The organism is Orenia marismortui DSM 5156 (genome assembly GCF_000379025.1).
Taxonomy (GTDB): Bacteria; Bacillota; Halanaerobiia; order Halobacteroidales; family Halobacteroidaceae; genus Orenia; species Orenia marismortui.
The window spans coordinates 112,473-227,815 of the sequence record NZ_KB900620.1 but is presented as its reverse complement, the minus strand read 5'-3'; the positions used below and the strand labels follow the sequence as shown (position 1 = coordinate 227,815).

Here is a 115,343-nt window from a genome sequence, read left to right as displayed (position 1 = left end):
TTTCTATCTAGAAACTAGAATGAGAGCTAATATCTTAGTGAATGATATTAATATGCACTGATAAAATGATTTTAATACCATATATTTACATAGAAATGGATTTAGTTTATAAGGGGAGAGATAAATGTCTAAGAAACCAGTAAGTGTTGGAGATATAGTAGAGATAGAGCTAGAGAGTTTAGCCCATGGGGGGGATGTAGTAGGTAGAATTGATGGATATGCTATCTTTATACCGCAAGGTGTTCCTGGGGAAATAGCTAAAGTTAAGATAACTCAAGTAAAAAAGAATTATGGACGTGGAGAAATTATTGAAGTTATTGAGGAGTCTGAAGATCGAATTACTCCATCATGTCCCTTTAGCGATAGGTGTGGTGGTTGTCAGGTACAACATATAAATTATCAAGCCCAACTAGATCATAAACAGAAAATCGTTAGGGATAATATTGAAAGAATAGCAAAGTTGACAGATATAAAGATTAATCCTGTCAAAGGAATGGATAATCCTTTCTTTTATCGTAATAAGGCTCAATTTCCATTAGCTAAGAATGAGGAGGGTAAAGTAATAACAGGTTTTTATGCACCAGGTAGTCATAAGTTAATTGCTATTGATAAATGTGGAATTCAACATCCATTGATAAATAGAATTTCTGAAAGAACAGTTGAGTTAATTGAAGAATATGAACTCAGTATTTATAATGAAAAGAAGCATCAGGGTTTACTTCGACATTTAGTTGTAAGGGTTGGAGTTTGTACTAATCAAGCAATGTTGATCTTTGTTACCAAGGATAATAAATTTCCCGAAGCTAGAAAGATTGCTAAGAGATTAATGGCTGATATTCCTGAATTGCTTAGTGTACAGCACAATATAAATCCTAAGAAAACCAATGTAGTATTAGGGAAATTGACTAAGACTTTAGCAGGAGATGATCATATCTTTGACTATATAGGAAGAATTAAATATAAGATATCACCACTATCTTTCTTTCAGGTTAATACTTTACAAGCTAAAGTATTATATGATCAAGCAGTTGAGTATGCAGGGTTAACTGGTCAAGAAAAAGTGATTGATGCTTATTGTGGATTGGGTTCAATTACCCTTTATGTATCTGATCAATCTCAAGAGGTTTATGGAATTGAAGTAGTAGAAGAAGCCATTGAAGCTGCTAAAGAGAATGCTGAATTCAATGGAATAGAAAATTGTCACTTCCAAGCAGGGAAGGTGAGAGAGGTCTTACCAGAACTAAAAAAAGAGTTCATTCCTGAGATGATTATAGTTGATCCACCACGAAAAGGATGCCATGAAGAAGTATTAAAGACCTTTGTAGAGATGGAACCTGAGAGAATAGTTTATGTGTCTTGTAATCCAAGTAGCTTAGCTAGAGATTTAAAATATCTAGATGCTCATGGTTATGAAACGGTAGAGATTCAACCAGTAGATATGTTCCCACAGACTTATCATATTGAGAATGTAGCGCTGATAAAGAGAATTGACAATTAAATTTAAGATTAAAGGCAAAGTAAAATATAGCAAGTATTTATAACTAATGTAGGGGCGAGTTGTGACTCGCACTAACTGGCCTTTAGTTACATGAAAAATAAATTTATAAATACAGAAAGGAGAAATAACTATGGCTAAAGTGAAAAAAAAAGCTGTATTAGAAGTTAAAATAGAAGAAACTGCATTTCCAAATATGGGTGTTGCTTATATAGATGGTCATGAGATTAGAGTAAAGAATGCTTTGCCAGGTCAGAAAGTCAAAACCTATTTGTCTCGGAAAAGAAAGAATTATTACAAAGGTAAATTATTAGAAGTATTAGAAAGATCACCTTTAGAAAAAGAGGTACAATGTCCTCATTATGAAAAGTGTGGTGGATGTAGCCAACAGAGTATTGAATATCAATTACAAATAGATAATAAGGCTAAACAAGTTCAGAAGTTATTGGATAATTTCGGTATAGAGGATTATCAATTTCTGGGAATTGAACCTAGTCCTGATATCTTTGAATATCGTAATAAGATGGAATTTAGTTTTGGAGATCTAGAAAAAGGTGGAGAATTGCAACTAGGTATGCATCCGCGAGGTCGCCGTTTTGATATCATTAGTGTTGATTCATGTTGTTTAGTAGATAATGACTTTAGATTAATCTTAACTACTGTTTTGAATTATTTTAGAGAACAAGGATTTAAAAAATATCATGTTCAGAGTAGGGAAGGGTATTTACGTAATTTAGTGGTTAGAAAGGGGTTAAATACTGGTGAAATCTTAGTTAATCTTGTAACAACTTCTCAAATAGATCATGATCCAGTTGAATTGAGTAAGAGGTTAGAGAAATTAGATTATAAGGGAGAACTAGTTGGCTTTATACAAACTATTAATGATGATTTTTCTGATGCTGTAAAATGTGATGAGTTGATAGTTCACTATGGAAGAGAATATTATTATGAAGAATTATTAGGACTAAAATTCAAGGTAAAACCCTTTTCTTTCTTTCAACCTAATACTTCGGGAGCAGAGAAATTATATTCAATAGTTAAAGAATTCTTAGGGGATGCAGATGATAAATTAGTCTATGATTTATATTGTGGGACGGGAAGTATCGGCCAGATTGTTGCCTCAAATGCTAAAGAAGTAGTAGGGATTGAGATAGTAGAAGAAGCTGTAGAAATGGCAAAAGAGAATGCTGAATTAAACGGTCTAGATAACTGTCGTTTTATTGCCGGTGATGTATTAGAAAAGATTGATAAGTTAGCCAAGAAACCAGATTTAATAATTACTGATCCTCCAAGGGCTGGAATTCATCCAAAAGCATTACCAAAGATTATAGATTTTGCTTGCGATGAGATGGTTTATGTATCTTGTAACCCGAGAACATTAGCACCAAATTTAAAGGAATTTCAAGATGCAGGATATTTGGTGGAAAAGGTTAAGTGTGTAGATATGTTTCCTCATACAGCTCATGTAGAGACTGTAGTAAGGTTATTTAAAATAAAATAATCATTTTTTAAATTTATTTTCAACTTTTCTTTGACACTAAGAATATACTATGCTATAATTTAATTATTAAGGCCTAGAAGGGCAAGAAAATAGGAGGAATTAATTTTTATGAACAAAGGTACAGTAAAATGGTTTAATGCAGAAAAAGGTTATGGATTTATTGAAAGAGAAGCTGGAGACGACGTATTCGTACATTTCTCAGCTATCCAAGGTGACGGATTCAAAACTCTAGAAGAAGGTCAAGCTGTAGAGTTTGATATTACTGAAGGAGATAGAGGACCTCAAGCTGCAAACGTAACTAAGTTATAATTGGATATTATGCGTAAGCACTAATATATAGATTATTGCTTAAGTAAAAAACACCACTCTGTTAACAGAGTGGTGTTTTTTTATTTATGGTGGGTTTTTGGTTATCGAACTCTCCTCTTAATCCCCTTCCTTTATCCTAAGTGAGTGAAGAAAAGTCAAAATCTAAAATAGGTTCCCCTTCTTGAGATGAAGAGGGGGAGTAAGGGGGCGTTGTGATGTTTTAAGATATCGAACTCTCCCCCGCCCCCTCGCTTTGTCTAAAGCGAGGGGGAAATACTTATTTTGTTTTGTTTTTGTTCCCTCTCCTAAGAGTAGGAGAGGGGTTAGGGGTGAGTTCTTGATTTTACAGAAGTTATCCTTAACTTGATACGTATAGGGAGTGTTGTGATCTCTTTGTTATATATTTAATTATATTTGCAGGAATAAAAGAAACAATATAGAAGAATAATTGATTATAACAGTATAAGGAGCGATAAATATGAAAAAAGATAAAGTCTATGAAAATATACTATTACAAGTTAAAGGTCTAATCTCTGCTGAAAATAATTTAATAGCTAATTTAGCTAATGTTTCAGCGGTACTCTACAATAATTTAGATCAGGTCAATTGGGCAGGATTTTATTTGTGGCAAGAGGAACAATTGATTTTAGGGCCTTTTCAAGGAAAGTCAGCTTGTGTAAGAATAGAAAAGGGAAAAGGTGTTTGTGGAACTTCTATCGAAAAGAAAGAGACCTTAGTAGTAGAAGATGTTCATCAATTTTCAGGTCATATAGCCTGTGATTCAGCATCAAATTCTGAGATTGTAGTACCTATTATTATTAATGACAAGGTAAAAGGTGTGTTAGATATAGATAGTCCCATAAAAAATAGATTTGATCGATTAGATCAAAAATATCTAGAAGAGATAGTTGAGATATTGATTAAAGGAAGTAATTGGAGTTATTCTCTTTAACAAATAAATTTAAAATTTTTAATAAAATCTTTACTTTGTGATATAATATTTTTATAACTATTATTAGAAACAGGAGGAATTAAGTTTTATGGAAAAAGGAACAGTCAAGTGGTTTGATGGTGCAAAAGGTTATGGATTTATTGAGGCAGAGAGTGGAGAAGATGTATTTGTACATTTCTCTGCTATACAAGATGAAGGATTTAAGACCTTAGAAGAAGGTCAAGAAGTAGAATTTGAAATTATCGAGGGAGATAGGGGACCTCAAGCTGAGAATGTAGTTAAGTCATAACTAAATTCTATTGTATTTGTTTGTTGATAGAGAGTATCCTTTTGGGGAACTCTCTATTTTATATTTATATCAAGTATTTACTCCTCTCAAAAGAAATTTGTAACATATATGGTAATATTGAATATAATAAACCAGGATTATATTGATATAAGTTTATAAGGTTAGGAGGGGGCTATACTTGAAGTTAAGATGTAAAGATTGTGGAGAACTTAATTGGTCTTGTAGTGAATACTGTCAGAATTGTAGCGGACAATTGCTCCAAGATAAGAAGTCAAAACCTTTAGAAAATTTATTTTATATTTACTTTATATAAGAGAGGATTAATCCTCTCTTATTTTTTGCTAATATTTAATAATATAAATTAAAGAATAAGTATAGTAAATTTATAAGAAATCTAAAATTAGAATTTATAAAGCTAAGTAAGGTTTTATGATTATAATATCTTTTGAGAGTAGTGGAATTGATCCATTAGAATGATAAAGCGACACTTTCGGAGTTAGGCGTTAGGAAATGGGAGGTAGGAAGACCTTACTAACTCCTATAACCTATGACCTATCACCTAAAAGTGTCCCATTATATCCATTAACAGTTATTATATATTAAAGATCTATTAACATAACTAGCGATTATACTAAGTTGTTTAAATTTTAGATATAATATTATTATATTAATTGAAAAGGATTTTTAGTCTTTAATATAGAAATAGTAAAAAATAAAATCTATAGACATGGGGTGATTAGATGTTAAGTAAGAAGGTTATTATTAGTAATAAGTCAGGTTTACATGCAAGACCTGCTTCATTGTTAATAGATGCAGCTAATAAATTTGAGGCAAAAATTGAGATTATTCATGGAAATAGAGAAGCTAATTTAAAAAGTATTATTAGTGTTATGTCTTTAGCTATAGGTTGTGGAGAAGAAGTTACTTTAAGAGTTGAAGGTACAGATGCCAAAGAGGCTTTAAATAAGATTGTAGAAATTATTGAAAATAAATTTGGAGAAGAATAATAAACTTTATTGATTTTAAGTTCAAAAATGATTTCTTTGGATTGATATGTTATAATAAAGAAAAATTAACTGAAGAAATTAATGAATTAATTTAAATTTGTCTATTAACACAGCAATTAATATTCTAAATAAATCAAAATAATCTAAGGAATGGTGGTATAAGATGAGGCCGATTCCAGTCGAAGAGCTGAAAGCGGGAATGAAAATAGCAAAGACCATTTATAATAATTCAGGACAAATACTACTTGGAGCAGGGATGGCTCTTAAAGATAGTTATATTGAAAAGTTAAATAATTTAAATATACCTGAAATTTATATTGTAGATGAAGAATTACCAGAAGTTAAAGTACCTGAGCCTATTTCAGATAAAACAAGGCTAGAAGCTATTAAAGTTGTAAAAGACACTATGCAAGATATTGAGTCACAAAGTCAGATTAATTTTGATAAGATCAATGATGTGATTGATAGCATTTTAGATGAGATTTTACTACAAAATCATGTTGTTATACATTTAAATGATATTAGAGCTTATGACAGTTACACATTCCAACATTCAGTAGGGGTAACTATACTGTCTATTTTAATGTCATTAAACTTCAGTTATACAAAAGAAGAAATAAAGAAGATAGCCATAGGGGCTTTTTTACATGATATTGGTAAGACTAAGGTGGATAAGGATATAATTATGAAACCAGGTAAGTTGACTGATGAAGAATATGAAGAGGTCAAAAAGCACTCTTTATATGGCTATAATATAATTAAAGATGTTCATGGGATCAGTATTCTTTCTGCTCATATTGCTTATCAGCATCATGAATATATTGATGGGACAGGCTATCCTAGAGGTTTAAAGGGCGATGAAATTAGTGAGTGGGCTCAAATAGTGACAGTAGCTGATATTTATGATGCTTTAACCAGTGATAGAGTTTATAAACGTAAATTAATGCCCCATGAGGCATTGAAAATAGTGGAAGAATTAAAAGGAACTAAATTAAGTCCTAAATGTGTAGATGCTTTATCTAAGCATGTTGCTGTTTATCCAGTAGGTACAATGGTACAGTTAAGTGATGATCAGTTAGGAATAGTAATAGATGTAAATAAAGAAGATTTGAGTTCTCCAATTGTTAGAATAGTAGAAGATAAAGAAGGAAATAAGATAACAGAGATAAAAGAAGTAGATTTAATACATAATGATAACTTAAAAATAAATAGGGTAATATACAATTAAGGAGGAGGAATATGAAGAACTTAAAAGTAATAATGAGCACATTATTATTTTTGGTTATTCTTACTAATGGATCTGTATTTGCAATGTATCAAGCAGAAGTTAATCCAGGGGAAAAGTCATTATGCTATAGTGTACAGAGTTTAAAGGGAAGTATCAAATCGTTGACTTTAGAAAGTGATTTTTCTTTGACAGATAATTTAGGATTAATTGGAGTTTATAGTTTTTCAGATAATTATGATTTTATAAATTTAGATTTAAAGCTTAATATGGTGGATGAAAGTGATTATAATATTTCCTTTTTAGGAGGTTATTATTTTCCATTAGAGGATGATCAAGATTCTAATGCTAAGTTAGGTATTTTAGCCTCTACTGCTGTTTTTAAACGTTTGGATTTGAATGGAGGTCTGAATGTTTTATTGGGTAAGGAAGAAGATTATTTAGGCTTTGAATTTGGATTTGATTATAGAGTTACTAGGCATTGGTACTTAGAAGGTGGCTTTAGACGTTTTGCAGGAGATAAAGATAATGAAGGGTTAAGTATTGGTATCAGAAATTATTTCTAAGGAAGAGGGATTATAATGGGATTAAAGGATATAGCAGTTTTTATGGATAGAGATGGAACAGTAAGCAAGGAGATTGGTTATGTAAATGACCCTACTAGATATGAGCTGCTTCCGAGGACTGGTTTAGCTATTAAAAAACTAAATCAAAATGGTATTAAAGCAATATTAGCAACGAATCAAGCGGGTGTTGCTAGAGGTTATTTTAAAGAAGAGATGATTACTAAAGTTCATAATAAATTGGAAAGATTATTAGAAAAAGAAGATGCTTATTTAGATGCTATTTATTATTGCCACCATCATCCAGATGTTGGAGAAGGAAAATTTAGAAAGAAATGTGATTGTCGTAAGCCAGAGCCGGGGATGTTAATAAAAGGAGAAGAAGAGTTTGGTGTAGATTTGAATAAATCATATATGATTGGTGACAAAATTAGTGATGTTGAAGTAGCCCATAAGGTAGGTTCTAAAGGTATTTTAGTTCTAACTGGATATGGTATGGGAGCTTATAAACATGAGCGTGAAGATTGGCCAGTAGAACCTGAATATATAGCAGAGGATTTATTTGATGCAGTAGAATGGATACTAATGGATATCAAAGCGAGGGAGAGTTAATGACTAGATTAGTTGATTATTTACCTTTGTTTTCTCAACAGAAAATTCTTGTAATAGGAGATATGATTGCTGATGAGTTTATTATTGGTCAGCCTGAACGTTTATCTCGTGAAGCACCAGTTTTGATATTACAGCATACAGGTCACAAAATTCTACCTGGTGGTGGAACTAATGCGGCTAATAATGTTGCGGCATTAGGTGGACAAGTCTATCTTGCTGGAGTAATCGGTGATGATCGAGTAGGTGAAGAGTTAGTTGATTATTTAGATAAAGCTGGGATGAAGACGGAAGGATTAATTATTGATTCTTCACGTCCTACTTCAGTTAAAACTAGAATTTTAGCTGGTGGTGGACAAACTGTCAAACAGCAAATGGTTAGAGTAGATAAATTAAAAACCGATAATATCTCTAAAGAAATTGAGGAAAAATTACTAACTTATATTGAAGAGATTATCTCTGAGATAGATGCTATAATCTTATCTGATTATGGTAATGGGGTATTTACAGATAGAGTCAAAGAAAGAGTAATTAATTTGGCTAATCAAAATAATAAAATTACTGCTGTTGATTCAAGATATGATCTAAATACTTTTAAGAATATTACTATTGCTACACCAAATAAGGAAGAGACAGAGAAAGCTGTTGGTTTTCCTTTGGATTCACCTGAGAATATTAGAAAAGCAGGGTTAAAGCTAAAAGAAGAATTAAACTCTGATGCAATGCTAGTTACTTTAGGTGGCCAAGGTATGCAGATCTTTAGTGAAGAAGGAATTAGTCATGTTCCAGCTTCTAACTATACAGAGGTCTTTGATGTTACTGGAGCTGGAGATACAGTTATTGCTGCTTTAACCCTATCTTTAGCTAGCAAAGCTAAGATGGTAGAAGCGATGAAATTATCAAATTATGCTGCAGGAATTGTAGTTAAAAAGTCAGGAGTAGCGACTGTAAATAGAGAAGAGTTAACAGAGGTTATTGGTGATACAGTATGATTATTAAAGAGAAGATATATACAAGAGAAGAGTTGAACAAAATTTTGAAACAGAATAGGAAGCAGGATGAAACTATTGTTTTCACCAACGGCTGTTTTGATATCTTACATGTTGGCCATACTCGTTATTTGACTGAAGCTAGGTCAAAAGGTGATGTCTTAATAGTAGGCTTAAATAATGATTCTTCAGTTAAAGCTCTAAAAGGGGAAAAAAGACCAATAGTCCCTGAGAAAGAAAGAGCTGAAATGCTTGCTAATTTAGAGGTTGTAGATTATGTAACTATTTTTTCTGAGACAACGGCTAAGAGTACAATAAATATTCTTCAGCCTGATATTTATGTTAAAGGTGGAGATTATAAGATAGAAGATTTACCTGAAGCTGAAGTAGTAGCTAAATATGGGGGAAAAATTGAACTAGTATCTGAAGTTAAAGGAGCTTCAACAACTAATATTGTAAAACAAATATTAAATAGATATTAAATAGATATTAAATAAAAAGGGGATGGATTTCATCCTCTTTTTATTATAAGGAATAAAAAGATCAGACAGGAATAAATATACATATAGACCATTAATGAACTATTAAATCTTCTTTAATTTCTTTGAATTGTTAAAAAAATATCATTTTTGACACGAGATAATTTTAGACTGTATAATAAGGTCATGAGTTGAATGTGAAATAAATCACATAAACAATCTTGATTATCATTATCAATTAATTTTGTTAAAAATATTATAACTTATATAAGTTGTAATATCAATAGCAAATATCCTAATATGTAAAATTTATTAAAGGAGGTAATATAATAAAATGGGTCAATGCCAATGTGGAAATTCTGCAGAAAGTAAAGAGAAGTATTTAGCTCCATTAAAAAAGATTTTAGAAGGATATAAAAAAGAACAAAAAGATTTAATTCCTGTTTTACAAAAGGCTCAAGAGGAATATGGATATTTACCAGAAGAAGTTATAAAAGAGATTGCAAATCAATTAGAGCTTTCTCTTAGTCAAGTTTATGGTGTTGTGACTTTCTATTCTCAATTCCATTTAGAACCACGTGGTGAAAATATTATTCGCGTTTGTATGGGAACTGCTTGTCATGTTCGAGGTGGAGGAAAAGTATTAGAAAAAATTAAAGATGAGTTAGGAATTGATGATGGAGAAACAAGTAAAGATCTTAAATTTACTCTAGAATCAGTTGCTTGTATAGGAGCTTGTGGTCTTGCTCCAGTAATTATGATCAATGATGATACTCATGGTCGTTTAACACCTGATAGCATTCCAGAAATTTTAGAAAAATATAAGAATTAAACTCATGAGAGAACTATCACTTCATATTTTAGATATAATTCAAAACTCTATTAGTGCTAAGGCTAATTTAATAAATTTAGAGATAGATGAAGATTTATTAAATGATCGATTAGTAATTAAGATTAAGGATAATGGGTCAGGAATGAGTAAGAGTTTAGAGCAAAGTGTTTTAGACCCTTTCGTAACTTCTCGTAAGACAAGAAAGGTTGGATTAGGATTACCTCTATTCCAAGCTGCAGCACAAAGGTGTGAAGGAGATTTAAAGTTAGATTCTACTTTAGGAGAAGGTACAGAGATCACTGTGAGCTTTAAGCATAGCCATATTGATAGAGCTCCATTAGGTGATATAACTGGAACTTTAATTGCTATCTTATCAGTTAATCCTGAAGTTGATCTTGTCTATAAACACTATATAGGCTCTAAAGAATTTATCTTTGATACTAGATTAATAAAAGAAGAGATTGATGGTATAAATATTAATCATCCAGAAGTATTATTATGGATTGAAAGCTATTTGGCTGAAGGTTTAGAAGAATTGCGGAGGTGAATAATAGTGAAATCATTAGCAGAGTTAAAAAAATTAAGAGATAAGGCTCAAAAGGATTTACAAGCTAGAAAGACTAGCAATAAGCCGAAAGTAATTGTAGGAATGGGTACATGTGGAATTGCTGCTGGTGCAAGAGAGATATTAAAGGCTATTATGGAAGAAGTAAATAAGCGTGAGTTAGATGTGATTATTACTCAAACTGGTTGTATTGGAATGTGTGAAAAGGAACCATTAGTTGATGTACAATTACCAGGTAAAGAAAGAATCACTTATGGTAATTTAACTAAAGATGATGTAAGTAAGATTGTTGTTGAGCATATAGTTAACGGTAACATTGTAGAAGATTTAGCTGTTGCTAAATTAGAAGACTAATCAATGCCAAGCTATTAAGGAGGTAAAAAGATAATGGAACAATCAATTTATAGATCACATATTCTGGTCTGTGGAGGAACAGGTTGTGTTTCTTCTGGTTGTAAAGAGGCTCAGGATGCTTTAAAAGAAGAATTAGCAAAACATGATTTGGCTAGTGAAATAAAAATAGTAGAGACTGGATGTCATGGTTTCTGTGAAAAGGGACCAATTATGATCTTTTATCCAGAAGGTGTATTTTATTGTGAGATTAAACCTGAAGATATGCCTGAATTGGTAGAAGAGCATATTTTAAAAGGAAGAATAGTAGAAAGATTATTATATACTGAACCAACTACTGATAAGAATATTCCAGCTTATCAAGATATTGACTTTTATAAAAAGCAAGAGAGATTGGTATTAACAAATTGTGGTCATATGGATCCAGAAAGTATTGAAGAGTATATTGCTACTGGGGGATATGAAGCAGTAGGTAAAGCTTTAACTGAAATGACATCTCAAGAGGTAATTGATGAAGTAAAAGAAGCAGGTCTTAGAGGTCGTGGTGGCGGAGGTTTTCCTACAGGCTTAAAGTGGCAATTTGCTAAAGATACTGAAAGTGATAAAAAATATATCATCTGTAATGCCGATGAAGGTGATCCAGGTGCATTTATGGACCGAAGTTTATTAGAGGGTGATCCACACAGAATTATTGAAGGTATGATTATTGGTGGATATGCAATTGGTGCTGATGAAGGATATGTATATGTACGTGCTGAATATCCATTAGCAATTGAGCGTTTACAAAAGGCGATTGATCAAGCAGAGGAGTATGGATTATTAGGTGAAGATCTATTTGGTAGTGGCTTTAATTTTGATCTTCATATTAAAGCAGGAGCAGGAGCTTTTGTTTGTGGTGAAGAGACTGCTTTGATGAATTCTATTGAAGGTAAGCGTGGAATGCCTCGCCCAAGACCACCTTTCCCAGCTCAAAAAGGTCTATGGGGTAAACCATCTAATATTAATAATGTAGAAAGTTATGCTAATGTAGCAAATATCATTAGAGATGGAGCACAGGCTTATAAAGAAATTGGTACTGAAGGCAGTAAAGGTACTAAGGTATTTGCTTTGACTGGTAAGATTAATAATACTGGTCTTGCTGAGGTGCCAATGGGAATTACTATGAGAGAAATCATCTACGATATTGGTGGTGGAATCTCTGATGGTAAGGAATTTAAGGCTGTTCAAATTGGTGGACCATCGGGAGGTTGTTTACCAGAAAATCTATTAGACTTACCAGTTGATTATGACTCTTTAATTGAAGTGGGAGCTATGATGGGATCTGGTGGATTAGTAGTAATGGATGAAGATACTTGTATGGTGGGTGTAGCAAGATTCTTCTTAGACTTTACTCAAAGTGAGTCTTGTGGTAAATGTACTCCATGTCGTGAAGGTACAAAGAGAATGCTAGAAATCCTTAACAGAATTACTTCTGGTGAAGGTAGAGATGGAGATATTGAAATGCTAGAAAGATTGGCAGAGAATATCAAGGCTACTTCTTTATGTGGTTTAGGTCAAACTGCTCCTAATCCGGTATTGAGTACATTAAAATACTTCCGTGATGAGTATGAAGCTCATATTTATGATGGAAAGTGTCCTGCTGGAGAATGTGAAGACTTAGCTGGCGCCTATGTGATTGATGAAGATGCTTGTATAGGATGTACAAAATGTGCTAGAGTTTGTCCAGTTGAGGCGATCTCAGGTGAGGTTAAAGAAGCTCATGTAATTGATGAAGATACTTGTATTGCTTGTGGAGCATGTGAACCTGAATGTCCAGTTAATGCAATTTCTCAAGGTTAGATATAAAAATAGCGGTGATAGGAATTAGGTAATAGGAGTTAGGAAACCTAGAACCTAAATCTAAAACCAAAAATTAATGCAAGGAGTGAATAAAGAATGGATACCATTACTTTGACAATAGATGGTCAGCAAGTCGAAGTTAACCAAGAAGCTACTGTATTAGAAGCAGCTCGTAAGTTAGGAATTGAAATTCCAACTCTTTGTTATCATCCTGATCTATCTCTACATGGTTCTTGTCGTGTATGTGTTGTAGAAGATGAAAAGAGTGGGAGATTATTAGCATCTTGTGTAGCTCCAGTTAATGACGGAATGGAGATTAGTACTAATAGTTCTAAGGCAAGACGTGCTAGAAAGACGAATGTTGAATTATTATTAGCTAACCACCCTAATGATTGTTTAGGTTGTGATAGAAACGGTAGTTGTGAATTACAAGATATTACTCATGATTTAGGAATTACTAAGGTTAGCTTTGAAGGAGAAAAAAGAGATTTACCAGTAGATGCAAGTGGTCCTTCGCTTAAGAGGGAACCAAATAAATGTATTCTTTGTGGACGCTGTGTAAGGGTTTGTGAAGAGGTACAAGGTGTATCTGCTCTAGAATTTACTGAACGTGGATTTAATTCTATAGTAAGCACAGGCTTTGATTTACCACAAAGTGAAGTTAACTGTGCTAACTGTGGTCAATGTGCTACTGTTTGTCCTACTGCAGCAATTACTGAAATTAGTGAAATTGATAAGGTTTGGGCTGCTTTAGAAGATGATAGTAAGCATGTTGTAGTACAAACTGCTCCATCTATCCAATCTACTATGGGTGAGGAGTTTGGCATAAAAGCTGGTACAATAGTTACTGGTAAACTAGCTGCTTCCTTAAGAAGGCTAGGTTTTGATAGAGTATTTTCTACAGATTTTGCTGCTGACTTAACAATTATGGAAGAAGGAAATGAGTTTATTCAAAGGTTTAAAGGAAATAAACAATTACCTCATATTACTTCTTGTTGTCCAGGTTGGGTTAAGTTCTGTGAGCATAACTACCATGACCTAATGGATAATTTATCAAGCGCAAAATCTCCAATGTCTATGTTCTCTGCTATCTCTAAGAGTTATTATGCAGAACAAACAGATATTGATCCAGAAAGTATTTATACAGTAGCGATTATGCCTTGTACAGCTAAAAAGTTTGAAAAAGATCGTGAAGAGTTAGTAGGAGATACAGATGCTGTATTAACTACTCGTGAATTAGCTCGTATGATTAAAGAGATGGGTATTCAATTTGCTACTTTAGAAAATGAAGAGTATGATGAAATGTTAGGTGCTCATACTGGTGCTGCTACTATCTTTGGTACTACTGGTGGAGTAACCGAGGCTGCATTAAGAACTGTTAAAGAAGAGTTAGATGGAGAAGCATTAGGAAGACTTGGCTTAGGATTTGAAGGAATTCAAGAGGCTACAGTTGAAATTGATGGTCAAGAAGTAAATGTAGCCATTGCTAATGGATTGGCTAATGCTGCTAAAATCTTAGATGAAGTTCGGGCAGGAAATAGTAAATATCACTTTATTGAAGTTATGGCTTGTCCAAATGGGTGTGTTGGAGGTGGAGGTCAACCTCTTCCAACTAGTAAAGAGATTAAGCAAAAACGTGCTCAAGGTTTAAGAAATATTGATGAATCTGGAATTATTAGAAAATCCCATAAAAACCCAATGATTATAAAATTATATGAAGATTATTTACATGAACCATTAAGTGGACATTCTCACCATTTACTTCATACAAAGTATCAAAAAAGAGATCAGAATTAATATTTAGGGCAGATAGTTCTTCTATCTGCCTATTTTTTATAATTTTGATATATATTAAGGAGGTAAAATGAATAATAATTTTAATTTAGTTGAGTATGGGATGTTGGTAGTTTTGGTTCTCATGTTAGTTTTCTTTATCTACATAGCTATAGGAGGAGATTTAGAAAGTCTATTATCTAGTTTGCTATAAAAAGAATTTTGTTTATTAAGGGTTAATAGTGTCATAGTTCTACTATTAAAATTATTCCTTGCTGGAAATGTTAACTATTGATAACTATCAGTTCAATTTTTAGTTCATCTTTGACTAGTCCATTATAATATGGTATAATTATTTGTGTTTATTATGATAAAACTAAAAACATCCAAACAAGGTGGGGATAGGATGAGTAAAGCCCATAATAAATATGCTAACATGTCTGAACATGATCTAATACATTTAGCACAAAATGGGGACAAGCTAGCTGAGAAGTATTTGATTAATAATAACATTGATATTGTTTATGCCAAATCTAAACTATTTTATATTAAAGGCTTGGACAATGATGATGTTATTCAAGAAGGATTAGTAGGATTATACAAAGCAATCAGAGATTATAAAGTAAAAAGGGAAGCATCTTTTCGTGGTTTTGCTCACTTATGTGTTAATCGTCAACTTATATCAGCGATTAAAACGGCTAATCGACAAAAACATATGCCACTTAACAATTCCACCTCTATTGATAAGAAAATAAGTTATTCTAAGGATGATGGGGGAAGAGGTAGAACTTTATTAGATATTTTACCTGACTATCATAACGATCCAGAGAAAAATTATGTGAATCGAGAATTAGTAAAAGAGGTAAGTTACCAACTAAAGAAGATGCTAACCAGATTAGAGTGGGATGTATTTAATAAGTACATAGAAGGAAAATCCTATAAAGAAATTTCTGATGAGATTGAAGGTAGTGTTAAAACCGTTGATAATGCACTACAGCGTGCTAGACGAAAAATTGATGAGTTGAAGGAAAGGCTAAAAAGTGAATTAGAAAGTCATTATCTTTAAAGGTATAACTAACATGAGTTGCCAAAAAGGCAGCTCTTTTTTTTTATTTTAAGTGTATTATTTTATTACTTATGTAGACAATATTTTAGAGAAGTTTAAACTGAATTAAATTCCAATATTTGACAATATAAAAAAGTGAAAGTATAATTTACTTAATACAACTTAATATAAAGAAGGTGAAGTTATGTCTGATAATAACCCTATTATTTATTTGTTAGCTGACCAAGAGAGGTATATTTTGGGCTTATCATCTTATCCAGAGTTAGAGATTAAATTTCATCTAGAAAAAAATAAATTTTCTATTGAAAATAGTAGGCTGTTTTTTTTAACTAAGCAGTTATCTTGGGGAATAGCTCATTATATCTTTGATCAAATTACAGATTTAGCAGAAAGAGAAGGGAAGGAGATAAGAGAGAACTCTTTTAGTACTAAGGTATTATCTATATTTTGGGATGTAGATCCGATAGGAGAGATAGTTGATAAAAAAATAATGATGATTAATAAAATATTAGGAAAACTTAAATTTAAATCTAAAGTATCTGAGCTAAAGGTTAATATAAAAGAAATTTTAGATATAAAATTTCCTGAAGTTGTAGAATTTGAGCAAGTATATAAATTTATAAAAGGTAGAAAGATTTATTATAATGAAATTCGTCAAGTATTGCGAGAAAATCGTGTGAATGTAAATGATCTCAATAAAGTATTAGTTTATCTAAAATTGTTAGGTAAATTGAGAGTATTTCCCTCTGTAACTTATAATAATGGTGATCTGACTTGTCAACGTTGTGGTAATACTGATAATTTGGTAAAAATAGAGTGTAATTATTGTAATTGTGAGGACTATTATTGCCAAGAGTGTATCTTAATGGGAGAAGCAAGGCTATGTAGACCATTATATTTGATTCCAGCAGATAATTCATTAATGGAATTAAATATAATAGAACCTAAATATCGCTTTAATTTAACTGAATTACAACAAGAAGTTTCAGATAAATTAATTGACTTTCTTTATGAGGATTATCAACAGGCTTTAGTTTGGGCAGTTTGTGGAGCTGGTAAGACTGAAGTTAGTTTTGAGATAATAGCTGATGTATTAAGTCAAGGAGGGAAGGTTCTTTTTGCTATTCCAAGAAAAGATGTGGTAATTGAATTATCCGAGAGACTAAAAGAAGCTTTTCCAGGAGTTGATATTAAGGCATTATATGGAGGAAGCTTAGATAAGTATCAATGGGCAGATTTAATAGTAGCTACTACTCACCAGGTCTTAAGATATTATCAAGCTTTTGATCTGATAGTTTTAGATGAAGTAGATGCTTTTCCCTATCGGGGAAGCAAAATACTTAAGAGAGCAATTAGATATGCTAAGAAGCAAAAAGGAAAAATTGTTTATATGACTGCTACTCCTAGTGAAGAAGATTTTAGAAATTTAGAAGAGAAAGAGACTAAGTTAATTAAACTATCAGCTCGTTATCATGGTTATCCTCTTCCTGAACCAGAATTGATTGAGGCTAAGATTGAGTATGATAAGGAATTAAAGGAATTGCAATTACCTCAGATGGCAATTGATAAAATAAAATTATCAATTGAGCATGATTTGTCCCAAGTCTTTGTATTTGTTCCTAGTAGAGAGTTGGTAGATATAGTTACAGGCAAATTAATTGAATATTTTCCAGAGATTGATGGTCAAAATTGGATACAAGGAAGCCACTCCCAAGACTTGAGAAGAGAAGAAAAACGAGAATCCTTTTTAGCTGGGGATTATCCAGTCTTAGTGTCTACTACAATTATGGAAAGAGGGGTAACTGTTGAGAAAGCAAATGTGATCGTCTTATTTGCTGATTTAGATTATATCTTTAGTGAAGAAACCTTAATTCAAATGGCTGGACGGTCTGGTCGTTCATTAAAATATCCAACAGGTAAGGTATGGTTTATAGGAGATAGAATTACAGAAGAGATGAAAAAGGCAAGAGATAAGATTAGAGAATTAAATCAGGAATCAGCAGAGAAAGGATACCTGAAATATAGTTGACACATAAGAGCGATGTATAATGTAAAATGGATAATTAAGATTTGAAATATGTTTTTATAGGATGATAATGCGACAGTTTTCTCCCTCTATATTTCATGATATTTTTAATATATCTATTTCTATCTACTTTTAACTAAGTATTTGTTTTATATGTTCATTTTTTCAATAATGAAAAAACGAACCAAAAAAATCACTTTGAAAAACGCTTTCTTTATATTGTTAATTTTGCAAACTATTTAGATAAATTATATTTAATTGTTAGTAATTCGCTCTAAAGAAAGTCCGCTTACTTTTCAAGATTTATAAAAACAAATTATCAAATAATTGCGTTATTATTGTATCTTTTAGTTCTTTTAGGAAAGAAAGCGTATAGTTAATAAAACTAAATTTTAATAACTACTCTATAATGGTTAATTAATCTGATATTACTAATTAAGCACAAGCGTTTTCCACATTATTTTAAATGATTTTTTGGTTACCTTTTTTATCTATGGAAAAAAGGTAACCCGCCCTTAGGCGGAACCTAAAAGTTTTGTTTGTTTTTAAAAAGTAAAATTGTCGCATTACATCCATTAAATTTAACTTTAGAGTTGGATATCTATGTTTAAACAGGTTTGGAAAATTAGTATTTAAATTCTAGATTATAGATTGTCAATTATAAATTATAAATTATAAATTATAATTTAGATATTAAGGAGGTTAGTGAAATCTTAGATAAACTATTAATGGGGTTTATTGAATTATTTTATCCTGATTTTCCAAAATGTCCTGTCTGTCAAAGGGAGTTTGATCATGGTAAGATTAATCTATGTGATAAATGTTTAGCTCAAATAGAATTTATCAAGGAAAATTATTGTGTTAAATGTGGAAAACTAATATTTTCTAATCAAAAACTATGTTTTGATTGTAAACAGAACAATCATTTTTTTGCTAAGGCTAGAACGGTAAGTGTATATGAAGATGGAATGAAGGAATATATAAAATTATTTAAATATAGTAAGTATAGGAATTTAAAAGAACCCTTAGGAGATCTATTAACAACTTATATTAAAAGATTTTATAACTATAAAGATTTTGATTATATCACTTATATACCAGTACATAAAACTAGGCTAAATGAGCGAGGGTTTAATCAAGCTTATTTATTGGCCAAACGAGTTAGTGCTAATCTTAGTATTCCACTGATTTCTACTTTGATGAGAAAAGAAGATACAGAAAAACAAAGTAAACTATCTCGTAGAGAACGTCTGGTTAATTTACAAAATAAATTTGAGATTAAGTTAAAGAGAGATCTTAAGAACAAGAAACTTTTATTGATAGATGATATATATACCACAGGAAGTACAGTAGATGAGGCAAGTAAGATACTATTAACTGAAGGAGTAGAAGATATTAAAATTATTACTTTAGCTGCAGGAAGGGATTTTGAGCTTAATCAAGAATTTAATAAAGTATAATGCTGTTTTGCTAATTGTTTTGAGTAACGGTTCTTGAAGGAGGAAAAGCAGTGAGTTTAAAAAAATGTGAGAACTGTGGTAAAGTATTTGTAAGCAAATCACAAAATTTATGTAATGACTGCTATCAAGAAGAATTAGAAAAATATAGAATGCTAAGAGATTATTTATGGGAGAATTCACAAGCCAGTATAGAGGAGCTAGCTAATGCTACTGGGATATCTCCTAAATTAATTCGTAAGTTTATTAGAGAAGATAGATTTAACTTAAAATAATTATAATTAGAGCTAGAAATTTTTCTATTATACTTATATTTCATCATCTGATATTAATATTTTTCAAGGGGGTCTTTTTATCATGGGAATACAAAAATGTAAAAGGTGTAAAAAAGTATTTGCTGCTGCACAAGGAGCTAAGATTTGTCCAAATTGTCTAAGAGAAGAAGAAGATCAATTTGTCTTAGTGAAGGATTATCTTTGGGATCACCCAGGGGCTACGATAAAAGAACTACATGAAGCAACTGAAGTAGAAGAAAGAATTATTAAAAAGTTTGTTAAAGAAGGGCGTTTTCTACAGATAAATGGAGTAGATATTACTGTTGAGTGTGAACGATGTGGAACTGCTATTAGGAGTGGACGTTTCTGTGAAGATTGCAGTCAAAAATTACAAAATGGAATATCAAAAGTGAAAAAAGTTAGTGACTCTAAACAGGAAGTAAAAGATGATAAGGATCGGATGTTCTTAGGAGATAGAATTAAAAGAAGATAATTTTAATTTAGGGGATTAAGGTAGAATAGTTAACTTTAAGAGAGTTATTCTGCTTTAATCTTTTTTTATTATCTAATATAAGAATTAATATTTATACTAAAAGTAACGATAAAAAGTATAAGAGTGGGAATTTTAGCTAGTTTAGGTTTTAGATTTAGTATAAGATTAGAATCTAGTGCTTAGTCTTAAACTTAAACTGGGAATTAATTAAAGCAGAAAGCAGGTGAGAGAATGAGAATTGATCAAACAAGTATTTCAAAAATGATAAATAGTTATAAGAAGTCAGATTTATCTAAGACAAATAAATCTAAAAAAAATCGAAAGAAAGATCAACTGTTTTTATCTGAAGAGGCATTACAATTACAGAAATCTAAAGTGAATTTAAATAAGTCCTTTACTGTAGACAAGGAAAAAGTTTCTAGGATAAAAGAGCAGCTCAAACAAGGGAATTATAATGTTTCTGGAGAAGATATAGCTAAGAAAATGTTAAATCAAGTTATTAATAAATCAATTTAAGGGAGTGTATTAAATGCTTGATATAGATTTGGATAAGTTAATATTTATTCTAGATGCAGAGTATGAACTATACCAGAACATTTATAACTTAGCTAAAGTCAAAAAGGAAGTAATAATAAATCGTGAGATTGATCAATTAAAAGAAATAGTAAAACAGGAAGAAGCTTATTTAGCTAAAACAACTACACTTGAAGAAAAGAGAAGAAAACTTTGTAATGAAAAGCCTCTTTCTGAAATGTTAGATATAGTTGACTCTCACTATAAAGAAAAATTAACTTCAATTCAAGATAAATTACTTACGGTGTTTGAAGATTTAAAGGGTATTAATTCTTTGAATAAAGATTTACTCAATATTTCTTTGAATTTAAATAATATGACTATGAATTTTTTAACTGCTGACAATAAAAGATCGACATATAGTAAGCAAGGTATGGTAAATTCAAATCAAGGGAAACACACAATTCTTAATCATAAAGCCTAAGAAAAATAAGTGCTATTAACCAGTTTGATGATAAATTAATTATTTGGGGTGATAAAATGAGTTCAACCTTTAGTGGGATAGAATTATCCAAAAGGGCATTAGCTGCTCAACAAAAGTCTTTAGAAGTAGTAGGGCATAATATTGCTAATGCTAATAATGAAAATTACTCAAGGCAAGTTGCTATACAATCAGCTACAGATCCATATACTGTTGCTTCAACAAACGGAAGTCCAAATGCAGGTCAGATAGGTACAGGAGTTGAGGTCTCAAGTATTGAAAGGATAGTAGATCAATATATAAATCAAAACTTAAGAAATAATCAACAGTCTTTAAGTAAATGGTCTACCATAAATGATGGACTAGGGTATGTGGAAAGCATTTTTAATGAATTAAGCTCTGGAGGATTAACTACTAATCTAAATAACTTTTTTGATAGCTTTCAAGAATTAAATAATAATCCAACAGATGCTTCAGTTAGAGAAACAGTGGTACAAAATTCAATTACTTTAACTACTCAAATTAATCAGATTAGTGATAGTCTTGAAACCTATAGAGATCAATTAGGCAGTGAAGTTGAGACAAGTGTTGATAAGTTTAATTCTATTACTTCTGAAATCGCTAGTCTTAATGCTCAGATTGCGGCTGTTGAAGATGATAGTACAAATGCTAATGATTTGATGGACAAGCGTGATGCTAAACTTGATGAATTATCAAAGTTGGCAGATATTGACTATAGTTTTAATAACAATCAAGTAAATGTTCGATTAAATGGAGCTACTGTGGTACAAGATATCAGCCAATTTGAGTTAATACCATCTGATCCATTACCAAAAACCCCTGATACTGCTAAGGTTGTATCAACTGATAGTGATGGCAATCCTATAGATAGCACTAATTATAAACTTAAGTATTATACTTTTGAGGTTAGTGGCAATGAAGTAGATATTAACAGTGGAAAGATTGGTGGTTTATTGCAACTTAGAGGTGACGATAAACTAAAAGAAGGCAAATTCAATGGCGGTATTGTCGATTATATGGTCAATAATTTAGATAAATTGACTGGGGAGTTGGCCCAAGAGGTTAATGCTCTCCATCAAACAGGTGTTGATTTAAATGGAAATTCAGGTATTGATTTTTTTCAATTTGATGGTGATATTAAGGCTGGAAATATACAAGTTAATAGTGATTTAATTGATGACCCTAATCTAATTGCAGCTTCTAAAAGTGGTGAAGAAGGTGATGGTGTTATTGCCTTACAGATTGCTCAGTTAAAGGATGAAAAAGATGTTGTTAATGGATCAAATGGTTTTAGTGATTTTTGGCAGACTCAAGCTAGCCAATTGGGAGTTGATATTAATAGAGCGGCACAAATGGAATCTAACCAACAGGTCTTGGTAAATGATTTACAGACAAGAAAAGAAGAAGAATCTGGAGTATCCTTAGATGAAGAGATGACAAAAATGATTCAATATCAGCAAGGTTATAATGCTGCGGCGAAGGTGGTCTCTACTATAGATGAAATGTTGGATACTTTAGTTAATGGACTAGTAAGATAGGAGGGGAATTTATGACTAGAATTACTAACAATATGATAATTAATAACTTTCGAAATAATTATCAAAAGAATGCAGGACAGATAGATGAATATATGGATCAAATTTCTACTGGGAATAAGTTTAATCAAATTTCTGAAGATCCAATTGCAGGAAGCAAAGTGTTAGACTTGCAATCAACTATTAAATTTAGCGAAAGATATATTGAAAATATTGATGATGGAACTTCTTGGTTGTCCACTACCGATCAAGCTCTATCTGATACAGTTACTACTTTACGTTCGCTAAGGGATTTGGCTGTTCAAGGGTCTAATGATACGATGAATGATGAAGATCGTGAAAAGTTGAAAAATGAGGTAGATCAGTTAAAAGAACATATCTTAGAAATTGCTAATTCTTCTTATAATGGTCTATATATCTTTAATGGTACTAAAACTCAAACTGAACCTTATCAATCTGCTACTACAGATAATTCCACAGATTATTTGGCTAATGGGGCAGGATCTATATCTACCAATAAGATTGAGAGAGAAATAGCTCCTAAAACTGTTGTTCCTATTAGTATTTCTGGTGATGAAGTTGGTTTTTCAAATATGTTAGCGGATTTAAATAAACTAAGTACTGCTTTAGAAAGCCCAAGTGATAGTGGAGAGATTCAAAGTTCTATTAGTCGTGTTGATCAGCATATTAATAGTGTTTTATCTGCTAGAGGAAAGGTTGGGGCTATTCAAAACCGTTTAGACTTAACTAAGGATCGATTAGAGAGTGAGCAGATTAATAATACTCAAATTTTATCTGATACTCAAGATGTGGATATAGCTGAATCTATTACAAATCTAAAAAATGCTGAAAATGTTTATCGGGCTTCATTATCTGTGGGTGCTCGTATAATTCAACCTACTTTAATGGAGTTTTTAAGGTAATTAAGATTTAAGAAGGCAGGTGATTCAAATGAAAATTCCTCAACTTCAAATTAATCAAACCATGGGAAAAATAGGTATGGAATGGCAAAGAGGTAATTTTGAGATGAATCTATCTCCTATCGAAGTGGAGATAGATTATGGTAACTCTAAACCTTTTCAGGTGGTATCCCAACCCCAAATTGATAATCCATCTGCTGAACTAAAAATAGATAATACAAAATTTCTAGAAGATATTGAGTTTAGAAAATTTAATTCCTTAGTTAAGCATTTAAGAGGTTTAGCTAAAAATAAGATTACCCAAGGGATAGTGGAAATAGCTCAAGAGGGAGATGAATTATCTAAAATTGAGGATAAGGGGGATAAAATAGCTCAATTGGCTAAAGGAGAGTTGACTGATCCTAAAAAAGAGATTAGTCTTAAAGTTGCTTCTTCACCCAGTATTAAAGTAGAAACAAATTCTACTAATATAAAAGTTAATCCTGCCAAGATAAAAGTTGATAGCAATTCTGCTTTTCCTGAGGTTAGAGCTAGTGGTGATAAAGTTGAGATCTATGTGGAACAGAAAGGAAGATTAGAAATAGAAGTAGTTAGTAATGTTGACTATCAAGTATAATCTTGATCTACACTCTTTAAATTGTTAACAACTTACAAGGAGGTTTTAGAAGTGGAAATAGAAACTAGAAATTTCGGTATAATAGATGTTGAAAAAGATAAAATTATTGAACTGAAAAAACCTATTTTGGGTTTTGATGAATATACCAAATTTACAGTTATAGATAGTTTGGATGATGATGTCTTTTATTATTTGCAATCTATTGAAGAACCTGATTTATTCTTTATTATGATTGATCCAACTAAAATTATTGAAGATTACAAGATTAAAGTAACAGAAAAGTTTCAAGAAGATCTTAAAATTGATAAATTAGACGATATTATTGTTTATACCTTAGTAGTGGTGAGTCAAAGAGGAGAATATATAACAACTAATCTTAAGGCACCAATAATTATTAATCATAATAAAAGACTAGCAGGACAGTTAGTGATAGAAGAAGATTACCCAACTAGATATTATTTAGTTCAAGAAGCTAATAATAGAGGAGAAGCAATAGGCTAGGAGGTAGTATATGTTAATCTTAACCCGTAAGCAAGATGAGAGTATTATTATTAATGATGAAATAGAGATCAAAATATTGGAAATAGACGGTAATAGGGTGCAATTAGGAATTGAAGCACCTAAATCTGTTCCTATTCATCGCCAAGAAGTATATGAAGATATCCAAAAGGAGAATAAAATGGCTGCAAGTAGTAATAATAATTTTCCAGCTGATTTGTTAGATTTATTAAAAAAAGGAGTAAAAAAGGGTGAAGATAAAGAAAAATAGCTTTAGATGGATTTAATAGTTCACAATTGACTTTAATCATCTTTTTTGGCTTTTAATTTATTTGGGAATATAGCGATAATAGTAATAGTAGAAGAGAAAATTCAAATTTATTGAGTAATTAGCATAGTTGGATTCAAATTGGATCTAACTATGGTAGTTATTAAACTATTTTTTTATATTTCCGGCCGGATATAAGAAGATAGATTCATATAACACCTTATTAAAATAAAAAGAAAGCAAGGATGCTTTCTAAACTAAAAAAATCAAGGAGGATGATATTTTATGAGAATTAATCATAATATCAGTTCAATGAATGCTTTAAGACAACTACACATTAGTAGTAATGGAATGGACAAATCTATGGAAAAATTATCTTCAGGTTATAGAATTAATCGTGCTGCTGATGATGCTGCAGGGTTAGCTATTTCTGAGAAAATGAGAGGTCAAATCGGTGGTTTAGAGCAAGCTAGCCGAAATGCTCAAGATGGTATTTCTTTAATTCAAACTGCTGAGGGTGCTTTACAGGAAACTCATAATATCTTAGGTCGTATGAGAGATTTAGCTGTTCAGGCTAAAAATGGAACTAATACTAGTGCTGATGTTGGTCAATTAGATAAGGAATTCCAACAATTAAAAAGTGAAATCAATAGAATTGCTAGCCAAACAGAATTTAACACTAAGACATTAATTGGTTCAACTAATACATTTACTTTCCAAATTGGTGCGAATAGTGGTCAGACAATGACTGCTAAGATGTCTAAGATGACAACTGGTTCTTTAAGTGTTGCTACAGCAACATTAAAATCTTCTGTTGCTTCAACTGCTATTGCTAATATTGATAAAGCAATTGAATCTGTTTCTGGACTTCGAGCTAATCTTGGTGCTGTACAGAATAGATTAGAGCATACGATTGCTAACTTAGATACTACTAGAGAGAACTTACAAGCTTCTGAATCTAGAATTCGTGACGTTGATATGGCAAAAGAGATGTCTAAGCTGACTAAGAATCAAATTCTTCAACAAGCTGGTACTGCTATGTTAGCGCAAGCTAACCAGAAATCTCAAGGAGTATTACAACTTCTAGGATAATTCTTTAGCTAGTGGCTGATATCTGCTAGCTGTTGGTAATTAACAATAAATAGCTAAGGGCTAGTAGTAAATAGTCAATAACCAGTAAAGCCGATCGGCACTTTTGTCGGTTGGCTTTTTATATTATGAAGTTATATCCTTAGCTTTAAAAAAGGAGGTCTTAATAATGGGGATTAGTCTTGGGGGATTTAGTGGGATAGATACTAGTAGTATGATACAACAGATGATGTATATTGAAGAAGCTCCAGTTAGAAGAATGGAAGAGAAGCAAGATGAGATGAATAGTGAGATAAAAGCTTGGCAAGAGATTAATACTCAGTTAGATACATTAAAGACTAAAGCAACTGATTTAGAAGATATTTTTGGAGAGATGTCTGTAAGTTTTGGTGATGAAGATCAAAGTTCCATCACTGCTACTGCTACTGATGGTGCCAATTCGGGTAGTTATAATATTCAGGTTAATAAATTAGCTAAAGCTCATCGTGTTGCTTCTACTCAGCAGACTGATTCAAGCAGTGATTTGAATTTGAATAGTGGTGCTGGAGGAAGTTTTGATGTTATTGTTAATGGTACTACTATGAATATAAGTGTAACAGGTGATAATTCATTAAATGGTGTAATGGATGCTATTAATAATGATGACCAAAATGATGATGGTGATGGTAATAAATTAGTAGAAGCATCAATTGTTGATAATACTTTAGTAATTGAAAGTGTAGATACTGGGACAGATAATACACTTACCTTTGCTGATGGTGCTGAAGGTGTATTACAAGAATTGGGAGTAGTTAATGGTACTGATGCAATCCAAAATGAGTTGCAAACTGCTCAGAATGCTGAGTTTACAGTAGATAGTTTGTTGATCACTAGACAAAGTAATGAGGTAGATGATGTGCTTAATGGTGTAACTTTAAATTTGGAGAATACAACTAGTTCTGAACTTACAATGACAGTAGGTGCTGATACTGGAGCTATGAAAGAAAAGATTCAATCTTTTGTAAACCAATATAATAAAGTCATAAATAAATTAGACAAATATGGTGATAAGGAAGCTCTATTACAGGGAGATGCAACTTTAAGTAGTATTCAATCTACTTTATATAACTCTACTGTGGTATCTTCTGATACAGTTAGTTCTACTGAGTGGTTGAGTAATACTCCTTTATCAGGAGGAGGAGATTTAGTTGTTAATGGTACTACTGTTAACTTAGCCACTGGAGATGACTTAGCTACTATTGCTTCTGCAATTAATGCTGTTGGTGGTGTTACTGCTTCTGTGAATGATGATAATAAGATAGTGATTGAAAGTGATACTAGTACTCCAGTTGATTTATCAGGTAGTAGTAGTCAAGCTTTAAGTGATTTAAAGATGCCTCAGACATTTGAAAAGAATGCTATATCTTTGTTAGGGGTTGAAGTGGATAAAAAAGGGGAATTATCTATTGATGATGATAAACTAGAGGATGCTTTAACTGGTGATCTATCAGATGTTGAACAGATGTTTACTGGAGTCAATGGTGTAATGGATCGGATAGAAAAGAATGTAGAATTAGCCACTGATACTTTTGAAGGGTATGTTAGCGGTAGAATAGATACTTTAGAGAGGCAAGTTGATTATTTAGATGATGATATAGCTGATATGGAGAGAAGATTAGAAATTAGAGAAGAGAACCTTCGGCAGCAATTTACTGCTATGGAACAAGCAATGTCACAAATGCAAAATCAAGGCAGTTGGTTATCTTCTATGACTGGTTCTATGCAGTAGATATTATGTTATAATTTGCATAAAGGAAGTTCTGTTGTTAGATTGAATTAATTATATATCAATAAAAAGCTCAGGATTTTTCCTGAGTTCTTTTCTCCCGTTTAGTTTGATCTATTTAATAAATAATATTAATACTTTATGATTCTAAGGACTTATAGATAAAATTATTAATTTATTCGATACCTAAGCGACTCTAACACTGGTTCTTTTAAAATGTTGAACCAGTATGAAGACCCGTTCTTTGGGTCATACTTTAGTAAGGCCAAGGCCATCAAGGTCTCCTAACTCCCAGAGCTCTTTTTTAGTTTATACTTTAGAAGAGCTTTTGGGTTATGCCTTGGTACTAAGTTTCAAGGGGAGATAACTACTATCTCCTATTTTATACGCAATGTTGATCCTGGTACTACTGAATCGACTTGGCATAACCACGATCTTCTATATTAATACGCAATGTTGATCCTGGTACTACTGAATCGACTTGGCATAACCACGATCTTCTATATTAATACGCAATGTTGATCCTGGTACTACCGAATCGACTTGGCATAAGCTCCCTTTGAAATTAAGAAGTCACTTTATTATATTTAATCAATAGTAAAAGGTAAATGTATTTTAGAATAATTGAGGAGGATTAGTATATGAAGACAACTATTCATGGAATAGATATTAATTTGGATGATAGAGAATATAAGACTCTTGGTGATATTATAGATGAAATTGAAGCTAATGATGGAGTGGTATTGAGAGTGATAGCAGATGGAGAAGATTTATCTGCCTTATCAGAATTAGAGTTAGGAGAGATTAATCCTATTGAGAAATTAGACATTGAAGCTATCAAAATTGAAAAGTTAATTGTAGATAGCCTTAGTGAAGCTGAAGAATATATTCCTAAACTTATGTTAGGTATTGATGATATTGTTAATGAATTTAATAGAGGGAATGAAAATCAAGCCTTTGAATTATTAGAGCAAGCTTTAGAAGGTTTCAATTGGCTTAATAATGCAATTAATGCGTTTGTTAGCAATTTCAGCAAGTATGAAATTCCTAATTTTGACATGAAGAAATTGAATAATATTATTGACGCTTGGCAGGAAAATTTAAAAGAATTGCTAACTGCTATAGAGAATCAAGATATTGTTTTGATAGCAGATATATTAGAATATGAATTAAGGCCTATTCTTAATAGTTATTTAAGTGTTATTAAAGAGGTAAATGAAGAATTATAAATTTGTTTTTATAATAAAGTAAAAAAGCTTTAAGGAGGTTATGTTATGAACAACTTTAATAAGCTTGATGAAATGATAATAAACTTTAAAAAGAATGTTCAATTATCAGTTCATCAAGGAATATTAGAACATTTGATGGAGATAACTGAAGAAAATAAGAGGGTTAAAATAAAAAAAATCAAAGAAGAGATGAAAAATAAGAAATCTAAAGAAAAAATAATTAATTTTGTTAATGAATCGATTGAGGTGTTTCGAAAATTAACTATAAATACTCATGGTAATACAGACAATCCAGAAGATGAAAAGAAAAAGGATGAAGTAAGAAAAGAGTATCTTGCTGATAAAGAAATTTATCTTATAGTGGATTTTCCTGAAAGCGGTGGAAATTATCTAGAAGAAGAACTTAGTAGAGCATTTGGACAAAAGTTAGAAAAAAGTATTTCTTGGGATAATCTTCCGGATGAAAATTTTATTATTAATGAATCTGATGATTTTTTGGGTTGGAGAGAACCTGCTAATTATTGGGGGTTGGTATTCCAACTGTGCCAATTTATAGTATATATTAATTGGACTAATCAAGAAAAAGTTGTTATAAAAAATAATCTTTTTGTTAACTGTTTGATTTTATTAGATGAGATATTTGGAAATAGTGTGAATTATTTAGTTCCAGTTAGACATCCAGCTGCTATAGCTTTATCTAAATATGATAATTTAAATAAAAATAGAACAAATCCTTCTAATGATAGTAATATTGAGAGTTATATAGACAAAATTACTACTGAATGGGAGAAATATTACTTGGATATAGCTCGGATTGTACTTGCTAATAAAAAAATTGTTCCTATTTTATTTTCTGAAATAGATGAATTCTTAATAAAGTTGTTTGAAGAAATTAATTTTTCTGGTTCTCCTACTGGTTTAAAACTACTATCTAAAGAAGATCATAATATCTATCAACAAGAAGAAATAACTAAAAAGATTCAAAAGGTAGAGCTTTTATGGGATCTTAATGGAATAGATTTTCCTATACCGAAAGAATTATTATAGATTAATGGAGGAATAATTATGAGAGATAATAAGTTGAAGAATTTAATTTCGTTTAATAATGAGTTTAATATACAATTGCTTATTCATAGTGGAGTCATAGAATATATTGGAGGATTTGATCCTGATGAAATGTGGGAAGCAAGGGGTTTAGCTGGACACAAAGGTGAGGAGTTTCAAGCTACTATGGAAAGATGGTCTCAACTTGGTAAAGAAAAGTTAAAAAATGATTCAAAGTTCCAAAGAGAATTGGCGATTTTTATCAATGAAGTGTTAGAATTATTTAATGCTATTATTAATAAGCAAGATGATATCGTTAATAAATATATAGGAAGAAAAGAATTTCATTTTATAATTGGGATGAATAGAACGGGAGGAACTTACTTACAGAGTGAAGTTAGTAGAGCTTTTGATTGGCCAATGCAAAAGATGATAAAGAGTTTGGTTCATGATGGGATTCCATATCCAATGTTTATTAAAGGTGATAAACATAATAGGGTTTACGTAGAGTCTAATTTAGCCTGGAGAAGACCAGAAAATTATTACAATTTTATTTTCCAATTATCCCAGTTCTTAGTATATATTAATCAAGTTGCTAAAGATAAAAAGAAGGTTGTTCTAAAGAATGTTAGATTTAGTCATTCTATTAGTTTGTTAGATCGCATTTTTGGAGATAGTGCTAACTATTTAATTACAGTTAGACATCCAGCTGCTATAGGTTTTTCCTTATTTGAGAATACCCTAAAGAGTAGTTATAATGATGTTACAATTGATGATGCTCCAATGGCTTTAGTTAATTATCTAATAAAATGGAAGAACACTTATACAGAGATATTGAGAGATGGTTTGCCTAAAGGAGAGATAACTCCTATTCTATTTTCTGAAATGGATATGTTTTTAGTAGATTTCTTCAAAAAACATGGTTTTGATAGTGAACCTTCTGGATTAAGAATTACTCCTAGAAACTATGATTATGATTGTTGGGATGGTAAAGAAGTTAATGATATCATGAATCAGATAGAAAAGTTATGGTCATTTTATGGACTTGATTTCCCGGTACCAAAGCAAATTTTATAATTTTATTGGTTTTAATTTTTTAGAGTTGGCAAAGGGAATACCAAAAATAAAAATTAAAGAATATCAATGGGAAACCTTTGCTTTAGATCCTTTGGTGAAATCTATGGGATTAATTTATAAATTAACTAGGGCTTAGGTGAATAATAATGAATATCGTATATAAGGAAAATTTAAAATGTTTGGGACTAGAGATTAGAAATATTATATCAAAAATAGAGAGTGATAGACACTTGAAAATTTTGAAAAGTAGAACCGGTAATTTTACTTTGGAAGCAGAGACGATTTTTAACAATAAGATATTATTGCATAGCAAATATAATCCTATCAAAGAAGCAGAAAGATTCGTAAAAACTAATTCATTAAAAGGTTTTAAAGAAATAATATTAGTTGGTTTTGGATTTGGTTATCATGTAGAAAAAATATTAAGTAGATTAAATAATAATCAGCACCTTAATATCATTATTCCTAATTTAGATGTTTTTAAATTAGCTTTAGAAAAGCGAAATTTAGTTAATGTATTGGGAAATAAACAGGTTAATATTATTTTGGAAAAAGAAAAAAAACTTTTGCTAAGAAAGATACAATCATTATTAGAAAAATTTTCTAGTGAAGATAGTAAAGTAATTTCACATCAGCAGTCTATTAAAATCATTCCTAAATCTTTTCTATTTCTAAAAGATATAATGGAAGAGATTAAAATTAATCAGAAAAGTCAAAAGAGATTTTCTGAAGTAATTAGTAATAATATCATAAATAACATTGAGGAACTTAATCGAAGTATAGGTGTAAAAGAATTTAAATCTACTTTTGAAGAAGTTCCTATTTTTATAGTGTCAGCTGGACCCTCATTAAATAATAATATCAAAGATTTAAAGTTGGTTAAAGATAAAGGTATTATTATTTCTGTAGATACTTCTGTTCCACTTTTATTAGATAATCACATTTATCCTGATTTTATTGTAACAATAGACCCTGTGCAGACAAGTTATAGTAGATTTTATAAAGAGATTAAAGGTATTGGAATTCCATTGGTATATTCTATGGGTGCTAATCACGAATTAGTAAAAGGTTATAGTGGGCCTAAAATAGTTGGATTATCTAAACAAGATATAAGTATGAATAAAATAAATTCAGAGGTAGATAAAGGAAGGATTGAAACTAATAATACAGTAGCTATTACAGCATTAGATTTTGCTAGAATTTTAGGAGGTAATCCCATTATATTTGTTGGTCAAGATTTTGCTTTTAGTCAAGAGGGGGTAACTCATGCTTCTAGTGTATTTTCTGAAGAAAGAAAGGTAGATACTTCTTTATTGAGAGAAGTCGAAGGGATTAATGGTGAAAAGGTATATACTTCTCTTACTTATTATTTACCATTGAAGAGATTTGAAAGGTATATAGAGAAGTATTCAACCATTAACTATATTGATGCTACCGAGGGTGGAGCTAAGATAAAAGGGACGGAAATAATGAAGTTAAAAGATGTTATTAATAAATACTGCGATATAGGTATTAATAAAAGTGAGATTATAGCAAAAGTTATTAATAGCTTTAAGACTAATAAAAGCAAATTATCAACGGATAGAATAAAAAGGTTACTTGAAGAGGGGTTATAAGAATACATCTGGTTTTTTAAACTAAAATGAGAGGGTTAATTATGTCGAAAAAAATATTAGTAAGTCTATCTTATAAATTGGATAAGCAAATTAGATATAATAAAATAATAACTCAATTTAAAAAAAAGGGATATGAGATCAAAAGATTTAATTATAGAGATGAGTTTTTTAAACCTGATATGCTGGTTTCTTTTATTGAAGATATTAAAGGGAAGAATAAAAACATTGAGAGAATAAGTTTGATTTCAAATATAAAAGATATTATATTTTCATCTTACCGTTGTTATAATTCCTTAATTGATGATTTTGTTTATTTTATTAGTAATAGAAATGGAAATAAGCTTTTGTTATTCGATAGTAATGATGTTAAAAGGGATTTTTATAGAGAACTATCTAATTTTACAGGGACTGAAAACGAGACTCTTCAAGGGAAAATTTATTTGAATTTAGACTTTGATAAATATCAACCTCTGTTCATTTTTATGAAAAGCAATTATAATTCAAGTTATTTTGATAGTTTATCTAATTTTAATTTTAAGCAGAAGGTTAATAAGAAAAAAGTAAATAAAGTTTATTATTATAAAGGTTCTTCTTTTAAATTTCAATCAGATGGACAAGCAGTAACTGAAAAAGTTGTTCTTAAAAAAGAATTGAATAATAAAATCAATTTAGATTTAACAAAAATACAAGAGATAAGTAGATATAATTATATTTATAATATAATTTTAGAAATATATAAGATGCAAGATAAGAAAATAGCAGATGAATTTTTATTATCATATTTTGATTCTTTAAAAAAAATAAATTTAAGAAAGCAAGAAGAGATATGTAATAGTATTATCGAATCTATAAAAGATAAAAAAAAGAGTTTTTCTCATATAGCTGATTTATTGAGTTTGCTTTTAAGATTAAAAGTAGATCGATTTAAAATATTTAAAAAGTTTATATCTGAAAAAGGGTTTAGTTGTGAACTTGTACCTAATAAAGCTAACTATATGGAACTTAATATTTTTTATCAAATAGTCTGCACATATCTTAAAATGAAAGATTTTGAAAAGTGCAGAAAACTATGTGAAGGACATTTAAAGAATTATGAATTTGATTTTAAAATTTTAGAGATATATGCTAAATGTCTTAATAAATTAAATCTTAAGGATAAGCTTAGAAATGTTTGTCACAAACTATTGTCTTTAGATAGTAATAATAATATAGCTTTAAGATTTATTGATAAATACTCTTTAGAAATAAAGAATCAGAGTAAATTAGATAAAGAAGTTATAGTTCTATTAAAAGGAAAAAGTCGATATAATGTGGCAAGATATTTTATAGATAATCTATCACAAATATATAATAAATTGGGATATAAGACTAAAATTATAGACTCATCTTCTGATGATACTGATGATCTCTTTAATATATTGCTAACTAATAAAGTTAAATTTGTACTAGCTGTAAATGGTAAAGTGATAAAATACTTCACAGAAGAGTTAGCATATTTTCCAAATATTAATTTTGTAAGTAAATATGCTGATCATCCTGTCTACCACTATAATCGTTTATTATCTCCTTTAGAAAATGAGACTATATTATGTGTAGATAAGACTCATAAAAAATTCATAAAGGAAGTTTTAAATTTGGATTCTATTTTTGTACCTGCTGGGGCACATATTAACTTTGATAACAATATTGTTGAAAAAGATAATGATATACTCTTTGCTGGTACTATAAAAGATCCAGAGTTTTTTAGAACTGAATGGTTGAAATTTGGCGGGTTAATTTCTGAAATTTTTGATGAACTTGCAGAATATGCATTGAGTAAGGAGTTTTTAGATATTCAAAATGATGTGGATTATATTTTAAAATGTAAAGGAATTGACCTCAAAAGAAATCATAAAAAAGATATTTATAAGTGTGCTAGATTGGTCGATAAGTATGCTAGAAACTATCGTAGAATTAAGGTGCTAAATGCATTAAAAGGTTTTAACGTAAAGGTTTTTGGTAGTGGATGGCATAAATTTATTGAGAATAAGAAAGGGTATTCTATTAACAATTCTATTGATTTTGAAAAATTAATAGAAGAAATAAAAAAATCAAAGATATTAATAAATGTGATTCCAGAATTTTCATACAATGGGCATGAAAGAATATTTAATGGTATGTATTATGGTACGGCTGTAGTGACTAATACTAATGAATACTTAAGAAATAATTTTAAAGATAATGAAGATATTATATATTATAAATGGAAAGAAATTGACCAATTACCCAATATATTAAATAAATTATTGGATAATGAAGATAAATTAAAAAAGATAACAAGAAATGGACAAAAAAAAGTGGCTAAGTCACATACTTTTCTACACAGAGCTAAAGAGATACTGTCATATATAGAATGATTTAAAAGGTAGAAAGGATATGATCTATGATTTGAGAGGAGTATATAAAATGAAAGTAGCAATTATGCAACCTTATTTTTTACCGTATATAGGTTATTTTCAGTTGATAAATCAAGTTGATAAATTCATTTTATATGATGATGTTAATTACATAAATAGAGGATGGATAAATAGAAATCGTATACTTTTAAATGGTGAGGCACATATGATAACCTTAGCTTTGAGTGGAGCTAGCCAAAGTAAGCTTATAAATCAAATCGTTATACATGATGGTGAAAGGCAGAAAAAGAAGTTATTAAAGACAATTAGACATGCATATGTTAAAGCACCATATTATGATCAAGTTTTTCCTTTAATAGAGGAAATAATGCTAAATGATGAAAGTAATTTAGTTAAATTTATAGAATTCAGTTTGAAAGGTATAGCAAATTATTTAGATTTTAATACAGAATTTATTATTTCTTCTAAAATAAAAAAGGATAATGAACTAATAGGACAAAATAAGATTTTGGAAATATGCAAAGAATTAGAAGCGGGTATATATATAAATCCAATTGGAGGGTATGAATTATACTCTAAAGAGGAATTTATAAGAGAAGGAATAGAATTATATTTTATTAAGGCTGAAGATATAAAATATAAACAATACAAGAATGAATTCATTCCAAATTTATCAATCATTGATATACTAATGTTTAATTCTAAGGATAAAATAAAACTCTTATTAGAAAAATATAAATTGGTTTAAATATTTTTATAAAAATAATCTTATAAGGAGGCAAGTCATAATGGCAAAAGTAATAATATTTGGTATAGGACAGATAGCTGAGTTAGCTCATTTTTATTTAAAAAATGATAGTGAACATGAGGTTGTTGCTTTTACCGTTGATAAAGAATATATGAAAGAAGACAAATTTCATCAATTGCCAGTTATAGAATATGAAAAAGTTGTAGATCAATATCCTCCAGATGAATATAAAATGTTTATACCAATAAGTTATAAAAAAGTAAATATGATTAGAACTGAAAAATATAAAGATGCTAAGAAAAAAGGATATGGTTTTATAAGTTATATAAGTTCAAAGGCTACTTGTTATGCTAGTTCAATTGGTGAAAATTGCTTTGTTCTTGAAGATAACGTTATTCAGCCCTTCACTAAAATAGGTGATAATTGTATTTTATGGAGTGGTAATCATATAGGTCATCATACAACCATTGAAGATAATTGTTTTTTGGCTTCACATGTTGTAGTATCAGGAAGTGTAACAGTAGGGGAATATACCTTTATAGGAGTTAATGTGACAATTAGAGATAATGTTACAATTGGAAAAGAAAATGTAATTGGAGCTTCAGCAATTATTTTAAAAAATACAGATGATATGGCTGTTTTTTCTCCCAAAGGGACAGAAAAATCAAAAGTACCAAGTAATAGATTAAGGAGGATATAATTGTGAAATGGCAGAAGAAAGGTCTGATTTACAAGCCGAGTGGAGATTATTTTTGGAATAAAACTCATGCCTCACTTCCAACTGTATATAAATTAACTGAAAATAAATTAAGAATATATTTTGCTACAAGAGATGTAAAAAATAGATCACATATTTCCTTTATAGAGGTTGAGGCAAATGATCCCCAAAACATAACATATATTCATGATAAACCAGTTATTTCACATGGGAAAGATGGTATGTTTGATGATTGTGGTGTAATGCCCTCACATGTTATTGATGTAAATGGAGAGGTTTGGATGTATTATCTTGGCTGGAATGTTAGGAATACAATAGCTTATCACAATTCTATTGGACTAGCAATAAGTAATGATGGTGGAGTAACGTTTGAAAAGTTTTCAGAAGGACCTTTATTTGATAGAAATTATAAAGAGCCATATTATAGTGCTGTTCCCTATATTTTAAGAGAGAATGGTATATGGAAGATGTGGTATCTATCAAACACAAAGTGGGTTAAATATAATGGTAAAAGTGAGCCTTTTTATCATATTAAATATGCAGAATCAAATAATGGTATTGACTGGAAAAGGGAAGGGCAAATTGCAATAGATTATAAGGATGAGAATGAGTGTGGAATAGTCAGAGCTTGTGTATTAAAAGATGATGATATATATAAAATGTGGTATGCCCATAGAAATCTTCAAAATTATAGAGAAAATACATCTAATAGTTATAGAATAGGCTATGCAGAATCTCACAATGGAATCGATTGGGATAGAATGGATGAGAAAGTTGGTATCGATGTAAGTGAAGATGGTTGGGATAGTAAGATGATAGAATATCCATTTGTTTATGACCATAATGGGAAAAGATATATAATTTATAATGGAAATACTTTTGGTAAAAGTGGGTTTGGGTATGCTGTATTGGAGGAGTATTAATGAATAATAATTTTATTATAGCAAGTCATGGCTGGAGTGCTAGCAATTGGCTAGCTTATGTATTGAATCAACATGAAGATATAATAGCTTCTCATAGTGCAGCTAATCTGATAAATGAAAAGTTGTCTAATGATATTAAAGAAAAGTTAAAAGAATTTCATGATGGATATAAAAATAGACATAATATTCCAATCGATAAGAGTTATGATTATATTGAAAATTATGGTAATGCAATTTCTTATGGTTCTGTACACTTATATAGATTAAGAGATTTACCAGTGCAATATAATAGGTTTAAGGTATCAAAACGGATGTATAATGTTGTTAATCTTATAAGAAATCCAATTTCTTTGGTTTGGTCTGGGTTTGGTCAATTTAAAGATTTATTCAAAACTGATATAAATGAATTATATTGGACTTTGGGTAAGGTTTTAGAAGATAAGGATTTTATTTATTATATATGTGAAAAATACAAGTTAGCACCTGGAAAATATGAAAACCTTGCTTTTTTTGGTGCAGCAAGAGTACTTGGAAGTTTAAAGCTAGATATAGATGCCTGTAAAAATATTTATAAAATTCCATTTATAAATTATATGGGAGAAGTTAAGATGGAAGAGATTACACAAAATCCAAAAGTACTAACCCAATTAATAGAAAGAGTAACTGATAATAAAGTGAAAGTAACACAGGAATACTTGGATAATGTTTATAGGGTAGGTAAAATTAACAAACATAAAATGGATAATAAGGAATTTGATCCAAGGGAAAGATTTGAAAGTTTAGAAAGATGGAAAAAAGAAACATTAATATATTATTTGAAAAAATTTAATATTATTCAATCTTATGAAAAATTAGGTTATAATTTATCATTTGTTAAACCACATCTATATTAATAAATTTAGTAATATTTTAAACTCTATAAAATTATATTTTTTAGTTATAAAAATTTATTAAATTTAAATTGATAGTATATAATAGTTAGACTTGTGATTATTTATAGTGAAAATATAATATATTTAATAATAAATTTTGTTAAACTGGAGGAATATTATGAGTAGAATTAAAGAATCAATTTTGGTTACTAAACCATTTTTACCTCCTATAGAAGAATATTATGAAGCAATGAAAGATATCTGGAGTAGTAAATGGCTAACTAATAATGGCCCTAAACATAAAAAATTTGAAAGATGTTTAGAAGATCACTTAGAAGTGGATAATTTATCTTTATTTGTAAATGGGACTCTTGCTTTAGATTTAGCTATTAAAGCTCTAGATTTAGACGGAGAAGTAATAACAACTCCCTTTACCTTTGCAGCTACCTCTCATGTAATTGTTTCTAATGGACTTATACCAGTTTTTTGTGATATAGAATTGAATACATTTAATATAGATCCTGAAAAAATAGAGAGTTTAATTACTGAAAAAACTTCTGCTATATTAGCAGTACATATCTTTGGTAATCCTGCTAATGTACAAAAAATCGAAGAAATAGCTAATAAGTATAATTTAAAAGTCATATATGATGCTGCTCAAGCCTTTGGAGTTGAAATAAATGGAGAATCAATAGCCAATTTTGGATATATATCAATGTTTAGTTTACATGCTACTAAAGTATTTAATTCAATTGAAGGAGGAGTATTAACTTATAAAGATGTTTCTTTAAAAGAGAAGTTAGAATTGCTAAGAAACTTTGGATATTGTAAGGGGAAAGGTCCGCAATTAGTAGGGACAAATGCTAAAATGAATGAATTCCAAGCAATAATGGGGTTATTAAATCTAAATTATTATCAGCAAGAAATAGAAAAAAGAAAAGATATAGCTAAACAATATAGAGAAAAATTAAAAGATATAAGTGGGATTAGTTATTTAAAAGAACAAGATAACATAAAGTACAATTATGCTTATTTTCCTATTATAGTTACAGATGAGTTCCATTTTAGTAGGGATGAATTATTTGAGAAACTAATTAAAAATAATATTTATACAAAGAAATACTATACTCCATTATGTAGTAATTATGATAGTTATCGTGATAAAGATATTTTAAAAGGACACTTAACTAATGCGAATTTTTTAGCAGATAGAGTTTTATCACTTCCTATTTATGGAGATTTAACTAATCAAGAAGTTGATTATATTTGTAATTGTATTTTTGATCTTAGTTCCTAACAAGTTAAAAAATATATTCAGATAAAATAATAAATTCATGTATTCAGAAAAGAGGTGAGGAAGATAAAGACATATTTAGTTACTGGTGGGGCTGGTTTTATAGGTTCTAATTTTGTAAAGTATCTGCTTGAAAAATATAATAATATAAATGTGATAGTTTTAGATAAGCTAACTTATGCAGGTAATTTAATAACATTAAAAGATGTAATTGATAAAATAGATTTTATTAAAGGTGATATAGCAAATAAAGAGTTAGTAGAGTATATTTTTAATAATTATGTGATAGATTATGTTATCAATTTTGCAGCTGAATCACATGTTGATAGATCTATAAATAATTCTCAAATATTTTTAGAGACGAATGTATTGGGAACTCAAAATTTATTAGAAATAGCTAAAAATAGATGGCAAGTTAAAGAGCAGGTATATATAGATAAGGTCAAATTTGTACAAGTATCTACTGATGAAGTTTATGGTTCTTTAGAAAATGAAGGCTATTTTACTGAAGAAACTTCTTTATCTCCTAGATCTCCTTATGCAGCTTCTAAAGCAAGTGCCGACTTAATAGTGAAGTCATATGTAGATACATATAAATTTCCAGCGATAATAAGTAGATGTTCTAATAATTATGGTCCAAAGCAATATCCTGAAAAATTAATACCTGTAATAATTCAAAATATAGTAGAAGGTAAAAAAATACCTGTTTATGGTGATGGTAAAAATATAAGAGATTGGATTTATGTTGAAGACCATGTTAAAGCTATCGATAGAATTATAAAAAAGGGGAGAAATGGCGAAGTATATAATATAGGGTCTAACAATGAACGGGAAAATATAGAGTTGGTAAAATTCATAATAGATAGTCTAAAAAAAATTATTAATGAAAACCAAGATTATAAAGATGTTTTAAAGGTTGACATATCAAATATAAATTATAATTTAATAAAATTTGTCAAAGATAGACTTGGCCATGATAAAAGATATGCTATTAATTCAACTAAAATTCAACAAGAGGTTAATTGGAAGCCTAATATTGATTATGAAGTTGGCATTGAGAAAACTATAAGATGGTACTTAGAAAACCAAGACTGGATTAAACAAGTTAGAAGTAATAGTTAAATTTGATTATTTATTAATTCAAAAATTTAAGCTTTTAATTAAAAAGGATGATAAAGATGAAAGGAATAATTTTGGCAGGTGGTTCTGGAACTAGGCTATATCCAATAACTAAAAGTATATCCAAGCATTTATTGCCCATATATGATAAACCTATGATATATTATCCTTTATCTGTTTTAATGTTAGCTGGAATTAGAGAAATACTCATTATCTCTACTCCTAGAGACTTAAATTTATACAAAAGTTTATTAGGAGATGGTAGCCAGTTAGGACTCTCCTTTCGTTATTCTATACAAGAGGAAGCAAGAGGAATTGCAGAAGCCTTTATACTTGCTAGAAATTTTATTGCTAATGATAATGTAGCATTAATTTTAGGAGATAATATTTTCTATGGTCAGGGATTGAGTAGAATATTAAATAGAGCTACTAATTTAGATGAGGGAGGTCTTATTTTTGGCTATTATTTAAAAGATCCTACATCATTTGGTGTAGTTGAATTTGATAATAACAAGAGAGTGTTATCATTAGAAGAAAAACCTGATACCCCTAAGTCTAATTATGTAGTACCTGGATTATACTTTTATGATAACCAAGTAGTAGAGATAGCTCAAAGCCTTTCTCCTTCATCTAGGGGAGAATTAGAGATAACAGATGTAAATAAAGAATACTTAAAGCAAGATCAGCTTAAAGTAGAACTATTGGGAAGAGGAATGGCATGGCTTGATACAGGAACACATGATGGATTACTGAATGCTGCTAATTTTGTTGAAGCTATACAGAAAAGACAGGGTTTGTATATAGCTTGTATAGAAGAAATAGCCTATAGACTAGGGTATATAGATGAAGATCAGGTATTAAAATTAGCAACACCTTTAAAGAAGACAAGTTATGGAGAATATTTGTTTAGTCTAATAGACTAAAAATTATATTTAAAGTTTATAAACATATTACCGATAATAATATTACAGCAAATTTATTATTAATCATAGCAAGGTCTTTTTGGTTTTAAATTCAACTGCATTATATTTGTTTTTTATAGGAAGATTCTATTAATATAGAAGAATATTTATATATATTTTTTAAACTTGCTTAATAAAATATATTGATTTGATGGAGCTATAATAGAGTAAATCTATTAAATATTATATATTTGCTGAGGAGATATAAATTATGTTAGGAAATAACTTACAAGCATTAAAGCTAAAATTTCCAAATTTAGCAGAGAAAATCAATGATAAAAGTGAAAAAACTATTAAATACCAGTTAGAAGAGACTAAAAATAATTCTAAAACAATTAAAATTGCTAATGAAGAAACTAATAAAGAATATGTTTATTTACACAGCAAATATGATCCAGAAAGAGAAGCGGAGAGGATCATTAGCAAAAGTGAATTAAATAATGCTACTATAATAGTTGTTATGGGATTTGGTTTGGGATATCATATTTTAGAATTATTTGAAAAGGTAAAATCTACAAATAAAAAACTATTTGTAATAGAAAAGAATCCATTAATTATTAAAGAAGCATTAAAATATCACGATTTTACTTCCCTTCTATCTTCTGAAAACTTCTATTTATTACAAAAAGAAGAAATAGAGGATAGTGAAATATTTGACTTTATTAGCTTAAATATTGGCTCAGTATTTGAGAAAATAGAGATTATTAAATTACCTGCAGTATTTAAGTGTTTTTCTAAGTATTATCATTTGGCATTAGAACAAGTTGTTAAGTGTCGTAATAAATTAATGAGAAATCAAATTACTACTAGGGAGGATGGTGTAATCTGGAATCAAAATATATTAAATAATTTAGATATTATTATTAATAGTATTGGAGTAGAAGATATAAAAACTCTAGGAAAAGGTCAACCAGCAATAATAGTCTCAGCTGGGCCATCTTTAAATAAAAATATCAATGATCTAAAAAAAGCGAAGGGAAAAGCTTTAATAATTGCTGTAAATACTTCCCTGAAACCTTTATTAAATGCAGGAATAATCCCAGATGTTGTTTGTGTTATTGATGGTAACAAAGAAATACTTAAACATTTTGAGGGGATTGATTATAGTCGATTAGAAAATGTTATTTTAGCAGCCTCTCCTCGGGTTAAACCCCAAGTATTTAGAGATTGGTCAGGTCCAATCATATTAACTTGTATCCCAGGTGAAGATTATATAATGAGATGGATAGAGAGGTATATTGGGTATAAGGGCAGAATATTATCTGGTGGTTCAGTTTCTCATTCAGCTTTTGGTTTAGCTGTTTACTTAGAAGCAGACCCGATTGTGTTTGTAGGTCAAGATTTGTCTTTTAAGTCTAATAATAATAGTGTGAACAATACTCATGTTAAAGGAGCAATACAACCAAATAGAGATGATGAAGATTATGAGTGTTTTCAAATTGAAGATATAAAAGGTGAATTGGTTTGGACTAGGAGGGATTATTATAATTTTCTATTATGGTTTAATGAAAATATAAAAATAGTAAGAGAACATAGAAATGAAAAAAAAGAATTTATTGATGCAACTGAAGGTGGAGCCAAGATAGCAGGAACTAAAGTAATGAGATTACAGGAAGCGATAAAAATTTATTGCCAACAAGAAATAAGCCTTAAGGATAATTTGTTAGATAAGGTTAATGCTTTTAAGCCCTATGGTATTGATAGATTTGTTAAAGAGTTAGAAAGTACATTGACAAGTTTAATTGAAATAAAAAAAATAGCTAATAAAGGGCTGTACTTAATAGATAATATGATTGAATCTTCAAGTATTCAAGAAGGTAATATAATACAATTAAAATTAGAAAGAGTTAATCAAAAAATTAATAAACTAAAAGATAATATTATATTATTTGAATCAGAGTTGTATGAATTTTATTTAAAAGATACTAATAATGACTATAAATCAGCTAATAACTTGACCCTTTTCAATGATTTTGTAGATTTTTATAATAAATTAATTATTGGGTCAGATAAGGTATTAAAAATATTAAAGAAGAAATATAAAAAAATTATCTGATATGAAAATATTAATGATATTTTAACTCTTTATGCTGATTAATACAGTAGTTCCTAATTTTTATTAGTAAAATCTTGATTGTAGGAAAGGATTTTATTTTCTAAAAAAGAATTTGTATATAATAAGAAGATGAATTTGAATGAGGAGGTAATAATTATGTCTAATAAACAATATCAAAAATATAAAAAATCTCAATATGAAACTGCTAGTCAAGAACAGTTGTTAATTATGTTATATAATGGAGCTATTAAATTTGGAAACCAAGCTAAAAAGGCTATGGAAGAGGGGAAAATTGATTTAGCTAATAATAAATTAAAAAGGACACAAGCAATTATAAATGAATTAATAGTTACACTAGATATGGATAAAGGTGGAGAAATAGCTCAAAATTTGTATAGCTTATATGAGTATATGAATAGAAGACTAGTTCAATCTAATATTAGAAAAGAGCCAAAGATAGTAGATGAGGTAATTTCTTTACTAGAAGATTTAAAGGAAAGTTGGATGGAAGTAATAAAAAAACTAAAGCAAAAGAAAAATAATCAAAATCTGAGTATTCAAAAATAGTTTAGATGATATCTATTAATTTTAATTTTATTATGTAAGTTCGAGAGGTGGAAATTTAATGAGCATTAATTTAAATGAACAAAACCTGTCTCAAGAAGAAATGCTATTAATGTTATATGAAGGTGGAATTAATTTTTGTAATCAGGCTAAAGAAAAGTTTATAAGTGGTGAATTTCAGTCGGCAAATGAGAAGATAAAGAAAGTACAAGCAATTGTAAATGAATTGACAGTAACTTTAGATATCAAAAAGGGAGGAGAAATAGCAAATAACCTATATAATTTATATGAATATATAAATCATAGGTTAATCCAAGCAAATATTCGAAAAGATCCTGAAATACTTAAAGAAGTATTGAGTTTATTAGAAGAATTGAAAGCAGGGTGGGAAGATGCCTTTAAAAAAACAAAGGAGAATAATAACACTTCTGATTAAGGAGTAAATAATATGGCTCAAATAATCTATTCTAAAAAAATAAAAAAAATAGTTGATTTATATGATGGCTTAATTGTATCGTGTTTAGAGATTAAAGAAGGATTAGAAGAAAATCAGTTAGATTTAATTGAAAATAAGATAAAAGAGATTAAAATTAAATTAATGAATAGTCTAGATGTAGATGAATTAGGTGAATTAGTAGAAACTTTATATAATATCCATCAAGATATAAACAGACTATTAATTGAATTTACTTATAATAGAGATTTAGAATTACTGAATAAGGTAATTAATATTTTGCAAGATTTAAAGGACAATTTGGAAGTGGAATTTAGATATAAAGCATTACTTCCCACTTATATGAAAAAATTCAAGTGTATTGCTTCAAACTGTGAGGAAAGTTGCTGTAAGGGTTGGAGAGTATTAGTAGATCAAGATAGTTATCAACTTTATCAGCAGATAGAAGATGAAGGTTTAAAAAAAACTATAAATAATAATATAAAAATTAATAAATCTGATGAGAATAATTCTAGCTATGCATATATAAAATTAAAAGAAGATAATTCTTGCCCTTTTTTAACTAAAGATGAGTTATGTAATATACATTTAAAGAAGGGTGAAAATTATTTGTGTGATACTTGTGCTATATATCCCAGAACTACTATTAACTTAGTTGATAATATTTTAGAAGTTTCTGCAACTATGTCCTGTCCTGAAATAAGGAGATTAGCACTTTTGAATAAGAGTGGAATCAAATTTGAATATGTAAATGATTATCTGTTTGATAGAAATGTTAATATAAATTTCAATACAGAAAAAATTAAAGATAACAATCCTAAAAAATATTTCAAAGAAATAAGAAGTTTGTCTATAGGACTATTACAAAATAGAGAATATAGTTTAAAGGAAAGATTAATTTTCTTGGGGATTATATGCAATAGTTTAGAAAAGAATATTCAAAATGATAAGGTAGAAGATATATCAGAGGTTATAGACTATTATAAGATGTTAAATAAAAATAAGTTTAATTTTGATATATCAAAAATTTCTAGCAAAGAAGATATACAAATTCAAATCTTAAATAAAATTATTAATATGAAAATCAATAATAATATTAATAACAATTATTTCAGTAAATTAAAAGAAGCTATAAAAGGTATTACAATAGCTGGAGAAAGTTTAGAAGAATCAGTTAATAGATATAGAGAGTCTTATAGAGTTTATTATAAACTATTTATGCAGCAACATGAATATCTTTTAGAAAATTACCTTGTTAATTATATTTTTAAAAATTTATTTCCTTTAGGAAGTGATAAATCATTATTTGATGAGTATGTATTATTTATTATTCATTACTCTATAATAAAGATGTTACTAATTGGCTTATCTGCTTTTCATAAGGGTTTAAGTGTTGAAGTAGTGATAGATTTAATAGGAACGTTTTCCCGTGTTCTTGAACATGATTCTAGTTATTTTAAGAGTGTATATGAATTTATTAAAGAAAATGAGTTTGATACTCTTGCTTATATGACTGTTCTGATTAAAAATTAACTAGTATTAAATGATTAGTGTGATAAGTGAACAAAAATATTCTCAAAAAGAATTGTTAATGACGTTATATAAATGAACTAGCCATTTTTGTTTTAAGGCTAAATAAGCTTTAGATAAAGAATAGTAATTTTTAAATTATAATTAATTACTTTAAATTTAATTATTATTAGAATTTTGTCGTTTATTTAAAAATTTTTATGATACCTAAAATAATGGGTGGTTATATGAAAAACTTAATTATAGTCGGAGCTGGTAGTGCTGGAAAACATATAATTAATGAGATATTAAAGAATAATACAAAATTTAATTATAATATAATTGGTTTTCTAGATGCTGATAAAAGTAAACATCATAATATAATAAAAGGATATAAGGTATTAGGGGATCATGCTAATATTAAATACTTTATTAAGCAACATAAAATAGATGAAATTATTATAGCAACTACATCAATAAACCATAAGGATTTAGGAAAAATATATACTGAGGTGAAGAAACAAGGTGTAAATGTTAAGGTATTGCCCTCTTTTGAAGAATTATTGTTAGATAAGTCTTTTACTAAACAGTTAAGGAAAATTAGAGTAGAAGATTTATTAGGAAGAGAGCCTATTAATATTAATAGTAAAGATATACATGAATATATTAATTCTAAAGTAGTTATAGTTACAGGAGCTGCTGGATCAATTGGCAGTGAATTATGTAGACAGCTAGTCAAATATAATCCGGAAAAATTAGTTATGTTAGATATTAATGAAAATGATCTATATTTTCTAGAATTATACTTAAAGCGTCATTATAAAATCAAAGTTTATCCAGAAATCTGTAATATAAGAGAAAAAGGTAAATTAAATTATCTATTTAAAAAATATCAACCTGATTTGGTTTTTCATGCAGCTGCTCATAAGCATGTTCCTTTAATGGAGAATAACATAGGGGAAGCAATAAAAAATAATGTTTTTGCAACTAGAAACCTTATAGAAATTTCAGATAAATACATTGTTGAAAAATTTGTATTTATTTCTACCGATAAAGCTGTAAACCCTACAAATATTATGGGGGCAACTAAGCGATTAGCTGAATTAATTTTGGAAGATAAAAATAAATCTTCGCATACTAAATATATGGCTGTAAGATTTGGTAATGTACTTGGAAGTAATGGTAGTGTAATTCCTTTATTTAAATCTTTATTAAAAGAAGGAAAAGATCTAACTGTAACTCATAAAGAGGTAACAAGATACTTTATGACTATTCCAGAAGCAGCACAATTGGTATTAGAGGCTGGCTATATAGGAAAGGGCGGAGAGGTTTTTGTATTAGACATGGGGAAACCCATAAAAATAATTGATTTAGCAAAACGAATGATAGAGTTATCTGGCTTGAATTTGGGGGAAGATGTAGATATTAAAATAACTGGTTTAAGGCCAGGTGAAAAGTTATATGAAGAATTATTGTATGATGTGGATTATTGTAAAGAAACACAAAATGAAAAGATATTTATAGCAGATATAAGAAATGAAGATATCAAAATTAAATCAGGATTAAAAAATTTAAAAAAAATAGTTGAAAACTTTGATAGAAATAAGATGAAAAAAAAATTAAAAGAATTAGTACCAACTTATAAAGAAGCAAATTATTAATAGTGGGGTGCTTTAATGAGCTTGAATATACCGTTATCAGTACCTAATCTAACTTTAGATATTCTTGAAAATATTAAAGAGTGTATAGAGACAGGATGGGTATCTACAGGTGGAAGGTTTATAACTGAATTTGAAAATAAGATTGCTGAGTATGTTGGAGTTGAAGAAGCTGTAGGAGTACAAAGTGGTACAGCAGGGCTTCATATGAGTTATAGAGTATTGGGGGTAGAAGCCGGTGATGAAGTAATTGTACCTACGGTTACTTTTATAGCAACTGTAAATCCAGTAACTTATTTAGGTGCTCATCCTATTTTTATAGATTGTGATGATACATTGAATATGGATTTAGATAAATTAGAAGAGTTTTTGGAGACTCAATGTGAATTTACAGAAAGAGGATTAAAAAATAAGAAAAGCAACAGATTAATTAAGGTTTTATGTGTAGTTCATATTTTTGGTAATCCAATTGATATGGAACGAGTTATGGGTATAGCTGAAAAGTACAATTTAAAAGTAGTAGAAGATGCTGCTGAATCTTTAGGTTCTTACTATGTAGATGGGAAATATAAAGGAAGATATACAGGTACTATAGGACATGTGGGGGTTTACTCTTTTAATGCAAATAAGATATTGACTACTGGTGGGGGAGGAATGATTGTTTCTAATGACATAAGTTTATTAGAAAAAGCAAGGTTTTTATCTGTGCAAGCAAAGACCGACCCTTTATATTATAAACATGATGAGATAGGTTACAATTATAGACTTACCAATGTTGCAGCAGCCTTTGGTACTAGCCAGATTGATCAAATAGAAAGATTTATAAATTCTAAAATAAAAAATTATAATCTATATAAAGAAGAAATAGCTAATATAGAAGGTTTAGATCTATTACCTTTTAATAATAGAACAAGACCTAATTACTGGTTCTATTCTGTAATAGTAGACAAAGAGAAATATGGTATTGATAGAGATGAACTATTAAGTGGATTAAATGAAGTAGGAATACAAGCAAGGCCGCTTTGGGGTCTTATGAGTGATCAAAAACCATTTAAAGATGAAATAGCTTATAAAGTAGAAAAAGCTAGGTATTATGTAGATAATATAATAAATATACCTTGTAGTACAAGCCTGACAGAAGAACAGTTATTTAAAGTAATAGAGAAATTGAAAGAGTTTAAGGAATGATGAAAGCTAAAAAGAAAATTATAATTATAGGTTCTGGAGGGCATGCAAAGGTTATAGCTGATATTATTTTGAAAAGAAAAGAAGAACTAAAAGAGGATATAGAATTAAAAGGGTTTTTAGACGATAAGTATAATGATGATAATGAATTAAAGATTTTTGATATACCTGTAATTGGTAAGGTTGACAAGATAAAAGATATATCTAAAGAAGACATTTATTTCATAATAGGAATTGGGAATAATGAGATTAGAGAGAAAATTTCTAAAAGTTATAAAGTCAATTATTTTACGGCAATTCATCCCAAAGCTACAATAGCAAATAAAGCTAAAATTAAAGAAGGTAGTGTAGTCATGGCTAATGCTGTAATAAATAGTTATACGGAAATAGGGAAACACTGCATAATAAATACTGGTAGTATAATAGAACATGATAATATTATAGAGGATTTTGTTCATATTTCTCCAAATGTTACATTAGCTGGGGGAGTAAAAGTAGGCCAAGGGAGTTGGATTGGAATTGGTGCTAGTGTAATAGAAGGTATAAAGATCGGTTCTAGAACTATGATAGGAGCTGGCAGTGTTGTTATAAAAGATATAGAAGATAATAAAAAAGCATTTGGAGTTCCTTGTAAGGAGAGGTAAAGGTGAAGACGTTTATTATTGCTGAAGCAGGAGTAAACCATAATGGTAATCTAGATTTAGCTAAAAGATTGATAGATGAAGCTATCTGGGCTGGTGCTGATGCCATTAAGTTTCAAAGTTTTAAAGCTGAAAAGCTAGTATCTAAAAGTTTGGAGAAAGCAGATTATCAAAAAGACACAACTTCAAAAGATGAAACACAATATGAAATGATAAAAAAATTAGAGCTAGATTATGATGAATATGAGATATTAAGAGACTATTGTAAGGAAAAAGATATTTTATTCATGTCTTCAGCTTTTGATTTGGAGAGTATAGAACTTCTTGATGGACTAGGTATGAAGATATGGAAGATACCATCAGGAGAGATAACTAATTTACCTTATCTAAGAAGGATAGGGCAACTAAATAATAAGGTTATTATATCTACAGGAATGGCTAACCTATCTGAGATAGAAGTTGCTTTAAAGGTATTAAGAGAGGCTGGAAGTAAAGATATAACTGTGCTTCATTGTAATACTGAATATCCAACGCCAATGGAAGATGTGAATTTAAAAGCTATGAATACAATTAAAGAAGCTTTTAAAGTTAAAGTGGGTTATTCTGATCATACCTTGGGTATAGAAGTTTCTATAGCGGCAGTGGCTATGGGGGCAGAGGTTGTAGAAAAACACTTTACTTTGGATAGAACTATGGAAGGACCAGACCATAGAGCTAGTTTAGAACCTGATGAGTTAAAGTCAATGGTTGAAGCAATTAGGAATATAGAAAAAGCTTTGGGAAGTGGAGTAAAAAAGCCATCAAAATCAGAAATGAAGAATAAAGCTATTGTCAGAAAGAGTATAGTTGCAAGCAGAGATATAAAAGAGGGAGATGTCTTTAATGAAGAAAATTTAGCTATTAAAAGACCTGGTAATGGAATTAGTCCTATGAGATGGGGAGAGATAGTAGGAAAGATAGCTAAAAGGAGTTTCAAAAAAGATGAGTTGATTAAGCTATGATTGAGAAAAAAGTATGTGTTGTAACAGGTACAAGAGCTGAGTATGGAATTTTAAAACCACTTATTAAAAGACTTAAAAACTCAGAATTTTTGCAATTACAAATCATAGCTACAGGGATGCATTTATCTCCGGAATTCGGATTGACTTATAAACAGATAGAAGCAGATGATTTTGAGATAGACGAAAAGTTAGAGATATTAATAAGCTCAGATACTCCTGTAGGTGTATCTAAATCTATGGGGTTAGCTTTAATAAGCTTTTCAGAAGCTTATGAGAGATTAAATCCTGATATGGTAGTGATATTAGGAGACAGATATGAAACCTTTGCAGCTATGTCGGCAGCAACAGTAGCTAATATACCTATAGCTCACCTTCATGGGGGAGAGATTACAGAAGGTGCTTTTGATGAATCTTTTCGTCATAGTATGAGTAAAATGTCTTATTTACATTTCACCTCTACAGAAGAATATAGAAAGAGGGTTATACAGTTAGGAGAATCTCCTAAGAGAGTATTTAATGTAGGGGCTATGGGTGTTGAAAATACACTTAATTTAGAACTTTTATCAAAAAGTGAGATAGAAGAGAAGTTAGAAATAGATTTGGGTGAAAAGTATTCAGTAATAGTCTTTCATCCTGTAACTTTGGAGAATAATACAGCAGAAAATCAAATTAAAGAATTATTAGAAGCTTTAGAAGAAAAAAAAGAGTTAATTAAGGTTTTCATAAAAGGAAATTCTGATACTAGTGGAAGAATAATCAATAAGGAGATAGATAAATATGTTAAAAATGATAATAAATCATATTCATTTAAGTCTTTGGCACTGGAATACTATTTAAGTTTAATGAAGAATAGTAAAGTGCTAATAGGTAATTCTTCTAGTGGGATTATAGAAGCTCCAAGCTTGAAGATACCTACACTTAATATAGGGGATAGACAAAAAGGCAGAATAAAAGCAGAATCTGTGATAGATTGTATACCAGAAAAGAAAGAGATTCTAAAAAGTTTAGAAATCATTGATAGAGAAGAATTTAAATCTAAATTAAAGAATCTAAATAACCCTTATGGTCAAGGTAATACTTCTAAAAAGATAATTAAGATACTTGAGAATATTTTATTGAGTCAAAATATAGATTTAAAGAAGAAGTTTTATGATATAGAATTTGAGGTGTGATTTTGATATGAATAGGATAATAGCAATTATACCTGCCAGAAGTGGTTCAAAGGGTCTAAAAGATAAAAATATAAAAGAGCTAAATAAAAAACCAATGATTGCCTATACAATAGAAGCTGCTAAAAAGAGCGGAATATTTAAAGATATTATAGTTTCTACTGATTCAAGAGAATATGCAGAGATTGCAATTAAATATGGAGCCGATGCTCCTTTTTTAAGGTCTAAGGAGCTTTCAAATGATGCAGCAAGCAGTATTGATGTAATTATAGATGTATTAAGTGAGATGAAAAAGTTGGGAAAAGAGTATAATTACTTTATGCTTCTTCAGCCGACGTCACCATTAAGGACATCACAGAATATAAAAGAAGCTTATGAGTTATTAGTAGAAAAAGAAGCAAATGCGGTAGTTAGTGTTTGTGAGACAGAACATAGTCCTTTATTAGCTAATACTTTAGATGAAAATTTATCATTAGATAATTTTTTGGATGAGGCGAAAAATATGAGACGGCAAGATTTAACATTTTTTTATAGAGTTAATGGAGCTATATATATATCCAAGGTAAGATATTTTTTAAAATTTAAAGATTTTTATAAAGAAAAATCTTTTGCTTACATTATGGATAAGAGAGAGTCAATAGATATAGATAATTATATAGATTTTAAGTTAGCTGAAGTTTTGTTGAAAGAAAAGAAGGCTTTTTAAATAAAACATATTATTATCTTATTAAAGAAGGAATTTTCTATATGCTTACAGAACTAAATATTAATGAATTATTTATAAATAAATTAAGCCCAATAGAGGTGATATATTGTGATTGATAAACAAATTATAGATAGAGTAATTAAAATATATAAGAATGAGTTAACTTATTATCAGAATTTGTTATCTTTAAGTCAGAAACAACAAAAATTAATTAAAAATTCAGACCTAGAAGAATTAGAAAGAATATTATCTAGCAAAGAACAAGTAATGAGTAAGATAGATGATTTAGAGTTAAAATTAAAACCTTATAAGAATGCATGTATAAAAGCATTAGATTTAGATGATAAGAGATGGATAAGTCAACTTTTAGAGACAGAATTATTTGATTTAGAGTTGGAAGATACTATTAATAGTATAAAAACTTTGATTAAGGAATTAAATGATTTAGATAAACAGAATCAAAAGTTGATGGCAGATAAAAAAAATGAGTTAATGAAAGAGATAGGTAAAATTAGAAAAGGGTCTAAGGTTAACAAATCCTATAATTCTAAACAAGCAAGAATTCATTCTACTTTTATAGATAATAAAAGTTAGCTATAGTTTAATATCATAAACTTAATATTTGATGCAAAGAAAGGAGGAGATAGAATGAAAATTTCAGAAAGTTCAAATATAAGATCTGCTGTTTCTATAAATTCTAATCAATCTCAAAAAGTTGAACAACTAAATAATCAAGAAGTTAAAGAGGAATTTCAAGCCCAGAATAATAAACAGTCCAAAGAAAATGTTGAGAATAGTTTGAAAGAACTAAATGATGCAGTGCAAGCTGTTCATAAAGATTTAAAATTTGAATTACATGATGAGAGTGAAAGAATGATGGTTAAAGTTATGGATTTAGATAAACATAAAGTTATTAAAGAATTACCTCCTGAGGAAGTATTGGATATGGTAGGTAAAATAAAAGAGATGGTAGGTCTAATTATTGACGAGAAGATTTAGTATAATTAAATAGTTTTTATTAATCATCTCTATTATTAGGGATGAATTTTTTTTATTATATGAATTATAACTATATTTAATTCAAGGAGTGAAAATTATGTTAAAGTCTGAAAGAGATAAAATTAAAGAATTAGAAAAAGAAGTTGATTTATATAAAGAATTATTAACTCTAACAGAAGAAGAGAACAAACTATTAAAAGAAGATGATTTAGATAACTTAGAAGAGATTAAGTTAAAGAAGAGAGAAATTAGAGATAAGATAGAAAAGATAGAATTAAAATTTAACATAAGTAAAGGAGATAAAATTAAGTTAATGGTTAAGAGTAATTCGGAAAAATTAGCTAAAATTAAACCCTTAGTTAATGAGATTTATCAATTAGAGAAAGAAAATCAGGTGGTTAGGAGATAGGAGATAGGAGATAGGAGATAGGAGATAGGAGATAGAGAATAGGAGATAGAGGATGGGAGATAGAGGATAGGAGATAGGAGATAGGAGATAAGAGATAAGAGATAAGAGATAAGAGATAAGAGATAAGAGATAAGAGATAAGAGATAAGAGATAAGAGATAAGAGATAAGAGATAAAATAAAGACCATATGGTATATTATTGATTTAATATGGAATAATAATCAAAAAAATTCATGAAAGGATCTGCAATGAATTCGGTAGCTTATAAGGATAACTTTAAAAATTTAAAACTCTGGCAAGAAGCTCACAAACTTGTATTAGAAATTTATCAAATCACAGCTGATTTTCCTAAGGAAGAAAGGTATGGTCTTACTGATCAATTTAGAAGGGCAGTTGTATCTATACCTAATAATATTGTAGAAGGGAAAGGAAGAAAAACAAACAAGGAGTTATTAAAATTTGCTTATATTTCTCGTGGTTCATTAGAAGAGGTTAAATACTTATTGATACTATCTAAGGATTTAGGATATATAGAGGATAAATCTTATAATCATTTATTTAAGCAGACAAATTTAATTGGTAAATTACTAAATGGTTTTATTAATGCTTTTAAATAATGGGTTAATAGGTATGCCTTTCTCCTATAGCCTAGTGCCTATCGCCTAAAAACTCTTGCTTTTTTCAACCCCACAATGTATAATGAAAAAGGTATTTACTTAGGTCTGTGGTTGAAAGTCGATGCCAGTCGCAGGCAAAACGATCCACGTAAGGTAGCATAAAATTTTTAAGCTATTGATCATGGTGCGGCTTAGAGGTGAGTCCTACCTAGATTATTACATAATGTAATTCTACTAGAGAGAGGTAGTAGTGGTCTGATAATACTGCAAACCCTCCAGTGGGCGAGTGTGGGGGCAAAGATCAGGTCAGCTAAGTAAATACATTTATGAGTACTCAATTTGAGTGCTCTTTTTGTTTTTTTGTTATTACTTTAAGGTTACTCCTGATTGGGTCTTACTTTTGAACTAAGAACTATCATTTAGATAGTGATTTTATCAAGTTTTAAGATTTTAATTATAATTTATAAATTATACAGTATTAATTAAAAAGTTTGAAAAGATACTTAAATTATATAAGCTGTCAACTAAAAATAATCTTTCTGGTTTGTATTCTAAAATATAACTTATACTAAATACTAAGATTAATATTTACTAGGAGGTATTATCTATGATGTATTTACTTTTGTTTTTAGGTGGAGCTTTAATAGCAGCATTGTTTTTAATCCTAAAAAGTTAAAGTACTTATGGAGGAAATTACTGCTTGAAGTTAGAATTTATATATCAAGGAGTGAATTAAAATGTTTAGAGAGTTAGATATAAAGACTACTAAGCGTGGAGAATTAATAGATATTACTAGAAAAGTTGAAGAGGTAGTTAGCCAGTCAGCAGTTAAAAAGGGGACTTGTCTAGTATTTATTCCCCATACTACTGCGGCAGTAACAATTAATGAAAATGCTGACCCTACTGTGAAAAGGGATATTTTACATAAGCTAGATCAATTGATACCTTGGAAAGATAATTATCAGCATTTAGAAGGTAATTCAGCAGCCCATCTAAAGGCTAGTCTCTTTGGAAATTCAGAGCAGATAATTATTAAAGGTGGAAGATTATTGTTAGGAACTTGGCAAGGGATCTATTTTGCTGAATTTGATGGTCCTAGAAGAAGGAAAGTACAGGTAAAAATAGTGACAAGTGACGAGTAATGACTATAAATTAGTCAGCAGTCACTGCTTACTTGTCATTGAACTTAAAGAGGAGGAGAGAAGATGTTAGTAGATTATCATACACACCCTTTGGGGCATATGGATAGAAAGATTAGTAAAGAAAATATTAGAGAATTCTTAGAAGTTGCTGTCAAAAAAGATGTATCAGAAGTTGGATTTACAGATCATAATCGTTATTATGAAGAGTTTGATTTTGATCTGATTGCAGAGGTAGCTAAGGAGTATCCACAGATAAAAGTAAGAAGAGGAATCGAAATGGATTATACTCCAGGTAAGGAAGATGAAATCGCTGAATTTTTAGGGCAATTTGATCTGGATTATGTTATTGGATCTATTCACTTTCTTGGTGATTGGATGTTTGATCATCCAGATTATACAGCTGAATATGATAATTGGAAGATTGTAGAGTTATATAAAGAGTACTTTGACTATGTAAGAGGTGCAGCTCAATCTGGGTTATTTCAAATCTTAGGTCATTTAGATTTAATTAAGGTCTTTGGATATAGACCTAAAAAAGATATAGTTGAGATAGTAACTCCTACTTTAGAGGTAATTGCAGCAGAAGATATAGTAATAGAGATCAATACTAATGGTATGAATAAACCTGCTCAAGAGTTTTACCCTAGCCGAGAAATTTTGGAGAAGGCTTATGAACTAGGAATTAAGGTAACTATGAGTTCTGATGCTCATAAAGCAGAGAGGATTGGTGAAAATCTTTCGGCGGTAAAAGATATTCTTCTAGATATTGGTTATACTGAGATTGCTACTTTTGAAAACAAGAAAAGAAAGATGGTTAAATTATAATTAAAGTAGGTCTTAGTATTGGAATTTTGATCGATATAATTTAGCTATTTAAAAAGTAATAACTGAAAATAGAGAATAGAGTTTCGATATTAATAGCCTGACTAAAAGTTTAGTCAGGCTATTAAATTTAAATAAAAAAGTATAAAATATTGATCTTTTATTTTTGAATTTACTCATATTAGGAAAGAATATTTTATTTGTTGAAAAGAGGATAAATATTTTAATTATTTGATCAATTTTTCATAATTTGTTATAATTATTATAGTTTGTTATTTTTAAATGGGGAGGGAGAAGGGTGTTTAATAAATTATCTTTAAAGTTGAAACTAAATTTAATTGTGGGAATATCAATGTTAATTTTAGCTTTTGTAGTATTGGTAGGGGTTAATATAGTTATAACTAAACAAGTTTCCATTCAAGCAGTGAGAGGAGAAGTGAATGTAGCTGATCAACTTTTAGCACATAAGTATCCAGGAGATTGGCGTAAAGAAGGAGATCGCTTATATAAAGGTGATCTTTTAATAAATAATAATTCTGAAATAATAGGTGATATTGTTGAATTAACTAGAGGGACTGCAACAATTTTTGCTGATAGTACTAGAGTTGCTACTAATGTCAAAAGAGAAGATGCTACAAGTGCTATAGGAAGTAAAGTAGATAAGAAGATAGCTAAAATAGTATTAGAAGATGGTAAGAACTATTATGGAAAAGCAGATGTAGTAGGAGAAAATTATTATGCTGCATATCAACCAATTAAGAACAAAAAAGATGAAATTATTGGTATGTTATATGTTGGAACTTCTTCAGAATTGGTTAAGCCTATAATCAAGAAGATATTCTGGTTAATTGTTATAATTTTTATAGTTAGTCAGATTGTAATACAAGCTCTATTAATTATACCTTTTAATAGATTGTTATTTAATCCTTTAGATAGGATTATAAAAGTGACTAATCAGATAGCAGTTGGTAAGTTGAATAATAAATTAGAGACAGAAAGAGAAGATGAAATTGGTGTTTTAATAGATAGTGTTAATAAGATGACTAATAGTTTAAGAGGAATCGTAGTTAGTTTATTAGGTATTACAGAGGATTTGTCAGGCTATAGTCAAGAGTTAGCTGCTTCTGCTGAAGAGGGAAATGCAAATATAGAAGATACAAACTCTAATATTGAACAGATAGCAAGTGGTATTCAGCAGGTATCGGCAAGTAGTCAAGAGGTAAATGGCTTAGCAGAAGAAGCAAATGCCCAAACCCAAGTAGGTAATGATAATATAAGTAAAGTAATCAACAATATAGAAGAGATTAATCAAGCTGTAAGTGAAGCTGTAGAGGTTATAAATGCCCTAGATGATAACTCGAAAGAGATTGGTCAGATTATAGAAGTAATTACCAATATAGCTGAACAGACCAATTTATTAGCTTTAAATGCAGCAATTGAGGCGGCAAGAGCTGGTGAACATGGACAAGGATTTGCTGTAGTAGCAGATGAGATTAGAGAGTTGGCTGAAGAGACTGCAAAAGCAACTGATAATATTGCTGGAATAGTGAAAGAGACCCAAAGTAAATCTACTAAAGGTCTAGAGGTAATCAAAGATGTAGAAGTTAAGGCTAAAGAAGGTAAAGTTGTTGTTCAAGATACAGGTGAGGTATTTGATCTAATAAGAGATGCAATAGAAAGTACTTCTATTCAAATAGAACAGACAGCATCTATTTCTGAGCAATTAGCAGGGAATAGTAATAGATTAATGAATGCTTCTGAGGATATTAGTAATATGTCCCATGGAATTACTGAATCATCACAAGAATTATCAAATATGGCACAACAATTACAGCAAATGATGGAAGAGTTTGAGATATAGTTTCCTAAAAAAGAGTAGCACCTGAAGGTGCTACTCTTTTTTGTTAGAATTATTTAGTATATTACTTAAATTTGATTGACAATTTAAGTAATATATTATAATCTAATCATAGTTATAATTTAGGTATAAAATATTAATCAAGAAAGAGATAATTTAATTAATATATTGGAATCTGTTGGGTGATTTCTATATATAAGGAGGATAAGATGATAATAAGAGATGATATTAGGAATATAGCCATTATTGCCCATGTTGATCATGGTAAGACAACATTAGTAGATGGTATGTTAAAACAGAGTGGTATTTTTCATGCCAAACAAGAAGTAGAAGAGAGAGTTATGGATAGTAATGATTTAGAAAAGGAAAGAGGTATTACTATTCTTTCCAAAAATACAGCTATTAACTATAAAGATAAGAAGATTAATATAGTTGATACACCAGGACATGCTGATTTTGGTGGAGAGGTAGAGCGTATCTTAAAGATGGTTGATGGAGTATTATTAATTGTTGATGCTTTTGAAGGACCAATGCCTCAAACTAAATTCGTATTAACAAAAGCTTTGGAATTGGATTTAACGCCAATTGTCGTAATTAATAAGGTAGACCGTCCTGATGCAAGACCAGGTGTAGTTGAGGATATGGTGCTTGATCTATTTATTGAATTAGGAGCTACTGAAGAACAGATTGAATTCCCTGTTATTTATGCTTCAGCTTTAGAAGGTTTTGCTACAGCAGATTTAGATGAAGAAAGCGATACTTTAGAGCCATTATTTAAATCAATTGTTGAGCATATTCCTGCCCCAGAAGGTCAAATAGACGAGTCCTTGCAGATGATAGTTACTACTATTGAGTATAATGATTATGTAGGAAGAATGGCTATTGGTAAAGTCAATAGAGGACAGGTTAAAAAAGGAGAAAAGGTAGCTATTTGTAAGCAAGATGGAAGTATAGAGCATAAGAACATTACTAAGATCTTTTCTTATCAGGGGCTAGGAAAAGAAGAAGTAGAGATGGCTAAAATGGGAGATATCATTGCTTTAGCTGGAACTGAGGATATAAACATTGGTGAAACAATTGCCGATGCAGAGAATCCAGAAGCGTTACCTTTTATAAAAATAGAAGAGCCAACAGTAAGTATGACCTTTACTACTAATGATAGTCCCTTTTCAGGACAAGAAGGAGATTATGTAACTTCACGTCAATTGAAGGAGAGACTATTTACTGAGTTAGAAAGAAATGTAGCTTTAAGAGTAGAAGAGTTAACTCCTGATACCTTTAAAGTTTCTGGTAGAGGTGAATTACACTTATCTATTTTAATTGAGACTATGAGAAGAGAAGGCTATGAATTCCAAGTATCTAAGCCAGAAGCAATTATTAAAGAGGTAGATGGTCAAAAGATGGAACCAATTGAAGAGGTAATTATCGATGTTCCAGAAGATTTTATGGGTACTATAATTGAAGAGTTAGGAAAGCGTAAAGGTGAGATGAAGGATATGACTCATCTAAGTCAAACTAGAATGAGATTGACCTTTGAAATTCCTGCTCGTGGTTTAATTGGTTTTAGATCTGAATTCTTAACTAAGACTAAAGGGGAAGGGATTTTAAATAGTACCTTCTCTCATTATGATAACTATCGAGGAGAAATGAATACTCGTAGAAATGGTACTATTGTAGCAGATCGTGCTGGAGAAACTACTCGTTATGGAATCTTTAATGCTCAAGATAGAGGAATAATCTTTGTTGATCCAGGAACAAAGGTTTATGCTGGAATGATTGTTGGTTCTAACTCTAGAGAGCAAGATTTAGATGTTAACATTTGTAAAGGTAAGAAACTTGACAACATGAGATCTTCTGGGTCTGATGAAGCTATTATGTTAACTCCAGCTACTAAATTTAGCTTAGAAGAATCATTGGAATTTATTACTAGCGATGAGTTAGTAGAAGTAACACCCAAAAATATTAGATTAAGAAAGAAGATCTTGGATAAGAAAAAACGTATCAAATCACAAAAATAGTAAGTATTATATAGTATAAATAGAGTAGTCATATAAGAGTAGAGTCTATCTCTGCTCTTGGATTACATAAGTTCTTTGTTAGTTTTACTATTATATAAATAAAATTGGCTTAAGGAGTTAAGAATTGAGGAGGAAGAGATTGATATGAAACTATCATCACGTGTTAACCAAATTGCTAATTCTCCAACTTTAGCAATTACTGCTAAAGCTAAAGCATTACAAGAAGAAGGAAGAGAGATTATTGGCTTAGGAGCAGGTGAGCCTGATTTTGAAACCCCTAAACATGTTAAAGAAGCTGCTATTAAAGCTATTGAAGAAGGATTTACTACTTATACTGCTACTGTTGGAATCTTAGAATTAAGAGAAGCTATTTGTGATAGTTGTAAAGAGGAGAGAGGAGTAGACTATAATAGTAATCAAGTTATTGTTTCTAGTGGGGCTAAAAGTTCTTTATTTAATGCTATTCAGGCCTTAGTTGAAGTAGGAGATGAGGTGATTTTACCTGCTCCTTATTGGGTAAGTTATCCTGAACAGATTAAATTTGCTGGAGGCATCCCAGTTGTAGTTGAAACCTCAGAGGATAATAGTTTTAAGATGACTGCCAAGGATTTAAAGGAGGCTATTACTGCTAAAACTAAAGCAGTGATTATTAATAGTCCAAGTAATCCAACGGGGGCAGTTTATAGTAAAGAAGAGTTAGAAGAGATAGCACAAGTAGCTATTGAAGAAGATATCTTTGTTATTTCTGATGAGATATATCGAAAGATTAGTTATTCTAATAAGGCAGTTAGTATTGCTAGTTTAGGAGAAGAGATTAAGGATAGAACCTTAATTATTGATGGTGTATCTAAAGCTTATGCTATGACTGGTTGGAGAATTGGTTATGCTGTAGGATCAGAAGAGTTAATTAAAGCTATGGGAAGGTTACAAAGCCATAGTACTTCTAATGCTAACTCAATAGCACAAAAAGCAAGCTTGGCAGCTATTGCAGGTAGCCAAGAAGCAACTAATAAGATGTTAGAAGCCTTTGAAGCTCGTCGAGATTTGATTACAGATGGGATCAATAAAATTACAGGTATTACAGCAGTTAAGCCAGAAGGTGCATTCTATTTATTTGCTAATATTAAAGGGTTATTAGGAAAGACTATTGATGATGAAGAGATAGTTGATGATTATAAATTTGTAGAATTATTACTAGAAAAAGCAGGGGTAGCTACAGTACCTGGTTCAGCCTTTGGAATGCCAGGATATATTAGATTATCTTATGCTGCTAGTGATGAAGATCTTAAAGAAGCCCTTAATAGAATAAATCAATTTTTATCATAATGAAATCTTATAGAGACACGATATATCGTGTCTCTATTCTTTTTCTATTACTTTAAAAGAAAAGCTTGAATTAGCTTGGATAATTATCCAAATTAAGTTTAATTGATAACTTTTTTTTTCTATAATTACAGTTCTTTGATCTAATGTTCCTGCTAATAATTTACCATCTACCTTAGATATATCTCTTCCTATTAATGTCTTTAATATTTCAAAGATATCTTTTTTTAATTCTTGTTTAATGTGTTTATCTAGCTTATTTTCTATATCTATACTTAGGTTTTTGATTACCTTTCTTCTTTCTTGGGCTAAACTTTCTTCTAGATTATTTAGTTGTGTCTGTTGATTATCTATTTTGGATAGTAGTTCTTCTTTTTCGAAGATTAATTGGTCTAATTGTTGTGCAACTAAGAGATTAAATAGGGTTATACCAAATATCATTCCTAGAATAAAGCAGGCAAACATACGTAAAAGATCTTGTTTAGTTAGGGTTAAGAAATTAAAAGTCATTTTAATTGCCTCCAGTTATGATGGAGATAAGCCAAATTCCAAGTTGGGCTCCTAAGAATGCTACCATTAATAAAACAAATTGTTTGAATATTAGGATGAATTTTCCTTCAAACATTCCTCCTTCGATAATTCTAAGGTGAGAAAAGGTTCCACCCATAGCAGTAACTACTGCCCAGAGTTTAATCTCCTGAGAAAGTTGTGACATGATTTTGATAGGAGATTCTTTAGCTAATGTAGCACCAATACTCCCCAAAATTGATCCTCCTAGAACTACTCCTAAAGAAATAAAAAAAACTAAGCTTAATCTTGCCATTATATCACCTACAGAATTAGTGATTAGTGACTATTGATTAGATGTTAACTACTAATTAGTAGTTAACATCTAATAAGCAATTAACCTAAATCTTCGTACCTTATATTTATTTGGATATCAAGTAGAATATACCAAGTAGTTAAAATTCATAAAAGCAGGATAATATAAAAGGTATATGGAAATAATAAATTATTAAGTTTATGATTTGTTCAACACTTAGTTGATCAATAGGGAGGTGAAAAAAGTGGACAACTTTGTTCATTTACATTTACATACTGAATATAGTCTATTAGATGGAGCGATCAGAATAAAAGATTTGGTCAATCAGGCCAAAGAATCTAATATGCCAGCTGTAGCTATAACTGATCATGGTGTAATGTATGGTGCAGTAGATTTTTATAGGCAAGCAAAAGCTGCAGGGATAAAACCAATTATTGGTTGTGAGGTCTATGTTGCTAATAACCATTTAAAAAAAGACAAAAATAATAAAGGCTTAGCCCATCTAGTACTATTAGCAGAGAATAATCAAGGTTATCAAAACTTACTGAAGTTAGTATCAACCTCCTATACGCAGGGATTTTATTATAAACCAAGAGTTGATAAAAGTTTATTAAGGGAATATAGCGAAGGGATTATCTGTTTGAGTAGCTGTCTGGCAGGTGAATTAGCTAGCTTATTAAAGAATAATCAAAAAGAGAGAGCTAGGGAGGTTGCTTTACAGTACCAAAGAATATTTGGAGAAGATAATTTCTTTTTGGAACTGCAAGATCATGGCTTAGCAGATCAACATCTTGCTAATAAAGGATTAGTAGAATTAAGCGAAGAGTTGGAGATTCCCTTAGTTGCTACTAATGATGCTCATTATTTGACTCAAGAAGATGCTAAAGTTCATGATGTATTATTATGTATTCAAACAGGGAAAGATATTGATGATAAGAATAGAATGAAATTCCCTAATGATCAATTTTACTTAAAATCTTATCAAGAGATGAAGGAGATATTTAAAGATTATCCAGAAGCAATTACTAATACCATAAAGATTGCTGATAGATGTAATGTTGAGCTAGATTTTGATAATATCTTATTACCACATTATGATGTGCCCAATGGAGAAAGCTTGGAATCTTATCTCCGTAAGTTGGCTTATGAAGGCTTAGAAGATAAATATGATAAGTTAACACCTGAAATTGAAGAGAGATTAGAATATGAATTAGGTATAATTAATCAGATGGGATATCCGGCTTATTTTTTGATTGTTAGAGATTTTATTAAATATGCTAAGGACAATGATATTATTGTGGGGCCGGGTCGAGGTAGTGCTGCTTCTAGTATAGTTTCTTATCTTTTGGATATTACTGAGATTGATCCCTTAAAATATAATTTATTATTTGAAAGGTTCTTAAATCCAGCTCGTGTTTCAATGCCAGATATTGATATTGATTTCTGTTATGAGCGGCGTGATGAAGTAATAGATTATGTAGTTAGAAAATATGGACAAGATAAAGTAGCACAGATAATTACTTTTGGTACTATGGCAGCCAAGGGTGCGATTAGAGATGTTGGTAGAGTGCTAGGAATTGCTTATGAGAAAGTAGATAAGGTTGCTAAAGCCATCCCTAATTCATTGGGGATTAGCTTAGACCAAGCTTTAAAAGAATCTAAGGATTTAAAGAATCTATATCATTCTGACTATCAAGTTAAGGAAATAATTGATTACTCTAGACAGATTGAAGGCTTGCCACGCCATGCTTCAACCCATGCTGCAGGAGTAATTATTACTAAAGAGGAGATTACTAATTATACTCCACTTTATATGAGTAAAGGTGAGATTACTACCCAGTATCCAATGGGAGATTTAGAATCATTAGGTTTATTAAAGATGGATTTTTTAGGTTTGAGAACTTTAACTGTTATTAATAAGACTTTAGATCTGCTCAAAGAGACTCAAGGGGTAGAATTGAAATTAGCAGAGATACCCTTTGATGATGAAAAGGTTTTTGAATTATTGAGTTCTGGAGATAGCTTAGGTGTATTTCAATTAGAAAGTGATGGGATGAGAAGGTTAATTCAAAAGCTAAAACCTGAAGAGATTGAAGATATTATTGCTTTGCTTGCCCTGTATAGACCAGGGCCTTTAGGGAGTGGTATGGTAGATGATTTCATTGCTAGACGCCATGGAGAAGAAGAGATTGAATATCCCCACGAAGATTTAAAAGATACCTTAAAAGCAACTTATGGAGTAATCTTATACCAAGAACAAGTAATGCAGATTGCCCAAAAAATTGCTGGATATTCTTTGGGTGAAGCTGATATTTTGAGAAGGGCTATGGGTAAGAAAAAGCCTGAGGTAATGAAGAAGCATCGTGATATTTTTATTAATGGTAATGATGAAGTTATTGGTGTAGTTAATAATGGATATAGTCAAAAATTAGGCGAAGAACTATTTGAATTGATTGAGTATTTTAGTGGTTACGGATTTAATAAAGCTCATAGTACAGCCTATGCTTATGTCTCTTATCAGACAGCTTATTTAAAAGCGCATTATCCTGTAGAATTTATGGCAGCCTTAATGACCAGCTTAATTGGGAATAGTGATAAAGTAGCAGCTTATATAGCAGAATCCGAAAGAATAGGCATTAAGATACTTGCTCCTGATATAAATTATAGTAAGGTAGGTTTTACTGTAGAGGATGGTAATATTCGTTTTGGCTTGGAGGCAATTAAAAATGTAGGAAAAAAAGCTATTGAAGCAATTATAGAGTCTAGAGCTGAAGGGAAATTTGAGGGGCTAAAGGATTTTTGTGAAAGGGTAAATTTATCTAAAGTAAATCAAAGAGTTGTGGAAAGCTTAATCAAAGCTGGAGCCTTTGATTCTTTAGGATTTTATCGTTCTCAATTGTTAAGAATATTAGAAAAGGTTTTTGAACAAGCTCAAAAAGTACAGAAACAAAAAAGTAATGGTCAAACAAGCTTTCTTGATATATTTGATGAAGATGAATTCATAGTTGATCAAATAGAGATGCCTGATATTGAAGAGTTTGAGTTTAGAAGGCTGTTATCTTTAGAAAAAGAAATGTTAGGCTTTTATCTTTCAGGTCATCCACTACAAGATTATTTAGCAATGCTAAAAGATAAAAGAACTAATAGTAGTCAAAATTTAAAAGTCAATCAAGGAAAAGTTGTTGTTGGAGGATTAATCGTTGATAATCGTGAAATATTAACAAAGAATCATAATAAGATGGCTTTTTTGAACTTAGAAGATGAAGTTGGAGAAATAGAAGTGATTGTCTTTCCAAATGTCTATCAAAAGTATCAAGAATATATTCTTGAAGAAGAGGTAGTACTAATCAAAGGAAAAGTCAATCAAGAAGGAAAGTTGATTGCAGCTCAAATAGGAGACTTGGAGAGTGATTTTTATTCTAAGGGAAAAGAGAAGAATAAAGAAGTAGATATTCTTCATTTACAATTAGAAAAATTAGATGATGAAGTATTGTTTGACTTAAAGAATATTTTATTACAATATAGAGGAAGTAGTGCTGTTTATCTTCATTTAGTTATTGACTCCAAAAGAGTTAGTATCAAGCTGGATGCAAGATATAATGTAAAGTTAAGTGATAGTTTGAAGGAAGAATTGAATAAATTAGAATTAAAACATTCTTTGAGCTATAATTAATAGCAAAGGATTATTTTATTAATATATAAATCAACTTCAATCCAAATATTCCTTAAGTAGAATGAAGTTACAATTTATCGTATTGATGCATATAATATATGTACAAATTATAAAAGGAGGAAATAAGATGAAAGAGATAATAATTGAACAGTTAGCAGAACGAGGAGTAGAATTAGAGGAGATAGCAGATATAGTTTATGCTTTACAGAAACCATATAGTGATAATTTAAACATAGATGAGTGCTTAAATGCTGTTGATAGAGTTTTAAATAAAAGAGAAGTACAATATACATTGTTAACTGGAATTGCTTTAGATAAGTTAACTGAAGAAGATAAAATTGAAGAACCATTAGCTAGTATTATAAAAAGGGATGAGCCGTTATATGGAGTAGATGAGAGCTTAGCATTGGCAATTGCCAATATTTATGGAACTATTGGTTTTACTAGCTTTGGATATTTAGATAAGAATAAATTTGGGGTAATGGAAAGACTAGATAGCAAAAAAGATAATGTTAATACTTTTTTAGATGATTTAGTAGCTGGAATAGCATCTGCAGCTTCAGCAAGAATCGCTCATCAAAAGAGAAATGAAGCTGAATTAAAAGAGGAAGAAGTATCTTAATAATTGAAAATCTATAATGTATAATTAATAATTAGAAATATAGTTATAGCTTAACTTTTTTTAATTTGATCTTAACTCTAGTACTAAGTGAAATTTTTTAGACTATAGACTAGTAAAACTTCAGGATAGGTTATTAATTATAAATTCTTAATTGTTGTTGAAGGGAATGATGATATGGACTACTATAAAATTATAGCAACTGTCAGAGGAACAGTTAGTTATCGTTTGCGCCATACTTTTAATCATAATAAATTAGACTATTCAATCAAAGTAGTAAAGCAAAGTGATGGTAGAAAATTAGAGTTTGCTACAGTTATTCCTAAAGAAAGAAAAGAAGAGGTATTACAGTTGATTAGAGAAAGTAGTCTAGATCCCGTCATTACAATTGCTCCAATATTAGAGTATAATAATCCAAATCCAGGTCAATTAGTTAGAGATATTTATTTAGCACCTAAAGCTAGTGTTAGTTCATTGGCTGAATTATATGATGGAGTTTCAATTGGATCTTTTAGTAGAGTGGTTGGTAATGCACTATTACAGGAAGATGTAAGAATTGGAGAAGGAACATTTATAGGCAGTGGAGTAGTTGTTAGAGGTCAAACATCTATTGGAGATAATTGTCATATTGGTACAGGAGCGATTATAGGAAATAATGTTATTATGGGTAATAACGTTAATATTGAAGAGAATGTTACAATTAGAGCTAATGTTGTGATCGGTGACAATGTATCAATTGGTACAGCAGCTAATATTGAAAGCAATGTAGAAGTTAAAGATAATGTTAGAATTGGACCTTTAGCTAGAATATTTAATGTGGGGCGCAAAAAGGCTGAATTAGATTCTAATGAAGATAGAAAGGTGATAGCTACTGTAATTAACTCAGGAACTTTTATTGGTAGTGGAGCAATAGTTGGTGGTAAGATAGGTTCAAAAGTAATGATCGGTTCTAATGCGGTAGTTCATACAGCTATAGTTGGTGATGGTGCTACAGTTGGTTCAGGTGCTACAGTTCCTTATGGTAGAAAGATAGAATCAGGTTTAACAGTGATTGGCTCACCAGCTAAATCTGTAGATGAATATAAGATGGAAAAGAACTTAATGAGTTTTTTGAAAACTAAGTATAAAAAGCAAATTTCTAATAATCCTTAAACAGCTTTTCTATAAGGGGAAGAATAGATTATGATTATCGAAGTTTAAAGTGAACCTTAAGAAAGATAGTAGGATAGTTTTGGAATTAGGCATTAGGAGGTAGGGGTTAGAAAGACCTTACTATCCCCTATAACCTAACTTCTAGTACCTAAAAGTATTGCAATATATTCATATTAATAATTTATAAGAGTATATAATATTAGAGGTGAATCTATGAATCAATTTTGGGAGTTATTAATTAAAGGAATACCGATTGGTATTTCTAATACTTTACCAGGAATTAGTGGTGGAACTATGGCTTTAGTATTGGGAATATATGATCGTTTGGTAAATGGAATTAAGAAGATAAATCTAAGGATTTTAATTCCGATCTTATTTGGTGCTGTGATAGGAGTAGTTGGTGGATCTAAAGTAATAGTTGGCTTATTTGACCTACAACCAGGCTTTACAATGGCTTTTCTATTAGGTCTAATCTTTACTTCAAGTAAAGTAACTATTAAAGAGATAGATAAGTTTAATTTCAAAACTATAGCTTTATTTATTGTAGGCTTAATAATTGCTTATTACTATTCAATAGATATCGATTCTGCAGCTAGTGGAGCAGATATTTCTTGGCTCAAATTCTTTTGGGGTGGTGCTATAGGTAGTGTAGCAATGATATTACCAGGAGTTAGTGGTGGTACTATTTTAATTATGTTAGGTTTATATCAGAATGTTTTGCAAGCAATCACTAACTTTGATATTCCAATCTTATTCTCTTTTGGTTTAGGAGTAGCTGTAGGTCTGTTAGGATTTTCTTGGTTATTATCTTATTTATTAGATAGATGGAGATCATTGTTGATGGCTCTATTAACAGGTCTAATTTTGGGCTCTATGAGAACTGTTATTCCAGATCAAATTGGTATTTTAGAGATTGTTGGATTTCTACTAGGTTTTCTTTCTATTTGGATATTGGATAAAAGAGAAGTATAAAAAATATCTAATTATATAAACTGCTATTGACACTTTTATTGTATTAAGTTATTATAATAGTAATAAGTTGTAATCAAGGGGGCTTATAATGGAGATAAAAGGAAAACAAGATTATATAGTGATTAAAGCTCTAGAAGATGGAGTAACAATTATTGGTTTAACTAGAGGACAACAGACTAAGTTTCATCATACTGAGAAGTTAGACCAAGGTGAGGTAATGATTGCACAATTTACTGAGCATACATCAGCAATTAAAATTCGTGGAAAAGCAGAACTTCTTACAGAACATGGTTCTGTTCAATCAGATTAGATAAATTAAGTTTAATAGTTTAGTGAGAATAGAGATGAGTTGAGAGTTAAAAATTGAATATTATTAGAAGAGTAGAGTTTAGATGAGATGAGTTGAGCGGTGATTTTGCCAAGATTATTAGAGTTTAGGGTAAAACTTTAATGAACAGATGGCAAAATAAACCAAATGTTGAGTTTTAGAATGGTATATCTATATCTATAGATATTATCTTATAAATTCTAATCATCAGACTTTAGTCTGGTGATTTTTTGTTTTATGACCACTAAAAAAGAGGAGATGAGCTAAGATGAGATTAGTTAGATATGGAGGGTTAATAGATGTATTATCCCAATAAGGAAGATTTTAAAAAACTAAGTCAAGAAGGTAATTTGATTCCGGTTTATAAAGAGGTTGTTGCTGATATGGAGACACCAGTATCTGCCTTCAAAAAATTAAAAAAAGATAAATTTTCTTATCTTCTAGAAAGTGTAGAACAAGGTGAGAAGATAGGAAGGTACTCTTTTATTGGAGTTGATTATCATGCTTTAATAAGTTGTAAAGATGGAGAAATAATTATTAAGGATCAAAAAGATAATCAAATAGATAAAAGGAATACACAGAATCCACTTCGAGATTTGAAGAAGATATTAGCAGAATATCAGGCTGTTGAAGTTGATAATTTACCAATGTTTTATGGAGGGGCAGTTGGATATCTAAGCTATGATGTTGTAAAGTATTTTGAGAATATACCTCAAGAAAATATTGATGATTTAAATCTACCAGAGATGTTATTTATCTTAAGTGATACTGTAGTAGTCTTTGATCATTTACGCCATAGTATTAAGGTTGTAGTAAATATTAGAGTCGATGATAATCCTCAGCAAGCTTATAATCGGGCTAAGGTTAAGATAGATGAAGTAATTTCTAATTTGAATCAATCACTTACAGAAGAAGTTATGACTAAAGAGTTTAAGAATAATAGTAATAATAAATTAGAGATTAAATCCAATATGAGTAAAGATGAATTTATGGAAATGGTTAAAAAGGGGCAAGAGTATATTAAAGAAGGAGATATCTTTCAAGTTGTTCCTTCACAGAGGTTTGAAAGTGAAATAGATGTAGAGCCTTTTGAAATTTATCGACAGTTAAGAAGAATAAATCCTTCACCATATATGTATTATTTAGATTTCAATGAATTTCAATTGGTGGGTTCATCTCCAGAACTCTTAGTCAGGGTTAAGGATGGAGTTATTGAAAATAGGCCGATTGCTGGAACTAGAAGAAGAGGGAAGAATAAAGAAGAGGATAAAATTTTAGCTAAAGATTTATTAAGTGATGAAAAGGAACGGGCTGAACATATTATGTTAGTTGATTTAGGGAGAAATGATATTGGTCGGGTTAGTGAATATGGAAAAGTTGAGGTTACTAGTCTAATGAATGTAGAATATTATTCTCATGTGATGCATTTAGTATCTAATGTAAGAGGTCTACTTAAGGAAGAAGAAGATATTTATTCAGGCTTAGAATCTTGCTTTCCAGCAGGTACTTTATCTGGTGCTCCTAAGATTAGGGCTATGGAGATTATTGATGAATTAGAAAAGACTAGAAGAGGTCCTTATGGAGGTAGTATTGGCTATTTTGGTTATTCAGGAAATTTAGATAGTTGTATTACAATCAGAACTATTTTAGTTAAAGATGCTAAGGCTTATGTTCAAGCTGGTGGTGGTGTTGTAGCTGATTCTAATCCAGAAGCTGAATATCAAGAAAGTGTCAATAAGGCGGCTGCTTTATTAGAAGCAGTTAGATTAGCTCAAGGGGGTGAGGGAGTTGATATTAGTCATAGATAACTATGATTCCTTTACTTATAATTTAGTACAGTTAATTGGTGAGCTAGGATATGAGATTGAAGTAAAGCGTAATGATCAGATAAGCTTAGCAGAGATAAAAAGCTTAAATCCTAATAAGATAATTATCTCGCCAGGACCAGGGCGTCCTAAGGATGCAGGGATATCCTTGGACTTGATTAAAGAATTTTCAGGAGAGATAGCAATATTGGGAATTTGTTTAGGCCATCAAAGTATAGCAGCTGCCTTTGGAGCAGAGATAGTTAAGGCTCCAGAATTAGTTCATGGTAAGGTATCTAAGATCATTAATAAGCAGAAAGGAATCTTAGAAGGAATAGATGATTTTGAAGCAACTCGTTATCATTCTTTAGTAATTAAACCTGAAACTCTAGCAGATAATTTTGAAGTAACAGCCAAGACAGCAGATGGGATTATTATGGGGATTCAGGATGAAGAGAAAGGACTATATGGTCTCCAGTTTCATCCAGAATCGATTATGAGTAAAACAGGTAAGGAGATTTTAAATAATTTTTTAAGTTCTTAAAGAGTTATTTAGTTGAGAAGAATAAAGCTCTAATAGCCAATGCTAAGAGCTAAAATTAAGAGGAGATGAGAGAAGATGAGAAGAGTAATTGATAAGATAATCAACCATGAAGATCTGTCATTAGAAGAGAGTCAATCAACGATGGAAGAGATTATGGAAGGCAAAGCTACACCAGCTCAAATAGCTAGTTTTATCACTGGACTTAGGATGAAAGGTGAAACTATTGATGAAATAACGGGAGCTGCCTTGGTGATGAGAGATAAAGCAGCAGAGATTAAAACAAATCAAGATATATTAGTTGATGTTTGTGGAACTGGTGGAGATAAGTTAAATACCTTTAATATATCAACAACTACAGCTTTTGTGGTAGCAGGTGCTGGAGTAAGTGTAGCTAAACATGGTAACCGTTCAGTTTCTAGCAAGAGTGGTAGTGCTGATTTGTTAGAGAAATTGGGGGTTAATCTCAATTTAACTCCTAATCAAGTGGGGCAATGTATTGATCAGATTGGGATTGGATTTTTGTATGCTCCAACCTTCCATCAGGCAATGAAATATGCTATTGCTCCCAGAAGAGAGATTGGAGCAAGAACTATTTTTAATATGTTAGGTCCTTTGACCAATCCAGCGAAAGCTCAGATTCAATTATTGGGAGTATATGATTCTGATTTAACTGAACCTATTGCGTATGTATTAAAGAATTTAGGGGTAGAATCAGCTTTTGTAGTACACGGTTTAGTAGGATTAGATGAGTTGTCAACAGTAGGTAAGACAAAGATTAGTCAGCTTAAAGATGGGAAAGTAGAGACATATTATATTGAGGCAGAGGATTTAGGTTTAGAAAGTGCTGGGATTGAAGATTTAGCAGGTGGAACTCCTGAAGAAAATGCAGAGATTACTTTGGATATATTAAAAGCTAAGCAGAGTAAAAAACGGGATGTAGTCTTATTAAATGCATCAGCAGCTTTGGTAGCAGCCAATCAAGTTCAATCCTTAGCAGAAGGAATAGAGTTAGCAGCTAGAGTTATTGATCAGGGATTAGCATTAGAGAAGTTAGAGCAGTTAATTAGATATAGTCATAGTTTAGTTGGGGAGGTAAGCTAAGTTGATTTTAGATAAGATAGTTAATCATAAGAAGGTAGAAGTAGAGAAGCAAAAGCAGGAAGAGAGTTTAGACGATTTAAAGAGAATTATTAAAGGTAGAGATAATACTAAAAACTTTAAAGTAGCTTTAAAAGATCAAGGGATGAGTTTAATTGCAGAGCTTAAGAAGGCGTCACCTTCTAAAGGATTGATCAGAGATGATTTTCAAGTTGTAGAAATTGCTAAGGAATATGAACAAGCAGGTGCTAGAGCTTTATCAGTGTTAACCGATTATGAATTTTTTAGAGGTAGTTTAAATTATTTAAGTGAAGTAAGAGAAGCGGTAGAATTACCTTTATTAAGAAAGGATTTTATTATTGATCCTTATCAAATCTATCAGGCTAGAGCCTATGGGGCAGATGCTATATTATTAATAGTAGCTATTTTAAGTAAAGAAGAGTTAGCAAAATATTTATCTATAGCCGATGATTTGGATTTAGATGTATTAGTAGAGGTTCACAGTAGAAAAGAATTAAATATAGCTTTAGAAATAGATACAGAGATAATTGGTATTAATAATCGAAATCTAAAAGTATTTGAGGTCGATTTAGCTACTACCTTAGGTTTGCAGAGATTGATTCCTGATGAAAAGGTGATAGTTAGTGAGAGTGGAATTCGAAATAGAAATGATATTGAATTATTATCAGAACATAGAATTGATGGGGTATTAGTAGGAGAATCTTTAATGAAAAGTAATAATATTACAGCTAAGGTGCAGGAGTTAATTAATTCTTAATGAATAATTATTAGACATAGGAGATGTGAGGTTGACGATGACAAAAGTTAAAATCTGTGGAATTACTAATCTAGAAGATGCCCAGGCTGCGGTAGATTATGGAGCAGATTTATTAGGGTTTATATTTGCTCAAAGTCCTAGAAAAATTAATAAAAAGCAAGTTAAGAATATACAGAGTCAGCTACCTAAAGGTATTAAGACAGTAGGAGTATTTGCTAATCAGCCTGTAGAAGAGGTACAGAATATTACTGATTATTGCCAACTAGATTATATACAGCTTCATGGCAGTGAAAGTCCAGAATACTGTCAGGAGTTTGAGCTTGCTATTATTAAGGCTTTTAGAGTAAAGGATGAAGGTTATTTAGATAAATTGAGCGAGTATAAGGTTGATAAATATTTATTAGATACTTATCATCCTGACAAATTAGGTGGTGTTGGCAAAGTCTTTAATTGGGACTTAGCTCTTAAGGCTAAAGAATATGGAGACATAATAATTGCTGGTGGATTGAATTCTGATAATATAGGAGAAGCAATTAAAGTAATTGATCCTTATGGAGTAGATGTTAGTAGTGGAGTAGAGGCTAAAACTGCTAAGAAGGATTTAAATAAGATGAAAAATTTTATTGATAATGCTAAAAATCTGAAATAGATAATTAAGAGGAGTGAGTAGTGGTGAGTGTTAATTTAAAGTCTAAGGTAAAGGGTAAGTTTGGTGAATTTGGTGGTAAGTATGTTCCAGAATTATTAATTCCTGCATTAGAAGAGTTAGAAGAGGCTTATGCTCAATATAAGAATGATCCTGAATTTCAAGAGGAACTTGAATATTATCTGAAACAATATGTAGGTCGAGCAAATCCCTTATATTATGCAGAAAGATTAACGAAAAAGTTAGGTGGAGCTAAGATTTATTTGAAGCGTGAAGATCTCAATCATATGGGGGCTCATAAGACTAATAATGCTGTAGGACAGATCTTATTAGCAAAAAGAATGGGGAAAAAGAGGATAATAGCTGAAACAGGAGCAGGACAACATGGTGTAGCTACAGCAACGGTAGCAGCAATGTTTGGTATGGAATGTGAAATCTTTATGGGGGCAGAAGATGTAAAACGTCAGGCCCTAAATGTATTCAGAATGAAACTTTTAGGGGCAAAGGTAACTGCTGTAACTGAAGGGACACAAACATTAAGTGATGCCATAGATGTTGCGATTAGAGATTGGATTACTAGAGCAGATGATACCTTTTATCTTTTTGGGACTGCTGCAGGTCCCCATCCCTATCCAACAATAGTTAGGGATTTTCAATCTGTAATCGGGAAAGAGGCTAGGGAACAGATTTTGGAGCAAGAAGGCAGGTTAGCAGATTATTTAGTTGCTTGTATTGGTGGTGGAAGTAATTCAATTGGTTTATTCCATCCTTTTATTGGAGATGAAGATGTGAAGATGATAGGGGTAGAGGCTGCAGGCTTAGGTGTTGATACTAATAAGCATGCAGCAACGCTAACTAAAGGTAGAAAAGGGATTATTCATGGTTCCAAAAGTTATGTCTTACAAGATGAGGTTGGTCAAATTCTACCTGCTCATTCAATCTCTGCAGGATTAGATTATCCAGGGGTAGGACCAGAGCATAGCTATCTTAAAGATATTGGTAGAGTAGAATATGTATCTGCGACTGATAATGAAGCAGTAGAAGCTTTCCAAATTTTATCTGAAGTAGAGGGAATTATCCCAGCCTTAGAAAGTTCTCATGCTATTGCTTATACATTCAAGTTAGCTCCTACATTAGATAAAGATAAGATTATTATTGTGAATTTATCTGGCCGTGGAGATAAAGATATATATACTGTAGCAGACAAGCTGAATGTTGAGATATAATTCCAAGGTTATCTATAGGACAATAATCTGACAACTAAAGCAAAGAACAGCACATCACGGAGAGTTTGTTAAACTCGTAGGGACAAGCTGAATGTTGAGATATAATTCCAAGGTTATCTATAGGACAATAATCTGACAACTAAAGCAAAGAACAGCACATCACGGAGAGTTTATTAAAACTCGTAGGGATAAACTGAATGTTGAGGTATAAGCAGAGGATTATCGCTAGAAGAATAATTTAATAATAAAATGGCTTATTCTAGTACAAAAATTGATGCAATAGAATGATAAAGCGACACTTTCGGAGTTAGGCGTTAGGAAATGGGAGGTAGGAAGACCTTACTAACTCCTATAACCTATGACCTATCACCTAAAAGTGTCCCATTATACCCATAAAAAGATACTATTAATATTTAAATTTAACTAGCACAACAGGTTAATAAAGCAAAGAAAAGCACATCACGGAGATTTTGTTAAACTCGTAGGGACAAGCTGAATGTTGAGATATAAGCATAAAAGTATCAGTAGAAGAATAGTTTAGTCTTTATTTCTGGTATAGTGTGATATTTTATATTAAGTAGTTAGGATTTAGGTAGTTTATTTTTCCTAATTCTTACCACCTATCTTCTAACTGCGAAACTTTCATTTTAAGGTTGGTAATCTATATACCCTATTAAATAAAGGAGATGAATAAATCATGAAAAAAGGTCAATTTGGTGAATTTGGTGGTAAGTATGTTCCAGAATTAATTATTCCTGCATTAGAAGAGTTAGAAGAGGCTTATGATAAATATAAAGATGATCCTGAATTTCAAGAAGAGTTTGATTACTATATGAAACAATATGTAGGTAGAGCTAATCCTTTATATTATGCAGAAAGACTAACTAAAAAGTTAGGTGGAGCTAAGATTTATTTGAAGCGTGAGGATCTTAATCATATGGGAGCTCATAAAATAAATAATGCTATTGGCCAAATTCTTTTAGCAAAACGAATGGGTAAAAAGAGAATAATAGCAGAAACTGGGGCAGGACAACATGGTGTAGCTACAGCAACAGTAGCAGCAATGTTTGGTATGGAATGCGAAATCTTTATGGGGGCAGAGGATGTAGAAAGACAATCATTAAATGTATTTAGAATGAGATTGTTAGGAGCAAAGGTAGTTCCAGTAACAGATGGGACACAGACTTTAAGTGATGCTGTTGATGCTGCACTTAAAAACTGGGTGGAAAGGATTGATGATACATTTTATTTATTAGGTTCAGCTGTAGGTCCTCATCCTTATCCAACGATGGTTAGAGATTTCCAAGCTGTAATTGGAAAAGAGGCTAGAGAACAGATTTTAGAGCAAGAAGGAAGATTACCAGATTATTTAGTTGCTTGTGTTGGTGGAGGAAGTAATGCTATTGGATTATTTTATCCTTTTGTTGAAGATAAAGATGTGAAGATGATAGGTGTAGAGGCAGCTGGATTAGGTGTAGATACTGATAAGCATGCTGCAACAATGGCTAAAGGAAGTAAAGGGATTATTCATGGTTTTAAAACTTATGTTTTACAAGATGAGGCTGGTCAAATTATGCCTGTACATTCTATTTCTGCAGGACTAGATTATCCTGGTGTAGGACCAGAACATAGTTATCTTAAAGATATTGGTAGAGCAGAATACGTGTCAGTAACTGATTCTGAAGCAGTAGAAGCTTTTCAGATTTTATCTGAAGTAGAAGGGATTATTCCAGCTTTAGAAAGTTCTCATGCTATTGCTCATCTATTAAAGTTAGCTCCTAAATTAGACCAAGATCAAGTTATTATCATGAACTTATCTGGCCGTGGAGATAAAGATGTATATACTGTAGCAGACAAGCTGAATGTTGAGATATAATTCCAAAGTTATCTATAGGACAATAATCTGACAACTAAAGCAAAGAACAGTACATCACGGAGAGTTTGTTAAAACTCGTAGGGACAAGCTGAATGTTGAGATATAAGCATAGGATTATCTATAGGAGAATAGTTTTAGAAATAAATAAAATATTACACAACACGAAGAGCCTCTCAAGGCTCGTAGGGATAGACTGAATGTTGAGATATAAGCATAGGATTATCTATAAGACAATAGTTTAACAATTAAAGCAAAGAAGAGCACATCACGGAAAGTTTATTAAAACCCAAAGAGGTAGATAGGAGTTGAAATTTATTGGGAAGAATTACTAAGGTGTTTAGTGAATTAAAAGATAAAGGTCGGAAGGCTTTTATTCCTTTTTTAATGGCAGGAGATCCAACTATTGAATTGACTAAAGATTTAGTTTTAGAGGCTGAAAGAGCAGGGGCTAATATTATTGAATTAGGAGTTCCTTATTCCACCCCCTTAGCAGATGGACCTACTATTCAAAAGGCAGGTAAGAGGAGTTTAGTTCATAAGACTAATTTAAAAGATATATTAAATTTAGTAAAGGAAATTAGAGAAGAGAGTGAAATTCCTTTGATCCTAATGGGATATTATAATTCTTTTTATCAATATGGCTTAGAAAAACTGGTGAAAGATTGTGAGAAGGTAGGAGTAGATGGAGTTATTATTCCTGATATGCCATTAGGTGAAGATCAAGAGCTAAGAGAATTTAGCAATAATTTAGATATTATTTTGTTAGTAGCTTCAAATAGTATTGAAAGAAGAATTCAGCAGGCAGCAGAAAATTCACAGGGGTTTATTTATGCGGTATCTAAACCTGGAATAACAGGTGCTAGAGAGGAACTATCACAAGAGGTAGAAGGGGTAGTGGAAAAGCTCAAAAAGTTAACTGATACCCCAGTAGCAGTTGGTTTTGGAATATCTAGGCCTGAGCATGTGAGTGAGATAAGTAAATTTGCAGATGGAGTTATTGTAGGAAGTGCTATTATTAAGCAGATAGAAGAAAATATAAATTTAATAGAAGATAATAAAGATGAGTTTTTATCCCAAATCTATGATTTTATATCTGAATTAACAATAGCATTAAAATAAAGTGACTTCTTAATTTCAAAGGGAGCTTAATGCCAAGTCGATTCGGTAGTACCAGGATCAACATTGCGTAATTAATATAGAAGATCGTGGTTATGCCAAGTCGATTCGGTAGTACCAGGATCAATATTGTGTATAAAAAAGGTAGCAATCTGTTTAAACAGATTGCTACCTTTTTGCTTAAATATTATTAAAAATACAAATTTAATTTGCAATAAAATGAATACTATGATAATTTATTACATAAGCATTTGTATATTTATTCATTTAAATATTTAATAAGTAATTAAATTTATTTTTTGGTTTAAAAAGAAAATAGAAGAAATTTTTCGGTTGTTTTATTGACCATAAATACTATCTATGATATAATTTATAAAGAATTAGAAATAAAGTAAAAAAATAACTGGAAAATATTATGCATTAGGAATATAAGAGATACTGTGAAGTATAATCTATATTTGGTCACCTGGATTATATGGAGTTAGTGGTGAAACCTCCCTTTAAGGGGAGGTTTTTTATTTTTACTATAAGTTAATTATTTGACGCTCCACTACGCAAGCGTAAGTGGATTCTTCATTCCTAGAAACGAGCCTATTTCTGCTTAATATCAAGTATTAAGTAAGAAACTAGGTCTTACAGTTTCTCCAGAGGCTTACCTACGAGTTTTTATTAAAAACTCTTCGTGATGAATCCAATCCCGTACGCCCGACAGTACTGAACGATTAAGGATTTCAATTACCTTGAATATTTTACGTGGTAGAGGGGCTTGGTTATCGCTACTGATTCTTACCATAACTCAATATATTCAGTTGTGGATTTATCACGTCAGGCTATGCCTGTAAGAAGATTAGCCTTAATTAATGTTAGTTTACCACAAGTTTAATTAATTATGTATAATAATTATTAACAATAAATCAATATCGAATTAGTTTATTGTTGGTGCTTACATCCACAGGGCAAAGCCACAGTGGTTTTACGCACAAACCTATAACAATATCAATTAATAATTTATATAAATATTTTTAGAAGGGGGAGATTAAAATTATTAATCAAACAAATAGGACTTTGCTTTTTGAAGAAGTAAATCCTGAGAAATTAGATTTAATTACCTTAGTAGGAGATGTAAAGGAGCTTGATAGTTTAGATGATGATAAGATAAATGAAATTAATGAACACTTATTAGTAGAGAGTTTTGAAGAGTTTTTAAGAAAGTTTAGCCCTACAATTTATTCTTATTACAATGCTGCTAACCAAAAAGTAGTATATACCTCAAAAAGACCAGAGGGTGTACCAAATGATGGGATCACAGAGATAAAATTAAATGAGAATAATGACTTCTTAAAGATGCTATTTACCTTAATTGATACTAAAAAGAGTCAAGGAACAGAAAATGTAGATTTTAAGTTTGAGAATATTTTAGATATGATTTCACCGAAGAAAGTTATGGAAGATATAAAACAGGTTAGAAAAGAGATAAATTATTTGTATAGCAAATATGAAGATTTGGACGATGAAGATCCTAAAAAATTAGATTTAGGAGATAAATTAAATATTAAATTTGAAGAAGCAAGTCAAAATTATAATAATGTCTTAGGTATGTTACCTTTAGCAATAGAGGATATAAAGACAAGGTTATTATTAGGAGGAAGCCAAGAAGATTCTGAAGCTGAGGAAATTCAAATTGGTATGCTAACTATGGGAGATGATGGTGAATTAAAGATATTAGAAGCTCCTAAAGAAGAAGAGAAGGCTTTGGCAGAAAGAGGCGAGGAGCAGAGAAATGCTTTAGTGGAGGTTTTTGAAGAAGATTATGAAGAAATAACTGAAAATCCTACAGGGTATGTAAAGGATTTGGTAGTCAGAACCTTTGCACCTATTTCTACTCCTAAGACAGACATAGATGTAGAAAAAGAAGTTCAAAATTACAACAATTATCTAGAGTTTTATAAAAATACCAAAGATGATTTTGTTAAGGCTGCTAAACCCTTAATAGAAAAGTTATTAGGGATTAAGATGTTCTTTGAACAATATGAGACTAAAAATAACAATATGAAGCCAGAACTATTAGTTACTAACTCTAAGCCAGAAATGTTAATAAAAACAAATAATAAGCCAAGATTAGAAACCTTTTTGAATACTGTAAATGCTAAGAATAATTTTGCAGAAACAATTTGGTTTGGAATTGTTCCAAATATAGAGTTGGATGCTTCTAATAAAGTTCAAACTAGAAGGCAGAGATTTAAAGGAACAAATAAGACTAAGAAAGCTAAGGGGAATACTTTAGAGACTTTAACTGCTATATTGGATTTATGTAAAGATTATAAAGTTCAGGTATTCTTTAATTTTGAAGCTAATGAGAATACAACTTTTAATGATATGGCTACTAAAGGTGTAGATAAATATATAGAAAAGAGCAAAATATTGACTAATCAAGAGTATAGTGAATATGCAGTACCTTGTTTGCCAAACTTTACAGTAATACCAAAGGATAAGTCAGGTGTGGTTTTAGATAGTAAGATGCTTTATGAAAATGAAGGTGTAGTATTATCTAAAGCAGAGGAAGATATATTAAAGTTATGGTTAGAAGGTGTGTATATTGATGCCTCTTATATAGCTGCTGGTTTAGTCGCAGCTTATCAATGTCCAGATTACTTAAGAGAGAGGTTTAGAAAAGTGTCTACTTCTTACCCAGGAGTAAGATTTGATATAGAAAGTGGAGATAATGCATTGAAGGCTACAACAACCTTGGCTAAGGAAATATCTGGTTTTACTAATGTAATCAAAGATTCTATTAATAGAAATAATTTTGGTTTTGTATTTTCATCTGAGAATAATCAATTAGATGGAAAGCTTATTAAGAGAATAACTGTGTATAAAGCTAGAAGTTTAGGTATGACAGATGATATTTTTGATTCAATATATAAAACTATTATGAGTACTTATATTGAAAGAATGTTAAGGTTTAAAACAAGTGATTTTAAGGAAGACAAGATTATTAAGTTCTTTAGTAATAATCCAAAAAGCCAAAAAAGTGAGTGGATTAGCAATAAAGGATATGTAAATTCAATCTTACAAGAGGGTGATGATATAAATTATAATATCGATCCGGAAAGTAACTTATGCCAGTTAGATCTAGCTTTCAATGGTAATGTTAAGAATTTAGAAGTTGAGATAACTAAAAGTAGTGCAACTGGATAATTACAAAATAGAAATAATTAATGATTGAATTCTTCTATTTTTAAGATAAATTGTTAAAGTAAAAAATTAATTTATAGTTATCTTCTAGCTTGAATTAATTTTATATTATAGATTAAAGTGGGTATTAATATATTCTTATATTGATATAAATAAAAATAATTTTAGGAGATGATATTTATGGGATTTAGGTTAACAATTGAAGGTCAAAATGAAACTATTTCATTAGGGATGGACAATATTACAACAGCACATTTTAAGTCAGATACTCCTGATGATTCTAATGCAAGAGCTACTGATCTAGGCTCTATAATGGAAGTAGCAGGTAAAATAATAACTCCTGTAGATGGAGAGCCAGATGACACAATGAAACTTGCAACATGGTCACAAGTAAGTGCCGAAAAAGCAGATGCTTATCGAAATGTCATTTTGGAAGTAATTGCAGGGGATCAAGTAGTAAGAAAAGTAACTTTCCCTAATGCTTTTGTAGTAGATTATACTGAAGATTTTGGCCATACTGAAGGAATAGGTACTTTTAATTTATTTATTAAGCAGAAAAAAGATAAGAATGAACTTGTTACTATTGAAGGTGGATATGCAGCTGAATAGATTTTAAAAGAAAGGGGGAAGCTAGCTTCTCCCCTTTTTTCAATTTAATAGTGTGTTATTTAGATTTCGCCTAATGGGCGAGTTACTTTTGTCCTTAGAAACAAAAGTAACCAAACCTACGAGTTTTAAATTACAAAAACTCTTCGTGGCAAACCCGGCCCATTCATTGAGGAGAAAAACGCTCGTACTTTCTGAGATAACCTTCGGATGTTATCTAGAATATCAATCTCTATTGCAAATTTTATTTTATTATCATATTCTGCTTACTTTTCTAAAAGCGTTCAAAAGATTAATAAAGCTACAATTATTCTTCACATATTAAAGGTTTAAGTCTAAGAATTGAATCTAATTCTTATATTTAAGCTTTTAAGCAAAGGTTAATAAATAATAAGGGAGTGATATAGTGAACAAGAAAAGAAAACTTGGATTAATACTGATGTTATTAATAGTATCAGTGATATTTACAAGTTGTATGGCTGAAAAAGTAGATAAGGAACAATTAGCTAAGCAAAAAGCAGCTAAAGAAAGAGTAGCCAAGGTACATCGAGAAGCCTTAGAGTACCTCAAAGATATTTATAATGAAGAGTTTGTTATTAAGCATACTAGATATATTAAGAATGCAAAGGTCTGGGAATTGACAGCAGCACCAAAGGTAGATCAAGATTTAGAGTTTTTTGTTAGAACTGGTGGAATGTTTGGAAGTCAATTTCTAGCAGACTATGGAAGAAGAAAACTTATAGAAGAAACTAAGATTTATTATAGAAGAATTGTTAATAAAATTTTCAAGTGCAAACATAGAAGTTGGGCTAATATGGATACTGATGGAGAGTTTGGCTATATTCCAACAGTAGAAGAGGTTTTAGAAAAGACTCCTGAAGATACTTATGTTAATGTATTTATTTACATCTTTGAAGATGTGATTACAGACAAGGAAAAGAAAGAAGAGTTTCTATCTAATGTAATGGAATTATTAGAATATTTACGAGGTCAAAATCTCAAATGGGCAACAATTCAGATAAGCATCTATGATGAAGAGTTTTTTAGGGGGAAAGATATAGATTATCTTATAAAAGAAACTAATTTTTTTCATAAAGGTTCAAAAAAACTCAAATATAATGCTTTAGAATATCAATCTTATGAAGTGTATGGATTATACATAAGTAGAAAAGAGTTTTTGAAAATAAATACTGTTAAAGATTATAATATCAAAGACTTGGAAAAAGAAATATATAAACAGGATTTGAAATTTTTAAGAGAATAATTGAGTGTTGTGAGAAAAATTAGGAATTTATCATTTAAAGAAAGGGGATATATAGATGGTAGACATAAGGAAGAAAATCGATAATTTGAAGAAGTGGCATGATGAATTGTTAGAGTCTAAGGCAAAGTATGATGAACTTAATAGTAAAGTAGGACCTCTGTCTGATGAAGAAAATGAAGAGTTAGCTAATCTACGAACTAAAGTACATATTAGTGGTCGTGAAGTAGAATTTTCAAAGAGAGAATTGAAGGAAATAGACAGTCAGCAGGTAGATAAGATATCAGTTGAAGATGTTAAGGAGATTATTAAGGAAAACAAGGCAGAATTGAAGAAGATAAATGCTGAGATTCAAGAAAAAGGAATTGATTAATTTTATACAGGGGCTCTCTTTTATAGCTGCAGAGTTAAATACAGTAACCGATTTACAATACTTAGCCTTAGCAGTTTAACTAGTTTCGCCTAAGGGCGAGTTACTTTTGTCATTGCCACAAAAGTAACCAAAAGGTCTAGAAAAAATTAAACTCCCTACGGTCAAACAGTAATTTTTCCGCTATTAAGAGCAGAAAAACGCTAGTACTTGCTAAGATAACTTTCAGATGTTACCTAATTTATAGCTTTATATTGAGAGATTAGTTTTAATATGTAAGTTTGCTTACTTTTCTAAATTCAAAAGATTTAAAATTCTAATAGAGCTACAAATATTTGTAGTTGTATTGAGATTTTAAATATTATGGAAAGTTGAAACTGTCTTCATTAAATATAGACATATTAATTATTAATTTTATATTATTAATTAAACTAAAGGAGAGTGATATGGTGAATAAGAAAAGAAAACTTAGATTAATACTGATGTTATTAATAGTATCAGTAATGTTCACAGGTTGTATGGTTGAAAAAGTAGATAAGGAACAATTAGCTAAGGAAAAAACAGCTAAAGAAAGAGTAGCTAAAGTACATCGAGAAGCCTTAGAGTACCTCAAAGATACTTATAATGAAGAGTTTGTTATCAAAGATACCAGATATATCAGGAATACAAAGGTTTGGGAATTAACAGCAGCACCAAAAGCATATCCAGATTTAGAGTTTTCTGTTAGAACTGGTGGGACTTTTGGAGACCAATTTCTAGCTAGTTATTCTAGATTAAAATTAACTTATCAAGCAGATAAATATTACAAGCCAGTATTAAAAAATATTTTTGGGAAAGAGCTATATTTTTATACTACTATGGCGACGCGTGCAAAGTTTAAAGATAATAAGATACCAACTTTTGAAGAATTATTAGACTATGGATCAAAAGATACTTATGTCAATATATTTATTTATATCTTTGAAGATATCATTACAGACAAGGAAAAGAAAGAAGAGTCTCTATCAAATGTAATGGAGTTATTAGAGTATTTACGAGGTCAAGATTTGAAATGGGCAACTATTCAAGTAAATATCTATGATGAAGAGTTTTTTAGAGATAAGGATATAGATTTGATTTTAAAAGAAACTAAATTCTTTCATACAGGTTCAACAAAGCTTAAATATAATGCTTTGGAATATAAATCTTATGAAGTATATGGATTAAGAATAGATGATATAGAATTTTTTGAAATCAAGACACTTAAAGATTTAGAAAGTGAATTATATAAAACAGATAAAAAATTCTTAAGAGAATAAAAAAGCAAATAAAAATGATAATTGAGTTTTGTAAGGAGAATTAAAAATTTATTATCTCATTTGAAAGGAAGGGGATATATAGATGATAGACATAAAGAAGAAAGTTGACAATTTGAAGAAATGGTATGATGAATTGTTAAAATCTAAGCTAAAGTATGATGAACTTAATAGCAAAGTAGGACCTCTATCTGATGAAGAAAATGAAGAGTTAGCTAATCTACGAACTAAAGTACATATTAGTGGTCGTGAAGTAGAATTTTCAAAGAGAGAATTGAAGGAAATAGACAGTCAGCAGGTAGATAAGATATCAGTTGAAGATGTTAAGGAGATTATTAAGGAAAACAAGGCAGAATTGAAGAAGATAAATGCTGAGATTCAAGAAAAAGAAGCAGAAATAGAAGAAGTAAAAGTAAAAAGAATGATGTTAGATTATAAAAGATATACAATTGAAACGAATAAATCTGAAATAGATAAACTAAAAAAGAAAAAGGAATTGATTAATTTTATACAGGGTCTCTCTTTTATAACAGCAGAGTCAAATACAATAACAGATTTACAATATTTAGCCTTAGCAGATTTAGTATATAATGATTTCAGTAAATTCCAGGAAAGAGGAGGTACTATAGTATTACAGGATATCTTTAATGATAAAAACAATTTCACTGTAAATAAAGAAGACTCCAAAAACAGATGGAAGACCTACAAGAACCATGTAGGTGATTGGACGTTTTTAGAAGCATATGATCCAGATGTTTTATTAACTAGAGAAAAAACAGAACTAACTTTAGAAGAACAACAGTTTTATGCAGCAGCCTTTCAAAGCCCTGATAAAAAGGAAATAGTAATTGCCTATCGAGGAACAGATGGTGATAATGGAGACTATGATCAAGGGGAAAAGTCATCAATTTCCAAATTATCAAAATTAAGTCCTGAGTTGAGTAATTTAATTTTTGAGTTAGAAGAATTTAGTCCCAAATTAAAAGAAATACTAGAGAAAGAGATTATTGATAAAGACCCTGATTTTATATTAGAGCATGGAGTGACCAATAGAAAGATAGGAGCAGGAACACCAGGAAGGCAGTTTGAATTAGCTGAAAAGTTTTATAAGGATATAATTTCAAATGATAGATATGAAGCAGATAATATTTCCTTCACTGGACATTCTCTAGCAGGTGGATTAGCTCAATATGCAGCAGTGATCTCTTCTGATAAATCCAATTCTGCATCTGCAGTGAAACATACTGTAACTTGGAATGGGATAGGAATTAAGGCATTTTCAAAGGTGATAGGCTATGAATTTTTTGATGAATATATCTCTATTTTACAAAGATTGAAGGATAGAGGGGTAGAATTTTTAAAAGAAAAATCATCAATATTTAGAGAATTAACCAAAACATACAAAACGTTATCTGAGAGAACTTTAAATCATTTTGAAAAAAAGGGATATATAAAGGATGGAAAAATAACAACAGAATTTTTGGATGATGAAGGAGAAGTAGATATTGAAAAATTAGAAAGTGCTATAGATAACTTTAGACTAAAAGAAAATTTGATGGATTTAGATATTAGTGATGCTTTATTATCATATTGGGATGATTATGAAATCTTTGATTCTTATGAAAACATCAAGAAAAAGTTGGACTTTAAAAGAAGGTTTGCTTCTTATTATCGAGATGGAGAAAAGTTCAAGAATAAGGTTAGAAATTATATTATCTCAATAGATTTGACAGGGAACTTGGGTCAACATCTAGGAACTACTTATATAGTTGACAAAGAGCTTAGCAAAGGTGATTCAGCATATTTTTTCCCAAATGCAGATGTTGATAATATTCTACCAGCTGCTGAATACCATGGTTTCGATACTTTTTTTCCATATGTACATTTACCGCATAATGAGGCTAGTTCTAATAATGCTTTAAAAAGTTACAATTCTAATCTAAAAAATAGATATGGATATCAAGCTAAATTAGGAGACATAACAAACAAACTTAGTTATGATTATTTGTTGGCTATTGTCAAGAAAATAATGGCTGATATAACTCAGATTCTTAAAACATATAGTTTTTATACGTGGAAAAATAGTAATGCATTATTTGTATTAGCTAAGGATCATCAGGAAGAGGGGAAGAATGAGAACGATGATCTGATTAAAATAATAAAAGAAACTTTAAGGCATAGTATGCGGATTCATAATAAAGAAGAATTTGATGAGATTAAAGGTGATACATGTTTAAATAGTAATAAATTCTATATTAGAGCTAAAAATGGAGATAATAAAAGATTTGTTTTAACAGAAGCAAATAGATTATATAAGTTAGATTATGCGATTGTAGAACAATTAAATAATATGAAAGAGGAAGAAATAGATGGTTTAGTTAAGTGGGGAGGAATAGAAGGTGAAAAAGCTATTTTGATTTTAGGATTAGAAGGTTTAAAAGATGAAGAAGACATAATTGACTATAATTTAACTAAAGATGAGACCGAGCTAACAAATGGAGAGTATAAATTAGAGATTCAATTCCGCGATCCTAATTTAGATGATTATTCTCCTCTTCAAGCCAATCTTCTGGATGATAAAGAAGCAGGAGAAACATATACATCTAAAGGCAAAAAGGTTAATTCTGAAAATGATAAAGAGATAATGGAGATTTTGGATGGTATAGAATTTACAGCTGTATAATAATCTTATTTATAAAATCAGCTAGCTAGAGGGGGATAATATGAAAAGTTCTAATTCACAAGAGTTGAAATTTTTAATTAGAATTGCTCAGTTAAGTGATAGTCTTTTAAGGAAGATTGTAAATGAGAATAAAGAAAATCTAAATGCAATAGTTAAGGATTTTTTTGGGATTGATTTGGCTAATGATATAGAAACAATTTTAGAAAATTTAGTCTCTAAGATTAATCAAGAGAAAAAAATCATTAGTAAATCTGAAAAGAATTCCAAAGGTAAAGAGTTGAAGTTATACTATAATGATATAGAAGATGTAGATATTAAACAGATAACTAATTTATGTATTGCAGTAGGATTACCTACTGAATCGTTTGAATTAGCAGAAGAATGTTACTATAAGATAGTAGAAGAAGATGAGGATTACGCTAATGGTAATTATAAAGCACTAAACTTTATAGGCGATGGTCTCGGAGGGGCTTTTGCTCAATATACTACAATGTTATCAGCTGGTAATGGTGATAATTATCAATGTATTACTAGAAATAGTATAGGTATTAAGAACTTCACTGAATTTAAAGGAAATGAGTTTTTAGGATATTCACTTGGAATCAAACTTTTTCTAGAAAATATCCTTAAAGAAGATAATAGTATGAACTATTTGCTGACTAAACTTAAAAAGAAAGGTGTAATTAAAGGGGGGAATATTAGTTATAGCTATCGAGAAAGTATAGAAAATGTTAATGCAGAGAAATTAAAATATATTTTAACTGAGATACTTTTTACTAATTATAGTGGAGAGAAGAAAGATTTAAGAAAGAAAGTAGAGGTAGCTTTTGATCCGAAAATTGTAGAGAGAAAGATGAGATTTATAGATAATTATAAGATATATCAAGAGAGGATTAAGGCTGAAAAACAGAGGGTTATTAACTATATAATCTCGTCTAATTTTGGAAGTCGGGTTCTAAGACATATCGGTTCTAGCTATCTAGTAGATCAGAATTTAGAGAGTTTTAGTGGAGGAATAGATCAAGAACTAATCAAGCGGATAGAGAGTTTAGAAGAAGATCAATTAGATTCTTTATTAGAAGCAAGAGTTGACTTATTTGAACCATATATGTTATTGGCAGAAGGTGCTAATGCTAAATCAGCTAAGAATAGATTTAGAAAGAAGCCTAATATTGGTAACATGACCAACAATCTCAGCCTTGATTATCTGCGCTCATTAGTTAAAGATATAATTATTGACTTGAATGCCAAAGATAAAGAAATTATAAAAGAAGTTTTTAGACTTTCACGGCGTGGTACTGGCAAGGAATTTTTAAGCATAATTAAGGATAGATTGCGCCATAGTATGTATTTACAAAAGAAGATTAGCAAAGAAGAGTTTGATTATGAATGTACCTTCTTACAAGAAAATCCAGATCTATTAACAGATAAGGCTAAAGTCTATAGACTTGATCAAGCAGCTTTAAATCAATTACAGCGAATGAAGTATACTGAGTTGAAAGACTTATGGAAGTGGGAGTTAACTGGTGGGGGAATCTTTTTAAAGTTAGGTAAGAAGCTTGAAGATGGTGAAGAGGCTAAGGAGTACCATAGTTCTAATCCAGCAGAAAAATTCAGTAATGAAGAAGAGAGATTGAAAATAGACCTTCAAGAGCCTTCGATAAATAGAATCTATGGTTCTTTAAAGCAGAAGAAGTATTTAGAGCCAAAGGATACCGACTACTTAAACCAAGATAATGATATATATGAGTTTGCAGCTAATCAAGGAGTAGGCTTTGAGATTTTAAGTGAGCATAGTAGCTTAAATCGCAATATTAAAGTAGATAATCAAGATATCTCAGGAAGTTACAAGCAAAAGAAGCGAGAAGAAGCTGATATAGGCTCTAGAAACAAAACTCTACGTGATAAATACTTTGGAGATAATATAATCTTAAGGGATGATTATAAGTTAATCTATATTTATGGTTCTAATAAAGAGAATGAATTAATTATCGATGGATTCAAGAATGGAGATTATGGAATAAATTTAGTAGAGCAATCCAAAGAGGGGCAGGATAGCAAAGTTCCTTTGACTTATACATCTTATAAGATTAAATTCGATAATTTTGAGTTTATAGCTTTAGATAGACTTGAGATTAAGAAATCAATTTATGACCATACAAGAGTCAGTGTTGCAGGTCTTATTAATGAAGATAATTTTTCAGCTTATGAAAAGTATTTGGCACAGGAAGATCCTAAGTTAGTCATAACCTATAATAATAATGATGATACTAAGATATTGTTTAAAGGAATTATTGAGGATTATAGTATAGCTTATGAAAATCATGATTATTATTTAGAGTTAAAAGCATTATCATATAGTGTCTTATTAGAACGAAGACGGATTAATAGAATCTATCAAAACCTAGGAACAACCTATAATCAAGTTTTTGCTAAGTTAATGGATCAAAATTCAGAGTTCAACCTAGCTTTTGCTGAAGATGCAGTAGGGAATACAGAGTTAGTATCAGCAGATTATCCTGTGGTATTACAGTATAAAGAAAATGAATGGGATTTTATTAAGCGAATTTCTTCTTACTTAAATCAGTTATTAATAGTTGATGATACTAAAGATAGTTCAGAAAAGATAAATATTCAAGTGGGTGCTCATAATCTACCTGCCAAAAATTTGAATAATATTAAGGGAAGTAAGAAGAAGAAGATTGGAAAGCGATTCAATGAATTTAATTATTATAAGGTTGATCATCATGGTCATTTTAGGTCAGAAGGTATATTTGATCTAGGCAGAAAAGTTAAATATAAGGTTAATAACCAAGAAGATAATACTTTAGAATTAACTATAATCAAAAATAGAATTTATGTTGAAGGAGGAATCTTATATTCCGATCTAACCTTAGTTGCTCAAGAGGATTTAAGGTTAGAAAAAGAGTTAAGAAAGGCTCCAATTAAAGGTCGTTCTTTTAGAGCTGAGGTCAAGAAATTAAATAATAAACATAAGGCTCAAGTTCTTTTTAGAGACTTAGAAGATGAATATGATCAAGCAGCATCCTTTTGGATTCCAATAGATAAGCCTTATACCAATGCTTATTTTTCACCAGAGGTGGGAGATATAGTAGATATTATTTTTAAGGCTAAGAATGAAAAGCATCTTACTTTAAAGAGTAGTTCTATCGATAAAGAGCAAGAGGTTGAATGGGAAGCAAGTGATAAGCTACTCTATACTCCAGGTGGCTATCAAATGAAAGTTAATAATCAAAAGATCTTATTAGCAGCTAAAGATAATAAGTCAGCTTTAGAAGTTAAAGAAGAGTTGATAAATCTAGTGAGTAGCAAACAGCAATTAAAACTCAGTAAAGAAGAGATTAGTGCCCAAGGTGAGAAGGGAGAGTTTGGTCTTGATGATCAAAGAGTCTTATTTAAATTTGGTTCTAAAAATGTAATGATTGATGATAGTGGAATCAACATACTTTAAGGGAGGGAAAATAATGAGTGCTAAAGGCCAAAGAAAAAGTGATGATCTTCCAATAACTTATACTTCAAAATATAAGATTAAATTTGATAATTTTGAATTTATAGCTTTAGATAAATTTGAGATTAAGAAATCTATTTATGATCATAGCAAGGTTAGTATTGCAGGAGTTATTAGTGAGGATAATTTGGCAGATTATGAGAGGTATTTGGAGCAGCAGGATCCGAAATTAGTAATAACTTATGATAATGATGATAGTAAAATATTATTTAAAGGAATAATAAAAAATTATAGTTTTGCTTATAAAAATCATGATTATTTTCTTAATTTAGAAGGGATTTCTTATAGTAGTTTATTATCTAAAAGAAGGAATAATAGAATTTATCAAAACTTAGAAACAACATATCAAGAAGTATTTGATCAGTTAATGGAAGCTAATTCTGAATTCAATTTAACCTTTGCTGATGATAGCTTAGGAACAACTCCTCTAGTATCAGCAGATTATCCTGTAGTTTTGCAGTATAAAGAAAGTGAATGGGATTTTATAAGAAGAATTGCTTCTTATTTAAATCAGCTAGTGATTGTAGATGATACTAAAGATAATTCAGAAAAGATAAATATTCAAGTCGGTCCTCATAATGCTCCTGCTAAAGAATTAAATAATGTATTTGGAGCTAAAAGAAAGAAGACTGCTAGAAAAAATATTAAGTTTAATTATTATAAGGTTAAGGGTCATGAACATTTTAGATCAGATAATATCTTTGATGTAGGCAAAAAAGTAAATTATAAGCTTAGCAATCAAAGTGAAGATACAATAGAGTTGATAATTATAAAGAATAGAATTTATATAGCAAATGGTATCTTATCCTCTGATTTAACCTTGTTAAGAGAAGATGAGATTAATTTAGCGAAAGAAAGAAGAAAAATTTCGATAGCGGGCAGAAGTTTTAGAGCAGAAGTAAAGAAGGTTGAGAAGAATCATAAGGCGCAGGTACAATTTATTGATTTGGAGGATAAGTTTGATCAAAGTAAGGCCTTTTATTTCCCAATAGATAAACCTTATACTAATGCCTATTTTGCTCCAGAGGTGGGAGATATAGTTGATATATATTTTAAAAGTAAGAATGAAAAGCATGCTACTTTAAAGAGTAGTTCCATTGATAAAGAGGAAGAAATAGAAAATGAACCAGCCGATAAGATAATAATTACTCCTGGGGGATATAAGATAAGAATTAATAATGATAGTATCTTAATCTCAGCTAAGGATGATAAGTCATTAGTAGAATTGCAGGAGGAATCAATTACCATGCTAAGTGAGAAGAATAGAATAAAAATGAATAAAGATTTAATTGAGATGAAGACAAAGAAAGGAAAGGTTGTGATGGATAAAGCAACAACTGAACTTAGTTTTGGAGGTAAGAAGATAGAGATTAGTAATAGTGGGATTAATATGAGTTAATGAGATGATAAGAGTGGCAGGAGGGAGTAAGTTGAAGGAGATAATCAAAGAGAAATTAGACTCAATGGGGAACCTTGCTCAAAGAAAGATATTAAAGAATGTAATGGAAGGAGTTTTTGAAAGTCTTCTAGATTATCAAGAAGAGATGAGTAAGAACTTAGAAGCTAGAGTTTTTAATCAAATTGAGAATAAGGAAAGCAATTATAATATATATACTACTATTGTAAAGGAAGATAAGCTTAATTTAATAGATGATTTTTTATTTCCAATTTTAGATAGAGATAAAGAGGAGACTGATAAAGGAGAAATTATTAAGAAGATAAATCAAAAAGAGGAATTAATTATTACTAGAGTTTTTTTTGACCTTGGATATCAAGAAATAGAAAATTTGAGAAAAGAAAACAGAATATTTTCAGGGATTATTGTTGGGGAGGAAAGAGAATATAAGATCTCCTTTGAGTTGCGCTATAATCAAGAGTATTTAAAGGCTGAAAAGGAGTTATATGAAATTTTTATTGAGAATTCTTTGGCTTGGAGAACGATTAATAATCCTTATATCAGAAAAATATTTGATGTTGTAATTGTAGATTATGATGAAAAGGTAGAAGAATTAAGTGATTTTGAGTCTATAGATTTGGATTTAGAAGAATTTGATGATAATAAGTATTTAAATTATATACCTGTATGGAATATAGGAAAGATATATAAGAAAGCAGATGGCTTTCCAATGGCTGCAAGAGATAAGGTTAATTATGATCATATGATTTATTTAGATAATATGAATGTTCAAAATGGTTACTTAGTTGTAGCAAATGATTATAATATAGTTTCTATCAGAAAGAGTAGAGAAGAGTTGATAATCACTAGTGATGAAAGTAATTCAGTTCCTTGGGAGATACTTAAGGTTGTTCAGGAGAGGAAGTTTAAAAATTACCATTTAGAGTTTGAATTAATGAGCAATACTAAAAAGGATTCTTTTATGGGTAAGGCCTTTCAACAGAATCATAAAGTAATAAAAACTTTAGGCGAGATAAATAGAATCTGTAACTCTTTTAAAAATATTAATGGATTTAATTTAGAAGAGGTTAAGATATTAGAAAATATGACTTATGATAGTTTTACTTATGATTATAATCAATTTATAGAAGATGAGATTAGGATAGCAAACTTAAAAAAAGTAATGCTATTAAAATTTAGTAGTAATAGAGAAGACTATCTTAAGTATGATTTGCTTAGTTTTATAGTATCTGAGCTTCAAATGTATTTTCCAGATTATATTTGTAAAGGAGTATGTGAATAATGGATTATATCTGGGATGTATTAGTAAAAGCTAAGAATGAAGAAATAGATTTAAAGGAGATAAGCTTTAAGCTGGCATCTAGTTATTCACCATATATGGAGCTTAGTAATGAAGAGCTTAATTTCAATGAAATCAATGGTGGAATAGAGATAAATCCTTATTATAGATTTTCTGAGATATTCAAGGATCTTTTTAATCCAAACTATAGTGAATATCAAGAATTAAGAGAAGTATTTTTAGATATTATAGTACATTTTTTAGGTCAGATAGATCTTCAACAAGGAATGGATAAGATAGAGTATCATAAGAGCTTTATTTATGATGAAATTAAAACTGGGTATTTTGGAGAGAGAGTTAAAGAAGGGATAAAATTTTTAAATCCTTATGAAATAAATGTTCTTTTAAGAAATTTTTATAAATTTTATCTTTCAGGAGATTATATTTATTATTTAAAAGATACTACCAAAAAGATATTTGAAGGCTCAATCTTATATCTAAACCAAGAAGGGATTAATGAAATCCTTGCTTATATAAATGATTATAGTAATGAAGAGAATTTAATGAAATTAAAGGTTATTGAAGATTTATTTTTACCTATAAATTTTAAGTTAACAACTTATTGGGAGAATCATTTTGGAGTAATAGATGTAGAAGAGACTATGCAAGTTGGAAAGATTTCGATCTATTAGAAGGGGAGGTAAAATATGAAATCTTATAAGTTGAATCCTGGAATGATTAAAGATAAAACAAGAAAGTTTAGTAGAAGTGAATTAATGGAGATGTCTACTTATAAACTAAGAAATATCTGCCGTAAATACAAGATTATCAAAGCATATCAAAGCTTTTATGATAAGAAGAAATTAATTGATGCCATACTTAAATATCGAGGTGTAGAAGAGTCTTACTTAATTGATAAAGCTAAGGCAGAGGGCTTTGAAAGAATGCAAGAAATCTTAAATGAAAATTTAGTTACTGAATTAAAATCATTAGATAAGATAAAGATTCCTGCTAAGATAACGATTTATAAAGAAGTAGGAATTAATAAAGAAGATATGTATAAGGTTATTGCAGAGAATGAGATTGAAGAATCAAATGCATTATTAGTTAATGGAAGAAATTATTTATGTGGGATCTTTAATTTAAAGAAAGATAAGAATAATGATAATGAGTATTACTTAGTTGCTAATAAAGAAAATCTAAGGTTGGGAGGGCTAAAGAATAAAAATTATAGTCTACTCTTCTTTAAAAAAAGCTATTCAGAGTACTTGTACAAAAGTTATTATGCAGATAATAAGTTGCCACCGATGAATCTTGAGTATTATAAAGTAGCGATAATAGATTTTAAGATAAAGAATTTAGAGGAAACTAAAGAGGTTTTATGTATTGATTTTGGGACTTCCAATACAACTGCAGGTGCTTATTTAGATAACAATTATGTTTCTAGTCCTTCTAATAATGATATCTTAAATAAAAAAATAAAGATTAATGATATTAATTTTGTTAAGTTTCCTTTTATAACATCTAAAGAAGAAAGATGGATTGAAATGACTCCTACTATAGCTTATGTACTGGATTGCTCTAAGCCCAAAGATATAAAATTCTTATTTGGGCATAAAGCAAAGTATAGAATGAAGAAAAACGATTATACCAGTAATGCTAGTGTATTTCAAAGTATAAAAAGATGGGTAAATACTTATCAACAAAAAGAAGAGGTATATGATGAGTCGGGTAATATAGCAAAAATCACCAGAGGAGAGATTATTAAGGCTTATATAAATCATGTAATCAAGACAGCTGAACATCAGTTCAAGTGTAAATTTAAGAATATACATATCTCTAGTCCAGTAAAGTTAAAGTCTCAATTTATCACAATGTTTCAGGAGATAATTCCAGAGTATAATTTAGAGGTTAAAGATCTTTTAGATGAAGGAATATCAGTGCTTTATAATACAATAGCTAAGCAAATAGAGCAAAGAAGTTTTTATGATGGTGAAGAGTATAAGGCATTAGTTATAGATTGTGGAGGTGGTACAACTGATTTATCTTCTTGCTGTTTTAGGATTGAAGAAGGAGATATTTCATATAAAGTAGATATCAAGACAGGTTTTGAAAATGGAGATACTAACTTTGGAGGAAACAATATAACCTATCGAATAATGCAATTTATGAAGATTGTCTTTGCTAACTATTATCAGAATGATGGAGCTATTATAGATATTGATAAGTTAATAGATATACCAAGTGTTGACCTGTTTAGATATGTTGATGAATTGGGAATAAATAATATTTATGAGATTTTAGAAGAACGCTATAGCGAAGTAGAAAGAATAATACCTACTAGATATAAGGAGTATGAAAATAAGACCAGTATTGAATATCAGAAAGTAAAGAATAATTTTTATTTTCTCTGGGAAATAGCTGAAAATATGAAGAAAGAGTTCTTTAAAAAGACCAATATCCTAAGAAATAAATTTGATTCTACAGAGTTTAGAGATGTGGATAGTGACTTACATATTACTTCTTTAAATAAATGGAGTATTTCAATCTATAAAGATGGATTCTTAGAAACAATAAATCAATTTCCAGATGTAGTCTTTAATATTAAAGAAATTACCAAACTTATTAAAGCTGATATTTATGAGATAGTTAGAAAGTTTTTAGAGAAGTTCTATGAAAGTAGAGAATTAATGGATTATTCAATCATAAAATTAACTGGTCAATCTTGTAAGATAGATATTTTTAAAGAAGCATTAAAAGAGTTTGTCCCAGGGAGAAGTATAGAATTTAAGCAGAAACAGAAAGATGATGAAAACTCCTTAAATCTTAAACTATCATGTTTAAGAGGAGTAATTAAATATATGAAGTCTAAAAAGATTGGTGATATTGAAGTTAATATCGAAAATGAGGCACCAGTTATTCCATATTCTATCAGTGCTGATACTTTTACTGGTAGAGAGAAGGTAATTATTGATACTCAAGAAAGAATAAATCAAGCTAAAGGTAATATATCTAAGCCTATAAGTACTGAAGAAATTAAGTTTTACTTAAAGAGTGAGGAGGGGATATTAAAGAAGGAGTATAGATATGAAAATGATTTAAGTACTTATCAGCCTATAATGGTAGAAGAAATTATTAATGAATATCAGGATAAGATTTCTCAAGAGGATACAGATACTATTAGAAATGGTGAACTTAAGTTCTTCTTATTTACTGATGATAATAACTGGGGATTTTTTGTCTTAGCAATCTGTCGAAGGGAAGAACAACTCTATGTTGGTGAGAAGAAGTACTTTACCTTTGAGGATGACTTATCTAATTTAGATTTTTTTGATGGCTTGAAATAATTGATAATTAGCTAAGCTTAGTTAGAGAGGAGAAGAAATTGTTTAGTAACAAAATTCCGTATTTTAAAAGAGGAAATATATTAAAGAAAGGAATGCTCGAAAATTTAAGAGATTATCCTAGGAATTTTTTGAATTTATACTTTAATGATTATTCCGATGGGATAATCTCAGGATGTGATATCTTAATTGAGGATGATTACCTTTGTATCAATCAGGGGATTATCAAATTTAATGGTTTGATCTATATAATGGATCAGTTTTATAAGATTAATTATTCTAATACAAACAAAGAGGTTTTAATTAAGGTTAAATTTTTTGAAGCAGAGGACAGTAGAGATTACAAAAATTACAGTAGTGAAATTTTATTAGATGAGAATTTAAAGTTGGCAGATGATGAGTTTGAGTTGGCTAGATTTAAACTTAGAGAAGGTGCAAAGTTAAGGGCTAACTACAGTAGTTTTGCTGATTTTGATACTGAATACAATACGATAAATATAATTAATGTAGCTTATTCTAATCATGGTCAATCTACCTTACATCCCTTAATAGTAAGTAATTTTGCTAAAGAAATATTAGCAAGAACAAGTGATGATTCTTTAGATCTGGTATTTGCTATGGAGTGTTTAAATTCAAGGGCTGTTAACAGAGATTTAATGATAAGTTATGTGAGTAAGAAATTAGCTTTAGCTAAAGAAGAATATAGTAACTTAGAGTTATATAAGTATATGAAGAAGATAATTAAGAGCTTGTCTTATGCTAAAGAAGATAAAAGAAATAGTCCAAGAAGGCAGAGTAAAATCATAGTTGACTAGAGGAGGGGCTTAATTTTTAATGGAAGATTATTATAAAATTTTAGGGGTTAATCAAGATGCTGATTCTTCTAAGATAAAGAAAGCATATAGGAAGTTAGCATTGAAATATCATCCTGATAGAAATTCTGGTGATAAGAATGCAGAAAAGAGATTTAAAAAGATTAGTAAAGCCTATGAGGTTTTAAGTGATAAACAAAGTAGAAAAGAATATGACACTAAGTTAAATGCAGAATTTAAACAAAGCACTAGAAGAAAAGCTAAGCAAAGAAGTAAAACAAGAAGAGAAAATAAATTTAGTCAAGGTGAGTTTAAAGATTTTGAAAAGCAGTTTGCAAGTTTTTTTGGTTTTGACCCAAAAACTAAAGAGAAAGTAAAGTCAGATAAAGATAATAAGAGTTCAATGAATACCGATGATTTATTTAAGCATTATTTTGGTGTTAATAATAAGAATAATTAGGAGGGAATATTTATGAGTAAAGTTGTATCTTTTCTTTCTAAGATATTAAATTTAATTAATTTACCTAAGCACATTAAAAATATTTTTTTAAAAAGAAAAATAAGGAAATACACAGCTAATAATAATGATAATAGCAATATTATTTTGAAGATATTTAATTGGCTGATAATAATAACTGTATTATCAAGTATAGTATATTTAAATCTCACTTATAAGATTTCTAGGGGGTTATTGATAGGTGAGGTGAGCTTGGGGATTATTATCTGTGCTTTTTTATTATGGAAGAAGAGAAAGGGTAAAAAAGCACAGACCAAAGATCCACAAATTAAAAAAATATTATTAAAAGATCAAAATCAAAATATTATTAATACTTGGGAGCTGCGCAATGAAGTTTCTATATTAATTGGAAAGAAGACTAGAATAAATCAAGTCGATATCGATCTATCAGAGACAATTTACTCTTCTTTAATCAGTAGGCAGCATGGAGTATTAAATAAGGCGGGAAATAAATGGTATTTTGAGGATATAGGTTCATCTAATGGGAGTGGTATTAGAAGAAGAAATGATTCTAAAAAAATTAGATTAGCTGAAGGAAGTCCTTATCAGTTATATTCAGGAGATATTTTATATATAGCCAATACTAAATTATTTGTTCAATAAAAGACAGGAGGAATAGAGAGATGAAGATGGAAAGATGTGCAAATGGACATTTATATAATCCTAAAAAATATAAGGAGTGCCCTTATTGTGATGAGGTGGTTTTAGAGAATAATCAAAGTTCTAAACCCAAAAGAAAGCCAAAGAGGCAGAAGTCATCTACAATTTCAGATACTAATCAAAATGGTGTTAAAACCTTAGCTTATTGGGATGATCAAGATGGTATAAATCCTGTAGTAGGCTGGCTTGTTTGTATAGATGGTGTAGAGAGAGGAAAAGATTATAAGATCGTAAGTGAGAAGAATTTTATAGGTCGTTCAGAAGAGATGCATATACATATAGTTGGAGATAATAATATTTCTCGTAGAAATCATGCAGTAATCAGTTATAATCCTAAACAGAGAAACTTTATTATAATTCCAGGAGCTGAAACTACGGGAATAATATATGTTAATGAAGAAGCAGTTTATTCTCCTACAGAGCTTTCACCTTATGATGTGATTGAGATGGGAGAGAGTAAATTTATCTTTATTCCATTATGTGGGCAGCATTTTGAATGGGAAAATGATTTATAAAATTAGTATAGGCTTTTAAATTAATTAAAAAAGGAGAAAAAGATGCTTTTTAAAAGTTTATTTAAACTTTTTCATATGCTATTTATTAATACTACATTAGTAATAGTGAGGTTTTTTGTTCGTGATTATGTAAAAAAGCCTGAGATATCAATAGGTAATGCTCAGGATATAGGAAGTAGAAACAAGCAAGAGGATTCTTTTACAACAATAAGAAATGAAAATGGGATTTTAGGAGTTTTAGCAGATGGGATGGGAGGATTATCATCTGGGAAGGAAGCAAGTAACTTAGTAACAGAGACTTTTTTAGAAGAATTCTCTATGACTTACTACCTAGAATCAATTAATAAATTTCTAATAAATACTACTTATATAAGTAACAATAAAGTACTAGAGATTGCTCAAGGTAGGAATTTAGGAACCACCCTTGTGGGAGCAGTAATTAGAGGTGACCTGTTATATTGGATATCAGTTGGTGATAGTCATATCTATTTATATCGGGATAATGAATTATACCTATTAAATGAGGACCATATATATGCGAACAAATTAAAAGTAGCCTATAAAGCTGGAGAGATAAGTCGTGAAGAGGCATTTAACCATGCTAAAGGTGATAGATTAACAAGTTATCTAGGATATGAAGACTTTCATGAGATTGATTATAGTGTATCACCAATAGAATTACAAAAGAAGGATAAGATTATCTTATGTAGTGATGGTATCTATAAAAACTTATCAGAGATTGAATTAGAAGAGTCTCTTGCTAAGAAGTTACATCCAATGCAAACAGCTGAATTAATTTTGGAAGATGTGTTGGAAAAAGAGATTATAAATCAGGATAATGCTACTATTATTGTATTAGAGAAGAATAAGTAGAAGATAAATAGGGTAGGGTTACCCTATTTATCTTAATGCTTTTTTATTCAAATTGAAATAAGATTTAAGGAGTGTTTTGATATGTTAATTGATGCTTTTGATTTTGCTAAGCTAACGATAAGTAAGAATAAAAGTTTCTTTCTAAAGCTATTTTTGCTTGGGTTTATAATAGATATGACCCCAGCAGTTTTAAGGGTTACTGTTAATAAGAACTCATTACTACCGATAATGCTTATAAGTGTTATATTGAATATTTTGTTCTTTATATTTTTAATCAAAATGGGAATTGATTTCTATGATTCGGGTAGTTCTAAGTTATCGAGTATGTTTAAAATAGATCTGATACTATATTTCAAGTTATTAATAGCTTTTATAGTAGTAGGAATTATAAGTTTATTACCCTTGGTATTATTCATCTTTCCTGTTATTGGATGGTTGCTAGGCATTGTATTGATGATTATCTTATTTATAAAATTGTATTTTGTAAATTATTTGATTATTGATGATGATTTAGGGCCATTAGAAGCAGTTTATAAGAGTATGGAGATTGTAGAGGGGCATGGCTGGGAAGCTTTTGGGATTTTTGTTATCTTTTTAATTTGTGGAATTATAACTATTTTCATTCAAGATGGAATTAAATATCTATTAAAAATTGATTCTCATACAATCTATTCTTTTCTAATCAAATTATCAAATTCACAATTGTTCTTATCAGATTTGGAAAACTGGGATCAAGCTACTAATTTATTATCTAAAGGTGTAGATTCTACCTTCTCACTTTTTATGGAGATAGTAGGTTCTTTATTTGTAGTTTATATTTATAAGACGATGAAAGGGGATTTCCATAATTCCATTTCTAGTATAGATGTGGAGTAGCTACTATTAAATTCAAAAGTAATTTACTAGTCTTTGTGAAAGGTCACTATTTTTAATGATATTCAGATTTAAATAGATTCTACTGAATAATTTAGTATTTTTTTAATCTATGGATTAGGGGGATTGAACCTATGAAAAGGTATAATAACTTATTATTAATGTTATTGATAATATTTTTATTATTTATTCTGTGTGGAGCTAATTATAAAGAGTTGGGATATACCCATGAAGTTTATTATAATCAACAGGAAGGGGTTTTTTATCTAAAAAGAGTGGGGATAGATGAAAAAGGAGTTCGTTATCTCCCATACTTTGGTGACGGAGATAAAAAAGAGATTAAAGAATTAGAACAAGGGTATACTGAATCTTATCATAATTCTCAACAATTAGTTTATGAACGGTCTGTTAAGAGATTTGAGGTTTTTTTATTAATTGTCGGATTAATTATATTAGTAATATTATTTTTTATTTGTAGGTTTGTTTGGAGATTATTTAATAAATCTGAAAGTGAGTGGTAATTTTGAAAAAGGATTTTGGTTTTTTTAAAGGTATTAAGTTGATTTTAACAGTAATTTTATTATCAAATATTCTATCAACTATTTCAACGGCTATTATTTATCGGAATTTTTATATGGCTAATGCATTTAAATTATCGAGAATATTCAGCAATTTGATATATATACTGGTGTTAGTATTTATCGGTTGTTTCTTTTTGGATGGTATAAAAAGGGTTATTAATAATAGTAATAAATCAATTAAAAATTATTTTTCTGTATTCATTATGGTGATTGGACTATTTTTAATTTCATTAAAAGTTATAAAATTAAGTAATTATTTTTTTATATCAAATACAATGGATTTAATTCCTATTAAGACAAATATGCTGTTAGTGATTTGTATATTAGTTAGTACTGTATTATTGAGAGAAATAATATTTAAAGGAGTTATATTCGAAGGATTTTTATCTAGATATAAGTCTTGGTTAGCTTTTGTATTATTCTATTTATTAATCTATCTTATTCCTTCTGGTTTGGTAAAGATGATAAGTAGTATATTAATACCTGCTGAAGCTAAATCACTTATAAAGTATAATTCAGATACAAACTTTCTTTTTACGTATATGGTTGCTTTTATTGTTAGTTTAATGATTATGTGGATATTTTATATAACTAGAGATATAAAACTCTCTTTTTTTGCAAGTCTATTATGGGAGTTATGTATATTATCTTTTTATAAATTAAGTAATCATAGAGAATTATTTGATACTCTTAAATCAAAAGACAAATGGTTATTATTACTAGGTGTAGTATTTTTTCTATTAGGAACTTATTGTTTTTATAATGAAAATTATACTAAAAAGGAGCTGATAGCAAAATATGAAAAGAAGAAATAAGGTATTTATATTACTACTAATACTTATCTCAGTATTAACTTTAACAGCTTGTATGAGAGAAAAAGTTGAAAAGAGGGTATTAGTAGAAGCAGTCAAGAGAAAAGCAGATGATAGTCTTTGGGGTAAGACTACTTATGACTATGATAAGTATGGTAGAAAGACTAAGATGTTAACGACACAAGATGGGAAGAGAATCATCAAGCATACTTGGAAGTATGATAAACAAGGAAATGTAGTAGATGAATATGTCTTAGATTTGCGAATGGGACGCATAGAAAGAAGAGATATTAGAAAATTTGATGATAAAGGTAGAATGATAGAGCATCAGATAATAGATAAGTCAAAGCATTTTGCTAATGATGATCACTACAAATATAAATATAATAATCAAGATAAAGTTATAGAAGAAATTGTTTTAAATAAAAGTGGAGATATAATCTGGAGAAGAATCTATGATTATGATGATGAAGGAAGAAAGATATTGTATAAGGGTATTAATAAGGATGGGAAAGAGTTTAAAGTTGAGAAATGGAAATATAATGACGCTGGGGAAGAGGTTTATTATGTAAAGATAGTTCAAGGTCAGGAAGAAAAGAAGATAATAAGGAAGTTTGATGAAAAGGGAAATGAAATACTATATAAAGAATATAGAAATGGAAAGATTAAACATAATTATAAGGCTATTTTTGATCAAAAAGGAAATGAAGTAAAAGTTATGTCATATAAAGCTGATGGGAAGTTAGATTGGCTAGAAGAAAAAACATACAATAAAAATAATAAGCTGATGAAGGAAACTAGAAAAGATAATCAAGGAAAAATTATAGGAGTTTGGAATTATAAGTATGACAAAAAAGGGAATGAAATTAGATATTGGGGAACACAGAATGGTAAATTTAAAGTTGATTGGATATGGAAATATGATGATAGCGGAAATCTAATTTATCATGCAAAGAGGAATGATAAAGGAGAAGTAGAAGATTGGGAGTCCTATGAGTGGTATGATAATGGCCAGCAGAAGATGTCTAATACTCGTATTATTCCATCAGGTAGGTCTGTTCGAATTTATGATAAGAATGGAAATTTAATTGAGAAAAAAGATTTATCTGAAGATGGTAAAGTGAGATTTTGGCAAAAGTATTATTATAATAAAAAAGGAGAGAAAATAAAACTAGTTGGAGGAGAAGGAAAAATAACAAATGGGTATATAGAATATAAATATGATAATATCAAAGTTTATAAAAATAAATAAGGAGGTTGAATTAAATGGGAGTTCTTGATATTGATGTGCCACCAATACCAGGCAAGGAAGGTACTTATGAATATGATAATGGAAATATTATTTACAAGGTAAAAGGTCAAATAGATGGAACAATAGTAGCACCATATATTCCACCTAAAAAGGATTCTAGAGAAAAACTAGAAGATTACAACAAAAGAATAACAGCAGATGTAAACAGAGTAATAGGAGAAATAGAGACCAGCAAAGATGAAGTAGATGCTAAGGCAAGAAAGCATGCTATAAATAGCACCTATGAATTAGGTGATACAGGACTGACTTTTGCAAGTGCTTTCAAAAAAGCAGAAAAACTTTTTAGTGGAAGTAAAGGTGAGCTAACTAAGAAAGATATAAGTATACCTGGTATTATGGTCAAAAGTGCAAATGCAGGAATAGAAGAGATTAAAAGGGATATAGTAGGGGATTTAGAGGAAGGGTTTAGTTTAGGAGATTTCTTTGCTAAATATGGACCAGCACTTAATGAAGCAATCTGGACATTTGGATATGGCTATGGTAAAAATGGTCTTACCAATAGACACTTATTATATATGGTCTATCTAGTTAAAAAGAATAATATTCTAAATGCCTTTGCTGCAGAGATAATGGAGATGACTATGGTCAAGGGATTGTATATATTACATGAAGCAATCTTGGTATCAAATCCTAACATAAAAGCTAAGGATGGATTTTTTAAGCAAGTAAAGAAATATAGTAAAGCAATAGGAAAAGAAACAATGGATTTGCTTAAAGCCATACAAGGATTATTCTGGATATTTGTTGCAGGAGCCGTATCTGATTTAATTAAGGAGAAGGTAGATAATACTATTTTTTCTGGTTGTGATAAAGCAATAAAGGGATTGCTAGGTATAAAAGATGATAATCAGAAATCAATAAAACAACAAGAGATTAATAAAGATTATACTGAAAGTTTTGAAGAAGTATATAACCAGTATTATCAACAGCTAGATCAAGTATTAAAGACTAGTTTAGCTGACGTTAAAAATATGGAAATAGATTTAGGTGAAGAGTTGGGAGATGCTTTTGGAGATTTTCTAGAAAAATTAAAAAATAGATATAGTATAATCTCTAAAATCTTTGGAGCAGATAAAGCATATACAGTTTATGATATGCAAAATATCGGAGATAATGGAATAAAAGTCGTTAAAGAAGAAAAGATTGATGGACCAGGAATAGGATATGGAACTAAGATTGTAATAGGTGAAGGGGCAGTACAGTGGGGGAATGTTCAACTTTTTGGTAAATTTGAAAACAAAATTAAACGTAAAAATGTTAAACCTAGAAAAGGTTCATCTGTTACGGAGCTTTTTGCTCATTTAGCCGTAAATACAAAAGAAGGAAACTATGTTACAAGACAGGTTGCAGAAGCTGGAGTTTTGGCAACACAATTAAATTTTTTGCGAAAAGACCTAATATTTACTGAAAAAAGAGAGACTAAATTTGAAGGTTTAATAAAATTGCATGGAGATATAGATGATATTAGTGCTTTAGTGCAAAATATGTTGGATAATGGTGCCAAGATAGAAAATATTGCAGATTTTATTGCTTATTTTGATGAGGAGGGTAAGCAGGAGTTAGAAGAATATATAAAGGACCTAGAAGATGATAAATCTAATAAAACATCATTGAGTTCCCCTAAAAAAGAGAAATATGCTATGATTATTTATGAAGGAGAAAAGAAAAGGAAAGACGGAGAAGTTAAAGCAAGGCAAATAACTATAGGTTATCCTTATAAATCCGATAAAACAAGAGTAGATTATGTAGAATTATTGATAGAAAAATTATCTGATATATATGATAATACTAAAAATACATATTTAACATCAAAAAATTCGATTGTTTTTGGAGATAGAACTTTTGGAGGTACTATAGATTGTGATTTATTTAGAGTTAAAAAAATTAAATTAAGTGAAGTAGCTAAAGAAAAAGGGGTTGTAAAATTAGAGAAACGTAGAGGTAGGTTAAAATCCAATCAAGACTATATAGGTGATTTTATATCTATAGAAGAAGTTATAAAATATAATAATGAGCATAATAAAGGGCCATATAAAGTGGGAATCTCACCACGAGGGGATTATTTGATTTTATATATGGCAAGTTCTTCAGCTGCTTCTTCAACGTCGGTGTATTTGTTTGGTAATTTGCTGGGGCGATTTATGTTAGGTTCAAATGCAAATGAAGTTACAGATGTAAGATTCCCAAATGAAGAGTATAAACCTAATAATAGTATCTTTTATGGAAGTGCAAATAAAAATAATCTTCCAGAAGGAACACTAGACAAATTTGAATTCTGGGTAGGGACTAATCATTCTTATAGCTACACAAAACGGAAAAATAACAATCTTGAACAATCCGAACAAAAAGTCAGTAATCCAAATGGGAAGATAATAATAAATGGTGAAGAAATTGGGACTTCACTAAGTAGAATTGAAAAAGGGAAGAAGAAAAATAAAAACTTCTTTTGGCGTATAGGCTCAATGATAACTAAAGTATTTAGTGATAATTCAGACCAATTAAATTATCGAGAGACGATTAAAAAAGATGATGGCAGAACCTTAGAATTAATCTATACTTATAACTTTGGTTTTTCTAAGAAAGGTAATCCTAATTCTATAATAGGTAATATGGATATTAAGGTATATCCTTCTTTAAAAATAGAGTATCATTATATAGGTTATAAAGATTTTAATAGCTTGGTTATAAAAGACTTCAGTGATGGAGATTATGGGATAAATATACCAGATAAAGGAGAGGTTATATTAGGGAGCAGATTTGAAGGCGAGTTAAATCCTGAAGGAATAGACCTTGATAATATAAATATAGATGAGATTCTATCTAAAGGTAGAGGGAAGGTTAAGATAGACCAAGATTATATCAAAACTCAAACTATAACTCCAATTATAGAAGAAGATGATGATAAGCGTTGGGTGTCCACATTAGGTGAGGGAGGTACTTTATGGGATGTAGCCGTTTCTTTTTTTGAAGATGGAAGTCGTTGGACAGAGCTAGAGAAAGAAGATGGAAGCAACTTTAGTGAAGAAGAAGCCAAAAAATTACCAATAGGAACTAAAGTGTACGCACACGGCAAAGAGAGTATAGTGATTAAAGGCTATCAAGATCAAGCAGGTAGAAAGTATACTAAAGATGGAGAAGGTAACTTATATATTACTTACTTAGAAGAGGATAATAGAACTGAAACCTTATCTATTCTTGGCTTCCAAGAAGGAGACTATGGTCTTTGGATTGCCAATCAGGCACCCTATTATCTAGAAGCTGGAGAGATAATTAGAAGAAGTGATGGAGAGAAGGCAAAACAAGGTGAAGTTTTAGGATTAGAAGAGAATAAATTCTTAAAGGAAGAAGAAAGAATTAAAGAAGATTTTCTCTGGATCTATGCTGGTGAGAAGATAGTCTTTCCTAAGGAGCAAGCAGCCAAAGCAGAGCAAGCTAAACAGGAAGAAAAATCAGATACTAATAATTCAGCCAGTGCTTCTTGGGCTACTAATACAGCTGTTGCTGCTAAAAGTAGTGAAGATAATAATAAGATCAAAATGCCTGAAGATGTTGAGATTTCTATTACTTCAAGTCAAGGTAGTAAAGGAAGTATATTATATGTCTGTTCAGGTGCTAAGCTACAATGTAATCAAGGAGACCAAGAAGGAAGTTTGACCGTTGTAGCAGGCCATAATATTAAACTACAAGGTAATTTAATGGCTAGCATTATGGATAATCAGCCAATGACTAACATATCTCCTTTTGGTAAGTGTAAGAGTATGTCCAATCCAACGGTAGCAGCAGCTACAGCAGCAAATCATGGTCATTTAAAGCCAATGCCTTGCCAACCTAATATAGTCACTCCCTGGATTAATGGGAAGATGGATGTAAAGGTAGCAGGAAATCCTGCTTTATTAGAAAGCTCAAAGTTAAATTGTGCTTATGCAGGAATCATAAAGATAACTGATTCTGCCCAAGATTTGGTAAAAGGGTAGTTGAAAGAAGCTATTTAAACTAAGAATCTTAATAGAGATTAAGAGCTATATTTCTTTGATTACAATTGGAATTAATAGTATATTAATCATTAATTATGGACTGATTCCATAATTTAAAACATAGAGTGATATAAATTCAAAAGGTAAATAAGTGGGAGGAAAAAATGAGAAAAGAGAATAGTAAGATCCTAACAAATTTTGTAACTGAGTCGGGTAATTTTAAAAAGAATAGAGATTACTTTGCTTATGTAGAGCTTGATGATATGGTATGTTGGGTATTAGCCGATGGATTAGATTCAGCTCAGGATATTTTAAGTGCAGAGATTGTAGCAGGAAGTATACTCAATGAATTTACCGAAAAACCTTCAATGAAGAGAAGAGCGGTGAAGAGATATATAAAACATGCTAATCAAGCTTTAATCAATGAAAGTAGAATTATTAAATTACATTCAACAGTATTAGTTGTTGTAAGTGATTATACATCTTTTGTGGTAGGAAGTGTAGGTAATACAAGGCTCTATCATTTCAGAAAAGGGAAGATATTAACTAAAACTAAGGATCAGAGTGTTGCTCAAATGATGTTAGAAGTAGATAAAATAAGAGAGAAAGAATTAAATCAACATAAAGAAAGGAATAATTTAACTAACTATTTGGGGCAAAAGGGTAAAATTAAAATTAATGTAAGTAAAAAGCAGCAATTAAAGGATGATGATACATTGTTAATGTGTACTTCTGGCTTTTGGGAAAATGCTAGAGATAATGAGATTTTAGATGTAATAAAAGAAGCAAGTGATGTTGAAGAAATCACAGAAAATTTAGAAGATAGTATATTAAGTAAAGCAAATAATACTTTAGACAATTATACTATGGTTTCTTTAGCTATTAAGAAAGCATTTAAAGAGAAGGTAGGTAAAAAGAGATCTTATAAGAAGATTGCTGCAATATTAATACCTATTTTGATCTTAACTGGAGGTTTCTTTACTTATAAAAAGATAAAAAATGTAAAGGCAATGAAAACAGCTAGAATTAAGAAGGAAAAGATGAAACTAAAAAGATTGGCTGGAGCAATAAAGAATGAAAAAGAAGGAAATAAGTTATATCAGGAAAAGCAGTATGAAGAAGCTTTAAAGAAATATCAGCAAGTAAAGTTGACTTATGCCCAAGTTAAAAGTGAAAGAAAGCTAGAAGCAATTAAGCAAAAAATAGATACTATTAAAATGATCATTACTGGTCAGAATTTAGAAGAAGAAGGTGATGAGAAATTTAATAGCCAAGAATATAAGAAAGCATTAAGTAAATATAATAAGGCTCAATTAACTTATTTAAAGATTAAAGATTATAGTTTAGAGGAGATAGAAAGTAAAATATCAAAATCTGAAATCATACTGAAGGGTGTTAGATATGAAGAGGAAGCAGATGTCTTCTTTAAATCAGATAAATTTATGTTGGCTAAAGAAAAATATACTATAGCACTTCAGATCTATACTAAGAATAATTTGTCCCAGAAGGAAAAAGCAGTAGAAGAGAGGATAATTGAAGCAGAAAAGATGATTCAGCAAGGAGATAAGCTCAAAAGAGCAAGAGCAATTGAATTAGAAGGTGATAATTTATTCCAAGCAGAAGATTTTAAACAGTCTAATTTGAAGTACTTAGAAGCTAAAGTAATTTATTCAGGATTAAATATGACAGAAAAGATAAATAAAATTAATAATAAAATCAATAAAGTTTCTATCACAAAATTATCTAAAGAAGCTAGAGAGTATGAAGAATTAGGCGATATGTGTATGCAGTCAGAAGAGAAAAATTATGATGAAGCAATCTTTAATTATAGGCAAGCTAAAAAGATATATTCTAAGATAAATATGACAAAAAGGATTGAAAAGACAGACTATAAAATCAATAATGCGATTATTGTACAAAAGTACACTAAAGCAGAAGAATATGAAGCAATAGCTGATAAGAACTTTAAAGAAGAAGAATATGAAGAAGCTATATCTAATTATGAACAGGCCAATAATATCTATTCTGAAATAAATAAGGATAAGGATTGTCAGAGAATTGAAGATAAAATAAAAGAAACCAAAGAGAAAAAGAAGAAATTTTTATTCTTCTTTTAGTAAGGGGAGCTAAAAGTGACAAATAATTGTCAAGAATTAGATTATATTTATCTTCCTAAGGAAGTTATGTTAAAAGATAAGTATCTAATTAAAAAAAGTTTAGCTGACAGGAGTAATATGTCTATAGTTTATTTGGCTAATGACTTAGTAGATCAAAAAGAAGTTGTTATCAAAGAATTTTTTATTAGGAATCTAGCTTTAAGGGATTTAGATGGGAAAAGTATTGTTTGTAATAATCCTTTATTTAAAGATAAATTTAGAAAAGCTAAAGAAGCATTCTTGGATGAAGGTAGATTAATGAAGAGGTTAGAGAATGAATATATTGCTCAGTGTTATGATTATTTTGAAGAGAATAATACTGCCTATTTAGTAATGAAGTATTATAAAGGAAAAAATTTAAAAGAATATTATGCAGATGAAGAGTTTAGCCTTGATCTTTTTTTGAAAAGAATATTTTTTCCTTTATTAGATGCGGTTAATAGTATTCATCAATTAGGATTTATCCATAGAGATATAAAGCCTAGTAATATTATAATTTCTGAAGATAAACCTATACTAATTGATTTTGGATCTGCTATCAATTATAAGCTTAATAGAAAGAAGAAAATCTTATTAACTCCTGGCTTTTCACCGATAGAATTTTATTCAACTAAGGCAGAACAGGGAAAGTATTCAGATGTTTATAGTTTAACAGCAATCTTATATTATTTACTTACAGGAGTTATTCCCATAGAAGCCTCCAATAGAATTATTGAAGATGATTTAGAAGAGGTTAAGAGGCTTAATAATCAGATCTTAGATTCTTTAAATGATTTTATTATCCGCAACCTCAACCTTAATTTTGAAAGAAGAGATAAATCAATTACTTCCTTTAAGCTAAAGTTAAAGAAAGAATATTACAAATCTAAACTAATGGATTTTTTGAGTATAGAGAACAATTTAGTAAGTAGAATTTTTAATAAGTAGAGATTACAAAGTTATATAGATGATAATTTTTTAACCAAAGTACTTTCCTAAGAAGAATTTTTTCTAAGAAGTAGTTTGGAGTTTTACCCTGAAAAATATTTTTGCCTTTTACCTTAGCTTTAACTTGAATTTGAGTTATCAAATTTAATTCTAATAATAGATTTTATAACTTCGGTATTAATGTAATTTTTAGCTCGTATATAATGAGCCAAGACTAATTCAATAATAATTAATAAAATTAATAGTAATTCATATTAAATTAATAAGCTTTATATTCTTTTAATTTCACCTTCAGTAATAGCTATGTTTAAAAAATAAATAAATTCTGAAAATTTAGTATAGTAAAGTTGCAATTTGTTCATTTTGTGTTATAATAAGACCAGTATTTGAAAATAATACTTATCTTATTTACATATAATAGTTTTGAAATTATAGATTTAGTTAATAATAATAAACATAAATGATATTCCTTAATTTAGTGAGGTGAAGGATATTGCTGAAGGATTTCTTTGGGAAATCTAAGTATGTAACTGTAGAGAGAAAAGGTCAAAGCGTAAGAAAAGACAATAGAAAAAATAAAGAAGATAGGCGAGAGATGCCTGATGATTTGTGGACTAAGTGTAAAGAATGTAAAGATATTATCTTTAATAAAAAATTGGCTGAGAGTTTAAAAGTTTGTCCAAATTGTGGTTATCATTTTAGATTAACTGCTACTGAAAGATTATCATTATTAGTAGATGAGAATAATTTTGAAGAGTATGATGTAGATTTAGAGGCAGCTAATCCACTTGATTTTCCTAATTATGAGAAAAAGGTTAAAAAGTATCAAAAGCGAACAGGATTAAAAGATGCAGTAATTAGTGGAATAGGCAGCATAGATGGACATGCTGTTTCTTTGGCTGCTCTTGATTCTAGGTTCTTGATGGGGAGTATGAATTCCGTTGTGGGTGAGAAGCTTACTCTTGCTATAGAAAGAGCTATTGATCAGGAGATTCCTTTAGTTATTGTTGCTGGTGGTGGCGGTGGTGCTCGTATGTATGAAGGAATGCTTTCTTTAATGCAGATGGCAAAGACAAGTGCTGCTTTAAAAAGGCTGGATCAGGCTGGTGAATTATTTGTTTCTATATTAACTGATCCAACTTATGGTGGTATTTCAGCAAGTTTTGCTTCTTTAGGTGATATTAATATTGCTGAACCAGGAGCAAAGATTGGATTTGCTGGACCAAGAGTTATCAAGCAGACGATTAATCGTGATCTACCAGAAGGTTTTCAAACTGCTGAATTCTTATTAGAGCATGGCATGATAGATAAAGTAGTTAAAAGATCTAATTTGAAAGCAACCTTAGCTAAAATATTAGATATTCATTATCCAAATAATTTGAGAGGTGAACAAGATGCCTAATAATTATCTAGATTTTGAAAAACCTCTTATTGAATTAGAAGAAAAAGTGAATGAACTTAAGGAGTTTATGCAAGAAAAAGATATAGATTTAACAGATGAAATAGAGAGATTGAAGACAAGATCTGAAACATTACGAGAAGAAATATTTTCTCAGTTAGAGCCTTGGCAAATGTTACAGATTGCTAGACATCCAGAACGTCCAACTACACTAGATTATATTAATCTAGTTTGTGATGAATTTATCGAACTCCATGGTGATAGACAATTTGGAGATGATAAAGCATTAGTTGGAGGGATTGGAAAGATTGATGATATTCCTGTAACTATTTTAGGACATCAAAAAGGTAAGACAACTAAAGAAAATCTTGAGAGAAACTTTGGGATGGCACATCCTGAAGGGTATCGTAAAGCTTTAAGATTGATGAAACAGGCTGAAAAGTTTAATCGACCAATTATCGCTATAATTAATACTGCAGGTGCTTATCCTGGGCTTGGAGCTGAAGAACGTGGCCAAGCGGAAGCGATTGCAAAGAATATGATGGAGATGTCTGGAATTAGAGTTCCAATTATTGTAATTGTTGTTGGTGAAGGAGGTAGTGGAGGTGCTTTAGGTATAGGTGTAGGTGACAAAGTTTTAATGTTAGAATATACATATTATTCTGTTTGTTCGCCAGAAGCTTGTGCTGCAATCTTATGGAAAGATTCTAAAGAAGCAAAAACTGCTGCTAAAGCTTTAAAGATTACAGCTAAAGATTTAATTAACTTAGGAGTGGTGGATGATATTATATCTGAACCACCAGGAGGGGCACACAAAGATTACAAGCTTAGTGCTAAATTAATAAAAGAAGAAATTTTAAAAGAAATAAATTCGCTACAGAAATTTACTCCAGAGGAATTATTAGACATGAGATATAATAAGTTTAGAGCTATGGGGCAAATTAAAGAAAATGTAGAGAAAATTATAGATGAAACATAAAAAATTGACCTAAAGATTTAAGGAGGAGTTTATATGAAGAAGATAGCTGTGCTAACTAGTGGTGGGGATGCACCAGGGATGAACGCTGCTGTTAGAGCAGTAGTTAGAAAAGCGATTTATGATGGTGTAGAGGTAATAGGTGTAAATAGAGGTTATGCTGGAGTTATTGATGGTGATTTTGTAAAGTTAGATAAGAGTTCTGTTAGTGATATTATTCAACGAGGTGGAACTTTCTTACGCTCTGCACGTTGTGATGAGTTTAGAACTAAAGAAGGCCGTCAAAAAGCTGCTGAACAACTTAAAAAAGAAGGTGTTGAAGGTTTAATAGTTATTGGTGGAGATGGTTCTTTTACTGGAGCGATGCTATTAAACGAAGAGACTGGAATTAGAACTATTGGAGTTCCTGCTACTATTGATAATGATATTGCCTGTACAGATGATGCAATTGGATATGATACTGCAATGAATACTATTATTGACGCAATTTCCAAGATTCGTGATACAGCCAGTTCTCATGAGAGAGCTTTTGTTATCGAAGCTATGGGTCGTCATGCTGGATTCTTAACTTTAGCTGCTGGATTAGCTGGTGGTGCTGAATCCATCTTAGTTCCAGAGATGAAGTTTGATATGGATAAAGTTTGTGAGAATATTCAAGCTGGATATGAAGAAGGTAAGATTCATAGTATTATCTTAGTTGCTGAAGGTGTAGAGATGGATGGACAAGAATTCACTACAAATAGAGATGTTAATGAAAGTAATGCTTTCTTAATTGGTAAAGAAATTAATGAAAGAACTGGATTTGAAACAAGAGTTTCTATTTTGGGTCATATTCAACGTGGTGGCTCACCTACTGGTCGAGATAGACTATTAGCTAGTAGATTAGGAGCAGCTTCAGTAAATGCGCTATTGTCTGGAGAGACAAATAAGATGGTAGGGTTAATACATAATAAGGTTGAAATAGCAGAGATCAGAGATGCTATTGAGGGTAATAAAGAATTTGATGAAGAATTATATGAATTAGCTAACATTTTATCAATATAAATATTATTAAGAGGGTAAGTATTGAGGAGGGAATATTAATAATGAGAAAGACGAAAATTGTATGTACAATAGGTCCTGCAAGTGAGGATAGAGAAACATTATCTAAATTAATCGATGCAGGTATGAATGTAGCAAGACTGAACTTTTCCCATGGTGATTTTAAAGAACATGGTGCAAGAGTAAAAACAATTAGAGAATTATCTAAAGAGAAGGGTAAGCCAGTTGCAATTCTTTTAGATACTAAAGGTCCTGAGATTAGAACTGGTATGTTAGTAAATGATGAGAAGGTTATGTTAGAAAGAGGGCAAGAGTTTACTTTAACTACAGAAGATATTGAGGGAGATAATA

The 115,343-nt window shown here is 30.1% G+C and carries 102 protein-coding genes, 1 pseudogene and 1 riboswitch (1 of these 104 only partly in view); of the genes and pseudogenes, 101 read left to right on the top strand and 2 right to left on the bottom strand.

Annotation, left to right across the window (positions count from 1 at the left end; all coding sequences use genetic code 11):
- The first annotated feature begins 124 nt into the window (after positions 1 to 124).
- The 61 genes from rlmD (OREMA_RS0110480) (at position 125) to OREMA_RS0110175 (ending at position 61,932) form a co-directional block, all read left to right on the top strand.
- On the top strand, positions 125 to 1,498 hold the full coding sequence (rlmD, locus tag OREMA_RS0110480) for a 23S rRNA (uracil(1939)-C(5))-methyltransferase RlmD (RefSeq protein WP_018249221.1): 1,374 nt from the start codon (positions 125 to 127) through the stop codon (positions 1,496 to 1,498).
- Between the two features lie 130 nt (positions 1,499 to 1,628).
- A complete protein-coding gene (gene rlmD / locus OREMA_RS0110475; protein WP_018249220.1) occupies positions 1,629 to 2,996 on the top strand; it encodes a 23S rRNA (uracil(1939)-C(5))-methyltransferase RlmD in 1,368 nt (455 codons plus the stop codon).
- A gap of 108 nt (positions 2,997 to 3,104) precedes the next feature.
- Positions 3,105 to 3,305: a cold-shock protein gene (locus tag OREMA_RS0110470; protein ID WP_018249219.1), complete on the top strand. Its 201-nt coding sequence runs from the start codon at positions 3,105 to 3,107 to the stop codon at positions 3,303 to 3,305.
- A 478-nt stretch (positions 3,306 to 3,783) separates the two neighbouring features.
- Positions 3,784 to 4,257, top strand: a complete 474-nt coding sequence (locus OREMA_RS0110465) for a GAF domain-containing protein (protein ID WP_018249218.1) — start codon at positions 3,784 to 3,786, stop codon at positions 4,255 to 4,257.
- An 88-nt stretch (positions 4,258 to 4,345) separates the two neighbouring features.
- Complete coding sequence (locus OREMA_RS0110460; protein ID WP_018249217.1) at positions 4,346 to 4,546, top strand: cold-shock protein; 201 nt, start codon at positions 4,346 to 4,348, stop codon at positions 4,544 to 4,546.
- Between the two features lie 740 nt (positions 4,547 to 5,286).
- Positions 5,287 to 5,553, top strand: coding sequence for an HPr family phosphocarrier protein (locus tag OREMA_RS0110455; RefSeq protein WP_018249216.1), 267 nt, complete (start codon positions 5,287 to 5,289; stop codon positions 5,551 to 5,553).
- Between the two features lie 163 nt (positions 5,554 to 5,716).
- The gene (locus tag OREMA_RS0110450) at positions 5,717 to 6,781 is read left to right on the top strand and encodes an HD-GYP domain-containing protein (protein WP_018249215.1); all 1,065 of its coding nucleotides are present in this window, start codon (positions 5,717 to 5,719) and stop codon (positions 6,779 to 6,781) included.
- Between the two features lie 11 nt (positions 6,782 to 6,792).
- Positions 6,793 to 7,344 (top strand): hypothetical protein, encoded by a 552-nt coding sequence (locus OREMA_RS0110445; RefSeq protein ID WP_018249214.1) that lies wholly within the window; start codon positions 6,793 to 6,795, stop codon positions 7,342 to 7,344.
- A gap of 15 nt (positions 7,345 to 7,359) precedes the next feature.
- Positions 7,360 to 7,953, top strand: coding sequence for a D-glycero-alpha-D-manno-heptose-1,7-bisphosphate 7-phosphatase (locus tag OREMA_RS0110440; protein ID WP_018249213.1), 594 nt, complete (start codon positions 7,360 to 7,362; stop codon positions 7,951 to 7,953).
- Complete coding sequence (locus OREMA_RS0110435) at positions 7,953 to 8,942, top strand: bifunctional heptose 7-phosphate kinase/heptose 1-phosphate adenyltransferase (RefSeq protein ID WP_018249212.1); 990 nt, start codon at positions 7,953 to 7,955, stop codon at positions 8,940 to 8,942. Before OREMA_RS0110440 ends, OREMA_RS0110435 begins: the two co-directional genes overlap by 1 nt.
- Complete coding sequence (gene rfaE2 / locus OREMA_RS0110430; protein ID WP_018249211.1) at positions 8,939 to 9,421, top strand: D-glycero-beta-D-manno-heptose 1-phosphate adenylyltransferase; 483 nt, start codon at positions 8,939 to 8,941, stop codon at positions 9,419 to 9,421. Before OREMA_RS0110435 ends, rfaE2 begins: the two co-directional genes overlap by 4 nt.
- A 331-nt stretch (positions 9,422 to 9,752) precedes the next feature.
- Positions 9,753 to 10,250 (top strand): NADH-quinone oxidoreductase subunit NuoE, encoded by a 498-nt coding sequence (gene nuoE, locus OREMA_RS0110425; protein ID WP_018249210.1) that lies wholly within the window; start codon positions 9,753 to 9,755, stop codon positions 10,248 to 10,250.
- 4 nt (positions 10,251 to 10,254) lie between these two features.
- On the top strand, positions 10,255 to 10,797 hold the full coding sequence (locus tag OREMA_RS0110420; protein ID WP_018249209.1) for an ATP-binding protein: 543 nt from the start codon (positions 10,255 to 10,257) through the stop codon (positions 10,795 to 10,797).
- A gap of 6 nt (positions 10,798 to 10,803) precedes the next feature.
- Positions 10,804 to 11,169, top strand: a complete 366-nt coding sequence (locus tag OREMA_RS0110415) for a (2Fe-2S) ferredoxin domain-containing protein (protein WP_018249208.1) — start codon at positions 10,804 to 10,806, stop codon at positions 11,167 to 11,169.
- A 33-nt stretch (positions 11,170 to 11,202) separates the two neighbouring features.
- Positions 11,203 to 13,005 carry an NADH-quinone oxidoreductase subunit NuoF gene (nuoF, locus tag OREMA_RS0110410; protein ID WP_018249207.1) on the top strand — a complete coding sequence of 601 codons (1,803 nt, stop codon included), beginning with the start codon at positions 11,203 to 11,205 and terminating at the stop codon, positions 13,003 to 13,005.
- Positions 13,006 to 13,101: 96 nt separating this feature from the next.
- On the top strand, positions 13,102 to 14,802 hold the full coding sequence (locus OREMA_RS0110405) for an NADH-dependent [FeFe] hydrogenase, group A6 (protein ID WP_018249206.1): 1,701 nt from the start codon (positions 13,102 to 13,104) through the stop codon (positions 14,800 to 14,802).
- A 382-nt stretch (positions 14,803 to 15,184) separates the two neighbouring features.
- Positions 15,185 to 15,844, top strand: coding sequence for an RNA polymerase sporulation sigma factor SigH (sigH, locus tag OREMA_RS0110395; protein WP_018249204.1), 660 nt, complete (start codon positions 15,185 to 15,187; stop codon positions 15,842 to 15,844).
- A 184-nt stretch (positions 15,845 to 16,028) separates the two neighbouring features.
- Positions 16,029 to 17,873, top strand: coding sequence for a DEAD/DEAH box helicase (locus tag OREMA_RS0110390; RefSeq protein ID WP_018249203.1), 1,845 nt, complete (start codon positions 16,029 to 16,031; stop codon positions 17,871 to 17,873).
- Positions 17,874 to 18,598: 725 nt separating this feature from the next.
- Positions 18,599 to 19,330 (top strand): ComF family protein, encoded by a 732-nt coding sequence (locus OREMA_RS0110385; protein ID WP_018249202.1) that lies wholly within the window; start codon positions 18,599 to 18,601, stop codon positions 19,328 to 19,330.
- Positions 19,331 to 19,380: 50 nt separating this feature from the next.
- A complete protein-coding gene (locus OREMA_RS0110380) occupies positions 19,381 to 19,602 on the top strand; it encodes a hypothetical protein (RefSeq protein ID WP_018249201.1) in 222 nt (73 codons plus the stop codon).
- 82 nt (positions 19,603 to 19,684) lie between these two features.
- Positions 19,685 to 20,095, top strand: coding sequence for a hypothetical protein (locus tag OREMA_RS0110375; RefSeq protein ID WP_018249200.1), 411 nt, complete (start codon positions 19,685 to 19,687; stop codon positions 20,093 to 20,095).
- A gap of 231 nt (positions 20,096 to 20,326) precedes the next feature.
- Positions 20,327 to 20,611, top strand: a complete 285-nt coding sequence (gene flgM / locus OREMA_RS17665; RefSeq protein ID WP_018249199.1) for a flagellar biosynthesis anti-sigma factor FlgM — start codon at positions 20,327 to 20,329, stop codon at positions 20,609 to 20,611.
- A 13-nt stretch (positions 20,612 to 20,624) separates the two neighbouring features.
- Positions 20,625 to 21,092: a flagellar protein FlgN gene (locus OREMA_RS0110365; protein ID WP_018249198.1), complete on the top strand. Its 468-nt coding sequence runs from the start codon at positions 20,625 to 20,627 to the stop codon at positions 21,090 to 21,092.
- Positions 21,093 to 21,148: 56 nt separating this feature from the next.
- Positions 21,149 to 22,648, top strand: a complete 1,500-nt coding sequence (gene flgK / locus OREMA_RS0110360) for a flagellar hook-associated protein FlgK (RefSeq protein ID WP_018249197.1) — start codon at positions 21,149 to 21,151, stop codon at positions 22,646 to 22,648.
- Positions 22,649 to 22,659: 11 nt separating this feature from the next.
- A complete protein-coding gene (flgL, locus tag OREMA_RS0110355; RefSeq protein ID WP_018249196.1) occupies positions 22,660 to 23,568 on the top strand; it encodes a flagellar hook-associated protein FlgL in 909 nt (302 codons plus the stop codon).
- A 28-nt stretch (positions 23,569 to 23,596) separates the two neighbouring features.
- Positions 23,597 to 24,181: a DUF6470 family protein gene (locus OREMA_RS0110350; protein ID WP_018249195.1), complete on the top strand. Its 585-nt coding sequence runs from the start codon at positions 23,597 to 23,599 to the stop codon at positions 24,179 to 24,181.
- A 51-nt stretch (positions 24,182 to 24,232) separates the two neighbouring features.
- Positions 24,233 to 24,682, top strand: a complete 450-nt coding sequence (gene fliW, locus OREMA_RS17660) for a flagellar assembly protein FliW (RefSeq protein WP_018249194.1) — start codon at positions 24,233 to 24,235, stop codon at positions 24,680 to 24,682.
- Positions 24,683 to 24,692: 10 nt separating this feature from the next.
- The gene (gene csrA / locus OREMA_RS0110340) at positions 24,693 to 24,950 is read left to right on the top strand and encodes a carbon storage regulator CsrA (protein ID WP_018249193.1); all 258 of its coding nucleotides are present in this window, start codon (positions 24,693 to 24,695) and stop codon (positions 24,948 to 24,950) included.
- 282 nt (positions 24,951 to 25,232) lie between these two features.
- Complete coding sequence (locus OREMA_RS0110335) at positions 25,233 to 26,039, top strand: flagellin N-terminal helical domain-containing protein (RefSeq protein WP_018249192.1); 807 nt, start codon at positions 25,233 to 25,235, stop codon at positions 26,037 to 26,039.
- 166 nt (positions 26,040 to 26,205) lie between these two features.
- A complete protein-coding gene (gene fliD, locus OREMA_RS0110330) occupies positions 26,206 to 27,804 on the top strand; it encodes a flagellar filament capping protein FliD (protein WP_018249191.1) in 1,599 nt (532 codons plus the stop codon).
- Positions 27,805 to 28,442: 638 nt separating this feature from the next.
- Entirely contained in the window at positions 28,443 to 29,030 is a 588-nt protein-coding gene (locus tag OREMA_RS0110325; RefSeq protein WP_018249190.1) for a hypothetical protein, read from the top strand.
- Between the two features lie 45 nt (positions 29,031 to 29,075).
- Complete coding sequence (locus OREMA_RS0110320; protein ID WP_018249189.1) at positions 29,076 to 30,077, top strand: hypothetical protein; 1,002 nt, start codon at positions 29,076 to 29,078, stop codon at positions 30,075 to 30,077.
- A gap of 18 nt (positions 30,078 to 30,095) precedes the next feature.
- Positions 30,096 to 31,151 (top strand): hypothetical protein, encoded by a 1,056-nt coding sequence (locus tag OREMA_RS0110315; protein ID WP_018249188.1) that lies wholly within the window; start codon positions 30,096 to 30,098, stop codon positions 31,149 to 31,151.
- A gap of 146 nt (positions 31,152 to 31,297) precedes the next feature.
- Positions 31,298 to 32,767, top strand: coding sequence for a motility associated factor glycosyltransferase family protein (locus OREMA_RS0110310; protein ID WP_018249187.1), 1,470 nt, complete (start codon positions 31,298 to 31,300; stop codon positions 32,765 to 32,767).
- A gap of 41 nt (positions 32,768 to 32,808) precedes the next feature.
- Positions 32,809 to 35,163: a glycosyltransferase family protein gene (locus OREMA_RS0110305; protein ID WP_018249186.1), complete on the top strand. Its 2,355-nt coding sequence runs from the start codon at positions 32,809 to 32,811 to the stop codon at positions 35,161 to 35,163.
- A 49-nt stretch (positions 35,164 to 35,212) separates the two neighbouring features.
- Entirely contained in the window at positions 35,213 to 35,911 is a 699-nt protein-coding gene (locus OREMA_RS0110300; protein WP_018249185.1) for a WbqC family protein, read from the top strand.
- Between the two features lie 40 nt (positions 35,912 to 35,951).
- Positions 35,952 to 36,611 (top strand): acetyltransferase, encoded by a 660-nt coding sequence (locus OREMA_RS0110295; RefSeq protein ID WP_018249184.1) that lies wholly within the window; start codon positions 35,952 to 35,954, stop codon positions 36,609 to 36,611.
- A 2-nt stretch (positions 36,612 to 36,613) separates the two neighbouring features.
- The gene (locus tag OREMA_RS0110290) at positions 36,614 to 37,552 is read left to right on the top strand and encodes a glycoside hydrolase family protein (RefSeq protein ID WP_018249183.1); all 939 of its coding nucleotides are present in this window, start codon (positions 36,614 to 36,616) and stop codon (positions 37,550 to 37,552) included.
- On the top strand, positions 37,552 to 38,445 hold the full coding sequence (locus OREMA_RS0110285) for a hypothetical protein (protein ID WP_018249182.1): 894 nt from the start codon (positions 37,552 to 37,554) through the stop codon (positions 38,443 to 38,445). Before OREMA_RS0110290 ends, OREMA_RS0110285 begins: the two co-directional genes overlap by 1 nt.
- 157 nt (positions 38,446 to 38,602) lie before the next feature.
- Positions 38,603 to 39,721 carry a DegT/DnrJ/EryC1/StrS family aminotransferase gene (locus OREMA_RS0110280; RefSeq protein ID WP_018249181.1) on the top strand — a complete coding sequence of 373 codons (1,119 nt, stop codon included), beginning with the start codon at positions 38,603 to 38,605 and terminating at the stop codon, positions 39,719 to 39,721.
- Between the two features lie 63 nt (positions 39,722 to 39,784).
- Entirely contained in the window at positions 39,785 to 40,840 is a 1,056-nt protein-coding gene (gene rfbB, locus OREMA_RS17655; protein ID WP_040657415.1) for a dTDP-glucose 4,6-dehydratase, read from the top strand.
- A gap of 56 nt (positions 40,841 to 40,896) precedes the next feature.
- The gene (gene rfbA, locus OREMA_RS0110270; protein WP_018249179.1) at positions 40,897 to 41,760 is read left to right on the top strand and encodes a glucose-1-phosphate thymidylyltransferase RfbA; all 864 of its coding nucleotides are present in this window, start codon (positions 40,897 to 40,899) and stop codon (positions 41,758 to 41,760) included.
- 250 nt (positions 41,761 to 42,010) lie between these two features.
- A complete protein-coding gene (locus OREMA_RS0110265) occupies positions 42,011 to 43,855 on the top strand; it encodes a motility associated factor glycosyltransferase family protein (protein ID WP_018249178.1) in 1,845 nt (614 codons plus the stop codon).
- A gap of 156 nt (positions 43,856 to 44,011) precedes the next feature.
- Positions 44,012 to 44,422 carry a flagellar export chaperone FliS gene (gene fliS / locus OREMA_RS0110260; protein ID WP_018249177.1) on the top strand — a complete coding sequence of 137 codons (411 nt, stop codon included), beginning with the start codon at positions 44,012 to 44,014 and terminating at the stop codon, positions 44,420 to 44,422.
- Positions 44,423 to 44,480: 58 nt separating this feature from the next.
- A complete protein-coding gene (fliS, locus tag OREMA_RS0110255; RefSeq protein WP_018249176.1) occupies positions 44,481 to 44,855 on the top strand; it encodes a flagellar export chaperone FliS in 375 nt (124 codons plus the stop codon).
- Positions 44,856 to 44,867: 12 nt separating this feature from the next.
- Positions 44,868 to 46,406 carry a flagellin lysine-N-methylase gene (fliB, locus tag OREMA_RS0110250; RefSeq protein ID WP_018249175.1) on the top strand — a complete coding sequence of 513 codons (1,539 nt, stop codon included), beginning with the start codon at positions 44,868 to 44,870 and terminating at the stop codon, positions 46,404 to 46,406.
- A 224-nt stretch (positions 46,407 to 46,630) separates the two neighbouring features.
- Positions 46,631 to 48,043, top strand: a complete 1,413-nt coding sequence (locus OREMA_RS0110245; RefSeq protein ID WP_018249174.1) for a polysaccharide biosynthesis protein — start codon at positions 46,631 to 46,633, stop codon at positions 48,041 to 48,043.
- A gap of 15 nt (positions 48,044 to 48,058) precedes the next feature.
- Positions 48,059 to 49,228, top strand: coding sequence for a LegC family aminotransferase (locus OREMA_RS0110240; RefSeq protein WP_018249173.1), 1,170 nt, complete (start codon positions 48,059 to 48,061; stop codon positions 49,226 to 49,228).
- A complete protein-coding gene (locus tag OREMA_RS0110235; protein WP_018249172.1) occupies positions 49,225 to 49,869 on the top strand; it encodes an acetyltransferase in 645 nt (214 codons plus the stop codon). The genes OREMA_RS0110240 and OREMA_RS0110235 overlap by 4 nt, the downstream gene beginning before the upstream one ends.
- Positions 49,870 to 49,871: 2 nt before the next feature.
- Positions 49,872 to 50,867, top strand: coding sequence for an N-acetylneuraminate synthase (gene neuB / locus OREMA_RS0110230; protein WP_018249171.1), 996 nt, complete (start codon positions 49,872 to 49,874; stop codon positions 50,865 to 50,867).
- Positions 50,864 to 52,039 carry a UDP-N-acetylglucosamine 2-epimerase gene (gene neuC, locus OREMA_RS0110225; RefSeq protein ID WP_018249170.1) on the top strand — a complete coding sequence of 392 codons (1,176 nt, stop codon included), beginning with the start codon at positions 50,864 to 50,866 and terminating at the stop codon, positions 52,037 to 52,039. The genes neuB and neuC overlap by 4 nt, the downstream gene beginning before the upstream one ends.
- Positions 52,040 to 52,046: 7 nt before the next feature.
- The gene (gene pseF, locus OREMA_RS0110220; protein WP_018249169.1) at positions 52,047 to 52,742 is read left to right on the top strand and encodes a pseudaminic acid cytidylyltransferase; all 696 of its coding nucleotides are present in this window, start codon (positions 52,047 to 52,049) and stop codon (positions 52,740 to 52,742) included.
- A 108-nt stretch (positions 52,743 to 52,850) separates the two neighbouring features.
- A complete protein-coding gene (locus tag OREMA_RS17650) occupies positions 52,851 to 53,336 on the top strand; it encodes a flagellar protein FlgN (protein ID WP_018249168.1) in 486 nt (161 codons plus the stop codon).
- Between the two features lie 54 nt (positions 53,337 to 53,390).
- Positions 53,391 to 53,741, top strand: coding sequence for a flagellar protein FlaG (locus OREMA_RS0110210; protein ID WP_018249167.1), 351 nt, complete (start codon positions 53,391 to 53,393; stop codon positions 53,739 to 53,741).
- A 97-nt stretch (positions 53,742 to 53,838) separates the two neighbouring features.
- Positions 53,839 to 54,150, top strand: a complete 312-nt coding sequence (locus OREMA_RS0110205; protein WP_018249166.1) for a flagellar protein FlgN — start codon at positions 53,839 to 53,841, stop codon at positions 54,148 to 54,150.
- A 247-nt stretch (positions 54,151 to 54,397) separates the two neighbouring features.
- On the top strand, positions 54,398 to 54,766 hold the full coding sequence (locus OREMA_RS0110200; protein ID WP_018249165.1) for a four helix bundle protein: 369 nt from the start codon (positions 54,398 to 54,400) through the stop codon (positions 54,764 to 54,766).
- A 737-nt stretch (positions 54,767 to 55,503) separates the two neighbouring features.
- Complete coding sequence (locus OREMA_RS0110195; RefSeq protein WP_018249164.1) at positions 55,504 to 55,908, top strand: secondary thiamine-phosphate synthase enzyme YjbQ; 405 nt, start codon at positions 55,504 to 55,506, stop codon at positions 55,906 to 55,908.
- A 63-nt stretch (positions 55,909 to 55,971) separates the two neighbouring features.
- Positions 55,972 to 56,733 carry a histidinol-phosphatase HisJ family protein gene (locus OREMA_RS0110190; RefSeq protein ID WP_018249163.1) on the top strand — a complete coding sequence of 254 codons (762 nt, stop codon included), beginning with the start codon at positions 55,972 to 55,974 and terminating at the stop codon, positions 56,731 to 56,733.
- Between the two features lie 295 nt (positions 56,734 to 57,028).
- Positions 57,029 to 58,591: a methyl-accepting chemotaxis protein gene (locus tag OREMA_RS17645; protein WP_018249162.1), complete on the top strand. Its 1,563-nt coding sequence runs from the start codon at positions 57,029 to 57,031 to the stop codon at positions 58,589 to 58,591.
- Positions 58,592 to 58,797: 206 nt separating this feature from the next.
- Positions 58,798 to 60,606: a translational GTPase TypA gene (gene typA / locus OREMA_RS0110180; protein WP_018249161.1), complete on the top strand. Its 1,809-nt coding sequence runs from the start codon at positions 58,798 to 58,800 to the stop codon at positions 60,604 to 60,606.
- A 144-nt stretch (positions 60,607 to 60,750) separates the two neighbouring features.
- A complete protein-coding gene (locus tag OREMA_RS0110175; RefSeq protein WP_018249160.1) occupies positions 60,751 to 61,932 on the top strand; it encodes a pyridoxal phosphate-dependent aminotransferase in 1,182 nt (393 codons plus the stop codon).
- Positions 61,933 to 61,965: 33 nt separating this feature from the next.
- On the opposite strand, the gene OREMA_RS0110170 is transcribed toward OREMA_RS0110175, so the two are convergent.
- Together OREMA_RS0110170 and OREMA_RS0110165 are read right to left on the bottom strand one after the other, a co-directional pair.
- A complete protein-coding gene (locus OREMA_RS0110170) occupies positions 61,966 to 62,439 on the bottom strand; it encodes a hypothetical protein (protein ID WP_018249159.1) in 474 nt (157 codons plus the stop codon).
- 1 nt (position 62,440) lies between these two features.
- Entirely contained in the window at positions 62,441 to 62,752 is a 312-nt protein-coding gene (locus OREMA_RS0110165) for a YtrH family sporulation protein (protein WP_026188962.1), read from the bottom strand.
- A gap of 244 nt (positions 62,753 to 62,996) precedes the next feature.
- Between OREMA_RS0110165 and OREMA_RS0110160 the strand changes: the two genes are divergently transcribed.
- The 40 genes and pseudogenes from OREMA_RS0110160 to pyk form a co-directional block, all read left to right on the top strand.
- On the top strand, positions 62,997 to 66,425 hold the full coding sequence (locus OREMA_RS0110160) for a DNA polymerase III subunit alpha (protein WP_018249157.1): 3,429 nt from the start codon (positions 62,997 to 62,999) through the stop codon (positions 66,423 to 66,425).
- Between the two features lie 127 nt (positions 66,426 to 66,552).
- Positions 66,553 to 67,047 carry a phosphatidylglycerophosphatase A family protein gene (locus OREMA_RS0110155; protein ID WP_018249156.1) on the top strand — a complete coding sequence of 165 codons (495 nt, stop codon included), beginning with the start codon at positions 66,553 to 66,555 and terminating at the stop codon, positions 67,045 to 67,047.
- A gap of 174 nt (positions 67,048 to 67,221) precedes the next feature.
- Entirely contained in the window at positions 67,222 to 68,196 is a 975-nt protein-coding gene (locus OREMA_RS0110150) for a DapH/DapD/GlmU-related protein (protein ID WP_018249155.1), read from the top strand.
- Positions 68,197 to 68,409: 213 nt separating this feature from the next.
- Positions 68,410 to 69,168: a DUF368 domain-containing protein gene (locus OREMA_RS0110145; protein ID WP_018249154.1), complete on the top strand. Its 759-nt coding sequence runs from the start codon at positions 68,410 to 68,412 to the stop codon at positions 69,166 to 69,168.
- An 88-nt stretch (positions 69,169 to 69,256) separates the two neighbouring features.
- Positions 69,257 to 69,478, top strand: coding sequence for a trp RNA-binding attenuation protein MtrB (gene mtrB, locus OREMA_RS0110140; RefSeq protein WP_018249153.1), 222 nt, complete (start codon positions 69,257 to 69,259; stop codon positions 69,476 to 69,478).
- A 317-nt stretch (positions 69,479 to 69,795) separates the two neighbouring features.
- Entirely contained in the window at positions 69,796 to 71,304 is a 1,509-nt protein-coding gene (gene trpE, locus OREMA_RS0110135; RefSeq protein WP_018249152.1) for an anthranilate synthase component I, read from the top strand.
- Positions 71,285 to 71,845, top strand: a complete 561-nt coding sequence (locus tag OREMA_RS0110130) for an anthranilate synthase component II (RefSeq protein ID WP_018249151.1) — start codon at positions 71,285 to 71,287, stop codon at positions 71,843 to 71,845. Before trpE ends, OREMA_RS0110130 begins: the two co-directional genes overlap by 20 nt.
- A 75-nt stretch (positions 71,846 to 71,920) precedes the next feature.
- Positions 71,921 to 72,946 (top strand): anthranilate phosphoribosyltransferase, encoded by a 1,026-nt coding sequence (trpD, locus tag OREMA_RS0110125; protein WP_018249150.1) that lies wholly within the window; start codon positions 71,921 to 71,923, stop codon positions 72,944 to 72,946.
- Position 72,947: 1 nt separating this feature from the next.
- Positions 72,948 to 73,721, top strand: a complete 774-nt coding sequence (gene trpC, locus OREMA_RS0110120) for an indole-3-glycerol phosphate synthase TrpC (RefSeq protein WP_018249149.1) — start codon at positions 72,948 to 72,950, stop codon at positions 73,719 to 73,721.
- Between the two features lie 37 nt (positions 73,722 to 73,758).
- A complete protein-coding gene (locus tag OREMA_RS0110115; RefSeq protein WP_018249148.1) occupies positions 73,759 to 74,370 on the top strand; it encodes a phosphoribosylanthranilate isomerase in 612 nt (203 codons plus the stop codon).
- A gap of 23 nt (positions 74,371 to 74,393) precedes the next feature.
- Positions 74,394 to 75,593 (top strand): tryptophan synthase subunit beta, encoded by a 1,200-nt coding sequence (trpB, locus tag OREMA_RS0110110; RefSeq protein ID WP_018249147.1) that lies wholly within the window; start codon positions 74,394 to 74,396, stop codon positions 75,591 to 75,593.
- 697 nt (positions 75,594 to 76,290) lie between these two features.
- Positions 76,291 to 77,469, top strand: a complete 1,179-nt coding sequence (gene trpB / locus OREMA_RS0110105; protein WP_018249146.1) for a tryptophan synthase subunit beta — start codon at positions 76,291 to 76,293, stop codon at positions 77,467 to 77,469.
- A 315-nt stretch (positions 77,470 to 77,784) separates the two neighbouring features.
- Positions 77,785 to 78,588: a tryptophan synthase subunit alpha gene (gene trpA, locus OREMA_RS0110100; protein ID WP_018249145.1), complete on the top strand. Its 804-nt coding sequence runs from the start codon at positions 77,785 to 77,787 to the stop codon at positions 78,586 to 78,588.
- Positions 78,589 to 79,009: 421 nt separating this feature from the next.
- A riboswitch (cyclic di-GMP riboswitch) is annotated at positions 79,010 to 79,093 on the top strand.
- Between the two features lie 527 nt (positions 79,094 to 79,620).
- Positions 79,621 to 81,783 carry a hypothetical protein gene (locus tag OREMA_RS0110095; RefSeq protein WP_026188961.1) on the top strand — a complete coding sequence of 721 codons (2,163 nt, stop codon included), beginning with the start codon at positions 79,621 to 79,623 and terminating at the stop codon, positions 81,781 to 81,783.
- Between the two features lie 177 nt (positions 81,784 to 81,960).
- On the top strand, positions 81,961 to 82,389 hold the full coding sequence (locus OREMA_RS0110090; RefSeq protein WP_018249143.1) for a hypothetical protein: 429 nt from the start codon (positions 81,961 to 81,963) through the stop codon (positions 82,387 to 82,389).
- Between the two features lie 403 nt (positions 82,390 to 82,792).
- Positions 82,793 to 83,650 (top strand): hypothetical protein, encoded by an 858-nt coding sequence (locus OREMA_RS0110085; protein WP_018249142.1) that lies wholly within the window; start codon positions 82,793 to 82,795, stop codon positions 83,648 to 83,650.
- Between the two features lie 55 nt (positions 83,651 to 83,705).
- Positions 83,706 to 84,020, top strand: a complete 315-nt coding sequence (locus tag OREMA_RS0110080) for a hypothetical protein (protein ID WP_018249141.1) — start codon at positions 83,706 to 83,708, stop codon at positions 84,018 to 84,020.
- A gap of 446 nt (positions 84,021 to 84,466) precedes the next feature.
- Positions 84,467 to 85,315, top strand: a complete 849-nt coding sequence (locus tag OREMA_RS0110075) for a hypothetical protein (protein WP_018249140.1) — start codon at positions 84,467 to 84,469, stop codon at positions 85,313 to 85,315.
- A gap of 82 nt (positions 85,316 to 85,397) precedes the next feature.
- Entirely contained in the window at positions 85,398 to 87,995 is a 2,598-nt protein-coding gene (locus tag OREMA_RS0110070) for a hypothetical protein (protein WP_018249139.1), read from the top strand.
- A 40-nt stretch (positions 87,996 to 88,035) separates the two neighbouring features.
- Positions 88,036 to 91,467, top strand: coding sequence for a hypothetical protein (locus OREMA_RS0110065; RefSeq protein WP_018249138.1), 3,432 nt, complete (start codon positions 88,036 to 88,038; stop codon positions 91,465 to 91,467).
- A 13-nt stretch (positions 91,468 to 91,480) separates the two neighbouring features.
- Entirely contained in the window at positions 91,481 to 92,923 is a 1,443-nt protein-coding gene (locus tag OREMA_RS0110060) for a contractile injection system protein, VgrG/Pvc8 family (RefSeq protein ID WP_018249137.1), read from the top strand.
- 31 nt (positions 92,924 to 92,954) lie between these two features.
- Positions 92,955 to 94,223, top strand: a complete 1,269-nt coding sequence (locus tag OREMA_RS0110055) for a hypothetical protein (protein ID WP_018249136.1) — start codon at positions 92,955 to 92,957, stop codon at positions 94,221 to 94,223.
- The gene (locus tag OREMA_RS0110050) at positions 94,223 to 94,912 is read left to right on the top strand and encodes a hypothetical protein (RefSeq protein ID WP_018249135.1); all 690 of its coding nucleotides are present in this window, start codon (positions 94,223 to 94,225) and stop codon (positions 94,910 to 94,912) included. Before OREMA_RS0110055 ends, OREMA_RS0110050 begins: the two co-directional genes overlap by 1 nt.
- A gap of 15 nt (positions 94,913 to 94,927) precedes the next feature.
- Positions 94,928 to 97,567 carry an Hsp70 family protein gene (locus OREMA_RS0110045; protein ID WP_018249134.1) on the top strand — a complete coding sequence of 880 codons (2,640 nt, stop codon included), beginning with the start codon at positions 94,928 to 94,930 and terminating at the stop codon, positions 97,565 to 97,567.
- A gap of 38 nt (positions 97,568 to 97,605) precedes the next feature.
- On the top strand, positions 97,606 to 98,379 hold the full coding sequence (locus OREMA_RS0110040; RefSeq protein WP_018249133.1) for a hypothetical protein: 774 nt from the start codon (positions 97,606 to 97,608) through the stop codon (positions 98,377 to 98,379).
- Between the two features lie 19 nt (positions 98,380 to 98,398).
- Entirely contained in the window at positions 98,399 to 98,836 is a 438-nt protein-coding gene (locus tag OREMA_RS0110035) for a DnaJ domain-containing protein (protein ID WP_018249132.1), read from the top strand.
- 12 nt (positions 98,837 to 98,848) lie between these two features.
- The gene (locus OREMA_RS18390; RefSeq protein WP_018249131.1) at positions 98,849 to 99,496 is read left to right on the top strand and encodes an FHA domain-containing protein; all 648 of its coding nucleotides are present in this window, start codon (positions 98,849 to 98,851) and stop codon (positions 99,494 to 99,496) included.
- Positions 99,497 to 99,516: 20 nt separating this feature from the next.
- Entirely contained in the window at positions 99,517 to 100,068 is a 552-nt protein-coding gene (locus OREMA_RS0110025) for an FHA domain-containing protein (protein WP_018249130.1), read from the top strand.
- 42 nt (positions 100,069 to 100,110) lie between these two features.
- Complete coding sequence (locus tag OREMA_RS0110020; protein ID WP_018249129.1) at positions 100,111 to 100,941, top strand: PP2C family protein-serine/threonine phosphatase; 831 nt, start codon at positions 100,111 to 100,113, stop codon at positions 100,939 to 100,941.
- A gap of 81 nt (positions 100,942 to 101,022) precedes the next feature.
- Complete coding sequence (locus OREMA_RS0110015; RefSeq protein ID WP_018249128.1) at positions 101,023 to 101,817, top strand: hypothetical protein; 795 nt, start codon at positions 101,023 to 101,025, stop codon at positions 101,815 to 101,817.
- A 131-nt stretch (positions 101,818 to 101,948) separates the two neighbouring features.
- Positions 101,949 to 102,335: a hypothetical protein gene (locus OREMA_RS0110010; RefSeq protein WP_018249127.1), complete on the top strand. Its 387-nt coding sequence runs from the start codon at positions 101,949 to 101,951 to the stop codon at positions 102,333 to 102,335.
- 2 nt (positions 102,336 to 102,337) lie between these two features.
- Entirely contained in the window at positions 102,338 to 103,210 is an 873-nt protein-coding gene (locus OREMA_RS0110005; protein WP_040657397.1) for a hypothetical protein, read from the top strand.
- Entirely contained in the window at positions 103,194 to 104,459 is a 1,266-nt protein-coding gene (locus OREMA_RS0110000) for a hypothetical protein (RefSeq protein WP_018249125.1), read from the top strand. Before OREMA_RS0110005 ends, OREMA_RS0110000 begins: the two co-directional genes overlap by 17 nt.
- Before the next feature lie 14 nt (positions 104,460 to 104,473).
- Positions 104,474 to 108,493: a DUF4280 domain-containing protein gene (locus OREMA_RS19125; RefSeq protein ID WP_018249124.1), complete on the top strand. Its 4,020-nt coding sequence runs from the start codon at positions 104,474 to 104,476 to the stop codon at positions 108,491 to 108,493.
- A gap of 164 nt (positions 108,494 to 108,657) precedes the next feature.
- Complete coding sequence (locus OREMA_RS0109990; protein WP_018249123.1) at positions 108,658 to 110,610, top strand: PP2C family protein-serine/threonine phosphatase; 1,953 nt, start codon at positions 108,658 to 108,660, stop codon at positions 110,608 to 110,610.
- A 15-nt stretch (positions 110,611 to 110,625) separates the two neighbouring features.
- Positions 110,626 to 111,576, top strand: a complete 951-nt coding sequence (locus tag OREMA_RS17635; protein WP_018249122.1) for a serine/threonine protein kinase — start codon at positions 110,626 to 110,628, stop codon at positions 111,574 to 111,576.
- 493 nt (positions 111,577 to 112,069) lie between these two features.
- Complete coding sequence (gene accD, locus OREMA_RS0109980) at positions 112,070 to 112,978, top strand: acetyl-CoA carboxylase, carboxyltransferase subunit beta (protein WP_018249121.1); 909 nt, start codon at positions 112,070 to 112,072, stop codon at positions 112,976 to 112,978.
- Positions 112,971 to 113,954 (top strand): acetyl-CoA carboxylase carboxyl transferase subunit alpha, encoded by a 984-nt coding sequence (gene accA, locus OREMA_RS0109975; RefSeq protein WP_018249120.1) that lies wholly within the window; start codon positions 112,971 to 112,973, stop codon positions 113,952 to 113,954. The genes accD and accA overlap by 8 nt, the downstream gene beginning before the upstream one ends.
- 33 nt (positions 113,955 to 113,987) lie before the next feature.
- Complete coding sequence (gene pfkA / locus OREMA_RS0109970; RefSeq protein ID WP_018249119.1) at positions 113,988 to 114,995, top strand: 6-phosphofructokinase; 1,008 nt, start codon at positions 113,988 to 113,990, stop codon at positions 114,993 to 114,995.
- 41 nt (positions 114,996 to 115,036) lie between these two features.
- Positions 115,037 to 115,343 (top strand): annotated as a pseudogene (gene pyk / locus OREMA_RS0109965) (pyruvate kinase); its annotated part runs 1,103 nt beyond the window's last position; the annotation flags it as partial.

Coding starts and splice junctions, on each gene's coding strand:
- pfkA (WP_018249119.1), top strand. CDS start 113,988: ATGAAGAAGATAGCTGTGCTAACTAGTGGTGGGGATGCACCAGGGATG.
- OREMA_RS0110080 (WP_018249141.1), top strand. CDS start 83,706: ATGGTAGACATAAGGAAGAAAATCGATAATTTGAAGAAGTGGCATGAT.
- trpB (WP_018249146.1), top strand. CDS start 76,291: ATGAAAAAAGGTCAATTTGGTGAATTTGGTGGTAAGTATGTTCCAGAA.
- OREMA_RS0110405 (WP_018249206.1), top strand. CDS start 13,102: ATGGATACCATTACTTTGACAATAGATGGTCAGCAAGTCGAAGTTAAC.
- OREMA_RS0110155 (WP_018249156.1), top strand. CDS start 66,553: ATGAAAGAGATAATAATTGAACAGTTAGCAGAACGAGGAGTAGAATTA.
- OREMA_RS0110325 (WP_018249190.1), top strand. CDS start 28,443: ATGAAGACAACTATTCATGGAATAGATATTAATTTGGATGATAGAGAA.
- OREMA_RS0110295 (WP_018249184.1), top strand. CDS start 35,952: ATGGCAAAAGTAATAATATTTGGTATAGGACAGATAGCTGAGTTAGCT.
- flgL (WP_018249196.1), top strand. CDS start 22,660: ATGACTAGAATTACTAACAATATGATAATTAATAACTTTCGAAATAAT.
- OREMA_RS0110035 (WP_018249132.1), top strand. CDS start 98,399: ATGGAAGATTATTATAAAATTTTAGGGGTTAATCAAGATGCTGATTCT.
- OREMA_RS0110305 (WP_018249186.1), top strand. CDS start 32,809: ATGTCGAAAAAAATATTAGTAAGTCTATCTTATAAATTGGATAAGCAA.
- OREMA_RS0110470 (WP_018249219.1), top strand. CDS start 3,105: ATGAACAAAGGTACAGTAAAATGGTTTAATGCAGAAAAAGGTTATGGA.
- sigH (WP_018249204.1), top strand. CDS start 15,185: ATGAGTAAAGCCCATAATAAATATGCTAACATGTCTGAACATGATCTA.
- fliB (WP_018249175.1), top strand. CDS start 44,868: ATGGCTCAAATAATCTATTCTAAAAAAATAAAAAAAATAGTTGATTTA.
- OREMA_RS0110265 (WP_018249178.1), top strand. CDS start 42,011: ATGTTAGGAAATAACTTACAAGCATTAAAGCTAAAATTTCCAAATTTA.
- OREMA_RS0110190 (WP_018249163.1), top strand. CDS start 55,972: ATGTTAGTAGATTATCATACACACCCTTTGGGGCATATGGATAGAAAG.
- OREMA_RS0110150 (WP_018249155.1), top strand. CDS start 67,222: ATGGACTACTATAAAATTATAGCAACTGTCAGAGGAACAGTTAGTTAT.
- trpD (WP_018249150.1), top strand. CDS start 71,921: ATGAGAAGAGTAATTGATAAGATAATCAACCATGAAGATCTGTCATTA.
- OREMA_RS0110175 (WP_018249160.1), top strand. CDS start 60,751: ATGAAACTATCATCACGTGTTAACCAAATTGCTAATTCTCCAACTTTA.
- rlmD (WP_018249221.1), top strand. CDS start 125: ATGTCTAAGAAACCAGTAAGTGTTGGAGATATAGTAGAGATAGAGCTA.
- rfaE2 (WP_018249211.1), top strand. CDS start 8,939: ATGATTATTAAAGAGAAGATATATACAAGAGAAGAGTTGAACAAAATT.
- OREMA_RS0110050 (WP_018249135.1), top strand. CDS start 94,223: ATGGATTATATCTGGGATGTATTAGTAAAAGCTAAGAATGAAGAAATA.
- OREMA_RS0110320 (WP_018249189.1), top strand. CDS start 29,076: ATGAACAACTTTAATAAGCTTGATGAAATGATAATAAACTTTAAAAAG.
- OREMA_RS0110060 (WP_018249137.1), top strand. CDS start 91,481: ATGAGTGCTAAAGGCCAAAGAAAAAGTGATGATCTTCCAATAACTTAT.
- OREMA_RS0110390 (WP_018249203.1), top strand. CDS start 16,029: ATGTCTGATAATAACCCTATTATTTATTTGTTAGCTGACCAAGAGAGG.
- flgK (WP_018249197.1), top strand. CDS start 21,149: ATGAGTTCAACCTTTAGTGGGATAGAATTATCCAAAAGGGCATTAGCT.
- fliD (WP_018249191.1), top strand. CDS start 26,206: ATGGGGATTAGTCTTGGGGGATTTAGTGGGATAGATACTAGTAGTATG.
- OREMA_RS0110115 (WP_018249148.1), top strand. CDS start 73,759: ATGACAAAAGTTAAAATCTGTGGAATTACTAATCTAGAAGATGCCCAG.
- OREMA_RS0110465 (WP_018249218.1), top strand. CDS start 3,784: ATGAAAAAAGATAAAGTCTATGAAAATATACTATTACAAGTTAAAGGT.
- OREMA_RS0110195 (WP_018249164.1), top strand. CDS start 55,504: ATGTTTAGAGAGTTAGATATAAAGACTACTAAGCGTGGAGAATTAATA.
- OREMA_RS0110235 (WP_018249172.1), top strand. CDS start 49,225: ATGATGAAAGCTAAAAAGAAAATTATAATTATAGGTTCTGGAGGGCAT.
- OREMA_RS0110090 (WP_018249143.1), top strand. CDS start 81,961: ATGGGATTTAGGTTAACAATTGAAGGTCAAAATGAAACTATTTCATTA.
- OREMA_RS0110065 (WP_018249138.1), top strand. CDS start 88,036: ATGAAAAGTTCTAATTCACAAGAGTTGAAATTTTTAATTAGAATTGCT.
- rfbA (WP_018249179.1), top strand. CDS start 40,897: ATGAAAGGAATAATTTTGGCAGGTGGTTCTGGAACTAGGCTATATCCA.
- OREMA_RS0110280 (WP_018249181.1), top strand. CDS start 38,603: ATGAGTAGAATTAAAGAATCAATTTTGGTTACTAAACCATTTTTACCT.
- OREMA_RS0110310 (WP_018249187.1), top strand. CDS start 31,298: ATGAATATCGTATATAAGGAAAATTTAAAATGTTTGGGACTAGAGATT.
- OREMA_RS0110350 (WP_018249195.1), top strand. CDS start 23,597: ATGAAAATTCCTCAACTTCAAATTAATCAAACCATGGGAAAAATAGGT.
- OREMA_RS0110365 (WP_018249198.1), top strand. CDS start 20,625: ATGCTTGATATAGATTTGGATAAGTTAATATTTATTCTAGATGCAGAG.
- OREMA_RS0110205 (WP_018249166.1), top strand. CDS start 53,839: ATGTTAAAGTCTGAAAGAGATAAAATTAAAGAATTAGAAAAAGAAGTT.
- OREMA_RS0110170 (WP_018249159.1), bottom strand. CDS start 62,439: ATGACTTTTAATTTCTTAACCCTAACTAAACAAGATCTTTTACGTATG.
- OREMA_RS0110010 (WP_018249127.1), top strand. CDS start 101,949: ATGAAAAGGTATAATAACTTATTATTAATGTTATTGATAATATTTTTA.
- OREMA_RS0110440 (WP_018249213.1), top strand. CDS start 7,360: ATGGGATTAAAGGATATAGCAGTTTTTATGGATAGAGATGGAACAGTA.
- OREMA_RS0110210 (WP_018249167.1), top strand. CDS start 53,391: ATGAAAATTTCAGAAAGTTCAAATATAAGATCTGCTGTTTCTATAAAT.
- OREMA_RS18390 (WP_018249131.1), top strand. CDS start 98,849: ATGAGTAAAGTTGTATCTTTTCTTTCTAAGATATTAAATTTAATTAAT.
- nuoE (WP_018249210.1), top strand. CDS start 9,753: ATGGGTCAATGCCAATGTGGAAATTCTGCAGAAAGTAAAGAGAAGTAT.
- OREMA_RS0110025 (WP_018249130.1), top strand. CDS start 99,517: ATGAAGATGGAAAGATGTGCAAATGGACATTTATATAATCCTAAAAAA.
- csrA (WP_018249193.1), top strand. CDS start 24,693: ATGTTAATCTTAACCCGTAAGCAAGATGAGAGTATTATTATTAATGAT.
- flgM (WP_018249199.1), top strand. CDS start 20,327: ATGAGAATTGATCAAACAAGTATTTCAAAAATGATAAATAGTTATAAG.
- OREMA_RS0110200 (WP_018249165.1), top strand. CDS start 54,398: ATGAATTCGGTAGCTTATAAGGATAACTTTAAAAATTTAAAACTCTGG.
- OREMA_RS0110240 (WP_018249173.1), top strand. CDS start 48,059: ATGAGCTTGAATATACCGTTATCAGTACCTAATCTAACTTTAGATATT.
- OREMA_RS0110245 (WP_018249174.1), top strand. CDS start 46,631: ATGAAAAACTTAATTATAGTCGGAGCTGGTAGTGCTGGAAAACATATA.
- OREMA_RS0110020 (WP_018249129.1), top strand. CDS start 100,111: ATGCTTTTTAAAAGTTTATTTAAACTTTTTCATATGCTATTTATTAAT.
- nuoF (WP_018249207.1), top strand. CDS start 11,203: ATGGAACAATCAATTTATAGATCACATATTCTGGTCTGTGGAGGAACA.
- accA (WP_018249120.1), top strand. CDS start 112,971: ATGCCTAATAATTATCTAGATTTTGAAAAACCTCTTATTGAATTAGAA.
- OREMA_RS0110435 (WP_018249212.1), top strand. CDS start 7,953: ATGACTAGATTAGTTGATTATTTACCTTTGTTTTCTCAACAGAAAATT.
- OREMA_RS0110450 (WP_018249215.1), top strand. CDS start 5,717: ATGAGGCCGATTCCAGTCGAAGAGCTGAAAGCGGGAATGAAAATAGCA.
- mtrB (WP_018249153.1), top strand. CDS start 69,257: ATGGAGATAAAAGGAAAACAAGATTATATAGTGATTAAAGCTCTAGAA.
- OREMA_RS0110015 (WP_018249128.1), top strand. CDS start 101,023: ATGTTAATTGATGCTTTTGATTTTGCTAAGCTAACGATAAGTAAGAAT.
- OREMA_RS0110460 (WP_018249217.1), top strand. CDS start 4,346: ATGGAAAAAGGAACAGTCAAGTGGTTTGATGGTGCAAAAGGTTATGGA.
- OREMA_RS0110045 (WP_018249134.1), top strand. CDS start 94,928: ATGAAATCTTATAAGTTGAATCCTGGAATGATTAAAGATAAAACAAGA.
- pseF (WP_018249169.1), top strand. CDS start 52,047: ATGAATAGGATAATAGCAATTATACCTGCCAGAAGTGGTTCAAAGGGT.
- OREMA_RS0109990 (WP_018249123.1), top strand. CDS start 108,658: ATGAGAAAAGAGAATAGTAAGATCCTAACAAATTTTGTAACTGAGTCG.
- OREMA_RS19125 (WP_018249124.1), top strand. CDS start 104,474: ATGGGAGTTCTTGATATTGATGTGCCACCAATACCAGGCAAGGAAGGT.
- OREMA_RS0110455 (WP_018249216.1), top strand. CDS start 5,287: ATGTTAAGTAAGAAGGTTATTATTAGTAATAAGTCAGGTTTACATGCA.
- neuC (WP_018249170.1), top strand. CDS start 50,864: ATGATTGAGAAAAAAGTATGTGTTGTAACAGGTACAAGAGCTGAGTAT.
- OREMA_RS0110285 (WP_018249182.1), top strand. CDS start 37,552: ATGAATAATAATTTTATTATAGCAAGTCATGGCTGGAGTGCTAGCAAT.
- fliS (WP_018249176.1), top strand. CDS start 44,481: ATGAGCATTAATTTAAATGAACAAAACCTGTCTCAAGAAGAAATGCTA.
- rlmD (WP_018249220.1), top strand. CDS start 1,629: ATGGCTAAAGTGAAAAAAAAAGCTGTATTAGAAGTTAAAATAGAAGAA.
- OREMA_RS0110300 (WP_018249185.1), top strand. CDS start 35,213: ATGAAAGTAGCAATTATGCAACCTTATTTTTTACCGTATATAGGTTAT.
- OREMA_RS0110070 (WP_018249139.1), top strand. CDS start 85,398: ATGATAGACATAAAGAAGAAAGTTGACAATTTGAAGAAATGGTATGAT.
- fliS (WP_018249177.1), top strand. CDS start 44,012: ATGTCTAATAAACAATATCAAAAATATAAAAAATCTCAATATGAAACT.
- trpE (WP_018249152.1), top strand. CDS start 69,796: ATGTATTATCCCAATAAGGAAGATTTTAAAAAACTAAGTCAAGAAGGT.
- OREMA_RS0110445 (WP_018249214.1), top strand. CDS start 6,793: ATGAAGAACTTAAAAGTAATAATGAGCACATTATTATTTTTGGTTATT.
- OREMA_RS0110145 (WP_018249154.1), top strand. CDS start 68,410: ATGAATCAATTTTGGGAGTTATTAATTAAAGGAATACCGATTGGTATT.
- OREMA_RS0110165 (WP_026188962.1), bottom strand. CDS start 62,752: ATGGCAAGATTAAGCTTAGTTTTTTTTATTTCTTTAGGAGTAGTTCTA.
- OREMA_RS0110000 (WP_018249125.1), top strand. CDS start 103,194: ATGAAAAGAAGAAATAAGGTATTTATATTACTACTAATACTTATCTCA.
- OREMA_RS0110420 (WP_018249209.1), top strand. CDS start 10,255: ATGAGAGAACTATCACTTCATATTTTAGATATAATTCAAAACTCTATT.
- OREMA_RS0110335 (WP_018249192.1), top strand. CDS start 25,233: ATGAGAATTAATCATAATATCAGTTCAATGAATGCTTTAAGACAACTA.
- OREMA_RS0110375 (WP_018249200.1), top strand. CDS start 19,685: ATGGGAATACAAAAATGTAAAAGGTGTAAAAAAGTATTTGCTGCTGCA.
- OREMA_RS0110385 (WP_018249202.1), top strand. CDS start 18,599: ATGGGGTTTATTGAATTATTTTATCCTGATTTTCCAAAATGTCCTGTC.
- OREMA_RS0110315 (WP_018249188.1), top strand. CDS start 30,096: ATGAGAGATAATAAGTTGAAGAATTTAATTTCGTTTAATAATGAGTTT.
- typA (WP_018249161.1), top strand. CDS start 58,798: ATGATAATAAGAGATGATATTAGGAATATAGCCATTATTGCCCATGTT.